General features: G+C 70.8%; 102 protein-coding genes (2 of these 102 cut by a window edge). 29 read left to right on the top strand and 73 right to left on the bottom strand.

Features of this window, described 5'->3' with window-relative positions; translation table 11 throughout:
- Positions 1–1,921: the 5' portion of a UPF0182 family protein gene (locus tag AB0D18_RS17565; protein ID WP_362418916.1), read on the bottom strand. Its footprint begins 968 nt before the window's first position; the window shows 1,921 of its 2,889 coding nt (coding positions 1–1,921); the start codon lies at positions 1,919–1,921; the stop codon falls past the left edge of the window.
- A gap of 137 nt (positions 1,922–2,058) precedes the next feature.
- Between AB0D18_RS17565 and AB0D18_RS17570 the strand changes: the two genes are divergently transcribed.
- Positions 2,059–2,640: a PPA1309 family protein gene (locus AB0D18_RS17570; protein WP_362418532.1), complete on the top strand. Its 582-nt coding sequence runs from the start codon at positions 2,059–2,061 to the stop codon at positions 2,638–2,640.
- A gap of 25 nt (positions 2,641–2,665) precedes the next feature.
- Here AB0D18_RS17570 and AB0D18_RS17575 read toward each other — a convergent pair whose 3' ends face one another.
- The 4 genes from AB0D18_RS17575 to AB0D18_RS17590 form a co-directional block, all read right to left on the bottom strand.
- A complete protein-coding gene (locus AB0D18_RS17575) occupies positions 2,666–3,754 on the bottom strand; it encodes a PDZ domain-containing protein (protein WP_362418535.1) in 1,089 nt (362 codons plus the stop codon).
- A gap of 84 nt (positions 3,755–3,838) precedes the next feature.
- The gene (locus AB0D18_RS17580) at positions 3,839–4,009 is read right to left on the bottom strand and encodes a hypothetical protein (RefSeq protein ID WP_362418538.1); all 171 of its coding nucleotides are present in this window, start codon (positions 4,007–4,009) and stop codon (positions 3,839–3,841) included.
- A gap of 199 nt (positions 4,010–4,208) precedes the next feature.
- A complete protein-coding gene (locus AB0D18_RS17585) occupies positions 4,209–4,682 on the bottom strand; it encodes a molybdenum cofactor biosynthesis protein MoaE (RefSeq protein ID WP_362418541.1) in 474 nt (157 codons plus the stop codon).
- 186 nt (positions 4,683–4,868) lie between these two features.
- Positions 4,869–5,999, bottom strand: a complete 1,131-nt coding sequence (locus tag AB0D18_RS17590) for an SDR family oxidoreductase (RefSeq protein ID WP_362418544.1) — start codon at positions 5,997–5,999, stop codon at positions 4,869–4,871.
- Positions 6,000–6,191: 192 nt separating this feature from the next.
- Here AB0D18_RS17590 and AB0D18_RS17595 point away from each other — a divergent pair, with 192 nt between their 5' ends.
- Together AB0D18_RS17595 and AB0D18_RS17600 are read left to right on the top strand one after the other, a co-directional pair.
- Complete coding sequence (locus tag AB0D18_RS17595) at positions 6,192–7,634, top strand: zinc-dependent metalloprotease (RefSeq protein WP_362418547.1); 1,443 nt, start codon at positions 6,192–6,194, stop codon at positions 7,632–7,634.
- The gene (locus AB0D18_RS17600) at positions 7,631–8,152 is read left to right on the top strand and encodes an NUDIX hydrolase (protein WP_362418550.1); all 522 of its coding nucleotides are present in this window, start codon (positions 7,631–7,633) and stop codon (positions 8,150–8,152) included. Before AB0D18_RS17595 ends, AB0D18_RS17600 begins: the two co-directional genes overlap by 4 nt.
- Before the next feature lie 134 nt (positions 8,153–8,286).
- Here AB0D18_RS17600 and AB0D18_RS17605 read toward each other — a convergent pair whose 3' ends face one another.
- From AB0D18_RS17605 to AB0D18_RS17620, 4 genes are all read right to left on the bottom strand, one after another.
- Positions 8,287–9,042 (bottom strand): AIM24 family protein, encoded by a 756-nt coding sequence (locus tag AB0D18_RS17605; RefSeq protein WP_362418553.1) that lies wholly within the window; start codon positions 9,040–9,042, stop codon positions 8,287–8,289.
- 17 nt (positions 9,043–9,059) lie between these two features.
- On the bottom strand, positions 9,060–9,740 hold the full coding sequence (locus AB0D18_RS17610; protein WP_362418556.1) for an AIM24 family protein: 681 nt from the start codon (positions 9,738–9,740) through the stop codon (positions 9,060–9,062).
- A 13-nt stretch (positions 9,741–9,753) separates the two neighbouring features.
- On the bottom strand, positions 9,754–11,460 hold the full coding sequence (locus AB0D18_RS17615; protein ID WP_362418559.1) for a TerD family protein: 1,707 nt from the start codon (positions 11,458–11,460) through the stop codon (positions 9,754–9,756).
- 144 nt (positions 11,461–11,604) lie between these two features.
- On the bottom strand, positions 11,605–12,147 hold the full coding sequence (locus tag AB0D18_RS17620; protein WP_362418562.1) for a SprT-like domain-containing protein: 543 nt from the start codon (positions 12,145–12,147) through the stop codon (positions 11,605–11,607).
- Positions 12,148–12,343: 196 nt separating this feature from the next.
- On the opposite strand from AB0D18_RS17620, the gene AB0D18_RS17625 reads away from it, so the two are divergent.
- The gene (locus AB0D18_RS17625; protein WP_362418565.1) at positions 12,344–13,486 is read left to right on the top strand and encodes a ThiF family adenylyltransferase; all 1,143 of its coding nucleotides are present in this window, start codon (positions 12,344–12,346) and stop codon (positions 13,484–13,486) included.
- A gap of 78 nt (positions 13,487–13,564) precedes the next feature.
- Complete coding sequence (locus tag AB0D18_RS17630; RefSeq protein WP_362418568.1) at positions 13,565–14,944, top strand: AarF/ABC1/UbiB kinase family protein; 1,380 nt, start codon at positions 13,565–13,567, stop codon at positions 14,942–14,944.
- 72 nt (positions 14,945–15,016) lie between these two features.
- Here the strand turns inward: AB0D18_RS17630 and AB0D18_RS17635 are convergent, their stop codons facing one another.
- From AB0D18_RS17635 to AB0D18_RS17655, 5 genes are all read right to left on the bottom strand, one after another.
- Positions 15,017–15,229, bottom strand: a complete 213-nt coding sequence (locus tag AB0D18_RS17635) for a hypothetical protein (protein ID WP_362418943.1) — start codon at positions 15,227–15,229, stop codon at positions 15,017–15,019.
- Between the two features lie 154 nt (positions 15,230–15,383).
- Positions 15,384–15,713 carry a hypothetical protein gene (locus AB0D18_RS17640; protein ID WP_362418571.1) on the bottom strand — a complete coding sequence of 110 codons (330 nt, stop codon included), beginning with the start codon at positions 15,711–15,713 and terminating at the stop codon, positions 15,384–15,386.
- Complete coding sequence (locus tag AB0D18_RS17645) at positions 15,710–16,078, bottom strand: WhiB family transcriptional regulator (RefSeq protein ID WP_362418574.1); 369 nt, start codon at positions 16,076–16,078, stop codon at positions 15,710–15,712. Before AB0D18_RS17645 ends, AB0D18_RS17640 begins: the two co-directional genes overlap by 4 nt.
- Before the next feature lie 173 nt (positions 16,079–16,251).
- Positions 16,252–16,569 carry a hypothetical protein gene (locus AB0D18_RS17650; protein WP_362418918.1) on the bottom strand — a complete coding sequence of 106 codons (318 nt, stop codon included), beginning with the start codon at positions 16,567–16,569 and terminating at the stop codon, positions 16,252–16,254.
- 197 nt (positions 16,570–16,766) lie between these two features.
- Positions 16,767–18,950: an ATP-dependent DNA helicase UvrD2 gene (locus AB0D18_RS17655; protein WP_362418577.1), complete on the bottom strand. Its 2,184-nt coding sequence runs from the start codon at positions 18,948–18,950 to the stop codon at positions 16,767–16,769.
- 163 nt (positions 18,951–19,113) lie between these two features.
- Between AB0D18_RS17655 and AB0D18_RS17660 the strand changes: the two genes are divergently transcribed.
- The gene (locus AB0D18_RS17660; RefSeq protein WP_362418580.1) at positions 19,114–19,371 is read left to right on the top strand and encodes a glutaredoxin domain-containing protein; all 258 of its coding nucleotides are present in this window, start codon (positions 19,114–19,116) and stop codon (positions 19,369–19,371) included.
- A gap of 105 nt (positions 19,372–19,476) precedes the next feature.
- Here AB0D18_RS17660 and nudC read toward each other — a convergent pair whose 3' ends face one another.
- The 5 genes from nudC to AB0D18_RS17685 all read right to left on the bottom strand — a co-directional run bounded on the left by nudC (position 19,477) and on the right by AB0D18_RS17685 (position 29,948).
- On the bottom strand, positions 19,477–20,526 hold the full coding sequence (gene nudC, locus AB0D18_RS17665; protein ID WP_362418583.1) for an NAD(+) diphosphatase: 1,050 nt from the start codon (positions 20,524–20,526) through the stop codon (positions 19,477–19,479).
- 106 nt (positions 20,527–20,632) lie between these two features.
- Positions 20,633–22,030 (bottom strand): dipeptidase, encoded by a 1,398-nt coding sequence (locus AB0D18_RS17670; protein ID WP_362418586.1) that lies wholly within the window; start codon positions 22,028–22,030, stop codon positions 20,633–20,635.
- A gap of 10 nt (positions 22,031–22,040) precedes the next feature.
- Positions 22,041–25,607, bottom strand: coding sequence for a UvrD-helicase domain-containing protein (locus tag AB0D18_RS17675; RefSeq protein WP_362418589.1), 3,567 nt, complete (start codon positions 25,605–25,607; stop codon positions 22,041–22,043).
- A 63-nt stretch (positions 25,608–25,670) separates the two neighbouring features.
- Positions 25,671–29,081, bottom strand: coding sequence for an ATP-dependent DNA helicase (locus tag AB0D18_RS17680; protein WP_362418920.1), 3,411 nt, complete (start codon positions 29,079–29,081; stop codon positions 25,671–25,673).
- Between the two features lie 489 nt (positions 29,082–29,570).
- Positions 29,571–29,948 carry an MGMT family protein gene (locus AB0D18_RS17685; protein ID WP_362418592.1) on the bottom strand — a complete coding sequence of 126 codons (378 nt, stop codon included), beginning with the start codon at positions 29,946–29,948 and terminating at the stop codon, positions 29,571–29,573.
- 167 nt (positions 29,949–30,115) lie between these two features.
- On the opposite strand from AB0D18_RS17685, the gene AB0D18_RS17690 reads away from it, so the two are divergent.
- From AB0D18_RS17690 to AB0D18_RS17700, 3 genes are all read left to right on the top strand, one after another.
- Positions 30,116–32,974, top strand: coding sequence for a lysylphosphatidylglycerol synthase transmembrane domain-containing protein (locus tag AB0D18_RS17690; protein WP_362418595.1), 2,859 nt, complete (start codon positions 30,116–30,118; stop codon positions 32,972–32,974).
- 80 nt (positions 32,975–33,054) lie between these two features.
- The gene (locus AB0D18_RS17695; RefSeq protein ID WP_362418598.1) at positions 33,055–34,623 is read left to right on the top strand and encodes an alpha/beta hydrolase; all 1,569 of its coding nucleotides are present in this window, start codon (positions 33,055–33,057) and stop codon (positions 34,621–34,623) included.
- Positions 34,624–34,787: 164 nt separating this feature from the next.
- Positions 34,788–36,398 carry an alpha/beta hydrolase gene (locus tag AB0D18_RS17700; protein WP_362418601.1) on the top strand — a complete coding sequence of 537 codons (1,611 nt, stop codon included), beginning with the start codon at positions 34,788–34,790 and terminating at the stop codon, positions 36,396–36,398.
- Positions 36,399–36,501: 103 nt separating this feature from the next.
- Here AB0D18_RS17700 and moeZ read toward each other — a convergent pair whose 3' ends face one another.
- From moeZ to AB0D18_RS17760, 12 genes are all read right to left on the bottom strand, one after another.
- Entirely contained in the window at positions 36,502–37,680 is a 1,179-nt protein-coding gene (gene moeZ / locus AB0D18_RS17705) for an adenylyltransferase/sulfurtransferase MoeZ (protein WP_362418604.1), read from the bottom strand.
- A gap of 64 nt (positions 37,681–37,744) precedes the next feature.
- Positions 37,745–38,617 carry a spherulation-specific family 4 protein gene (locus tag AB0D18_RS17710; RefSeq protein WP_362418607.1) on the bottom strand — a complete coding sequence of 291 codons (873 nt, stop codon included), beginning with the start codon at positions 38,615–38,617 and terminating at the stop codon, positions 37,745–37,747.
- Positions 38,605–39,609, bottom strand: a complete 1,005-nt coding sequence (locus AB0D18_RS17715) for an NAD-dependent epimerase/dehydratase family protein (RefSeq protein ID WP_362418610.1) — start codon at positions 39,607–39,609, stop codon at positions 38,605–38,607. Before AB0D18_RS17715 ends, AB0D18_RS17710 begins: the two co-directional genes overlap by 13 nt.
- A 224-nt stretch (positions 39,610–39,833) precedes the next feature.
- Positions 39,834–41,051 carry a hypothetical protein gene (locus AB0D18_RS17720; RefSeq protein ID WP_362418613.1) on the bottom strand — a complete coding sequence of 406 codons (1,218 nt, stop codon included), beginning with the start codon at positions 41,049–41,051 and terminating at the stop codon, positions 39,834–39,836.
- On the bottom strand, positions 41,048–43,144 hold the full coding sequence (locus tag AB0D18_RS17725; RefSeq protein ID WP_362418616.1) for a DUF3492 domain-containing protein: 2,097 nt from the start codon (positions 43,142–43,144) through the stop codon (positions 41,048–41,050). Before AB0D18_RS17725 ends, AB0D18_RS17720 begins: the two co-directional genes overlap by 4 nt.
- Before the next feature lie 191 nt (positions 43,145–43,335).
- Positions 43,336–44,982: an ABC transporter ATP-binding protein gene (locus AB0D18_RS17730; protein WP_362418619.1), complete on the bottom strand. Its 1,647-nt coding sequence runs from the start codon at positions 44,980–44,982 to the stop codon at positions 43,336–43,338.
- Entirely contained in the window at positions 44,979–45,968 is a 990-nt protein-coding gene (locus AB0D18_RS17735) for an ABC transporter permease (protein WP_362418622.1), read from the bottom strand. Before AB0D18_RS17735 ends, AB0D18_RS17730 begins: the two co-directional genes overlap by 4 nt.
- Positions 45,965–46,996: an ABC transporter permease gene (locus tag AB0D18_RS17740; RefSeq protein ID WP_362418625.1), complete on the bottom strand. Its 1,032-nt coding sequence runs from the start codon at positions 46,994–46,996 to the stop codon at positions 45,965–45,967. The genes AB0D18_RS17735 and AB0D18_RS17740 overlap by 4 nt, the downstream gene beginning before the upstream one ends.
- 2 nt (positions 46,997–46,998) lie before the next feature.
- Positions 46,999–48,729: an ABC transporter substrate-binding protein gene (locus AB0D18_RS17745; RefSeq protein ID WP_362418628.1), complete on the bottom strand. Its 1,731-nt coding sequence runs from the start codon at positions 48,727–48,729 to the stop codon at positions 46,999–47,001.
- A gap of 176 nt (positions 48,730–48,905) precedes the next feature.
- Entirely contained in the window at positions 48,906–49,004 is a 99-nt protein-coding gene (locus tag AB0D18_RS17750) for an Ms4533A family Cys-rich leader peptide (protein WP_323188142.1), read from the bottom strand.
- 99 nt (positions 49,005–49,103) lie between these two features.
- On the bottom strand, positions 49,104–50,561 hold the full coding sequence (locus tag AB0D18_RS17755) for a DUF3152 domain-containing protein (protein WP_362418631.1): 1,458 nt from the start codon (positions 50,559–50,561) through the stop codon (positions 49,104–49,106).
- An 8-nt stretch (positions 50,562–50,569) separates the two neighbouring features.
- Positions 50,570–51,556, bottom strand: coding sequence for an alpha/beta hydrolase (locus tag AB0D18_RS17760; RefSeq protein ID WP_362418634.1), 987 nt, complete (start codon positions 51,554–51,556; stop codon positions 50,570–50,572).
- A 143-nt stretch (positions 51,557–51,699) separates the two neighbouring features.
- On the opposite strand from AB0D18_RS17760, the gene AB0D18_RS17765 reads away from it, so the two are divergent.
- From AB0D18_RS17765 to AB0D18_RS17780, 4 genes are all read left to right on the top strand, one after another.
- Entirely contained in the window at positions 51,700–51,930 is a 231-nt protein-coding gene (locus AB0D18_RS17765; RefSeq protein ID WP_362418637.1) for a hypothetical protein, read from the top strand.
- Between the two features lie 242 nt (positions 51,931–52,172).
- Positions 52,173–52,811 (top strand): TetR/AcrR family transcriptional regulator, encoded by a 639-nt coding sequence (locus tag AB0D18_RS17770; RefSeq protein ID WP_362418640.1) that lies wholly within the window; start codon positions 52,173–52,175, stop codon positions 52,809–52,811.
- Between the two features lie 182 nt (positions 52,812–52,993).
- Positions 52,994–53,221 carry a DUF3107 domain-containing protein gene (locus AB0D18_RS17775; RefSeq protein ID WP_362418643.1) on the top strand — a complete coding sequence of 76 codons (228 nt, stop codon included), beginning with the start codon at positions 52,994–52,996 and terminating at the stop codon, positions 53,219–53,221.
- 218 nt (positions 53,222–53,439) lie between these two features.
- A complete protein-coding gene (locus AB0D18_RS17780) occupies positions 53,440–53,709 on the top strand; it encodes a hypothetical protein (RefSeq protein ID WP_362418646.1) in 270 nt (89 codons plus the stop codon).
- 31 nt (positions 53,710–53,740) lie between these two features.
- On the opposite strand, the gene AB0D18_RS17785 is transcribed toward AB0D18_RS17780, so the two are convergent.
- Entirely contained in the window at positions 53,741–54,478 is a 738-nt protein-coding gene (locus AB0D18_RS17785) for a ferritin-like fold-containing protein (RefSeq protein WP_362418649.1), read from the bottom strand.
- A gap of 370 nt (positions 54,479–54,848) precedes the next feature.
- Between AB0D18_RS17785 and AB0D18_RS17790 the strand changes: the two genes are divergently transcribed.
- On the top strand, positions 54,849–57,026 hold the full coding sequence (locus AB0D18_RS17790; protein WP_362418652.1) for a DEAD/DEAH box helicase: 2,178 nt from the start codon (positions 54,849–54,851) through the stop codon (positions 57,024–57,026).
- Positions 57,027–57,373: 347 nt separating this feature from the next.
- A complete protein-coding gene (locus AB0D18_RS17795) occupies positions 57,374–58,249 on the top strand; it encodes an alpha/beta hydrolase (protein ID WP_362418654.1) in 876 nt (291 codons plus the stop codon).
- A 9-nt stretch (positions 58,250–58,258) separates the two neighbouring features.
- On the opposite strand, the gene AB0D18_RS17800 is transcribed toward AB0D18_RS17795, so the two are convergent.
- Positions 58,259–59,176, bottom strand: coding sequence for an NYN domain-containing protein (locus AB0D18_RS17800; protein ID WP_362418657.1), 918 nt, complete (start codon positions 59,174–59,176; stop codon positions 58,259–58,261).
- A gap of 213 nt (positions 59,177–59,389) precedes the next feature.
- Here AB0D18_RS17800 and AB0D18_RS17805 point away from each other — a divergent pair, with 213 nt between their 5' ends.
- Positions 59,390–59,542, top strand: a complete 153-nt coding sequence (locus AB0D18_RS17805) for a hypothetical protein (RefSeq protein ID WP_362418660.1) — start codon at positions 59,390–59,392, stop codon at positions 59,540–59,542.
- 128 nt (positions 59,543–59,670) lie between these two features.
- Here the strand turns inward: AB0D18_RS17805 and AB0D18_RS17810 are convergent, their stop codons facing one another.
- From AB0D18_RS17810 to AB0D18_RS17820, 3 genes are all read right to left on the bottom strand, one after another.
- Complete coding sequence (locus tag AB0D18_RS17810; protein ID WP_362418663.1) at positions 59,671–60,276, bottom strand: MarC family protein; 606 nt, start codon at positions 60,274–60,276, stop codon at positions 59,671–59,673.
- 146 nt (positions 60,277–60,422) lie between these two features.
- Positions 60,423–61,289, bottom strand: coding sequence for a PHP domain-containing protein (locus AB0D18_RS17815; RefSeq protein ID WP_362418666.1), 867 nt, complete (start codon positions 61,287–61,289; stop codon positions 60,423–60,425).
- Positions 61,290–61,462: 173 nt separating this feature from the next.
- Positions 61,463–62,101, bottom strand: coding sequence for a DUF6758 family protein (locus tag AB0D18_RS17820; RefSeq protein WP_362418669.1), 639 nt, complete (start codon positions 62,099–62,101; stop codon positions 61,463–61,465).
- Positions 62,102–62,291: 190 nt separating this feature from the next.
- Between AB0D18_RS17820 and AB0D18_RS17825 the strand changes: the two genes are divergently transcribed.
- Positions 62,292–63,584: an MFS transporter gene (locus tag AB0D18_RS17825; protein WP_362418672.1), complete on the top strand. Its 1,293-nt coding sequence runs from the start codon at positions 62,292–62,294 to the stop codon at positions 63,582–63,584.
- 103 nt (positions 63,585–63,687) lie between these two features.
- On the opposite strand, the gene AB0D18_RS17830 is transcribed toward AB0D18_RS17825, so the two are convergent.
- The gene (locus tag AB0D18_RS17830; RefSeq protein WP_362418675.1) at positions 63,688–64,272 is read right to left on the bottom strand and encodes a suppressor of fused domain protein; all 585 of its coding nucleotides are present in this window, start codon (positions 64,270–64,272) and stop codon (positions 63,688–63,690) included.
- A gap of 507 nt (positions 64,273–64,779) precedes the next feature.
- Here AB0D18_RS17830 and AB0D18_RS17835 point away from each other — a divergent pair.
- Both AB0D18_RS17835 and AB0D18_RS17840 read left to right on the top strand, forming a co-directional pair.
- Positions 64,780–65,895, top strand: coding sequence for a magnesium and cobalt transport protein CorA (locus AB0D18_RS17835; protein ID WP_362418678.1), 1,116 nt, complete (start codon positions 64,780–64,782; stop codon positions 65,893–65,895).
- A gap of 20 nt (positions 65,896–65,915) precedes the next feature.
- Complete coding sequence (locus AB0D18_RS17840) at positions 65,916–66,440, top strand: hypothetical protein (protein ID WP_362418681.1); 525 nt, start codon at positions 65,916–65,918, stop codon at positions 66,438–66,440.
- On the opposite strand, the gene AB0D18_RS17845 is transcribed toward AB0D18_RS17840, so the two are convergent.
- On the bottom strand, positions 66,437–67,204 hold the full coding sequence (locus AB0D18_RS17845; RefSeq protein WP_362418684.1) for a hypothetical protein: 768 nt from the start codon (positions 67,202–67,204) through the stop codon (positions 66,437–66,439). The genes AB0D18_RS17840 and AB0D18_RS17845 overlap by 4 nt on opposite strands.
- Before the next feature lie 208 nt (positions 67,205–67,412).
- Here AB0D18_RS17845 and AB0D18_RS17850 point away from each other — a divergent pair, with 208 nt between their 5' ends.
- From AB0D18_RS17850 to AB0D18_RS17860, 3 genes are read left to right on the top strand one after another with little or no spacing between them, the layout of a single operon-like run.
- Positions 67,413–68,684: a CBS domain-containing protein gene (locus AB0D18_RS17850; protein ID WP_362418687.1), complete on the top strand. Its 1,272-nt coding sequence runs from the start codon at positions 67,413–67,415 to the stop codon at positions 68,682–68,684.
- A complete protein-coding gene (locus tag AB0D18_RS17855; protein ID WP_362418690.1) occupies positions 68,674–69,261 on the top strand; it encodes a DUF1003 domain-containing protein in 588 nt (195 codons plus the stop codon). Before AB0D18_RS17850 ends, AB0D18_RS17855 begins: the two co-directional genes overlap by 11 nt.
- A 44-nt stretch (positions 69,262–69,305) precedes the next feature.
- Positions 69,306–70,439 carry an Mrp/NBP35 family ATP-binding protein gene (locus AB0D18_RS17860; protein WP_362418693.1) on the top strand — a complete coding sequence of 378 codons (1,134 nt, stop codon included), beginning with the start codon at positions 69,306–69,308 and terminating at the stop codon, positions 70,437–70,439.
- A gap of 95 nt (positions 70,440–70,534) precedes the next feature.
- On the opposite strand, the gene AB0D18_RS17865 is transcribed toward AB0D18_RS17860, so the two are convergent.
- The 5 genes from AB0D18_RS17865 to sigE form a co-directional block, all read right to left on the bottom strand.
- Entirely contained in the window at positions 70,535–71,215 is a 681-nt protein-coding gene (locus AB0D18_RS17865; RefSeq protein ID WP_362418696.1) for a hypothetical protein, read from the bottom strand.
- Positions 71,216–71,553: 338 nt separating this feature from the next.
- Positions 71,554–72,045, bottom strand: a complete 492-nt coding sequence (locus AB0D18_RS17870) for a sec-independent translocase (protein ID WP_362418699.1) — start codon at positions 72,043–72,045, stop codon at positions 71,554–71,556.
- Between the two features lie 151 nt (positions 72,046–72,196).
- A complete protein-coding gene (locus AB0D18_RS17875) occupies positions 72,197–74,029 on the bottom strand; it encodes a trypsin-like peptidase domain-containing protein (RefSeq protein ID WP_362418702.1) in 1,833 nt (610 codons plus the stop codon).
- Between the two features lie 159 nt (positions 74,030–74,188).
- Positions 74,189–75,250 (bottom strand): zf-HC2 domain-containing protein, encoded by a 1,062-nt coding sequence (locus tag AB0D18_RS17880; RefSeq protein WP_362418704.1) that lies wholly within the window; start codon positions 75,248–75,250, stop codon positions 74,189–74,191.
- Complete coding sequence (gene sigE / locus AB0D18_RS17885) at positions 75,247–76,029, bottom strand: RNA polymerase sigma factor SigE (RefSeq protein ID WP_362418707.1); 783 nt, start codon at positions 76,027–76,029, stop codon at positions 75,247–75,249. The genes AB0D18_RS17880 and sigE overlap by 4 nt, the downstream gene beginning before the upstream one ends.
- Positions 76,030–76,181: 152 nt before the next feature.
- On the opposite strand from sigE, the gene AB0D18_RS17890 reads away from it, so the two are divergent.
- On the top strand, positions 76,182–76,847 hold the full coding sequence (locus AB0D18_RS17890) for an O-methyltransferase (protein WP_362418710.1): 666 nt from the start codon (positions 76,182–76,184) through the stop codon (positions 76,845–76,847).
- Positions 76,848–77,023: 176 nt separating this feature from the next.
- Here the strand turns inward: AB0D18_RS17890 and AB0D18_RS17895 are convergent, their stop codons facing one another.
- A complete protein-coding gene (locus AB0D18_RS17895) occupies positions 77,024–77,191 on the bottom strand; it encodes a DUF3117 domain-containing protein (protein ID WP_003966491.1) in 168 nt (55 codons plus the stop codon).
- Positions 77,192–77,492: 301 nt separating this feature from the next.
- Between AB0D18_RS17895 and AB0D18_RS17900 the strand changes: the two genes are divergently transcribed.
- Positions 77,493–78,293 (top strand): enoyl-CoA hydratase-related protein, encoded by an 801-nt coding sequence (locus tag AB0D18_RS17900; RefSeq protein ID WP_362418713.1) that lies wholly within the window; start codon positions 77,493–77,495, stop codon positions 78,291–78,293.
- Between the two features lie 61 nt (positions 78,294–78,354).
- Here AB0D18_RS17900 and AB0D18_RS17905 read toward each other — a convergent pair whose 3' ends face one another.
- Positions 78,355–78,948: a DNA-3-methyladenine glycosylase I gene (locus tag AB0D18_RS17905; RefSeq protein WP_362418716.1), complete on the bottom strand. Its 594-nt coding sequence runs from the start codon at positions 78,946–78,948 to the stop codon at positions 78,355–78,357.
- A complete protein-coding gene (locus AB0D18_RS17910; protein WP_362418719.1) occupies positions 78,945–79,403 on the bottom strand; it encodes a DivIVA domain-containing protein in 459 nt (152 codons plus the stop codon). Before AB0D18_RS17910 ends, AB0D18_RS17905 begins: the two co-directional genes overlap by 4 nt.
- Before the next feature lie 194 nt (positions 79,404–79,597).
- On the opposite strand from AB0D18_RS17910, the gene folP reads away from it, so the two are divergent.
- Complete coding sequence (gene folP / locus AB0D18_RS17915) at positions 79,598–80,458, top strand: dihydropteroate synthase (protein ID WP_362418923.1); 861 nt, start codon at positions 79,598–79,600, stop codon at positions 80,456–80,458.
- 100 nt (positions 80,459–80,558) lie between these two features.
- Here folP and AB0D18_RS17920 read toward each other — a convergent pair whose 3' ends face one another.
- The gene (locus tag AB0D18_RS17920; RefSeq protein ID WP_362418722.1) at positions 80,559–81,308 is read right to left on the bottom strand and encodes a TIGR00730 family Rossman fold protein; all 750 of its coding nucleotides are present in this window, start codon (positions 81,306–81,308) and stop codon (positions 80,559–80,561) included.
- A 69-nt stretch (positions 81,309–81,377) separates the two neighbouring features.
- Positions 81,378–82,457, bottom strand: coding sequence for a succinyl-diaminopimelate desuccinylase (gene dapE / locus AB0D18_RS17925; protein WP_362418725.1), 1,080 nt, complete (start codon positions 82,455–82,457; stop codon positions 81,378–81,380).
- Between the two features lie 497 nt (positions 82,458–82,954).
- Here dapE and AB0D18_RS17930 point away from each other — a divergent pair, with 497 nt between their 5' ends.
- A complete protein-coding gene (locus tag AB0D18_RS17930) occupies positions 82,955–83,881 on the top strand; it encodes a heavy metal transporter (protein WP_362418926.1) in 927 nt (308 codons plus the stop codon).
- Positions 83,882–84,298: 417 nt separating this feature from the next.
- The gene (locus AB0D18_RS17935; protein ID WP_362418727.1) at positions 84,299–84,757 is read left to right on the top strand and encodes an ATP-binding protein; all 459 of its coding nucleotides are present in this window, start codon (positions 84,299–84,301) and stop codon (positions 84,755–84,757) included.
- 79 nt (positions 84,758–84,836) lie between these two features.
- Here AB0D18_RS17935 and dapC read toward each other — a convergent pair whose 3' ends face one another.
- Both dapC and fdxA read right to left on the bottom strand, forming a co-directional pair.
- Entirely contained in the window at positions 84,837–85,931 is a 1,095-nt protein-coding gene (gene dapC / locus AB0D18_RS17940) for a succinyldiaminopimelate transaminase (protein WP_362418730.1), read from the bottom strand.
- Between the two features lie 95 nt (positions 85,932–86,026).
- On the bottom strand, positions 86,027–86,347 hold the full coding sequence (gene fdxA / locus AB0D18_RS17945) for a ferredoxin (RefSeq protein WP_030573070.1): 321 nt from the start codon (positions 86,345–86,347) through the stop codon (positions 86,027–86,029).
- A gap of 143 nt (positions 86,348–86,490) precedes the next feature.
- On the opposite strand from fdxA, the gene AB0D18_RS17950 reads away from it, so the two are divergent.
- Complete coding sequence (locus AB0D18_RS17950; RefSeq protein WP_362418733.1) at positions 86,491–87,513, top strand: GNAT family N-acetyltransferase; 1,023 nt, start codon at positions 86,491–86,493, stop codon at positions 87,511–87,513.
- Positions 87,514–87,593: 80 nt separating this feature from the next.
- Positions 87,594–88,451 (top strand): transglutaminase-like domain-containing protein, encoded by an 858-nt coding sequence (locus AB0D18_RS17955; RefSeq protein ID WP_362418735.1) that lies wholly within the window; start codon positions 87,594–87,596, stop codon positions 88,449–88,451.
- A gap of 18 nt (positions 88,452–88,469) precedes the next feature.
- Here the strand turns inward: AB0D18_RS17955 and AB0D18_RS17960 are convergent, their stop codons facing one another.
- The 23 genes from AB0D18_RS17960 to AB0D18_RS18070 form a co-directional block, all read right to left on the bottom strand.
- Entirely contained in the window at positions 88,470–88,925 is a 456-nt protein-coding gene (locus AB0D18_RS17960) for a carboxymuconolactone decarboxylase family protein (protein ID WP_362418738.1), read from the bottom strand.
- A gap of 157 nt (positions 88,926–89,082) precedes the next feature.
- Positions 89,083–89,703: a response regulator transcription factor gene (locus AB0D18_RS17965; protein WP_362418741.1), complete on the bottom strand. Its 621-nt coding sequence runs from the start codon at positions 89,701–89,703 to the stop codon at positions 89,083–89,085.
- Entirely contained in the window at positions 89,700–90,926 is a 1,227-nt protein-coding gene (locus tag AB0D18_RS17970; RefSeq protein WP_362418744.1) for a sensor histidine kinase, read from the bottom strand. The genes AB0D18_RS17965 and AB0D18_RS17970 overlap by 4 nt, the downstream gene beginning before the upstream one ends.
- Complete coding sequence (locus AB0D18_RS17975) at positions 90,923–91,660, bottom strand: ABC transporter permease (RefSeq protein ID WP_362418747.1); 738 nt, start codon at positions 91,658–91,660, stop codon at positions 90,923–90,925. The genes AB0D18_RS17970 and AB0D18_RS17975 overlap by 4 nt, the downstream gene beginning before the upstream one ends.
- The gene (locus tag AB0D18_RS17980; protein ID WP_362418750.1) at positions 91,657–92,616 is read right to left on the bottom strand and encodes an ABC transporter ATP-binding protein; all 960 of its coding nucleotides are present in this window, start codon (positions 92,614–92,616) and stop codon (positions 91,657–91,659) included. The genes AB0D18_RS17975 and AB0D18_RS17980 overlap by 4 nt, the downstream gene beginning before the upstream one ends.
- Positions 92,617–92,805: 189 nt before the next feature.
- A complete protein-coding gene (locus tag AB0D18_RS17985) occupies positions 92,806–95,115 on the bottom strand; it encodes a peptidoglycan binding domain-containing protein (protein WP_362418753.1) in 2,310 nt (769 codons plus the stop codon).
- Between the two features lie 153 nt (positions 95,116–95,268).
- Complete coding sequence (locus tag AB0D18_RS17990; protein ID WP_362418756.1) at positions 95,269–95,766, bottom strand: DUF6113 family protein; 498 nt, start codon at positions 95,764–95,766, stop codon at positions 95,269–95,271.
- Complete coding sequence (gene mshB / locus AB0D18_RS17995) at positions 95,763–96,659, bottom strand: N-acetyl-1-D-myo-inositol-2-amino-2-deoxy-alpha-D-glucopyranoside deacetylase (RefSeq protein WP_362418759.1); 897 nt, start codon at positions 96,657–96,659, stop codon at positions 95,763–95,765. The genes AB0D18_RS17990 and mshB overlap by 4 nt, the downstream gene beginning before the upstream one ends.
- A 29-nt stretch (positions 96,660–96,688) precedes the next feature.
- Positions 96,689–96,883 carry a DUF2304 family protein gene (locus AB0D18_RS18000; protein ID WP_362418762.1) on the bottom strand — a complete coding sequence of 65 codons (195 nt, stop codon included), beginning with the start codon at positions 96,881–96,883 and terminating at the stop codon, positions 96,689–96,691.
- Between the two features lie 339 nt (positions 96,884–97,222).
- Complete coding sequence (locus tag AB0D18_RS18005; protein ID WP_362418765.1) at positions 97,223–98,296, bottom strand: hypothetical protein; 1,074 nt, start codon at positions 98,294–98,296, stop codon at positions 97,223–97,225.
- 213 nt (positions 98,297–98,509) lie between these two features.
- A complete protein-coding gene (locus AB0D18_RS18010; RefSeq protein WP_362418768.1) occupies positions 98,510–99,619 on the bottom strand; it encodes a dipeptide ABC transporter ATP-binding protein in 1,110 nt (369 codons plus the stop codon).
- Entirely contained in the window at positions 99,612–100,586 is a 975-nt protein-coding gene (locus AB0D18_RS18015; RefSeq protein ID WP_362418771.1) for an ABC transporter ATP-binding protein, read from the bottom strand. Before AB0D18_RS18015 ends, AB0D18_RS18010 begins: the two co-directional genes overlap by 8 nt.
- A 14-nt stretch (positions 100,587–100,600) precedes the next feature.
- Positions 100,601–101,515: an ABC transporter permease gene (locus AB0D18_RS18020; RefSeq protein WP_362418929.1), complete on the bottom strand. Its 915-nt coding sequence runs from the start codon at positions 101,513–101,515 to the stop codon at positions 100,601–100,603.
- Positions 101,516–101,615: 100 nt separating this feature from the next.
- On the bottom strand, positions 101,616–102,539 hold the full coding sequence (locus AB0D18_RS18025) for an ABC transporter permease (RefSeq protein ID WP_362418774.1): 924 nt from the start codon (positions 102,537–102,539) through the stop codon (positions 101,616–101,618).
- A 49-nt stretch (positions 102,540–102,588) separates the two neighbouring features.
- On the bottom strand, positions 102,589–104,211 hold the full coding sequence (locus tag AB0D18_RS18030) for an ABC transporter substrate-binding protein (protein WP_362418777.1): 1,623 nt from the start codon (positions 104,209–104,211) through the stop codon (positions 102,589–102,591).
- A gap of 100 nt (positions 104,212–104,311) precedes the next feature.
- Complete coding sequence (locus tag AB0D18_RS18035; RefSeq protein WP_362418780.1) at positions 104,312–104,878, bottom strand: GNAT family N-acetyltransferase; 567 nt, start codon at positions 104,876–104,878, stop codon at positions 104,312–104,314.
- Between the two features lie 129 nt (positions 104,879–105,007).
- A complete protein-coding gene (locus AB0D18_RS18040) occupies positions 105,008–106,153 on the bottom strand; it encodes a dipeptide ABC transporter ATP-binding protein (protein ID WP_362418783.1) in 1,146 nt (381 codons plus the stop codon).
- Positions 106,146–107,195, bottom strand: coding sequence for an ABC transporter ATP-binding protein (locus tag AB0D18_RS18045; RefSeq protein ID WP_362418931.1), 1,050 nt, complete (start codon positions 107,193–107,195; stop codon positions 106,146–106,148). Before AB0D18_RS18045 ends, AB0D18_RS18040 begins: the two co-directional genes overlap by 8 nt.
- Positions 107,196–107,215: 20 nt before the next feature.
- The gene (locus AB0D18_RS18050; RefSeq protein WP_362418786.1) at positions 107,216–108,178 is read right to left on the bottom strand and encodes an ABC transporter permease; all 963 of its coding nucleotides are present in this window, start codon (positions 108,176–108,178) and stop codon (positions 107,216–107,218) included.
- On the bottom strand, positions 108,171–109,100 hold the full coding sequence (locus tag AB0D18_RS18055; protein ID WP_362418789.1) for an ABC transporter permease: 930 nt from the start codon (positions 109,098–109,100) through the stop codon (positions 108,171–108,173). The genes AB0D18_RS18050 and AB0D18_RS18055 overlap by 8 nt, the downstream gene beginning before the upstream one ends.
- 81 nt (positions 109,101–109,181) lie before the next feature.
- The gene (locus AB0D18_RS18060; protein ID WP_362418792.1) at positions 109,182–110,813 is read right to left on the bottom strand and encodes an ABC transporter substrate-binding protein; all 1,632 of its coding nucleotides are present in this window, start codon (positions 110,811–110,813) and stop codon (positions 109,182–109,184) included.
- 521 nt (positions 110,814–111,334) lie between these two features.
- Positions 111,335–113,206: a translational GTPase TypA gene (gene typA / locus AB0D18_RS18065; protein ID WP_362418795.1), complete on the bottom strand. Its 1,872-nt coding sequence runs from the start codon at positions 113,204–113,206 to the stop codon at positions 111,335–111,337.
- Positions 113,207–113,496: 290 nt separating this feature from the next.
- Positions 113,497–113,730, bottom strand: the 3' end of a protein-coding gene (locus tag AB0D18_RS18070; protein WP_362418802.1) for an ABC transporter family substrate-binding protein. 2,124 nt of this gene lie beyond the right edge of the window; only the last 234 of its 2,358 coding nucleotides appear in the window; its start codon lies beyond the right edge, outside the window; its stop codon occupies positions 113,497–113,499.

Genomic DNA, 113,730 nt, shown 5'->3' on the forward strand with positions numbered 1-113,730 from the left:
CGGTGGCCTTCACCGAGTTGCGGATGTAGTTGACCTGGTTCTGCTGGGCGACCACGGCGCGCTGGTTGGTGGTCAGCGAGTCCGTCGTGGTGTCCCCGAGCGTCGTGCGCGACGCGTACGGGTAGCCGTTGGTCGTCGTGTACGCGTCGACGATCCACTGGATCTTGCCCTTGACGATCGCCGGGTAGGCGTCGCCGTCGATGGTCAGCCACGGGGCGACCGCCTCGACGCGCTGCTTGGGCGTGCGGTTGTAGAGAATCCGCGAACCCTCGCCGATGGCACCGGAGTAGAGGATCTGCGGCTCGCTCATCGTGACGGCGTAGGCCGCACGGTTGAGCGGGTTGGAGAGGTTGACGCCACTGTCACCCTTGTAGCTGGTGTTCTTGGTGTCCTCGCCGTTCTTCTCGTAGTCGAGCTCCTGCTGCGGGCCGCCGACGATCGAGTACTGCTCGGTCTTCTCGCCGTAGTAGATCCGCTGCTCGTACTTGCCGCCGTCGGTGAGGGCGCCCCTGGCGGGGAGACCGGACTCGGTGAAGTCCGGGCCGCCCTCGTTGTCCGCGTTGACGGACGTGCCCTTGGCAGCGACCACGCCGTATCCGTGGGTGTAGGTGAAGTGGTCGTTGATCCAGTTGCGCTTGGGGATGCCCTTGAGGTCCAGCTCGCGCAGGCCGATGACGGTGTCCTGGCCGTTGTACCGGTCCACGTCGAGGGTCTGCGGGAACTGGTAGTACTTCCGCTCCTGCTGGAGCTGGCGGAAGGTGGGCGAGACGACGTTCGGGTCGAGGAGGCGGTAACTGGCCGCCGTGTCGGCGTCCTTGCGCAGTTGCGCGTTGTTGCCGCCGTCGTTCGTGCCCTTGTAGTCGGTGACCTTGGCGCCGTCGATGTCGTAGGCCTGCCGGGTCGCATCGATGTTCTTCTCGATGTACGGGGCTTCCTTGGCCTGCTCGTTCGGCTGGACCTGGAACTTCTGCACGATCGCCGGGTAGAGCCCGCCGATCAGGATCGCCGAGAGCACCATCAGGCCGAAGCCGATCACCGGCAGCTGCCAGGTACGGCGCCACAGCGTCGCGAAGAACAGCACGGCGCAGATGACGGCGATGCAGAACAGGATCGTCTTCGCCGGGAGGTAGGCGTTGGCGTCGACGTAGCGCAGGCCCGTCCAGTTGCCGGTGGCCTTGAAGTCACTGGACTTCACGGCCAGGCCGTACCGGTCGAGCCAGTACGCGACGGCCTTCAGCGCGACGAAGATGCCCAGCAGCACCGAGAGGTGGCCCGTGGCCGCGGCGGTCGCGCGCGCACCGGGGCTGGTCAGGCGCAGCCCGCCGTACAGGTAGTGCACCAGGGCCGCGGCGACCAGCGAGATCACCGCGGCGGCGAACCCGAAGCCGAGCAGGAAGCGGTACCACGGCAGGTCGAACGCGTAGAACGACACGTCAAGACCGAACTGCGGGTCCTTCTGCCCGAACGGCACCCCGTTGAGGGCCAGCAGCCAGGTGCGCCACTGGCCGGACGCGGAGGCACCGGCGATCAGCCCGACGAGGGCGGTGATCGCGACGAGCACCCACTTCTTGTACGGAGCGAGACCCATCCGGTAGCGGTCGAGGCTCTGCTGCTCCATCGACATCGCGCTGAGCGGCGGCCGCAGCCGGTGCGCCAGCCAGATGTTCACGCCGACGGCCGCTGCCATGAGCAGACCGAAGACGGCGAAGAGCCCGATCTTGGTCCACAGAGTGGTGGTGAAGACGGACGAATACTTGACCGATCGGTACCAGAGCCAGTCCGTCCAGAACCCGGCGAACATGACGAATGCCATGGCCAGAACGGCCAGTACACCCAGTGTCATGAGCAGGGTCCGGGCGCGCCGGGAGGGCCGGCCCACTCTGATCCGTGGCCCGGTCGGGCCTCCGCCGCGGTCCGGCATCTGGAAAGCCAACGTGCGCACCTCGAAGTTCGCTGTGTTGTTTGCGGGGCACCGCGTCCGCGGAGCCGTACCTATGCAACTTACTGAAGCTTTACTCAGTTCCCGCTTTGGGGGCCGAAGGAGGCAGGATATTCACCATGTCCAACTCCTCCCCCTCAGACCACACCCCTCCGACGCCCGCCCCGGGCACGCCGATGGCCGCGAGCCCGCTCACCCGGGCCGTCCTGGAGATCGACGAGTACATGTCCGGCATCGGCTGGGACAAGCCCGCCCGGCTGTTCGCGCTGGTCGACACCGCGAAGCTGCGCAAGCAGGAGCCGGGGCTCGCCTCGCAGCTCGGGATCGACGCGGCGCAGGCTGCCGGGTTCACGCCGATCGAGCAGGAGGAGATTCCGCGCGGCAAGGCGCTGGACGAGTTCCTCGGCACGATCGCCTGGCCCGCCTCGGTGACGGGCTGCGCCCTCACGGTGGAGCGCCTGATGCTGCCGCCGTCCGCCGAGGCGTCCGTACCGGAAGGCCTCAAGGGGGCCCAGCTGACCAAGTGGGTCGCCGGGCACCCGGACCGGCAGGAGGTACGGATGACGGTGGCGGTGCTGCGCGCGGGGGCCCGCGAATCGGCGATCCGGCTGCGCGAGAAGGACTCGCCGAACGAGGTGCTGACGGGGCCCGACCTGGTGCCGGGACTGGCCGAGGCGCTGGCGGCGACGTTCGAGGCGTAACGCCTCTATGAGGTGGCGGTGACGGTCAGCCTGTCGTGCACTTCGGCAGGCCGGCCGCGTCTCCCTTGCGGATGCCGTCCATCGCCTTGATCGCGTCGTCGATGGTGTCGACCTTGACGAGGGTGAGCCCGTCAGGGACGTCGGCGGCGGCCGTCGCGCAGTTGTCCTTGGGCGTCAGGAAGTACTCGGCCCCCGCCTTGCGCGCGCCGACCGTTTTCATCTGGATGCCACCGATCGGGCCGACCTTGCCCTTCTCGTCGATGGTGCCCGTACCGGCGACGAATTTCCCGCCCGTCATGTCGCCCGCGGTCAGCTTGTCGACGATGCCCAGGGAGAACATCAGGCCCGCGCTGGGGCCGCCCACGTCGGCCAGCTTGATGTCGATGGTGAACGGGAAGGTGTGGTCGGTCCCGGCCTGGATGCCGACGATCGGCCGCCCGTTGTCCCCGGCCTGCTTCGTGGTGACGACGATCTTCTCGGTGCTGGTGGGCTCCTTGTGCGCCTTCTCCGCGGCCTCGGCGTCCTTGGCCGGTACGACGGTGAAGACGACCGGGTCGCCGGGCTTCCGCCGGGTCACGAGCTTGGAGACGTCCCCCGGCTCCCCGACCTTCTTGCCGTCCACCTCGCGGATGACGTCCCCCGCGTGCAGCTTCCCCTCGGCGGGGGTGTCCTTGACGACGCTCGCGACCACCACGCGCGTGGCGACGGGGATCTTCAGCGCCTTGAGTGCGGCGACCTTCGCGCTCTCCTGGGACTGGCTGAACTCCTCGGCGTTCTCCTGGGTCGACTGCTCCTCGGTCTTGCCGTCCGGGTAGAGCGTGTTGTGCGGCACCACGATGCTGTCGTGCGCCAGCCAGCCGTAGACCGCCTCGACCAGGTTCATCGAGTAGTCGGCGCCGGTGACCCGGACCGTCGTCATGTTGAGGTGACCGGTCGTCGGGTACGTCTTGCGGCCGGAGATCTGGAGAACCGGCTCGCCGCCGGCCTGCCCGAGGGTGTTCACCGTCGGTCCCGGGGACATTGCCGAGTACGGCACTTTGAAGAGGACGCCCACGCAGAGGAGCGCGATCAGGACGAGGGTGGAGGCGAGCATCGTCGCAGTGCGGCGTGGCATGGAACGACAGTACGGGAAGGCTTTGCGGGTGCACCGCTGGGGCCGGTCCGTACGGGGCGCGGGGGCTTCAGCGCCGTGCGCGCGTCAGACGGCGTCGGAACCGGAATGCGACTTCTGCATGGCTTCGCGGAACTTCTCGTAACCCGCGAGTTCGGCGACATCGCCGGTAGTGCGATTACGGGCGGCCCAACTTCCCCATATCGCAGCCCCGACAGCTGCGAAAAGCGGAATCAGCAACCAGGCAAGTGCAGCCATTCCGACCTCCCGACCCAATGAGCGACCGCTGAACAATCCGAGCGATCGCAGCCAGCCGATCAGCAGATTAACCATCCGCTGCTTCAACGCTCGGGCCAGGGGTCGGGTTACGCAAATCGGGGCGGTTGACAGCAGAGGCGTTTAACCGGGTTTAGCCACCTAAAAGCCCCCTTGCTTCCAGCAGGATCCCCACCGCCCTTCAGCAGGCCCCGACCCATTCTTCAGTCCCGTCCGAGAATTTCTGCTGCTTCCAGATCGGGACCTCGTGCTTGAGGTCGTCAATCAGCATGCGACAGGCGTCGAAGGCCTCCGCGCGGTGCGGGCAGGAGACGGCCACCACGACCGCCAGGTCGCCCACCGCGAGGTCGCCCACCCGGTGGACGGCCGCGAGTGCCCGCACGGGGTGGTGGGCGACGACCTTCTCGGCGACGCGGCGCATCTCCGCCTCGGCCGTGGGGTGGCAGGAGTAGCCCAGGGCGTCGACGTCGGCGCCCCCGTCGTGGTTGCGGACGGTGCCGACGAACAGGGCCGTTCCGCCCGCCGCGTCCTCGCCGACGACCCGGAAGACCTCGTCGAGGGAGAGCGGGGTGTCGCGGATCGCGAGCAGCCGGATCGGGTCCTGGGCCGCCTGTTCGCCCGGATGGGTGTTCGGGGTGCTGGGTGTGCCTGCCATGGGACCCATCGTGCCGTACGGCACCGACAACGGGGAACTGCGCGTTCGACCGGCACGCGCGCGTGCCGTATGGAGCCTCCTACAGGCGTACCGGCCGATGCTGCCGTACGGGCTTGCCGTGCGTCCTGCCGTACAGGCTGCCGTGCGCCCTGCCGTACGGGCTGTCGTGCGTGCTGTCGTGCGGGCTCAGATGCGCCGGCGTGCCTTGCGGGCGCGGCGCACCAGGGCGGCCGTGCCGAGCAGCGCGACCGTCGCCCCCGCGGCGCCCGCCGCCGTCGCATCTTTGCGGCCGAGGCGGCGGCCCGCGAGGGTGTGCCGTCCCGCGACCTCCTCAAGGAGCTGGGCGAGGACCTCCTCGTTGGTCCACCGCGGCCGCCAGCCCGCGTCGTGCAGCCGCGAGACGCTGACCACCCAGGGGTGCATCGTGTACGCGAGATCGCCCGCCGGGGACGGGGTGAGGCCGATGCGGTGCAGCCGGGCGGCGGCGCCCAGGGCGATCGCGGAGGGCAGTTCCATCCGGCGGATACCGCTGAGCTCCTCGACCTCCTCCTGCTCAAGCCAGCCGTCGCAGCCGACCGCGAGCTCGCCCTCGACCTTCTCCAGGGCTGCGTACTCCAGTGCGCTGACCAGGTCCTCCACGTGGCAGAACTGCCAGGTGGGGCGGGATCCGGCGGCCACGAGCAGGCGGGGCGACTCGAAGTAGCGGGTCAGTGCCGTGTCCGTACCGCCGACCAGGACGGCCGGGCGTACGACGGTGACGTTGAGGCCCGGGTGGGCGCGGGGGGCGCGGCGGCCGAGCCGCTCGACCTCCAGGAGGTCGCCGACGCCGGTGGCCTCGGCGGTGGCGCGCAGCTCGGCGTCCTCGGAGAGCGGGATGTCGTTGTCCGGCAGGGCGCCGTAGACCATGGCGGAGGTGCACAGGACGACCCGGTGCACCCCGGCGGCAGCGGCGGCGGTGAGCACCGTCTGCGTACCGCGCACGTTGTACGCCGTACGGGCCGCGGGGTCCGTCTCCAGGTCGAGGTCGAGCGCGAGGTGCACGACGACGTCGGCGCCGCGCAGTTTCTCGGCGATGGCGGGGTCGCGGACGTCGAGGACGTGCCACTGCGCCTCAGCGACGTCGCCGCGCCGCTCGTCGATCGCAACGACCTGCTTGATCTCCTCCGACTCCGCCAGTCTGCGAGTCAGCAGGGCTCCGACACCGGACGCGGCACCGGTGACCGCGACCACGGGGCCCCGCGCTGCGGGGGTTGAGCGGTTTCGCGCTGCGCGAACCTTGGAATCTGTTGCGCGAACCTGCGGATCTGGGGAACTCACCGGGCGTCTCCAGCGGTTGTCTTCAGTACGTACGCGAGTTGGCGCGTACGGACCAGGTGGCGTCCATCCTGCCGCAGGCCCCGAGTCCGCGGAGCACCGAGACCGGAATCAAGTTCCGGTGTCTACGCTGGGTGGTGATGTCGGGCAGCCGCCGTCGGCACGAGCCGGCGGCCCTACGAGCCGAGGAAACCCGTGAGTGACACCCCATTCGGATTCGGCCTTCCGCCGGAGGAGCCGGAGGACGGCGACGGCAAGAAGAAGGACCCTGCCGGTGGTGGGCAGGGTTCCGGCGGTGACGCGTCGAACCCCTTCGCGGGGTTCGGCGCCATGCCGGGCATGGGCGGGGCCGGGGGTGACAACCCCTTCGCCGCGATGTTCGGCTCCATGAACCCGAACGACCTGGGTGCCGCCTTCCAGCAGCTCGGCCAGATGCTGAGCTATGAGGGCGGTCCCGTGAACTGGGACATGGCCAAGGACATCGCCCGCCAGACCGTCGCGCAGGGCACATCCGACGGCACCAAGGACTCCAGCGTGAGCCCGGGAGAGCGCTCCGCCGTCGAGGAGGCCGTGCGCCTCGCCGACCACTGGCTGGACGGCGTGACCTCGCTGCCCTCCGGTGCGACGACCTCGGTGGCGTGGAGCCGCGCGGAGTGGGTCGAGGCGACCCTGCCCGCGTGGAAGCAGCTGGTGGACCCGGTCGCGGAGCGGGTCGGCGCGGCCATGGGCGACGTACTGCCCGAGGAGATGCAGGCCATGGCGGGCCCGCTGATCGGCATGATGCGGTCCATGGGCGGCGCCATGTTCGGCCAGCAGATCGGTCAGGCCGTCGGCGTGCTGGCGGGCGAGGTGGTCGGTTCGACCGACATCGGCCTGCCGCTGGGCCCGGTCGGCAAGGCGGCGCTGTTGCCGGTGAACATCGAGGCCTTCGGCAAGGACCTGGGCGTCGACGCGAACGAGGTACGGCTGTACCTGGCGCTGCGCGAGGCCGCCCACCAGCGGCTCTTCGCGCACGTGCCGTGGCTGCGCTCGCACCTGTTCGGCGCGGTCGAGGGCTATGCCCGCGGGATCACCGTGGACACCTCGAAGCTGGAGGAAGCGGTCGGCGGGCTCGACCCGTCCAACCCCGAGCAGCTTCAGGAGGCGCTCCAGCAGGGCATGTTCCAGCCCGAGGAGACTCCGGCACAGAAGGCCGCCCTGGCCCGCCTGGAGACGGCGCTCGCGCTCGTCGAGGGGTGGGTGGACGCGGTCGTGCACGAGGCCGCGAAGCCTCGTCTGACGTCCGCCGACGCCCTGCGCGAGACGCTGCGCAGGCGGCGTGCCTCGGGCGGTCCTGCGGAGCAGACGTTCGCGACGCTGGTGGGCATGCAGCTGCGTCCGCGCCGGCTGCGGGACGCCGCCCGGCTGTGGGCCTCGCTCACGGACGCGCGGGGCCACGAGGGCCGCGACGGGCTGTGGGAGCACCCGGACATGCTGCCGACGGCGGACGACCTGGACGACCCGGACGGGTTCGTGCACCGCGAGCAGATGGACTTCTCCGAGCTGGACAAGATGCTCGGCGAGGCGGCGGGAAAGCCGAACCTGAAGAAGGACGACGACGGCAAGGGTGACGACAAGGGCGACGAGGGCGCCAAGTGACCCTGCACGACGACGCGGTCCTCGTACTCAAGGGTTACGAGGACCAGGCCGACCTGCGGCAGCAGTACCTGGACCACCTCGCGGCGCACCCGGACGGGATGTGGAAGGCCTGTACGGCCGGACACCTCACAGCCAGTGCGCTGGTGATGGACCCGGAGCGCGGCCGGGTGCTGCTGACGCTGCACAAGAAGCTGAAGATGTGGCTCCAGATGGGCGGCCACTGCGAGCCGGGCGACGAGACGCTGGCGGACGCCGCGCTGCGGGAGGCGACCGAGGAGTCCGGCATCGCCGGTCTGACGCTGCTTCCGGTCGGCCCGGTCCGGCTGGACCGGCACCCGATTCCGGCCCCTTGCCACTGGCACCTGGACGTGCAGTACGCAGCGCTCGCCCCGGCCGGCGCGGTCGAGGCGATCAGCGACGAGTCCGACGACCTGCGCTGGTTCGACTACGCGGAGGTCACGGACGTGGCCGACGAGTCGGTCGTACGCCTGCTGGACCGGGTACGCGCGGCGCTGTGACGAGGGGGCGGCCTCCTTGGAGGCCGCCCCCTACCAGGGGCGCGGGGCTGTGTCTGTCTGCGGCTCCGCCGCGTGGGCACGACCAGGCACAGCACAACCGCAGGAAGCCAACGCCCCCTACCCCCGCCGCACGCTCAGTTCCACGCGTTGCCCTGGTTCTGCCCATGCGCCCCCTGCTGCCCCACCCCGTACTGGGCCGCCATACCCTGGCCGATCACCGCGTTCTGCGGCGGCATGACCTCGCTGGGCTGGACCAGGACGATGCCCTGGCCGAGGAAGCTGAGCTCCCAGCCCTCCCCTGTGTTGCCGCGCCTGCGCCGTACTCCCGAGGAGTGCGTCTGCGCCTGCATCTGCACCCGCAGCGACGCCGACCAGGCGACCACCGCGTCCGCGTCGGCGCTGATGTAGCGGTCGGGCGTGACCTGCATCATCAGCGGCTGCCCCGAGGTCATCAGGGCGACCTTGCCGCGGCCGGAGATGTTCATCTGGTACTTGCCGGAGCCGGAGATTCCGTACTGGCTGTCCACGGCGACGACCTCGGTGTGCAGCGCCGAGTCCAGTGCCAGGACGTAGCTGCTGTCGACGGTGAGGCCGTCCTGGTCGACGTCCACGACATGGACGTACTGGGCGAGGTTGGCGAGGAAGACGGTGCCCTGCCCGGAGCAGCGCATCAGGTCCAGGCCCTCGCCGGTGTTGGCGCGGGCTCGCTGTTGCTGCTGCGAGACGTACTCGCCGTCGAACTCCATCAGCCCCTGGTAGGCGACCATGCTGCCCTTGCGGGCCAGGACGTCGTCGTGGCCGGTCAGGGCGACTCGCAGGAGCTGCGGGTTCTGCGTGGTGTAGCGCTCGGCGGACTGCTGTTCCGTATAGCCGAAAAGCGGGCTCTGCATGATGTTCCGTATCCCCCTCAGTTCCTGATCCGCAGCCGGTCCGAGCTGTCCTCGCTGGGCTGTACGACGACGACGCCCTGGCCCGAGAAGGCCATTTGGTACGCCTCGCCGCTGCCCCGTCCGATCAGCGAGGACGCCTTGAAGCTGCGCTTTCCCTTCACCTTGAGGTTCGGGGACCACGCGACCAGGGCGTCCGGGTCGACGTACGTCTCGTCGTCGCCGCGTCCGCAGTCCACGACGATCGGGGTGCCTCTTGAGGTGAGGGCGACCCAGCCGGTGCCGGAGACCTTCACGTTCCACAGGCCCTGGCCGGCGAACTTGGCGAGGCCCTTGACGCGCTCGACGCCCCACTGGAGGGACGCGTCGAAGGCGAGCAGGTTGGTGCCGTTGACCGAGAGGGCGTCGTTGGTGAGGTTGATCACGACGACGTCCGCGCCGTAGTCGGCGAGGTAGAGCAGGCCGTCACCGGCGCACTTCATGAGCGGGGCGCCCTCGCCGGTGATCCACTGCGAGGCGATCTGGCGTACGGCAGGCGGGTTGGGCTCGTACTGGACGAAGCCTTCGTAGGCGACCATCGAGCCTGTACGCGCGTACAGGTCCTGGCCGGTGACCATGGCGATCTTGACCATGGACCGGCCGTGGTTCTCCATGCGGGCTGCGACGGGTGTCGGGGCGAAGCCCGCGAGTTGCTGGTTCATTCTTCGGGCTCCCTCAGACCTCGTACGGCTGGACGACGATGAAGTTCCCGGGGGCTCCCCGGAACTGGAGGTTCACTGTCTCTCCGCTGTGGCCGGGAAACGCCTGGCGGCGCAGCCTGACCTGACTGGAGAGGATCACCTGGGACGCCGCGGACCACGCGACGATGGCGTTGCTGTCCGCGAACGTGGTGGGCGTGACAGGCAGGACGACCGGGATGCCCTGGGTCTTCACCACGACGGTGCCGGTGCCGTGGAACATCATCGTGAAGAGCGCGCCGCCGGGGATGCCGTGGCCCTCGATGCGGCGGACCTCGTGCTGGAGGGTCTCGTCGAACGCGAGGACGTTCTCGGCGGAGACACAGATGCCGTCGCCCTGGAGCTCGATGGGGTGCAGGTGGGAGGCGTTCTCCGCGAAGAAGACCTGGCCCTGCCCGGTGCAGCGCATCAGCTGCATCTCCTGGCCGGTGGCGTTGCCGATGACGCGACCCTTGAAACCGGCGCCCTTGTAGCTGAAGTCGACCTTGCCCTGATACATCACCATGCTGCCCTGGCGGGCGAGCACGGGTGTGCCGTTGTTGCCGAGGTCGACCCGCATCAGCTGCTCGTTCTGCGGGGTCCAGCGCTGGCCGGTGGGCGTCTCGCGGTACTTCTGGAGGGCGGACTGGAGGCCGGGGGCGGTCTGCGGTACGCCCTGGGGGGCGCCTTGCGGAATCCCTTGCGGCGGCATGCCCTGCTGGCCGTACGGCTGGTGCTGCTGCTGTCCGTACTGCTGCGGCGGGGGCTGCTGGCCCGGCTGTTGTCCCGGCTGAGGCTGTCCCGGCTGAAGTTGTCCCGGCTGTTGTCCGTACGGGCCCGGGGCGGCCGGTGCTGCCGGCGGGTAGCCGTACTGGCCGCCCTGGCTCTGGCCCTGTCCCGGAACCTGCCCGTACTGCTGGGGCGGTTGGGGCGCTTGCGGTGCGTGCGGCGGCTGTCCGTACGGCTGTTGTGTGTGCAGCGGTGCGGCGATCGTCTGCGCGGCGTGCACCGGCGGGGCGGCGGGCGCGGGCGCCGGGGGCGGGGTGGCGCCCTGCGGCGGGGCGCCGAAGGACGGAGCGATCTGCTGCGGTACGGGCTGGGCGGGGCCGGCCTGGGCCGGCGGGGCGAACCCGGGGGCGCCGCCCTGCTGCGGTGCCGGGGCTGCGGGCTGCTCCTCCTCGGCGACCTCGCCGCCGAAGTTCTTCAGCAGCGCCTCCAGGCCGCCGTCGAAGCCCTGCCCGACGGCGGCGAAACGCCACACGTCCTTGAGGTAGAAGTCCCCGAGCATCACGGCGCGCTCGGTGGTGAACTCCGCTCCGGTGAAGGCGTACCGGACGACCTCTTCGCCTCCGGCGACCACCCTGATGTACCCGGGAGAGACCTGCGACATCTGCCCCGCACCGTCGAGCGTCGCGGTGAACGACAGCTTGTGGATGTGGGACGGGATGCGGTCCAGGGTGACGCGGAACGACTCTGTGTCACCGGCCTGCGCGCCCAGGAGCTGGATCGACTCCTCGGGCGATTTGGGCTGGTTGAAGAAGATGAAATAACGGTCGTCGGTCAGCTGCTCGTTGGCGTCGAGGCCGAAGCAGCTGATGTCGAAGGTCAGCCCGGGAGCACCGATCTGTACGCCTACGTACAGATCGGTCCCTGCTGTGAGGTCGCTGATCTTGGCCTTGTGGCCGCGCTGGAAGTCCCTGGCCATACGTACCGACCGTCCCCCGTTCCGAATTTGGATACGTCGCGTCCGAGGCTAACGGCAAACACTGACAGCGCGACAAGCCGGTACACAGTCGGTACAGACCGCCGCGGAAAGCCGTCGCCGCTCCGGGACGCGAGCGTCGGAACGCTACTCGCCGCGCGCCTTGGGGAGGTGCGGCAGGCGGTCGGCCGCGACCACCCCTTCGAGGTAGCCGCGGGCCCGCTCGGTGCGCGGGTACGCCTCCAGGAGCTGCCAGAAGGGGGCGCCGTGGCCGGGTACGAGCAGGTGGGCCAGCTCGTGGAGGAGCACGTAGTCGATGACGTACTCGGGCATCCCCTGCAGCCGGTGGGAGAGGCGGATGCTGCCCTCGGCGGGGGTGCAGGAGCCCCAGCGGGTGTTCTGATTGGTCACCCAGCGCACCGACGCGGGCTTCGCGCGTCCCCCGAAGTACTGGACGGAGAGCCGGCCGGCCCGCTCGGACAGGTCGTCGTCACCGAGGGTGCGTTTGTTCTCCTGTGCCGCGAGCTTGTCGAGCATCACACCCACCCAGCGCTGCTCCTCCGCCTCCGACATCCGGGCGGGGATGAGCACGATGGTGCGGCCACCCTCGCGGTAGGCGGAGACGGTACGGCTGCGCCGGGCGCTTCTGCGGACCTCGACGGCGAAGCGGGGGGACGGGTCGACTGACACGCCCCGACGTTACCCGCTGTGCGCGACGGAAGTCGTCCCTGTGGAGCGTTACGGCCGGAACACACGGGCGGGAGCCTCCGGTACGACTAACACCCGTACCTGTGGACAACTTTCGGCACCGATCCGGGCCGGCCTGCATTCTGAGATCGGCGCACAGAGCGACGAAGCGACCGCACTACGGAACGGGGGACGGGACATGCATCCGAGGGTGAAGCCCGCGCTGCGGCGGGCCTGGCGGGACCGGCAGAGCGTGCAATTCGGGGTGACGTCCGCGCACGCGGTGCTGGTGGGGCCGGTGGACACGGCGACCGGCAGCATGATCGAGCTGCTGGACGGGACGCGCGGCATGCCGCTGCTGCGGACCGAGGGCCGGGCGTTGGGGCTGCCGGACGGGCAGGTGGACACCCTGGTCGCCCGGCTGACGGCGGCGGGGCTGATCGACGACGTGACGGCGGGCGGGCCGGATGCGGACGCCCTGCGCGAGCGGGCCGGGGAGCTCGACCGGCTGCGGCCGGATCTGGCCTCGCTGACGGTGGTGCACCCGGAGCCAGGGGGCGGGGCGCGGCAGTTGGCGGCGCGGCGGGCGGCGCGGGTCCAGGTGCGCGGGGCGGGGCGGGTCGGCGCGACCGTCGCCTCGTTGCTCTCGGCTTCCGGCGTGGGCCGGGTGGACGTGTTGGACGGCGGCTGTGTGGAGCCGTGGGACGTGGCACCGGGCGGGGTGCCGGCCGAGTCCGTCGGTACGCGGCGAGACTCTGCGGCACGGCAGGCGGTACGCAGGGCGGCACCCGGCCGGCCGCTGCGGGAGGGGTCGAGGGCGGCGGAGTCCGCCGGTGAACCGGGGCTGTCGCTGGTGGTGGTGACTCCCCGGGACGGGCTGGACGCATACGCACCCGATCCGGCGTCCGCCGGGACCTGGGTCAGGTCCGGGATCCCCCACCTCTACGCGGGGGTGGTGGAGGCCACGGGGGTGGTGGGGCCGTTGGTACTGCCGGGCGGGAGCGCATGCGCCGGATGCATGGAGCGGGCACGGGCGGAGCTCGACCCCGGGTGGCCGAGGATGCTGGCGCAGTGGCGGTCCGGGCGCCGGGCGGGCGTTCCGGCCTGCGACATCGCTCTGGCCACCGCGGTGGCCGCTCTGGCCACCGCCCATGCGCTGTCCTTCCTGGACGGGGAGCTGCCGTCGACCACGGGTGCGCGATGGGAGGCCGCGCTGCCGCTCCTGGACTGGCGGTCGCAGCCGGTCGCCGCGCACCGCGAATGCGGCTGCGGTGCAGGTGGGGGGAGGGAAGGGGACACCGCTTCCAGGGACTTGAAGGCGCAGGACACAATGGCCGGGTAGGCGCCGTCGGAGGAGCACTGAGCAAAGCACTGTCGTCAGGGTTCGCGCGGCGCGGCTGTCTGGGATTTGGAGGGGCGCATGTCTGATCTTCCCCGGAAGGCGGTAACCCGTACCGCCAAGCTGGCCGCGTTGCCACTGGGCTTCGCCGGCCGGACCGCATGGGGCCTCGGCAAACGGATCGGCGGCAAGTCCGCGGAGATCGTCGGCCGGGAACTGCAACAGCGCACGGCGGAACAGCTCTTCAAGGTGCTGGGCGAGCTGAAGGGCGGGGCGATGAAGTTCGGGCAGGCGCTGTCCGTCTTCGAGTCCGCGCTGCCGGAGGAGATCGCCGGGCCGTACCGGGCGGCGCTGACGAAACTCCAGGAGGCGGCTCCGCCGATGCCCACCCGCACCGTGCACGGGGTGCTGGTGGAGCGGCTGGGCGAGGACTGGCGGGAGTTGTTCCAGGAGTTCGAGGACAAACCGGCGGCCGCCGCGTCGATCGGGCAGGTGCACCGTGCGGTGTGGCACGACGGGCGCGAGGTGGCCGTCAAGGTGCAGTACCCGGGGGCCGGCGAGGCACTGCTCTCGGACCTGAATCAACTGGGCCGGTTCGCGAAGCTGTTGGGGCCGCTGATACCGGGCATGGACATCAAGCCGCTGATCGCGGAGCTCCGCGACCGGGTGTCGGAGGAGCTGGACTACGAGCTGGAGGCGCGGGCCCAGCGGGAGCACGCGGCGGAGTTCGCGGACGATCCCGATGTGGTGGTCCCGGACGTGGTGCACCAGTGCGACCAAGTGCTGGTGACCGAGTGGATGGGCGGGACGCCTCTCTCCGAGGTGATAGCGGACGGGACGCAGGAACAGCGGGACCGGGCGGGGCAGTTGCTGGCCAGGTTCCTGTTCTCGGGCCCGGCCCGCACCGGGCTGCTGCACGCGGACCCGCACCCGGGCAACTTCCGGCTGCTGCCCCCGGATCCGGACGGGGCGCCGGGCGGCCCCCGGCGGCTCGGCGTGCTGGACTTCGGGACCGTGGACCGGCTGCCGGGCGGGCTGCCGGACACGATCGGCGAGGCGCTGCGGACGACGCTGGAGGGCGACGCCGACGCGGTGTACGGCATGTTGTGCCGCGAGGGGTTCGTCAAGGACGCCATCGAGCTGGACCCGGGGGCGGTGCTGGACTATCTGGTGCCGATCATCGAGCCGGCCTCGGCCGAGGAATTCACGTTCACCCGGAGCTGGCTGCGGCAGCAGGCGGGACGGATCGCCGATGTCCGCTCCCCCGCACACCAGTTGGGCAAGCAGCTCAATCTGCCGCCCTCCTATCTGCTGATCCACCGGGTCACGCTGAGCACCATCGGGGTGCTCTGTCAGCTGGGGGCGACGGTGCGGCTGCGCGAGGAGCTGGAGGAGTGGCTGCCGGGGTTCCGGGACACGTCCGGAGAGGAAGAGGAGCAGGCCGAGGCCAGGGCGGAGTAGCCGGGGCTGCAGCCGGGGCCGGGGCGGCGGCCGGAGCAGTAACCGGAGTCGGGGCTGCGGCCGGAGCTGGGGTCACCACCAGGAGGAGTCGAGGCGGCCTTCGATCGCTCTGAGGTTGGCTCGGGCACAGTCGACGCAGAAGTAGCGGCGGCTGCCGTTCTCGACGGAGCAGGTCCAGGTCGGCGGAGCGCCGCCCTGGGCGGGCGTGCCGCACTGTGCGCACACGACGGTCTCTTCGCCGTTCCCGGGGGCCGGTTGCGCGGGGCTGGAGTTCTGCGGGTCCACCTCGCGACGATAACCCCACTGGTGGGCGGAGGAACCCCAACGCACCGTGAACGCCCCGTGGGGCCGGCCCTGACGGACCGGCCCCACGGGGTTCTGTGCGTACTGCCACTGCCCTTGCGGGCACCTGCTCGTACTGCTTGCCTGCGGCGGTCTGCTAGTGCATGACCGCCATGGCCAGCGCGCGGCGGGCGCGGAGCGACACGCGCTCCGCGCGGCGCTGCATGCGCCGAGCGGCGACCAGGCGCACGGCCTGGCGTTCCGCGTCGGCTTCCCGCCGACGCTCTTGCATATGGGCACGAGCCATGGCTTCTGGGATGAGTTGCATCTCGCGGGTCCTGTTCTGACGCGAGGCGTGCGCGCCGATGGTGCTTGCGGTGGAGGTTGCGGAGCCGGACGGCTCGTACGCGGTGGGGGTCATCGGGTCCTGCTTCTGGGGATCGTGCGTGTGGGGGCGGTCAATGGGTCCTGTGCCGGTGATGTTCATGCTGCGACCGGGTTCTTGCGCGGACGGCCACGCGGACGCTTGCGGGCGACGACGACGCCCTGGACGAAGAGCTCGCCACCCCAGACGCCCCAGGGCTCGCGGCGCTCCTTGGCACCGGCGAGGCAGGCCTCGACCAGCGGGCAGGTGCGGCAGAGCGACTTGGCGTACTCGACATCGGCCGGGGACTCGGCGAAGAAGACCTCCGGGTCGTACGAACGGCAGGGGACGGGTACGCCGAGGTTCTCGATGGCGTCGTCGAGCGCGGTGAGCGCAGTGAGGGGAGTCAAGGTGGGGTCCTCCGTGAGACCGGGCGGCGGGATCGGGTGGGAAGTCGGTACGGACGGGGCGTGCGTGTCGAGTTGCACGGTGGTGGGTTCCTCGTCTGTTCGTTCCGGCCTGTTGGCCGAGTGGTGGTTGGTACCGGGTGTTGCTTGGTCCCGAGGCCCCTTCGTCCTGTCGTTCCGTTTCGGGAAAAACAGAAGGGCCGCGGATCCCTGGTGGGGTTCCGCGGCCCTGAAGGTGCCGGTCTGATCGTCGATCAGACTGGATCACTCCAGGGTTCGAGCCCACGGAAGGCCCACATCAGGTGGTGCTGCTGTGCTGTCTGCGTCTTCGATCCGGCACCGGTCGCTGCAAACGCGTAGGCCTTGGCCTGTGCCTTTGCTACTGCTGCTTCCGGTGCCTTGGTCGGTCGCTCATTGCTCTCCCGGACGGGGAGGCTCGCCAGGGCAGCCGGGCTGACGGCAGAGATGCCGGACAGACCGGTGCCGCGCAGCGAAGCGGTGGCGCCGAGCGAGACGACAGCAGAGAGCGAAGAGCCGAGGGTGCAGGTGGAGACGACAGAGCGATCGGTCATTTTGTTGAAGTTAATGAAGCTGGTCACTGGAATCGCCTCCTCTCGGCGTCTAGATGGTCCCGGCCGAGGCCGAGACACGCGTATTCGGATAAGTACAGCACAAAAACAGGGCTTCAGAGAAGAGCCGCTGTTCCCGTGGTTAAGAACCTATGGGGCTCCCGGGGAGAAGCGCAAACTATTTTTTCGACGAGTTTTCCTCAGTCTTCGCCCGCCCCCTCGCCGAGCTCCTGACCTGCGCAGAGGGCCAGGACGTCGGTTCCGTAGAGCCGCAGCTTGCGGGCGCCGACGCCGGCGATCCTGGCCAGGTCGCCCTCGGCGTCGGGCCTGGCCTCGGCGATCGCCATGAGGGTCTTGTCGGTGAAGACGCAGTACCCGGGCTGTCCGAGCTTCCCCGCCTGAGTCTCGCGCCAGTCGTGCAGCCGCTCGTACAGCCCCTCGTCCATGTCGGAGGGGCAGTCCTCGCAGCGCATCAGCTTCATCGCCCCGCCGTCGATGAGCGTCTTCCCGCACACCCGGCAGCGGATCGGCCCCCGGAAGGTGCGCACGGTGGTTCCGGGCGCGGCCACGGACGAGGTGGAGCCACCGCCCGCAGCCGTCCGGGCCACCTGGCTCCCGGAGCCGGGGCGCAGGCCTTTCAGGAAGCGGCTGGCCGTACGCGAGGGGCGTCCACCGGGAGAACGGGCCAGCGCCCAGGACAGGCTGAGGTGGACGCGGGCCCGGGTGACGCCGACGTACAGCAGCCGGCGCTCCTCCTCCACCTGCTCGTCGGTCTTCGCGTAGGTGATCGGCATCATGCCCTCGGTGAGGCCGACCAGGAACACGGCGTCCCACTCCAGGCCCTTCGCGGCGTGCAGCGAGGCGAGGGTGACGCCCTGGACGGTGGGCGCGTGCTGGGCGGTGGCCCGCTCCTCCAGTTCCTTGACCAGGTCGGCGAGGGTGGCCTGCAAGGTGGCCTTGGCGAAGTCCTCGGCGAGCCGGGCCAGTGCGGCGAGGGACTCCCAGCGGTCGCGGACCGCGCCGGAGCCCGCCGGGGGGGTCGGTTTCCAGCCACTGCCGCTGAGGATGGCGCGGACCTGGGCGGGCAGGCCCTCGACGCCGTCGAGCAGGGAGTCGTTGCGGCCGAACCGGGCCGCGCTGCGCAGGGCGGCGATCGCCTCGCGCACCTCGGGCCGCTCGAAGAACCGCTCGGCCCCGCGCAGCTGGTAGGGCACTCCCGCGTCGGCGAGGGCCTGCTCGTACACCTCGGACTGGGCGTTGATGCGGTACAGCACAGCGATCTCGCCGGCCGGGACTCCCGCAGCGATCAGGTCGCGGACGCGGCGGGCGGTGCCCTCGGCCTCGGCCGGTTCGTCGCCGTACTCCCGGAAGACGGGGGCGGGGCCCGGGTCGCGCTGCGAGATCAGTTCCAGGCGGTGCTCGGCGGCGCGGCCGGTGGCCGGGGCGAGGACGCCGTTGGCGAGGTGCACGACCTGGGGGGTGGAGCGGTAGTCGCGGATCAGCTTGACGACGGTCGCATCGGGGTGGCGGGTGCGGAAGTTCAGCAGGTGGTCGGGGGTGGCACCGGTGAAGGAGTAGATCGTCTGGTTGGCGTCGCCGACCACGCAGAGGCTTTCGCGCTCGCCGACCCACAGGTCGAGCAGCCGCTGCTGGAGCGGGCTGACGTCCTGGTACTCGTCGACGACGAAGTGCTGGTACTGGCGGCGGAACTCGTCGGCGATGAGGTGCTGGTCCTGCAGGATGCCGACGGTGAGCAGCAGCACGTCCTCGAAGTCGATGACCGAGCGCTCGCGCTTGAGCTGCTCGTACGACGCGTAGATCTGGCTGATTTCCGACGGGGTGCGGGGGGCTTCGCGGTGCGCCTTGGCGATTTCGGCAGGGTAGTCGCCGGGGACGATCTGGGTGACCTTGGCCCATTCGATCTCGGCGGTCACGTCGCGCAGCTCGCCCCGGTCGAGGCGGATGCCGAGGTGCCCGGCCGCTTCCGAGACCAGCTGGACCTTGCGCTCGACGAGGCGGGGCAGGTCGCCGCCGACGGCCTTGGGCCAGAAGTAGCGGAGCTGGCGCAGGGCGGCGGCGTGGAAGGTGCGGACCTGGACGCCGCCCGCGCCGAGCTGGCGGAGCCTTCCTCGCATCTCGCCCGCGGCGCGGGTGGTGAAGGTCACGGCGAGCATGCTGTTGGGTTCGTAGGTGCCGAGGCGCACTCCGTACGCGATGCGGTGGGTGATCGCGCGGGTCTTTCCCGTACCGGCCCCGGCGAGGACGCACACGGGGCCGTGCAGGGCGGTCGCGACCTCGCGCTGCTCGGGGTCGAGCCCGTCGAGCACCGCGTCGGCCGTCTCCGGAACCTGCGGGAAAAGGGAGGAGTGCGTTGCTGCTGTCACCCTGCCATGCTGCCAGGTCGGCAGGGACGGGTGCGGCGGTTGTCCACAGGGGGTGGGTGGCGGTCGTACTAATGCGGGAATGGTGGGCGGGTCGCGTACGTTCGATTCACTGGGAGTACGGATCAGTACGGATTACCCAGCGACTCAGAGGAGCAAGAGGGACATGTCGGGCACCGTGACGATGTACAGCACCACGTGGTGCGGCTACTGCCGCCGGCTCAAGGGCCAGATGGACCGCGAAGGAATCGCGTACAACGAGGTCAACATCGAGCACGACGCCGACTCGGCCGCGTTCGTGGAGAAGGCGAACGGCGGCAACCAGACCGTCCCGACGCTGCTCGTGGTGTCCCCGGCGGGCACCGAGTCGGTCATGACGAACCCGTCGCTGGCGCAGGTCAAGCAGGCGCTGGCCGCCGCCTGACCGTTTGCGCGCGTACGAGTTTCGCGCGTCGAGTTTCGCGCGTACGAGAACCGCCGCCCGGCACTGCATGCCGGGCGGCGGTTCTCTGCGTACGTACAGGAAAAGTCAGGCCGCGCGGCCCGGCTTCGGCAGGGGTTCGCCGTACCAGAGCTCGATCAGGCGGGCCGCGATCGAGATGCCGTACGGCGGGAGCACCTCGCCGGACTCGAAGGCGGCCGCGAGGTCCGCGCGGGAGAACCAGCGGGCCTCCTCGATCTCCTCGCCGTCGACGTTGATCTCGGAGCTGGTGGCGCGGGCCATGAAGCCGAGCATCAGGCTGGACGGGAACGGCCACGGCTGGCTGGCGACGTACTCGACGTCACCGACCACCACACCCGCTTCCTCGAAGACCTCGCGGGCCACCGACGTCTCGATGGACTCGCCCGGCTCCACGAAGCCCGCGAGTGTCGAGAAGCGGCCCTCGGGCCAGTGCACCTGGCGGCCGAGCAGCGCCCGGTCCTGGTCGTCGGTGACCAGCATGATCACCGCGGGGTCGGTGCGCGGGTAGTGCTCGGCGCCGCAGGCCTGGCAGCGGCGGATATGTCCGGCGGCGGCGATCACGGTGCGCTCGCCGCAGCGGGAGCAGAAGCGGTGCAGGCGCTGCCAGTTCTCCAGGGCGACCGCGTGCACCATCAGACCCGCGTCCCGGGGGGAGAGCAGCAGGCCCGCCTCGCGCAGACCGGCCGCGCGCGCGGACTGGTCCATGCGGCCCGGGAGGGTGTCCTTCTGGAGGGCGAAGTAGCTGACGCCGTCGTCGTCGGTGCCCAGGAAGTAGCGGTGGGTCTCGGTGACGGGGGCCTCGAAGGCCGGGGTCATGACCAGCTCGGTGCGGCCGTCGGGGGTGTCGTCGACCAGCGCCTGGCCGCCGGAGACGACGAAGACGCGGGTCGAGGGGTGGCTCCAGGCGGCGGCCAGCCAGGCCTCGTCCATGCGGTGGTGCGCGGCGCGGTCGATGCCGCTGGGGGCGGAGAGCGCGAGGGGGCGGTCGGAGTCCCCGATGGTGGTGGGGCTGCCCGTGCCGGCGGTATCCGTCGTGCCGCTGGTGCTGGTGGTGCTGCTGGTGTTCGTGGCGCCGGTGGTGCTCATGGTGACGTCGTTGTCGGTGCTGGTGCTCACAGGTGCTTCCAACTCCCCCGGGTGGATCGGGATTCTGTTCTGCTCAGCGATCGTTCTGCTCTGCTCAGTCGTGGTGCCGCTCTGCTCAGCGGTGGTGCCGCTCTGCTCAGCGGTTGTCCTGCGCGGCGAGATCGCCCCACAGGTACGCGGTCGTCTCGACGCCCTTGAGCAGCAGGTCCAGCTCGACCTTCTCGTTGGGCGCGTGCCAGCCGTCGGACGGTACGGAGATGCCCAGGAAGAGGACGGGTGCGCCGAGGACGTCCTGGAGGTCGGCGGCCGGTCCCGATCCGCCCTCGCGCGTGAAGCGGACCGGCTGCTCGAAGGCGCGGCCCATGGCCCGTACGACGGACTTCAGGGCGGGGTGGTCGAGCGGGGTGAGGCAGGGGCGGGTGGCGGCGCCAAAGGTGATCTCGTACCGGATTCCGGCCGGGACACGGGTGGCGATCCAGTCCCGCACCGCCTGCTCGATCTTGTCCGGGTCCTGTCCTGCGACGAGGCGGAACGACAGCTTCAGCTCGGCGGACGCGGGGACGATGGTCTTGCCGCCGGGGCCCTGGTAGCCGCCGCCGATGCCGTTGACCTCGGCGGTCGGGCGGGCCCAGATGCGCTCCAGCGTGGAGTATCCGGCTTCGCCGTGGGTGGCGTACGACTTGGCGGTGCTCAGCCACTTCGACTCGTCGAAGGGGAGCTCGGCGAAGAGGGCGCGCTCCTGGTCGGTGAGGGGGACGATGCCGTCGTAGAAGCCGGGGACGGTGATGTGGCCGTCCTCGTCGTGCAGGGCGGCGACCACGCGGGCGGCGACGGTCGCCGGGTTGGGCACGGCGCCGCCGAACGAACCGGAGTGGATGTCCTGGTCAGGGCCGCGGAAGGTGATCTCGCAGTCCGCGACGCCGCGCATGCCGGTGCAGACGGTCGGGGTGTCCTCGGACCACATGCCGGTGTCGGAGACGATCACGGTGTCGGCGGCGAGGCGCTCACGGCGTGCCTCGATGAGCGCGCGGAAGTGCGGCGAGCCGGACTCCTCCTCGCCCTCGATCAGCAGCTTGAGGTTGACGGCGGGGGCGGTGCGGCCGGTGGCGGCGAGGTGTGCGCGCACGCCGAGCGTGTGGAAGAACACCTGCCCCTTGTCGTCGGCGGCGCCCCGTCCGTACATCCGGCCGTCGATCGTCGTCGGCTCGAAGGGCTCCGTGTGCCAGCCGTCCTCGCGGGCGGCGGGCTGCACGTCGTGGTGCCCGTAGACCACGACCGTGGGGGCGTTCGGGTCGCCGGAGGGCCATTCGGCGAAGACCGCCGGGGCGCCGTCCGTGGGCCAGATCTCGGCGACCGGGAAGCCGGTCTCCTTGAGCTTGGCGGCCAGCCATTCGGCACTGCGCCGTACGTCCTCGGCGTGCTCGGGCTGGGCCGAGACGGAGGGGATGCGCAGCCACTCGGCCAGGTCGGCGAGGAAGGCGTCGCGGTGCTCTTCGATGTACATACGGACGGCGCTGTCCGGGGTGTCGCTCATGACCTTGAGCCTAACTCTCCGGCGGAGGTGCGGCGTCCGGCGTCCAGGTCGTGGGCCCTGTGGCCGGAGGCTCGCCGGAGAGGATGCGTTCCAGCTCCGGGCGGCCCGGGAGGCGGGTCGGGCGGACGGCCTCGCCGTTTCGTACGTACAGGAATGTGGCCAGAACCTCATCGGGGCGCAGCCCGTGCAGCTCGGCCCAGGCCAGTCGGTAGATGGCGAGCTGGAGGGGGTCGGCGGCCCGGGTCCGGCTCGTCTTCCAGTCGACGATCTCGTACGCGCCGGTGGCCTCGTCGCGGTAGACGGCGTCGATACGACCGCGGATCACGCGGCCCGCAAGGGTGAGATGGAACGGGGTCTCGGTGCGGTACGGGGTGCGGCGGGCGTACGCGGTGCGCTCGAAGGCCTCTTTGAGGGCGGCCAGATCGCGCTCGTCGGCGATCTCCGCGTCGTCCTCGTCGCCGCCGGGCAGCTCTTCGGGGCCGAGCATCGGGAGGGGGAGCTCCTCGAAGCGGGACTCCACCCAGGCGTGGAACCGGGTGCCGCGCCGGGCGGCGGGCTGCGGCGGCCTGGGCATGGGGCGGGCCAGCTCCTGGGCGAAGCCGTCGGGGTCCGCGGCGAGGCGCATCAGCTGGGTGGCGGAGAGGGCGGGCGGGACGGGGACGTCGCGGGTGGTGGCCCGGGAGCGCCTCAGCTCTTCGGAGAGGGCGTCGAGATCACGGTCCCAGGAGTCGACGGCACGGGACTCTTCGGGCGTGAGGGGCGCCCTGGGCGCGGGGGCCGCGAGCTCCGGGGGCGGTGGGCCGGAAGGGTCCGGATGTTCGCGTGCGGGTACGGCTTCGTGGCCCGGGGCCGGGGCGGCGGGGGTGTCGTGCTGCGGTGCACCGGGGTCCGGGCGCCGGGTCGAGAGCGCGTCCCAGTCCGCGGCTTCCTCCGCGGCCGCCGCCTCGGCCTCCTCCGTGTCGTCGGGGGCGGCCCACTCCTCGGGGTCGTCGGGGGCGGCCCACTCCTCGGGATCGTCGGGGGCCTCGGCCGGGATCCAGCCGTCCCAGGCCGCCGGTTCCGGCGACGGCGGGGGCTGCGGGGTGTCCCGGAGGGCGGCCAGGTGGGCGCGGACCGTGCCGGCCGCGTGCCGGCGGCGGGTCAGGGCCTCGTCGTCGAGCGGAAGCGGCCAGGCGCGGTCGGTGGCCGGCTCCTGGAGGGCGGGATTCTCCTCGTCCTCCGCCGGACGGTCCGCCCACGCCTCGATCTCGCCGAAGCCCGCCGCGCAGTGCTCGTACAGCACGGTGAGGAAGTCGGAGGGGCCGCGCGGCTTCTTCTGGGAGGGGCCCCACCAGTGTCCCGAGCCGAGCAGCAGGCTGCGGGGGCGGGTGAACGTGACGTATCCGAGGCGGAGTTCCTCGGTGTGCTGGTGGTCCTTCATCCGGTCCTTGAAGAGCTTCATGCCCTTGGTGTCCCACTCCGCCACGTCGGGGAGGGTCTGCGCGTCGCCGCGCAGGGCGTGCGGGAGGACCTTGGCCTGGGAGGTCCAGGAGTCGCGGGTCTGCTCGCTGGGGAAGGTGCCCTTGACCAGGCCGGGAGCGGCGACCACGTCCCACTCCAGGCCCTTGGACTTGTGCGCGGTGAGGACCTTCACCGTGTTCTCCCCGCCGGGCAGTGCGTGGTCCATGCCCTTCTCGTACTGGGCGGCCGTGTGCAGGAAGCCGAGGAAGGCGAGCAGGGTCGCCTCGCCGTCCAGGGAGGCGAAACCGGCCGCGGTGTCGAGGAAGCTGTTGAGGGTTTCGCGGCGGCGGGCGGCCAGTGCCCGCGGGGAGGCGGAGAGTTCGACTTCGAGGCCGGTGGTGTGCAGGACGCGGTGCAGGACGTCCATGAGGGGGTCGGCGAGGGAGCGGCGCAGGTCGCGCAGTTCGAGGGCGAGGTGGGCGAACCGTACCCGGGCGTCCGCCGAGAACGGCAGCCCGTCGTCCGCTTCGCCCGCCGACTCCAGGAAGGTGTCGAGGGCGTCGGCGAGCGATATCACCTCGGACGGGTCGACCCCCTCGACGGCCTCCGCCAGCCTGCGGTCGGGGTCGTCGTCGGCGCCGCTCCCCCGGTGCACGAGCAGCCGTGCGCGACGGCCGAGCAGTGCCAGGTCGCGGGGGCCGATGCGCCAGCGGGGGCCGGTGAGCAGCCGTACGAGGGAGGCGTTGGCGCCCGGGTCCTGAAGGACTTCGCAGACCGCGACGAGGTCGGCGACCTCGGGCAGGTGCAGCAGCCCGGACAGGCCGACGACCTCGACGGGGATGCCGCGGGCGACCAGGGCCGCCTGGATCGCGGGGAAGTCGCCCGCCGTGCGGCACAGGACGGCGATGTCCTGGGGTTCCCTGCCCGTGCGCACGAGGTGGGCGAGGGAGTCGGCGATCCAGTCGATCTCCTCCTCGTGCGTACGGAGCAAGGCGCAGCGGACGGTGCCGTCGCGCTCCGCGCCGGGGGCGGGGCGCAGGGCCTCGACGCCGCGATGCATGGCGCGCAGGGGGGTGGCCAGGCCGTTGGCGAGGTCGAGCAGGCGGCCGCCGCTGCGGCGGTTCTCGCTGAGCGAGTAGCGGGCGGCGGGGCTGCCGTCCTCGTGCGCGAAGTGCTCGGGGAAGTCGTCGAGGTTGGCGACGGAGGCGCCGCGCCAGCCGTAGATCGACTGGCAGGGGTCGCCGACCGCGGTCACCGGATGCCCGGTGCCCCCACCGAACAGCCCCGAGAGCAGCAGCCGCTGGGCCACCGAGGTGTCCTGGTACTCGTCGAGCAGGACCACCCGGAACTCGCCGCGCAGCGCCGCGCTCACCTCGGGCAGGGCGGCGAGCCTGGCGGAGAGCGCGATCTGGTCGCCGAAGTCGAGGAGGTCGCGGCTGCTCTTCTGCTCCCGGTAACGGACGGTCAGTTCGAGGAGTTCCCGGCGGGCTTCGGCGGCCTCGGGGACCTTGCGCAGGTCGGCGTTGGAGAGCTTGATGCCTTCCAGGGTGCGCAGCAGCTCCGTGTCGTACGCCCGGAGGGTCTGCGGCGTGACGAGGTGCTCGGCGAGCTCCGCGTCCAGGGCGAGGACGTCGCTGACCAGGCTGGCGAAGGACCTGGTGAGGGCCGGATACGGGCCGGGGGCCTCGCGCAGGACTCGGGCGGCAAGCTGGAAGCGGGTGGCGTCGGCGAGGAGGCGGGCGGACGGTTCGAGGCCGATGCGCAGGCCGTGGTCGGTGAGGAGCTGCCCGGCGAAGGCGTGGTAGGTGGAGATGCGGGGCTCGCCGGGGGGATTGTCGGGGTCGATGGCGTCCGGGTCGGTGATCCCGGCGCCGATCAGGGCCTTGCGGACGCGCTCGGCGAGCTCGCCGGCCGCCTTGTTGGTGAAGGTGAGGCCGAGGACCTGCTCGGGGGCGACCTGGCCGGTCCCCACCAGCCAGACCACGCGGGCGGCCATCACCGTTGTCTTGCCCGACCCGGCCCCGGCCACGATGACCTGCGGGGCGGTGGGTGCCGTGATGCACGCCAGCTGCTCCGGGGTGAACGGGATGCCGAGGAGCTGCTTGAGCTGCTCGGGGTCGGTGATTGTGGTGGTCACCTCGAAAAGGCTATCCGGGACCACTGACAATCCCGGCCACAACGGTCTGACCTGGGACGACGATCATTCCACCACGTGCTTCCCCTCCGGCTGGGCGCTGCACGAGGCCCGGAACGCGCAGTGCGTGCACTGCTGGCCGGTGCTCGGTGCGAACCTCTCGTCGAGGACCCGGCCGGCTGCCGTGGCCAGCAGGTCGCCGACCCACTCCCCCGCGAGGGGCTGCTGCACCTGGATCTTCGGGACGTCCTCGCCGCCGTCCTTCTTGGCCGCGCCCTGCCGCAGCTGGACGAGTTCGGCGCCGCCGGGCTCGGGGCGCCGGCCGTCGAAGACCTCGTCGACGGCTCCCTCGCGGACGGCCAGCTGATAGACCGCGAGCTGCGGGTGGTGGGCGACCTCGTCGCGGGTCGGGGCGGCCTTGCCGGTCTTGAAGTCCACGACGTACGCCCGGCCCTGTGCGTCCGTCTCGACGCGGTCCATGGAGCCGCGGATGCGCACCTCGTACTCGCCGCCCGCCTCCAGCGTCACGTCGAAGCCGTGCTCGGTGGCGACGGCGGTGCGCCCGCCGCGGTCCATGACGTGCCATGCGAGGAAGCGTTCCAGCGCCACGCGCGCGTGCTCCTTCTCCTGCCGGGACTTCCAGGGCGCGTCGAAGGCGAGCGCGTCCCACACCGAGTCGAGCCGCTCCATGAGGACGCCGAGGTCGGCGGGCGTACGGCCGGACGCGACCTCGTCGGCGAGCACGTGGACGACGTTCCCGAAGCCCTGGGCCGCGGTGGCGGGGGCGTCGGCCTTGACCTCGCGGCCCAGGAACCACTGCAGGGAGCAGGTGTTGGCGAGCTGGTCGAGGGCGCTGCCGGACAGGGCAACGGGCTGGTCCCGGTCGCGCAGCGGCACCGCACTGTGCGTCGGTTCGTACAGGCCCCACCAGCGGTCCGGGTGGGCGGCGGGCACCATCGGCCGGCCGTCCTCGTCGCTGAGCGCGGCCAGCCGGGCGAGCCTGCGGGCGGCGGCGTCGCGCAGTGCGTCGGAGGCGTCCGGGTCGACGGTGGTGGCGCGCAGTTCGGCGACGAGCGCGGAGACGGCGAGGGGGCGGCGGGGGCGCCCCGTGACGTCGCGGGGCTCGACGCCGAGCTCGGTGAGGAAGCGGGAGGGCTGGTCGCCGTCGTCGGCGGGGGCCTTCACCGCGGTGACGACGAGACGTTCACGCGCGCGCGTGGCGGCGACGTAGAAGAGGCGGCGTTCCTCGGCGAGGAGGGCGCCGGGGGTGAGGGGTTCGGCGAGGCCGTCGTGGCCGATCCGGTCGGCCTCCAGGAGGGAGCCTCGGCGGCGCAGGTCGGGCCACAGCCCTTCCTGCACCCCGGTCACGACGACCAGCCGCCACTCCAGGCCCTTGGAGCGGTGTGCGGTCATCAGCCGTACCGCTTCGGTCCGTACGGTGCGCCTGCTGAGGGTGTCGGCGGCGATGTCCTGGGCGTCCAGCTCCTCCAGGAAGTTGAGGGCGCCGCGCCCGCCGGAACGCTCCTCGGCACGGGCCGCCGTGTCGAACAGGGCACATATGGCGTCCAGGTCGCGGTCCGCGTTGCGCCCGGCGGGGCCGCCGCGCAAGGCGGCCTGCTCCAGGCGGCGCGTCCAGGTGGTGCTGCCCGCCCACAGTTCCCACAGGGCCCCCTCGGCGGTGCCGCCGCCTTCGAGGAGTTCGCGGGCCGTGCGCAGCAGGGCGCCGAGGCGTTGCGCCCCGCGCGCGTACGCAGGGTCGTGCGCGGCGAGCCGCTCGGGCTCGGCGAGGGCGCGTGCGAGGAGAACGTCGGAGGGCGGCGGCACCTTGTTGCCCGCGGCGCGTTCCTCGTCGCGCAGGGCACGGCCGAGGCGGCGCAGGTCGGCGGCGTCCATGCCGCCGAGGGGGGAGGCGAGGAGTTCGACGGCCGTCTCGATGCCGAGCCAGGCGGGCACGTGGACGGAGGCGGCGGCACCTCCCTCGGGCAAGCCGCCGTCCTCCGGCCAGCCGTTGCCGTCGCTGTCACCGTCGCCGTCGCTGTCACCGTCGCCGTCCGGCGCGGCCTCAAGAGGTGCGTGCTCGACAGGGTGCGCGCTGTCGACGGTGCCCGCCGTGAACGGTGTTCTCGGCGCGTGCTCCAGCGCCGCCTGCGCCACCGCCCGGAGCGCCGTCAGCAAAGGGGTGACCGCGGGCTCGTGCCGCAGCGGAAGGTCGTCGCCGTCGATCTCCAGGGGCACCCCGGCCGAGGTCAGCGCGCGCCGTACCGAGGGGATCGTCCGGCCGCCCGCACGGACGAGGACGGCCATCTCACTCCACGGCACGCCCTCCTCAAGATGTGCGCGGCGCAGGATGTCCGCGACGTTGTCCAGTTCGGTGCCCGCCGTCGGATACGTGAAGACCTCGACCCTGCCGCCGTCACGGACCGGGGCGAGGTCCCGGTGGGCCTGCACGGCGGCGGCCGGCAGCCGGCCCAGCGGCATCCGCCGGGTGAGCAACCGGGTCGCGGCGAGCAGTCCTGCGCCGGAGCGGCGCGAGGTGGTGAGGACCTCGACGCGGGCCGGGCTGCCGTCCGTGGTGCGGAAGGTCTGGGGGAAGTCGAGGATGCCGCCGACGTCGGCGCCCCGGAAGGCGTAGATCGACTGGTCGGGGTCGCCGAACGCCACCAGGGTGCGCCCCTGCCCGGCCAGCGCGTGCAGCAGCCGCACCTGGGCGGGGTCGGTGTCCTGGTACTCGTCGACGAACACCGCGTCATAGGCGGACGCGAGCCGTCCGGTCGCCGACTCGCGCTCGGCGAGCAGCACCGCGCGGTGCACCAGTTCCGCGTAGTCAAGGACGCCCTGCATGTCGAGGACGTCGAGGTACTCGGCGAGGAAGGTCGCCGCCGCCTGCCAGTCGGGGCGGCCTGTGCGGTGCGCGAAGTCACGCAGGGCGTCGGGGCCGAGCCCCAGTTCGCGGCTGCGGGCCAGCACCGCGCGGACCTCGTCGGCGAAGCCGCGGGTGGTGAGGCAGGCGCGCAGTTCGTCGGGCCAGCTGACGTGGGCCAGACCGGCCTTCTCCAGGTCGATCTCGCCGGCGAGCAGTTCCCGTACGGCCACGTCCTGCTCCGGGCCCGACAGCAGTCGCAGCGGCTCGCTGAACAGGTCGCTGTCCTGGTGGGCGCGGACCAGGGCGTAGCAGAACGAGTGGAAGGTGGTGGCCTGCGGGGCCTGCCTGGCGCCGAGGCGGAGCGCCATGCGGTCGCGCAGTTCGACGGCCGCCTTGCGGCTGAACGTCAGGACGAGGATCCGCTCGGGCCGGGTTCCCGCGGCCACTCTGGAGGCGACCGCCTCGACGAGGGTCGTCGTCTTTCCGGTGCCGGGTCCTGCCAGGACGAGCAGGGGTCCCTTCCCGTGGTCAACCACCGCGCGCTGCTCTGCGTCCAGCAAGGGAGGGTCCACCCGGCCCGGCGCTGTGCGAACCAGCCGGTAGGTGCCCGGGATCCGCTGCCGTGTCTGCCGATGGGGCCGGTACGACTGCGTCCGGTGTGTCCGGGAGGTCCCTGTGGATCCCGAGGGGTCCGAGGAAATGGAGGTGCTCACGTGGATCGCCGGTCCTGGTGGGTGGTGTGCTGGTCTGCCGTGCGGCCGCGGGGAACGACTGTGCCGGGCGGGGAACGACTGCGCTGAGGAAATGACTGTGCTGAGGGGACGACTGTGCTGTTCGGAGCCGCGCCGTACGGAGCCGCGCCGTGCCCGGCCGTGCCGTACGGAACCGTTGTGCCGTGCGCGACGGACGTAGTGCGTGCTCCCGACGCTACGCCAGGGAGCACACGGGACGCAGCGGCTCCGCCTCCCCCGCGCCGTCCCCGGCGCCCTCCGGCCCCTCCTGCCTCTCGTACTCCGTACGGTCCCAGGACAGCCCCGCGGCGCGCGCGATGGCGGAAGCTGGGCTGTGTGAGCCGTACGATCCGCCGCGCCCCGGCAGGAGCCTCAGGAGCCGCCCCCGTGGCCGTTCCCTGGTCCCTCGCCGCCGTCCCACCGGGCCCGCCTCATGTCGAGGCGCGGCAGGTGGTCCTCCGTGGTGCGCGGGGCCGTGCGCAGCGGGGTGCCCTCCGCGTGGTACTGCTCCAGCGCCCGCAGCTCGTTGCCGGGCAGGAGGTGGCCGTCCGCACGCACGACACGCCACCAGGGCACCGCGCCCCCGTACAGCGCCATCACCCGGCCGACCTGCCGAGGACCTCCCTCGGTCAGCCACTCCGCCACGTCCCCGTACGTCATCACCCGGCCCGGCGGGATCTGCTCCGCGACCGCCAGGACCCGTTCCGCGTACTCCGGGAGCTCGTCACTCACGGCAGGATCGTCGCTCATCCGGCCCATCCTGCCTCATGGCACCGACAGTGCGGCGAGGCGTTCACGCGCGCACGCGCGGCCGGGCGCGACGGCGTGTGCAGCACCCTGGCGCCCCACCGCACCATCCGGTCATGCCACCATCATCCGGATGGTGACAGGTGAGCCGAGACCAAGAAGAGACGACGATGAAGGAGCAGGACGTGCAGCCTCTACCGGCGGCAGGCGCTCCTGACGCCGTCCCACGCCCGGACGCGGGCACCGGGGAAGCCCCTGACGCGGCTGCCCCCGATGCCGACGTCCTTGGTACGGACAACCGTGACACCAGCGCTCCGGACGCCCGTCACACCAGCGCTCCCGACGCCCGTGACACCCACGCTCCGGACGCCCGTGACACCAGCACTCCGGAACCGTCCACCCCAGCCGCAAACGGTGCCTCCGACCTGGCGGGCGAGGGGCACGTGGAGCGCGTCTCCGGCGACGAGCCGCTGCTCGCCGCCCGGGTGCACCGTCCTGCCGACCTCGTACGGCTGCTGTCGGGTCTGCTCGGCATCATCTGTGTGATCGCCCTGGCGGCATTCGCGCACGGCACGGCGTCCGGTCTTGAGAAGGACATCCTGGAGGGCACCAAGGAGACCCCGGTCGTCTTCGTGCGGCTGGCGGGCCTGATCTCCAGCATCGCCGTACTGATCCTTCCCGTCGGCTTCGCCATTGAGCGACTGGTCAAACGCGACGGGCTGCGGATCGCCGACGGTGTGCTGGCTGCCGTCCTCGCGCACGGCGTCGCCCTCGCCACCGACCTGTGGGTCTCCGGCCCCGCCCCGAAGGCCATCCGGGAGGCGCTGACACAGGTCGCCAGCGACGGCAGCGGCCTCACCGACCCTGTGCACGGCTACCTCGCTCCCGTGATCGCGTACATGACGGCGGTCGGGATGGCGCGCAGGCCGCGCTGGCGGGTGGCGCTGTGGGCGGTGCTGCTGCTCAACGCGTTCGCGGTGCTGGTGGGCGGTCAGACGACGCCCCTGTCGATCGTCGTCACCGTGCTGATCGGCTGGACCGTGGCGTACGCCACCCTCTATGCGGTGGGCTCGCCCAATGTGCGCCCGACCGGGCAGACGCTGCTCGCGGGGCTGCGGCACGTGGGCTTCCGACCGGTGACGGCGATGCGCGCCGAAGAGCCCGTCGACGTGACCGACCAGAGCGACCGGGGGCGGCGCTACATCGTCACCCTGGAGGACGGCCCGCCCCTCGACATCACCGTCGTCGACCGCGAGCAGCAGGCGCACGGCTTCTTCTACCGGGTGTGGCGCCGCGTCACCCTGCGCGGCATCACCCAGCGCCGTTCGATCCAGTCGCTGCGGCAGGCTCTTGAGCAGGAGGCGCTCCTCGCGTACGCCGCCATCGCGGCCGGCGCGAACGCCCCGAAGCTGATCGCGACCTCCGAGCTCGGCCCGGACGCCGTGATGCTCGTGTACGAGCACACGGGCGGCCGGACGCTGGACTCGCTGCCCGACGAGGAGATCACCGACGACCTGCTGCGGGGCGCCTGGCGCCAGGTGAAGGCGCTCCAGTCGCGCCGTATCGCACACCGCAGGCTGGCCGGTGACGCGATTCTGGTGGATCGTTCCGGCACGGTGATCCTGACCGACCTGCGGGGCGGTGAGATCGCCGCGGGCGACGTGGTGCTGCGGATGGACGTGGCGCAGCTGCTGACCACCCTGGGGCTGCGTGCGGGCGCCGAGCGGGCCGTCGCCGCCGCCCTGGACGTGCTGGGCCCGGACACGGTCGCCGACAGCCTGCCGCTGCTGCAGCCGATCGCGCTGAGCCGCACCACGCGCGCGACGCTGCGCCGGCTGGGCCGCGAGCGGTCGCAGCGGCAGCGCGACGCCGTCCTCGCGGCGTCGCAGGCCTCCAAGGAGGCGCGGATCCGCGAGAAGGGCGGGGAGGCCGCCACCCCCGACGGGCGCAAGGCCGTGCGCGCGGAGAAGAAGGCCGAGAAGGAGGCCATCGACGAGGCCGTGGAGGGCGCCAGGGAGGAGGACCTGCTGTCGCAGATCCGCCACCAGGTGCTGCTGATCCGCCCGCAGGCACCGGTCGAACCGGTCCGTCTGGAGCGCATCAAGCCGCGCACGCTGATCAGTCTGCTGGCGGGCGCCTTCGCCGCGTACATCCTGATCTCGACCCTCCTGAAGAACCCGATCACCGACGCGTTCGCCACGATGAAGTGGGGCTGGGTCGCGCTGGCGCTGCTGTTCTCCGCGCTCAGCTATGTGGCGGCGGCGATGAGCCTGCTGGGGTTCGTCCCCGAGAAGGTGTCGTTCCGGCAGACCGTCAAGGCGCAGGTGGCCGGATCGTTCGTGAAGCTGGTGGCGCCGGCCGCGATCGGCGGTGTGGCGCTCAACACCCGCTTCCTGCAGCGGTCGGGCGTACGTCCCGGGCTCGCCGTCGCGAGCGTGGGCGCGTCCCAGCTGTTCGGCCTGGGCAGCCACATCGGGCTCCTGATGATCTTCGGTTATGTGACCGGAACCGAGCAGACCTCCTGGGAGAACCCGTCCCGGACGGTGATCGCGGGCCTGCTGACGGCGGCGGTGCTGGCGATGATCGTGACGGCGGTTCCGTTCCTGCGGAAGTTCGTGGTCACGCGCGTGCGTTCGCTGTTCGCCGGTGTCGTCCCGCGCATGCTCGACGTGTTGCAACGGCCGAAGAAGCTGGCCACCGGTATCGGCGGCATGGTGCTGCTGACGATGACGTTCGTCATGTGTCTGGACGCGTCGGTCCGCGCCTTCGGGCAGAGCGACGGCGACCACCTCAGCTACGCCGCTGTCGCGGTGGTGTTCCTGACGGCCAACGCGGTGGGTTCGGCGGTGCCGACGCCCGGTGGCGTCGGTGCGGTCGAGGCCTCGCTGTTCGGCGCGCTGACGCTCTCCGGGCTGCCGGCGTCCGTGGCGACCCCGGCAGTGCTGCTGTACCGGCTGCTGACGTTCTGGCTGCCGGTGCTGCCGGGCTGGCTGTTCTTCAACTCGCTGACGCGCAAGGGTGCCCTGTAGCCGCCTCAAAGAGGCGGCCGGGGCACCCGCTTGGACCCCGGCGCGCGCGGTCCGGACCGCTCCGGCGCACGATGGTGGGCATGCCTACCCCTTCCGCGCTGCGCGCTCCCGCCCTGGCCGCCTCCGTCGTCGTACTGCTGTCCCTCGCCGGATGTACCGACGGCGGTACCAGCAAGGAAGAGGGCGAGGGCGGCAAGAAGCAGGACCTCGCCGCCCAGGAGCTGAAGTGGGAGGAGTGCCCCGCCCCCACCCCCGCGCAGGGCGAGGGCACGAAGCCGTCGCCGCTGCCGGGCGGCGCCGAGTGGAAGTGCGCCACGATGCAGGTGCCGCGCGACTACGCGAAGCCGGACGGCGACCGCATCGAACTGGCCCTGATCCGGGCCGAGGCCGCCGACAAGGAGAAGCGCATCGGCTCGCTGATCTTCAACTTCGGCGGTCCCGGCGGCTCCGGGGTGACCACCCTGCCCAGCGCGGGCAAGGACTACGCCAAGCTCCGCTCCCGGTACGACCTGGTCAGCTTCGACCCGCGCGGGGTGGGCCGCAGCGCCCCCGTGAAGTGCCAGGACGACCAGGCGCTCGACGCGTACTACGCCGAGGACGCCACTCCCGACGACGCCGCCGAGGAGAAGGCCTACGCCGACGGCGTCAAGGCGTACGCCGCCGCCTGCGAGAAGAACTCGGGCGCCGAGCTGCCGTACGTCGGCACCACCAACGCGGCCAAGGACCTCGACCTGATGCGCCAGGTCCTCGGCGACGACAAGCTGTACTACTTCGGCATCTCGTACGGCACCGAACTCGGCGGCGTCTACGCCCACCTCTTCCCGGGGAAGGTCGGCCGGGCCGTCTTCGACGCGGTCGTGGACCCCACCCAGAAGACCGAGCAGAGTTCGCTGGGCCAGGCCAAGGGCTTCCAGCTCGCACTGAACAACTTCGCCAAGGACTGTGTGTCCCGGGGCGACGCCTGCAAGCTGTCGGGCAGCACCCCCAAGGAGATCGAGGACGGCATCGTCGCGCTCCTGAAACGCCTCGACAAGAAGCCCGTCCCGGGCGCGGACGGGCGGCAGCTGACACAGAGCCAGGCCACCAACGGCATCGTCCAGACGCTGTACTCGAAGGACTTCTGGCCCTACCTGGAGCAGGGTCTCGACGAGGCGGACGGCGGCAACGGCTCGCTGCTCCTCGTCCTCGCCGACTCCATGAACGGCCGCAACCAGGACGGCACCTACAGCAACATCGGGGCCGCCAACGCCGCCATCAACTGCGTGGACTCCAAGGAGCGTTACGACCAGGCGTACGCCAAGTCGAAGGTCCCGGAGTTCCGCGAGGCGTCCCCCGTCTTCGGCGACTTCCTCGCCTGGGGCCTGTCCGGCTGCTCCTCGTGGCCGGTGCCCGGCCAGTGGGAGACCCCGGACGTGAGCGCCCCCGGCGCGGCCCCGATCGTGGTCATCGGCAACACCGGCGACCCGGCGACTCCTTACGAGGGCGCCCGGAAGATGGCCGAGAAGCTGGGCAAGGGCGTCGGCGTCGAGCTGACGTACAAGGGCGAGGGTCACGGTGCGTACAACGGCGGAAGTGCGTGCGTGAAGACGAACGTGGACAACTACCTGCTGGACGGCAAGGTTCCGGCCGCCGGGACGGTCTGCGAGTAGGGCCTTTCCCTTGGCCCGGCCCACGGCCCGCCCCCTGGCCCCGTTGGCCCGCCCCCTGACGCTGCACGGATTTTCCGTCACTGTCAGTGGTCGCCCCTAGAGTATGGGTACTTGCTTTCGAACTCGGAGCAGGTGTGTGGAACACGCACGACGGGGGGCCATCCATGAAACTGCGCAGCGCATGGCGCGGACGGGCAAGTGCCGTGGTGGCGACGGTGGTTCTGACCGCTGTCGCCGCCACCGGATGCAGTACGGACACGGGTACGGTCGCGGGGTCGCCGCGGCTGGGGAAGGGCGGCGGAGACGGGCCGTCCGCTTCCCCGCAGCCACCGGTCCCCGATCCGCAGTCGACCGTGCCCGCCGCGCTCACCGGGCAGAAGCTCGCGTGGAAGGACTGCGAGGCACCGCGGAAGGCACGTGGCAACGAGGCCCTGCCGCCGGGCGGCGAGTGGCAGTGTGCCACCGCCAAAGTCCCCCTCGACTACCGGGAACAGTCGGGCGAGACCCTCGGAATCGCCCTGATCCGAGCCCGTGCGGCGGGCGGCGGAGGCAAGCGGATCGGCTCGCTCCTGTTCAACTTCGGCGGGCCCGGCGGCTCCGGCGTGGCGACGCTGCCCGCCATGGGCGAGCTGTTCGACTCCCTGCGCGGGCGGTACGACCTGGTGGGCTTTGACCCGCGCGGGGTGGCGGAGAGCTCCGAGATCGTCTGCCGTGACGACCGGGCGACAAAGGCCTCGCTCGCCCTGGACTCCACACCGGACACCCCCGCCGAGGAGAAGGCCTACTTCGACGACGCGAAGGCGTTCGGCGCGGGCTGCGCCCAGCGCTCGGGCAAGCTACTCGCCCATGTCGGCACCACCGACGCCGCCCGCGACCTCGACGTCCTGCGGCAGGTCCTGGGCGACCGCAAGCTGCACTACATCGGCTTCTCGTACGGCACCGAACTGGGCGGTGTGTACGCCCACTTGTTCCCGAAGAACGTGGGGCGGCTGGTCCTGGACGCCGTCGTCGACCCCTCCGCAGGCCTCGTGGGGCACTCCCGCAACCAGGCCCTCGGATTCCAGCGGGCCTTCGACAACTACTCCCGCGGCACCGGTACGACGCCCGCGGCGGGCACCGCACGGGTGGTACGGCTGCTCGACCGGCTCGACCGGGAGCCGCTCCCGGCCGGCCCGGGGCGCAGGCTCACCCAGAGCCTGGCCCTCACCGGCATCATCGCCCCGCTCTACAGCCGGAACAGCTGGCCCGCCCTGACCCAGGCGCTGAGCGCCGCCGAGAACGGCGACGGGGCACCGCTGCTGCGCCTGGCCGACTCGTACAACGACCGTGACAGCCAGGGCCACTACAGCACCGCACACCAGTCGCAGCGCGCCATCTCCTGCGCCGACACCTCGGGCCGGGTGAGTGCCGCGCAGGTCCGGGCCACGCACCTGGCGGACTTCCGCAAGGTCTCCCCCGCGTTCGGCCCCTATCTGGCCTGGGACCTGGCGGGCTGGTGCGCGTCCTGGCCGGTGCCGGGGGCGCACGAGACGCCGGAGGTGTCAGCTCCCGGTGCGGCGCCGATCCTGGTGGTGGGCGGTACGGGCGATCCGGCGACACCGTTCGAGGGCTCACTGCGGATGGCGGAGGAGCTCGGCAAGGGCGTCGGTGTGCACCTCACGTACAAGGGCGAGGGCCACGGGGCGTACCCGAGCGGCAACGCCTGCGTCGTACGGGCCGTGGACACGTACCTCCTGGACGGGAAAATACCGGCGGCGAGTACCGTGTGCTCATAACGGGCACCGCACGCTCACGGGCACAACCGTGCTCACGGGCACAACCGAAGGGGCCGGGCAGCCTCACGGCTTCCCGGCCCCTCTGCCGAAAGACGAAACAGGTCTAGTAGACCGGCTTCTCCGGCTCGATCTGGTGGACCCAGCCGATCACGCCGCCGCCGACATGCACCGCGTCGGAGAAGCCCGCCGACTTGAGGACGGCGAGGACTTCCGCACTGCGGACACCCGTCTTGCAATGCAGGACGATCTTCTTGTCCTGCGGCAGGTTCTCCAGGGCGGTGCCCATCAGGAACTCGCCCTTGGGGATCAGCTTCGCGCCGGGGATCGAGACGATCTCGTACTCGTTCGGCTCTCGGACGTCGATGATCTCGATCTTCTCGTCGGCGTCGATCCACTCCTTGAGCTGCTTGGGAGTGATTGTGGAGCCGGCCGCCGCCTCCTGGGCCTCCTCGGACACGACGCCGCAGAATGCCTCGTAGTCGATGAGCTCGGTGACGGTCGGGTTCTCGCCGCAGACCGCGCAGTCGGGGTCCTTGCGGACCTTCACCTGGCGGTACTGCATCTCCAGGGCGTCGTAGATCATCAGGCGGCCGACCAGCGAGTCGCCCACGCCGGTCAGGACCTTGATGGCCTCGGTGACCTGAATGGAGCCGATGGACGCGCAGAGCACACCGAGGACGCCGCCCTCGGCGCAGCTGGGGACCATGCCGGGCGGCGGGGGCTCCGGGTAGAGGCAGCGGTAGCAGGGGCCGTGCTCGGACCAGAAGACCGAGGCCTGGCCGTCGAAGCGGTAGATCGAGCCCCATACGTACGGCTTGTTGAGCAGGACGCACGCGTCGTTGACGAGGTAGCGCGTCGCGAAGTTGTCCGTGCCGTCGACGATGAGGTCGTACTGGGAGAAGATCTCCATCACGTTCTCGGCTTCGAGCCGCTCTTCGTGCAGTACGACGTTCACGTACGGGTTGACACCGAGGACCGAGTCCTTCGCGGACTGGGCCTTCGAGCGGCCGATGTCGGCCTGGCTGTGAATGATCTGGCGCTGCAGATTCGATTCGTCGACCTCGTCGAATTCGACGATGCCGAGCGTGCCGACACCTGCGGCGGCGAGGTACATCAGAGCGGGCGACCCGAGGCCGCCGGCACCCACGGCAAGCACCTTGGCGTTCTTCAGGCGCTTCTGCCCGTCCATCCCGACGTCCGGGATGATCAGGTGGCGGGAGTACCGACGGACCTCGTCGACGGTGAGCTCAGCAGCTGGCTCAACCAGGGGTGGCAGCGACACGGGAACTCCGGTGGTCGGGTAAATCAATACGGTTGTTCTCCGCGTAACACTGCCACGCCCCCTCTCATTCCGAGACACTCGGTCCGATGCGCGAGACGATTTCGTCCCAGTACCCGGGCAGGGCCTCCCAGGGGCTGCTTGCCCGGTCGCCTGCCCTGTCCCGGTCCGTCCGGTCCGTGAACCAGATCGTCCCGGCGCCCTGCCAGCGTGCGATGCGCAGCGCCTCCTCAAGATGTGTGCGCGGCACCCCGTGCACCAGGTGGCAGAACCGGGACGCCGGGTAGGCGGCCGTCCACGGGGCTGCCTGCGACCAGCGGTAGTCCGTCCACGGCCCGGAGAAGGTCACCAACTGGTCGGCGGTCTCGGCGTATCCGGGGTACGGATGGGTGCCGTGCCCGAGGACCAGCCGGGCACCGCCTTCGGGGTCCCCACCGGCGGTGTCCGCCCCGATGTCCGCCCCTGTGGCAGCCCCGGTGTCCGCCCCGTCGAGCATCGACCGCAGGGTGCCGGTGAGCCGCCGGGTGGCGGGCAGTTCCTCCCGGTCGGCGGGGCAGCGGTCCAGATAGAAGCCGTCGACCCGGTACCAGTCCAGGAAGCTCTGCGCGTCGGACACCAGCTCGGCGAACGCCCTGGCCCCGTACGTCATGTCGAGGTGTCCGAGCACCCGGAGCCCCGCGTTGCGCAGCCGTCCCACGGCTTCGAGGCAGTGCGGGTCGGGGCGGGCGCCCGGCCCTTCGGCGACGTTGAGCACGGTCCAGTGCAACGGGGCTGTGTGTCCGGGGTGGTCGGGGCCTGCCGCGTACAGCCGGGAGAAGCGCAGGAGTTCGGCCCACTCGACGGGGGCGAGGAGCGGGTGCGCGTACCCCGGGACGCCGATCCCGAGCCGGTCCGCCCCTATGGCGGGGCGGAGCGTGCCGGAGGCGGTCAGATGCGGCACGCGGCCTCCATCCAGATGTCCGCGAGGGACTCCTCCAGGTTGATCCGGGGCCGCCAGCCGAGCCGGTCGCGGGCGGTGCGCACGTCGGCCTGCTGCCAGCTGCCACAGCCGTCCGGATAGGGGTAGGGGGCCGCCCCGAGATGCTCGACGAGCGATTCGGAACGGGGGGCGCCGATGGTCGGGACGCCGCCGTTGCGGACGGCTGCGCTGGCGGCCGCGGAGCTGGAGTAGCCGCTGGGGGCGTCCAGTTCGTGCAGGGCGCCGCCGTAGCCGGCGACCCGGGCGAGGACGGCGGCGGCGTCGCGCAGCCGCACGGCGCGCCCGGTGCCGATGTTGACGACGCCCTGGGCGGCGGACAGCGAGGCGGCGTGGACGGCGCGCGCCACGTCCCGTACGTCGACGAAGTCGCGCTGCACGCCGAGGCCGCTGAGCTTGAGTTCACCGTCGCCGGACTGCATGGCGCGGCGCATCGCCTCGGCGAGGCGGCCGAGCGGCGATCCGGCGGGCGTGCCGGGCCCGACCGGCGAGAACACCCGCAGCACGACGGCGTCCAGGCCTGAGCCGAGGACGAGCTCCGTGGCGGCCAGCTTGCTGACGCCGTACGGGCCGCCGGGGCGCGGCACCGCGTCCTCGGCGGTGGACGATCCCGGCTGCGAGGGCCCGTACTCGGCGGCACAGCCGAGCTGGACGAGGCGGGCGCCGCAGCCACTGCGGCGCAGGGCCTCGCAGACGGTGGCGACGGCGACGGTGTTGTGCCGGGTGAGGTCGCGGGCGCCGCCCCGGGTGGCCCCGGCGCAGTTGACGACGACCCCGGGGTGGACGGCGTCCAGGAAGCGGGTCAGGGCTCCCGGGCTGCCGGTCGCGAGATCGAACCGTACGTCGGCGTCGTCGCCCCGCCCGAGGGCGGTGAGCTGGACGGCGGGGTCGGCGAGGAGGCGGTCCGCGACGAAGCGGCCGAGGTATCCGTTGGCGCCGAGCAGGAGAACCCTCATCGTGCGTCCCCTCGGTGCCGACGGGCGCGCACGGGCTGCACGGAGAGAAGGGGTGGGGGGTTCATGTGACGGTCTCCTTGGGGGTGTTGTACGGGCCCTGACGGTGTGACAGGGGTACTGCTGCGGCTGCCGCGACGTCGGCTTCGCGACTGCCAGGGGCGGTGGTCTTTCAGGGGTGGTGGTCTTTGTCAGGACGCATCACCGGCGCGGGTGCGCCGAGTGGGTCAGTCGCGCCGTCCCGCGTGCGCGGAGGCCCGCGACAGTGCGACTGCCGCGTGCGCGAGGAGGCCAAGGGCCGCGGCCCCGCAGGCGAGGGCGGGTACGACTCCGGCGCCCCACGCGCGGACGGCGGCCCTGACGGGCTCGGCCAGGGCTTCGCAGCCGGGCAGCCGCGCCGCCAACAGGCTGAGCAGGACGGTGGCTTCGGCGGCGCAGGCGGCGGTGAGCCCCGCTGCTCCAGCTTTGGGCAGACCGTGCACGGCGAGCAGTCTGGCCAGGAAGAGCAGCGCCCCGACCGCGAGCGCGGACACGGCGAACGTCCCGCCGAATCCGAGCCGGGCGGCCCCGTACAGCAGCATCGTCAGGGCGACGGCGTACAGCCCGAACACACCGAACAGCAACGGCCGTACGGCCGCCCCGAAGTCCTCCGTGCCACGGCTCACGCGCAGCCTGCGGTGCGCCTGTACGGTCAGCAGCCGCGCGCACCAGGCGGCGGGCGCAAGAGCCGCGGCGAGCCCGACGAGAGTGGCCGGGGACGGTGCCCACAGGGGCCCTTCGCCGAGCAGCCTCATCAGGACGCCGTCGCCGAGGGCCGCGTACAGCAGCAGCCAGCCGGTGCGCGTCCACGGGCCGTACCCGTCGGCGCGGAGAGGTCCGCGGCGCAGGCACAGTGCGACGGCGGCGACGGTGGCGAGCGCTCCGGCGGCGACGGCCGCGGCGCGGGCACCGCCCGTCATGCCGTCGGCGCCGAGCAGGGTGAGGGCGCACAGGGCGCCGGGCAGGAGCGCGTACGCCGCCCAGGCGGTCGGCAGCGAGGCGTCGTGCGCCCGGGGTTCCGGGGCGTGCGCCGGCGCGTCGTCCTCGTCGGCGCGCGGCACGCGCGCGTAGAGCTCCTCGGCGAGGGAGAAGACGTCACGGTGCCGGAAGCGGGCGGCGGTGCGGTCGGTGACACCGTGCGCTTCGAGTCCGGCGGCGATCTCCAGGGGGTCGACGGCCCGTTCGCACAGTTCGCGGTGGCGGTGCATGAGGGCCTTGACGGGGTCGGCCGGCCCGCGGCGGGCAGTGCCGGCACTCCGGCTGCCGCTGTACGACACGGGGGCCGAGGACGGCACCGACCGCACCGGGAGCACGGCCCGTACCGCGGCCGGGCCCGTCATTCCGGCCACGGCCGTGCCGTGGGCCGGAGTCTCCATGCCCGTCGGGTCTGCCGTCTGCGTGGTCATGGGCGTGCCTCCCGTAGGGCGTCGGTGTCGTCGGCGGGCGAGGGGTCGTAGGAGGTGACATGGGTGGGCGACGGGTCGTAGGAGGTGACGTGGGTGGGCATACGGGCCTCCAGGCCGGAGACCCGCCACTCCAGGCCGGTCATCCGCTCGCCCAGGTCGGTCACCTGGTCCGCGAGCAGGTGGTCGGGCTCGTACTCGACGAGGACGGCGACCGTGCCCTGCGACTCGGCGGGCCCGTAGTGCCTGGTACCAGGCCCAGGCCCAGGCCGGGGACCGGTGCCGGACCCGCTCCCGCCGTTCTCGTACGAGGCCCAACTCGGCACTCGCCCGACGGCGGCCGGAACAACCGGAAGGCCCGGAGCAACAGGAGCCGTCGAAACAGCACCAGCTGCTGGCACCACCACCTCAGCGGGAACCTCCACCTCAGCAGTCACTTCCGCCCCCGCTCCCCCACCGGTCCAGGCCCCCGGCACATACGCCTCCGCCGGGAATTCGAACGGCAGCGGGTCCGTGTCCAGCGCCTCCCGCCGCACCGGGCAGTGCGACACCATCTCCAGGTAAATGCCGCGAAATGCCGCGAGGTTCTGCTCGACGGTGAAGAGTTCGAGCGCCCGCGCACGCCCCGCAGCGCCCAGGCGCACCCTGCGCTCCGGATCACGCAGCAGGGCCAGGCAGGCGTCGGCGAGGGCACGCGGGTTGCGCGGCGGCACCACCAGGCCCGTGCCGCCGATGACTTCGACGACGGCGCCGACGTCCGTGGAGACCGTCGCCCGGCCGCAGAACATGGCCTCGACGAGGCTGAGCGGGAAGCCCTCGACCACGCTCGACAGCACCACCACCGAACCGGCCGCATAGGCGTCGGCCAGCTCCGGGGCCTCGGGGCCGCCGATCTCCTCAAAGAGGACGGGGCTCTCGCCCACCGCATAGGCGTCGGCGGCCTCGTCGGGGAAGAGCTGGGCGGCCAGCGCCCGGCAGTGCGCGAGGTAGGCGCGGGAGGACTCGTCCGTGACGGGGGCGCCGATGATCCTGAGCCGGGTGTCGGGTTCGGCCCTGCGCACCGCCGCGAAGGCGTGCAGCAGGCCGACGAGGTCCTTGGTGGGTTCGATCCGCCCCACCCACACCAGAGTGCCGTCCGAGCCCGCGACGCAGGAGCCCCTCTCGCCGGCCTCCCCGACCGCCGCGAACCGCTCCGACTCCATCCCGGGGTACACGGTGCGCTGCTTGGCCCGGTCGGCGCCGCAGCGCTCCTGCCAGCGCCGTGCGTGGGCGTTGCCGGGGGTGATCACGGCTGCCTGCTCGTACACCTCGGCGGCGAGGAGCCCGTGGAAGGCGGCGAGCAGCGTCCGTACGGATGCGCTCAACTCGGCTTCCTGGGCGGCCAGGTAGTGCGCCCGCAGCTGTACGCCGTACTCGGTGACCAGCAGCGGGACGCCGAAGAAGCGCTTGGCGAGGAGGCCCGGCAGTGCCGCCGCGCCGCCCGACGCCGCATGGCACAGGTCGACGGCGCCGAGGCCGCCCTCCCCCGCGTCGTACCAGTCGAGCGAGAGCGGGCGCAGGGCGCGCTCCAGGAGATCGGCGAAGACCAGGTAGTCGGACACCTTCGCGGTCTGCACGACGCGGGGTGCACCCGGCGCACGGCAGGCGCTCTCCAGCGCGCGCACGGCGCGTTCGGAGCGCAGGGCAGTGTGCAGTCCGCCCTTTTCGCGGGCGAGTTCGGCGAGTCCGTAGAGCCCGATGCAGAAACGCTCCGCCGCCGGCGGCGCACCGGCGGTCTCCCCCGCGCAGACCGCCGAGACCAGTTCGCCGAAGTGCGTGTCGAAGCGCCGCCGTTCGCGCCGGCCGTACGAGCGTCCGCCGAGCCGGCCGTGCGAGGTCCTGAAGTCCGTCTCCGAGGCCCACAGCGGGGCCGTCCTGACCCGGTGGACGTGCGGCGGCAGGGTGAGCCAGCCCTGCTCCTCCTGGTCCGCGCTGCGGCTCAGGGCGTAGATGTCGAACTCGTGCCGCGCGAGCCCGCGCACAAGCCGGTCGCACCAGAACCTGGTTTCACCGGTCGCATACGGGTAGCCACCCTCGGTAAGCAGTCCGATCCGCACGTGTACACCCCCGATCTCCCTTGTGGGCAGCCGCCGTTGGACCGGCGACTCGCAGCGGGACCGACCGTATGCGGACATGCCGGTGGTGCGACGGACGGTTGTCCATCGCACCACCGGAAGGGGTGAACAGTCGTAACTTTCACGCGCGGGTCGCGTTCAGTCGCGCTAGAGAGGTGTGCGCGCGCGTGGCGTCAGGCCACGACGAGCTCCTCGCGGGTCGTCCTGCGCGCGGCCGAGAGCACCGGATCGAGTGTCGGTACGGCCGCCAGGAGCTCCTTCGTGTACGCCTCGGTGGGCGCGCCGTAGACCTCGGCGACGGTCCCCTGCTCGACGATCCGGCCCTGGCGCATGACCGCGATCCGGTCGCTGACCTGCCGTACGACGGCGAGGTCGTGGGCGACGAAGACCAGCGCGAGTCCCAGCTCGCGCTGGAGCCGGCTGAGCAGTTCGATCACTTGGGCCTGGGTGGTGACGTCCAGTGCGGAGACGGGTTCGTCGCACACCACCAGCTTCGGTGAAGGGGCGAGGGCGCGGGCGATGCCGACGCGCTGGCGCTGGCCGCCGCTGAACTCGTGCGGGTAGCGGTCGTAGCGGTCCGGGTCGAGCCCGACGCGCTCCAGCAGCTCCTGCACGCGTGCCCGCAGCACCTTCTCGTCGCGTTCGCCCGCCGCGCGCAGGGGGTCGGCGATCGACTCCCCTATGCTGCGGCGCGGATTGAGGGACGCGACGGGGTCCTGGAAGACCATCTGCACGCCGTGCGCGTTCGGGCCGCCCGGTGTGCCGGACACCCGTCCCTGGCCGATCTCCCTACCCCCGTAACGGAGTCGGCCCGAGGTGGGCTCCAGCAGCCGCACGAGCATCCGCCCGAGCGTGGTCTTTCCGCTGCCGCTCTCGCCGACGATGCCCAGGGTCTCGCCCCGGTGCACGGTCAGCGACACGTCGTCGACGGCCGTCACGGCACGCTTCCCGCGCCCGAACTCCCGCCGCAGCGCGACGGCTTCGAGCGCCGGCTCACCCTCAAAGAGGACGTCGGGGCGGTTCAGCGGCCCGTCGAGGCGCGGCACGGCCTCCAGGAGGCTCCTGGTGTACGTCTGCCGGGGCGCGGCCAGCACGTCGGCCACGGGGCCGCGGTCCACCGCCCGCCCGTCGCGCATCACGAGGACGTCGTCGACGCTCTCCGCGGCCACTCCCACGTCGTGGGTGACCAGGAGCAGCCCCATGCCCTCCTCGCGCCGCAGCGCGTGCAGCAGGTCGAGGATCTGGGCCTGCACGGTGACGTCGAGGGCGGTGGTGGGCTCGTCGGCGATCAGCAGCTTCGGCTCGCAGGCGAGTGCCATGGCGATGAGGGCCCGCTGGCGCATGCCGCCGCTGAACTCGTGCGGGCGCGACCGGGACCTGCGTACGGCATCGGGAATGCCCACCCGGTCCAGCACCTGCACGGCACGGGCGCGTGCGTCCCGCCGGGACACCTTGCGATGCACGCGCAGGACTTCGGCGATCTGGTCGCCGACGGCGTAGTACGGGTCGAGGGAGGACAGCGGGTCCTGGAAGACCATGGCGGCCTTCGCGCCCCGCAGGGAGCGGAGTTCGGCCTCCGTGGCAGCGGCCACGTCCACTCCGGCGACCTTCACCGTGCCCTCGACCCGGGCGCCGGTCCCGCGATGCAGGCCCAGCAGGGCGGACGCGGTGGCGCTCTTCCCCGATCCCGACTCGCCGACCAGGGCGAGCGCACCGCCCTCGGGCAGCGCGAACGACAGGTCCCGTACGGCGGCGACCTCACCGCCCTCGCCCGGGAAGGTGACCGAGAGCCCTTCCACCTCCACCACAAAGCTGCTCATGTCAGCACCACCCGTCGGTCGGCCACCGCGTACAGCGCGTCCGCGACGGCATTGGCCAGCACTACGAAGAAGCCCGTCACCAGCACCATCCCGACGACCACCGGCAGATCGACGACCTTGACGGCCTCCACCAGCTCCCGTCCGAGTCCGGGCAGTCCGAACAGCGACTCGGTGAGCACCGCGCCGCCGAACATCGAACCGAAGTCGACCGCGCTGAGGGCGATCACGGGTGCGACGGCGCCCCGCAGGGCGTGCCGCCCCACGAGGGCGCGCTCGCTCACCCCGTACGCGCGAAACGTCCTGACGTGGTCGTCGGCCAGGGTCTCCAGCATGGAACTCCTGGTGAGCCGCGCGTACTTGGCGGACTCGATCAGCGCGAGGGAGAGCCACGGCAGCAGCAGGTTCCACGCCCACTGTTCCGGGTCCTCGCCGAAGGGCACGTATGTCGGGAAGGGCAGCCACTGGAGCGTCGAGCAGAACGCGATGACCAGCAGCAGTCCGATCACGAAGACCGGGGTGGCGGTCCCGGCGAGGGTGACCCAGGTCAGCACCCTTTCCGTGAGACGCCCGCGCCGCCATACGGACAGCACGCCGGTGCCGACGCCGAGCAGCAGCCACATCACCAGGGCGCCGATCACCAGGGATCCGGTGACAGGCAGCTTGGTGAGGATCAGCTGGGTGACCTGCTGGTCGCTCTGGTACGAGATTCCCAGGCACGGCGCGTCGCAGTGCAGCACTCCGGTGCCGGACGAGTAGTCGCGGCCCGCGAAGATGCCCTGCACGAAGTGCGCGTACTGCAGCCACAGCGGGTCTTCGAGCCGCAGCTGGTCACGCACCTGCGCCACTTGTACGGGCGAGCAGCGCGGCCCGCAGGCGATCTGCGCGACGTCGCCGGGAGCGACGTAGAAGACGAGGTACAGCAGGACGCTCAGCGCCGCCAGGACGAAGAGGGCCCCGCCGAGCCTGCGCAACAGGAAGCCGGTCACTGGGCCCCGCCCTTCTGACGACTCTCACGACGCGAGAGGAAGCGGCGGCCCGAGAGGAAGCGGCGCCGCGCCGTGCCCAGCCGCGACCGCGACCGCGGGTCCAGCGCCGTCCGTACGCCCTCCCCCAGCACTGTCATCGCCAGCACTGTGACGAACAGCAACAGCGCCGGTATCAACAGGTACGACGGCGCCGTCTGGTACCAGACGTCGGCGTCCGTGAGCATCTGTCCCCACGAAGGCGTCGGCGGCTTGATGCCGACCCCGAGGAAGGACAGCGCGGCCTCGGCCACGATGTTCTGCGGCAACAACAGGGCCGAGTAGGTGATGACGGGTGCGGCCAGCGCCGGGAGCAGCTCGCGCCGTGCGATCCGCCACTTGCCCCAGCCGCTGAGCCGGGCCGCCGAGACGTAGTCCAGCGACTTCAGCGTCAGGGTCTGCGCGCGCACGATCTTGGACGTGCCGGCCCAGCCGAGCAGGCCGACGACCAGCGCGATCAGCGCCGGGCGCGGGAACTCCGCCGGGACGATCGCGAGCAGCGCGAGGGCGATCACCATCAGCGGCATCGCCACGTTCACGTCGGTGAGGCGGCTGAGCACCTGGTCGACGGTGCGGCTGCCGAGCCCGGCCGCGAGGCCGATGACGACGCCGAGGAAGACCTGCAGGACGGTCGCGAAGAGGGCGACCCCGAGCGACACCCGCGCCCCGTACACGACCCGGGCGAACAGGTCGCGGCCGGTCTGCGGCTCGACACCGAGCCAGTGCTCGGCACTGATCCCGCCGAAGGGGCCGAGTGGCGCACCACCGGCGGCCGAGTCGACGAGCGCGGGATGGAAGGAGTTCGGGTCCTGCCCCTCCAGGGCGACGAGCAGCGGCGCGGCGAGCGCCACCAGCACCAGAAGTGCCACCACACCGGCCGCGACCATGGCAGCCCGCTGCGCGCGCAGCCGCCGCCAGAACTGGCGGGCCCCCGAGGCGGGGACGGCGACCTGCGCCGCCCCCACCTCTTGAGCCAGTAGAGCTTCACTCATCGCTACTTGACCGCAACCTGCGAGACGTCCAGCACACCGGTCCAGTCGCTGATCACGATGTTCTTGACGTCCTTGCCGAACAGCCGCTTGTAGACCGGGTGGAACAGCGGCACGGTCAGCGCCTGCTCGCCGATCTTCTTGTCGAGCGCGCCCCACCTCGCCGCGGCGGCGGACAGGTCGGTCAGCTTGTTGATCTCGTCGACCTCCTTGTTGACGGCCGGGTCGTCGAGCTGCGCGCTGTTGAAGTTGGAGCCGTCCTTGACGATCTGACGGCCGTCGAAGAGCGGGGCGAGGAACGGGCCGCCGGACGGCCAGTCGGCACCCCAGTGCCCGAGGAAGAGGCCGGGCTGCTTCTTCACGCTGTGCACGGTGTCGCTGTAGTCGTTCTCCTCAAGTCCCTTGAGCTCCAGGGCGATCCCGGCCTTCTTCAGCGCGTCCTGCAGCGCTGTGGCGATCTCCGGGCTGGTCTCGCGGTCCTTGGCGTTGGAGTGCGTCAGGGTGACGGTGAGGCCCTTGTCGTGCCCCGCCTCTTTGAGGAGCTCCTTCGCCTTGGCGGCGTTGCCGGTGTCGCCCGCCGGGAAGTGGTCGTACTTCACGTAGCCGAAGGACTTCTGCGGCGGCAGGTTCGTCGTCGCGGGCAGGGCGAGGGAGGACCCGCCGGCCGCGTTGATCACGGACGAGCGGTCGACGGCGTACGCGATCGCCTGGCGCACCTTCGGGTTGTCGAAGGGCTTCACCTTCGGGTTGAAGGCGAGGTAGTTGGTGTAGCCGAAGTGGCCGGTGCCGACGCGCGCGGCGAGGTTCTTGTCGCCGGCGACCTTGGCGAGCTCGGCGGGCCCGAGGTTGTTGTCGGTGGTCACGGCGGCGGAGTCGGTGCCCGCGCTCGCGGACAGCCGCTGGTTGATCACCGCCGGGTCGAGCCCGGAGCGGACCTCGATCCGGTCCGGGTACGCCTCGCGTTCCTGGTCCGTCTTCGCGTCCCAGTGCGGGTTGCGCTCCAGGAGCAGCTTCTCGCCGTCGTTCTCGTTCTTGACGACCTTGTACGGGCCCGAGGAGACGGGGTGTTCCTCGTACTTGGTCCCGTTGTCCTTGGTCTTCGGCACGGGCGTGGTCTGGGTCTGCGTCGCCAGGAAGGGGAATTCACCCTCCGGCTTGTTGAGGTGGAAGACGATCGTCCGCGCATCCGGGGTCTCGATCGAGTCGAGCCCCTTCTTCGCCTTGTACGGGCCTTCGTAGCCGGCGCCGCCTATCAGCCAGTCCCTCAGGTACGGGGCTCCGCCGGACAGTTCGGCGGCGAACGAACGCTCGATGCCGTACTTGATGTCGGCACTGGTGATCGGCGTGCCGTCCTCGTACTTCAGCCCCTCTTTGAGGGTGTACGTCCACACGGTGGCGTTCTTGCTGGGCCTGCCGAGGTCGGTCGCGAGGTCGGGGACGACCTTGGTGCCGTCGGCGCCGTTCTCCCGGTTGCGGGTGGTGAGCGTACGGAAGACCAGGGACGGAACGTTTCCGCCGCCCGAGGTGTAGAGCCGGGCCGGGTCGAAGTCGGTCTGCGGCTGCCGGTTGAGGATCTGGAGGGTGCCGCCCTTCTGCGGGGCGCCGGCCTTGCCGCCCGCGCCGCTCGCGGAGGCGGCGCCGTCGCCCTGCGGCCCGGCGCAGGCGGTGGCGGCGGTGGCGAGCGCGACAGCGGCGGCAACCACGGCCGCCCGGCGGGACGTGACGGATCTGCGCATGACGAAAGGACCTCTCGGGGGTTGGAAAGAAGGAGCACGCGCAGGCGCTCAGAACCCGGAAAGGATTCGCACGGAAAATGCCGCGCCTGCGGACGGAATGCAAAGGGGATGCATACGCCCGAGCGCGGCAATGTCAGGGAAGAAAAGCAAATTTCTGACGCGCACCTGGGCAGACGTCAGCTACAGAGAATGTCGGCGACGCAGTGCGCGGTCACACCGATGAGCGCGAGCTCAATGGCTGCGCGATCGGTGGCGGCTGCGTGACGGGGCGACATGCCGAGAAATATGAACGACCCCGCCCTTTATGTCAATCTCACTCTGAGACGGCGTCTCACATACCGGTCACACGCCGGACCCCTCCCCGGGCCCGCCCGTCAACTCCCGGGGTGCACCCAGGGGTTGGGCCTGCACTTCCGGTCGCCCGACTCCAGCGTCTTGGTCTGCTGCATCATCACGGGAGCGAGCGCCCCGTTCTTCACGCAGCCCTGATGGCCGTGCCCGAGCCGGTGTCCGACCTCGTGGTTGATCAGCATCTGCCGGTACGGAAGGAGCAGCTTCAGTCCGAAGGTCGGCGATCCGCCGGCCCACCGGTAAGCATTGATCATCACGCGCTCGGTGGCCGCGGAATCACAGGAGACATTCTTCGAGAGCGTTTCCAGCTCCGACTTCAGGCACCAGGTATTGGTGGTGACGGGAGTGGCGAGCGTCACGACGAAATCCGGATCCCCGGTGGATATTCGCTCGAACGTCATCTCACCGTTGCCCGCCCAGCTCCTTTTGTCGTTGAGGGTCTTCTGGATCGCCTCCGCGAAGAATTTCCCGTCGAGCCCGATGTTCTTCTCGACGTCCACCCGGTAGTGGTACTTCTTGCCCTTGCCCGGCGCCTTGTCCGTTCCCGGAACGGTGTCGAAGGTGTTCGGCCCGCTCTGGTCCGCGGCCATCGTCAGCTTCCGCGCCATGCGCTGTTCGTACGTCGGCGGGGCGGCGGGTGCCTGCTCCCCCTCGCTCCCCTGCGGCGCGACCCGGTCCTCGTCGCGCGAGGCGCCGTCGGCGAGCCTCCGGTCCCCCACGCTCGGGGCCGCCGAGTCCTTCGCCCCCGCACCGGAGTCGTGCCCGGCCACCACGACCGCGAGCACGGCGGTCACAGTGGCGGCGGAGACCCCGGTGACGGTACGGGCCCGGCGCCGCCTGGCGCGCCGGGCAGTGCCGTCGGAATCGACGTCGGCACCGTCGCTGTCGCCGTCGCCGTCCTTGTGGAGCGCTTCGGCCTCGTCCCAGTCGGTGACGGCCTCGTACGGATCACGCGCCTGCATGCGGGGCTGCGTCTGCGTACGGGGCTGCGGGCGCGCCCCCTCGAACGCTTCCACGAACTCCCGCCGGGGCCCCGGAATCCGCGGCGGCGCATGCGCGGCCGTGGCGCTCGGCGCCCCGACCCAGTCGCCGTACCGCCCACCACCCGTGTCGCCGACCGCACCGCGCCCACCGGGCACACCGAACGAACCGGTGTCGCCCCAGCCGCCGCCCGGCTCACGCTGCTCGGGATGCCCGCCGCGCACCGGCTGCGAAGGCACCGAAGGCGGCGCCGGCCGTGGCCCTCCCGCCAGGTGGTGCGGCTGGAACCGCGCCGCCGCCCCCATGTCGCCCTGGTGGCGCGGCAGCTCTCCCGTGTCGCCCCGCCTGCGGCGACCGCTCCCGGGCGCGACAGGCGCACCGGATGCGCTTGGGGCGCTGGACGTACCGGACGCACCTCTTGAGGTGTCGGTGCCCCTGCCTATGCCGGGGTTCTCGTCGGCACCCTTGGGTGCGGCACCTCGACGGCTGTGACGTCCCACGCGGCGGATCAGCTCCTAGTTTCTGTCTGTATGAGCCCCAGGAACGCCTCGGCGACCGCCTCGGGATACTCCATCATCGCCACATGCCCCGCATCCGGAAGGGCCAGGAGCCGGGAATCGCGGAATGCCGCCGTTGCCTTGCGCGCCATGCGGAAGGACACCAGCTGGTCCCGCCCGCCGTACACCAGCAGCGTCGGCGCGAGCACCCGCTCCGCCTGCCGCCACAGTCCGTGCTGGCCACCGAGGGTGTACGCGTCGACGATGCCCCGCGCGGACCGGGTCATCGCGTCCCAGAAGTACGGCAGCCGAAGCCGCCGCTCCATCTCGTCGACGGCCGCCTGGAACCCCTCGGGCGTGACCCGCCCCGGATCCCCGTAACAGAGCCCCGTCACCCCGCGCGTGCGCTGCTCCGCCGTCCAGTCCCTGCTGAGCTTCGCGAACAGCCCGGCGACACCCGGCACCGCGAGCAGCGCCGTCGGCACCGCCGTCTTCTGCACCCGGAGCTCCGGCAGCGCCGGCGACACCAGCGTCAGGCTCCGCACCAGGTCGGGGCGTACGGCCGCAACACGCGTAGACACGGCTCCGCCCAGTGAATTCCCGAGGAGGTGGACCGGCCCGCGCCGGTGCGCGTCGAGGTAGCGGATCACGGCACGCGCGTGCCCGGTGACCGAGTAGTTGCCGTCGTCCGGCGGCGGGGAGTCGCCGAAGCCCGGAAGGTCGAGGGCCTCGCTGTCGACGACGCCGTCCAGGAGCGGCATCAGTGCGGACCAGTTCTGCGAGGAACCGCCGAGTCCGTGCACGTACAGCGCGGGCGGCAGTCCGGTGCGCACCGGGGGCCTGGACCGTACGGTCAGCGTCAGCCCCGGCAGGGAGACGGATCTCAGCTCCTCCCCCTCTGCGACTCTGACCGCGCTGACCAGCGGCAACGGCGCGGCAACGGCACTGGACCCGGCACTGGATCCCGTGCTGGATTCCGGCAGATCGGTCGAAGACATGGCGCCAATGTTACGAGACGATCACGCGGGGGTTCATGTGTTCGCGGTCACAGACCGCATGGCGTGCGCCCCCTCGTGCTCCTACGCTCGAAGGAGGGCATGCACGCGCACCTGACGACGCTCACGCCGGAAAGGCGGTTCCCATGCCGACTGTTGACCCGAGCGACCCGGACACCTTCGAGGAGGACTCCGGGACGGACGAGGCCGAGGACCTCCCCGACGAGACCCCGGAGGCCGATGCGGCCGAACAGCACACGGACGTGCGGCAGGAGCGGGACGACCCGCTGACCACCGTCGATCCCGACTCCGCGAACGAGGCGGACTCCGTCGAGCAGTCCCGTGTGGTGACCCTGGACGAGGACGACTACCGCTGAGAAGGACGCCTCGCGCCCGCTCACCGGAGGGCCGGTCCCCGCTCACCGGACGGTCGGCCTCCGCGCTCCGGGCAACCTTCTGCCGCGCCGATCACTCTTCACTCGGTGTCCGCTCCGTGAAATTCTGCGTCCGCACCGCGCACAGCCGGGTTACTCAAAAGTACGATGGCCGCTGCGGCGCACATCACACGGAACAGCCGTGCGGTGAGAGGTCCGTGAACATGAAAGACATGGGAGGCGGCGTGACAGCCACCGAGCAGACAGAGGCGGCACGCCCGCGGGGCACCCGCCTGCCACGCCGAGCCCGACGCAACCAGCTTCTGGGCGCCGCCCAGGAGGTCTTCGTCGCACAGGGTTACCACGCGGCCGCGATGGACGACATCGCCGAGCGCGCCGGAGTCAGCAAGCCGGTGCTCTACCAGCACTTCCCCGGCAAGCTCGACCTCTATCTGGCGCTCCTGGACCAGCACTGCGAGTCGCTGCTCCAGGCGGTGCGCACTGCCCTGGCCTCGACCAGCGACAACAAGCTGCGCGTCGCCGCCACCATGGACGCCTACTTCGCGTACGTACAGGACGAGGGCGGCGCGTTCCGTCTCGTCTTCGAGTCCGACCTGACGAACGAGCCCGCCGTGCGCGAGCGCGTGGACCGGGTCTCGCTGCAGTGCGCGGAGGCGATCAGCGAGGTCATCGCCGAGGACACCGGCCTGTCCAAGGACGAGTCGATGCTGCTGGCCGTGGGCCTGGGCGGCGTCTCTCAGGTGGTGGCCCGCTACTGGCTCTCCAGCGGCAGCACCATCCCCAGGGACCAGGCGGTGCACCTCCTCACCTCGCTGGCCTGGCGCGGTATCGCCGGATTCCCGCTGCACGGCACCGACCAGTAGTTGAGCGACTGCTCAACGCCGTGGAGCGACTGCTCAAAGCGGTGTGGAGCGACTGCTCAAACACCTCGTGTTCGCTCCCGGCGTTCTCCGAGGGAGCCGATCACGTCCCCTCCGCGGGCTAATGTGGCTGAACGTACGGCGCGGGGCGACCGCGCCGACCAGATCGTCGGAGGGACATAGCCGTGGAGGTCAAGATCGGCGTGCAGCACGCACCCCGGGAGATCGTTCTGGAGAGCGGACAGTCCGCCGAGGAGGTCGAGCGCGCCGTGGCCGACGCGCTGGCCGGCAAGGCACAGCTGCTCAGCCTGAACGACGACAAGGGCCGCAAGGTCCTCGTACCGGCGGACCGGATCGCCTACGTGGAGATCGGCGAGCCGGCCCAGCGTCGGGTGGGCTTCGGCAACCTCTAGTACGCGACAGCGCAGTAGCCGAACGGCCCGGCGGGTTCTCCCGCCGGGCCGTTCCGCTGCGCGCCACCGGGCCGTTCGACTGCGCGCCACCGGCCGTTCGCCTGCACGCGCCGGAGCGTTCGTACGACTGAACGACCAGGGAGGGTTGCATTCCGCACACCCCGGGTAAGACGGGCTACGACCCATTTGCCCACGTTGCAGTGCAGGAGGGAACCACGTTGATCTGGGAAGCTCTCGGCTCCGTCATCCTTGGCCTCACCCTCGCCCAGGCGGCCGCGCACCGGCTGCCCGAGCGCCTGCCGGCCCGTCCGCACGTCCTGACCACGGGGCTCCTCGGCGCCCTGTTCGGGGCCGGTCTGGCCCATGCGGCCATTGGCCCCGGCCATCTGCTGCTGACACTGCTCGGTGCGGCCGGAGTGGGCGCCGTGTCGCTCTCGCTGCTCCTGCGCCCCACCGGCCGCATGCGCCGCAGGTCGGCCGCGGCGTAGCGCTGTCCGCTGCGCCGCGGCCGGTGCGGGATCAGGCCGCCAGTCCCAGCGCGGCCATCCGCTTGGTGTGCGCCTCGGTGATACGGGAGAACATCCGGCCGACCTCCGCGAGGTCGAAGCCGTCCGCCACGCCGCCCACCAGCATCGTCGAGAGCGAGTCGCGCTCCGCGACCACGCGCTGCGCCTGCGACAGCGCCTCGCCCATCAGCCGCCGCGCCCACAGCGCGAGCCGGCCGCCGAGGCGCGGGTCGGCCTCGATCGCGGCACGCACCTTCTCGACGGCGAAGTTTCCGTGCCCCGTGTCGTCGAGAACGGCGAGCACGAGGGAGCGGGTGTCGGTGTCCAGCCGGGCGGCGACCTCGCGGTAGAAGTCACTGGCGATCGAGTCGCCGACGTACGCCTTGACCAGGCCCTCCAGCCAGTCGGACGGGGCGGTCAGGCGGTGGAAGTCGTCGAGGGCCTTCGCGAAGGGCTCCATCGCGGCGGTCGGCTCGGCGTCGATCGCGGAGAGCCGGCCGCTCAGCCGCTCGAAGTGGTGGAACTCGGCGGAGGCCATCTTCGCCAGTGCCGCCTTGTCGCCCAGCGTCGGCGCCAGCTTGGCGTCCTCGGCGAGCCGCTCGAAGGCCGCCAGCTCGCCGTACGCGAGGGCGCCGAGGAGGTCCACGACGGCAGCGCGGTAGGTGGGCTCGACGGATGCGGTGTCCCAGTTCTGGGCAGCGATTCCGGTGGGTGCGTCGGGGGTATCGGGAGGGGTGTCAGATGTCTCCATAACGCGCACAATAGCCCGCCCGGGGGACCCTGTAAGGGCCTGGTCAGCGACCACCCTCCGGTCCGCCGCCACCATCGGCGGCTCCACCGCCGCCCCACCATTCCTACGAATTCACCCAACACACATGCGCGAATCCGGGGTACAGTGGTAATGCGCCTGCTGAGCTTTCCCCGCGTACGCACTTATGTTCGCGCGCTCTTCAAGCAGGCCATCCGAATGAGGATGCCCGGTCGGTGGCCCGATCGGCTCCGACCCGACAGCCCTCCGTGCGGACGGTGCACACGCACCACCGCAGACGAGGGAACCCTCAGCGGCACGAGCGCTAGAGCAATGGCAGTGGTCCCGCGCCACCCGGTCCTCCCAAGGCCGGATGAAAACCCAGGCACGGTACGACCCCCGTTGTTCGCCTTGTGTCGCGTCTCACAGAAGAGGCAGCACCCTGACTACGTTCCGAGACCTCGGCATTCTTTCCGAGACGGCCGAAGCCCTTGAGGCGGTCGGCATCACGTCCCCCTTCCCCATCCAGGAGATGACGCTCCCCGTCGCGCTTTCGGGCAGCGACGTCATCGGCCAGGCCAAGACCGGTACGGGCAAGACCCTCGGTTTCGGCCTTCCGCTCCTTGAGCGCGTCACCGTTCCCGCCGACGTCGAGGCAGGCCGGGCCAAGCCCGAGAAGCTGACCGACGCCCCGCAGGCCCTCGTCGTCGTGCCGACCCGCGAGCTGTGCCAGCAGGTCACCAACGACCTGCTGACCGCCGGCAAGGCGCGCAACGTCCGGGTACTCGCGATCTACGGCGGCCGTGCGTACGAGCCGCAGGTCGAGGCCCTCAAGAAGGGCGTCGACATCATCGTCGGCACCCCGGGCCGGCTGCTCGACCTGGCCGGGCAGAAGAAGCTCGACCTGTCCCACATCCGCGCGCTCGTCCTCGACGAGGCCGACGAGATGCTGGACCTGGGCTTCCTGCCCGACGTCGAGCGGATCATGAACATGCTGCCGCCCAAGCGGCAGACCATGCTCTTCTCCGCGACGATGCCCGGCGCCGTCATCGGCCTGGCCCGTCGCTACATGACGCAGCCGACGCACATCAGCGCCACGTCGCCCGACGACGAGGGCGCCACCGTCAAGAACATCACGCAGCACGTCTTCCGCGCGCACAACATGGACAAGCCGGAGCTGGTCTCCCGCATCCTCCAGGCCGACGGCCGCGGACTCGCGATGATCTTCTGCCGTACGAAGCGCACCGCCGCCGACATCGCCGAGCAGCTGGAGAAGCGCGGCTTCGCGTCCGGCGCCGTGCACGGCGACCTCGGCCAGGGCGCCCGCGAGCAGGCGCTGCGCGCCTTCCGCAACGGCAAGGTCGACGTCCTGGTCTGCACCGACGTCGCCGCCCGCGGCATCGACGTCGAAGGCGTCACGCACGTCATCAACTACCAGACCCCCGAGGACGAGAAGACCTACCTGCACCGGGTGGGCCGCACCGGCCGCGCGGGCAACAAGGGCATCGCCGTCACCCTCGTCGACTGGGACGACATCCCGCGCTGGAAGCTCATCAACAAGGCGCTGGACCTCCCCTTCGACGAGCCGGAGGAGACGTACTCCACGTCCCCCCACCTCTACGAGATCCTCTGCATCCCGGCCGGTACGAAGGGCATACTGCCCCGGGCCGACCGCACCCGCGCGGGTCTTCGCGCGGAAGAGGTCGAGGACCTGGGCGAGACGGGCGGCCGCGGCCGCAAGTCCGCGCCCGCGGCAGCTGCCGCCGTGGTGGAGGAGCGCCCGGAGCGTACGCGCACCCCGCGCCAGCGGCGCCGTACGCGCAACGGCTCGGACCTGGGTGACACCACGGTCGAGACCGTGACGCCGACCACCGAGGCACGTGTCGTCGAGGCACCTGTCGCGGAGGCTCCCGCCTCCGACGTTCCTTCCTCCGACGGTACGGAGCCGCGCACGCCGCGTCGCCGCCGCCGGACGCGGCCCACGGTGCAGTCCGCCGGCGCGACCGCGGTGGTCGAGGCACCCGAGGCACCTGTGACTGCTGTGGCGCCTGTGGCACCTGCCGCTGCAGAGGAGGCCCCGGCGGCCACCAAGCCGCGTACCCGCACCCGGGCGACGAAGGCTGCCGTGGTCACCGAGACCGCTGCGACCTCCGAGGTCACCGAGACTCCGGCGCCCGCCAAGAAGGCCACCCGGACCCGGACGCGGACCGCGGAGGCCACCGAGGCTTCCACTCCCGCGCGGGCGACCCGGGCCCGCGCCCCCCGCGCCAAGACGCCCTCCCCGGTCGTCGACGCGTCCGCCGAGGTCTTCGAGGCTCCGGTACGTCCGCGCCTGAAGCGTCCGGTACGGGCCAGGATCTCGGCCGAGCCCGAGGTCGACTTCCAGATGGCCCCGATGCCGGAGCCGGAGCCGTCGATGCAGCAGCGTCGCCGTCCTGCCGCGCGCACGTCGAAGCCGAAGATGGAGAAGGCGGCTCCGGCTGCCGAGTCCTCGGCAGCCGGCGAGGGATCGAAGCCGCGCCGGCGTCGCACGGTCCGCAAGCCGAGCTGATCCGCTGCACTGCTTGACCTTGACCCGATGGCCCCGCTTCCGAAGAGGAAGCGGGGCCATCGGCATGCGGGCGGCGGCTTGGGCGCGTGCGGTCGGGCAGGGGCGTGCTCCGCGTGGGGGCCGCCCCCTTGCCCACCCTTCCCCAAGCTCTCGGCTTCGCTCGAGCAGGGGAGACCCCACTGCCCCCGGGGGGCGGCCCCGCTACCCAAGGAGGCTAGGGGGATGAGGGGCAGTCTTTTAGGGGCGCGGGGAACTGCGCGACCAGCCACGACGCACCCGCACATAATCCCCACCGCCCCGCGCACCGCCCCGCGCAGCGGACCACCCCCCGCCGGTAGCCTCATCGCATGAGCAGGCCGTCGACCTTCACCCCGCCCCCCGGCGTCCGCGCCGTCCCCCTCCGTACCGACCGCGGCACCTTCGCCGCGCTCGAAGCGGAGCCCGCCGGGCCGCCCCGTGGCACCGCCCTCCTCCTGCCCGGATTCACCGGCAGCAAGGAGGACTTCATCGAGATGCTGGTGCCACTCGCCCGTGCCGGCTACCGCGCCGTCGCCGTGGACGGCCGCGGGCAGTACGAGTCCGAGGGGTCGACAGACAGTCAGCTCCCGTACGCACAGGCCGAGTTGGCGCGCGACGTCCTCGCGCAGGCCGCCGCTCTCGCCGCCACGCCCGTCCACCTCCTCGGCCACTCCCTCGGCGGCCAGATCTCCCGTGCGGCGGTCCTCCTCGACCCCGCCGCCTTCTGCTCGCTGACCCTCATGTCGTCGGGCCCCGCCGAAGTGGACCCCTCCCAGCAGGAGAAGATCGCTCTCCTGACGCAGGCCTTCGCCGTCATGCCGATGGGCGACGTCTGGGACGCGATGCAGGCCATGGAGACGCCCGTACCGGAGGAGACCGCCACCAAGGCGAGCGATGCGGAGCTGGAAGCGGCTCTGCGGCACCGCTGGCTGCTGCACAGCCCCGCGCAGCTCGCCGCGACCGGCCACCAGCTCACCACCGAGCCCGACCGCACTGCCGAACTGCGGGAAGCCGGGCTCCCCCTGCACGTCGTGTCGGGGACCGTCGACGACACCTGGCCCGTACCCCTCGTCGACGACATGGCGGCACGCCTCGGCGCCCACCGCACCGTGATCAAGGACGCGGGCCACTCCCCCAACACCGACCGCCCGGACGACACCGCCCAGGCACTGGTCGACTTCTGGGACCGGGTCCCCGGCGCCTAGGGCCTGTCCCTAGTACTGCGACTGAAGGTGCTGCCAGAAGCCGTCCCGCAGCGACCGCCGCAGGTCGGAGTGGCCGCGCAGCGACCGCTGGAGCATCCGCTCGGCCTCGACCAGCAGCTCCTGGTCGACCGGGCCCGGCAGGTAGGGCCGCCCCGGCAGGAGTTCGCCGAGCTCCTGCCGGCCCCGCTCGGACAGCCACTTCGCGGCGATCTGCGCTCCCAGGAAACGGACGTCCTCGCGCTTCGGCGTCGGGCCGTTCTCCTGTTCGTACGTGGTGACCGGGCGGCGCGTGACGTACGGCTTGCAGAAGTCGAGGTCGAAAGTGCGCTGGCTGTCGACCTCCCAGAGCAGCGGTTCGGCCTGGTTGCGGCCGTCGCCCGCCTCGATGCCCCACAGGTGGACGCGCGCCCCGTATCCCTGGGCCGCCTCGACCGCCGAGACCAGGTCCTCGTCGCCGCCGACGAGCGCCGCGTCGCTGATGGCACGGTGCCGGGCGAGTGACTCCAGGTCCGTACGGATCAGGGAGTCGACGCCCTTCTGCTGGTTGTTGGCGTTGAGGTTGCCGAGGCGGACCTTGACGTCCGGGAGTTCGGCGATGGACTGCTGCTCGGTGGTGTGGATGCGGCGCCTGGCACCGTCGTACCAGTACACCCGGAGCAGCCGGCTGTCCGCGAAGATGATCCGCGCCTTGTCGATGAACGCCTCGATCAGGCCCTCCGCGTCCAGGTCGAAGGAGCGCCGGTCCTCGGTACCGGTGACCAGCAGGCCCGCCGCCGCGTACACATAGCCCGCGTCCACGAAGATCGCGTGGGTGGAGGGGGTCTTGGCGACCTCCGCGAGCATGCGGGTGAGGAGCTCGTTGGTGCGGTCCAGGCGGGCGGAGAGCCTGGAGAGGTCAGGGGGGCCCGAAGGCTGTGCGTCGTCCATACGCTGCCCATTCTCCGGCGCACCACGGGCCCCGCACAAGCGGTGCTCCACCGATGGCTAGTTAGCCTCACGAAAATTTTCTTTAGTGTAGGGAATCTTTTCGCGATGAGGCTCGTTGTACCCCTATGGAACGCACGGGCCCACCGGCCCCACGTGCACCCCACACATTCACAGCAGTTCTCCAGCAGGAGGATCAGACGAAGGGAGAAGCGCATGCGCTTCGAAATCATGCGACTGGACGATGTTGACGGCAGCGCCGTGGACAGCACCGTCGTGGACGCCGCCTCCGTCAACCGGATCGTGCAGCAGGCCGCCTCCATCGGCCAGCGCATCTACATCCGCCCGGCCGACACCACGGCCTCGTAACACGTACGCAGTAGCAGGCACGACGTGACAGGCATGACGTAACACGTACGACGTATCGAGATGATTCGAGAAAGCGCCCCCGTGCAGTAGCTGCACGGGGGCGCTTTCCGTAGCCGGACGTACCCGGGTCAGCTGCCCTGGACGACCTGCGTGACGCCGTTGATGATCTGCTGCACCGCGAGCGCGGAGAGCATCATGCCCGCGAGGCGCGTCACCAGCACCACGCCGCCCTCCTTGATCACCCGGATGATCACCAGCGAGAAGCGCATCGCCAGCCACAGCACCAGGTGCATGGCGATGATCGCCGCCCAGACGGAGATCTGACCGGTGACGGTGTTCTGGTGCTGCACGGCCAGGATGACCGAGACGATCGCGCCGGGCCCGGCGAGCAGCGGCATGCCCAGCGGTACGAGGGCGATGTTGACGTCCTTGGTCTGGGTCGGCTCCTCGTTCTTGCCGGTGAGCAGGTCGAGCGCGATGAGCAGCAGGAGCAGCCCGCCCGCGATCATCAGCGCGGGGATGGAGATGTGCAGATAGTCGAGGATCTGCTGGCCGATGATGCCGAAGACAGTGATCACGCCGAAGGCGACGGCCACCGCCTGCCAGGCCATCCGGCGCTGCACCTTGGCGGGCCGGCCCGAGGTCAGACCGAGGAAGATCGGGGTGATCCCAGGGGGGTCCATAATCACGAAAAGCGTGAGAAAGAGGGATCCGAAGACGGCGAAGTCGAGCACAGTGAGGCCTTGCGGGAGAGAGCCGTGCCGACGGGCGCGCGGGGGCGCACGGGCACAGCTCGGTGCGGAACGTGAGGGATTTTGTGTGCGTACGGCACCGGAGAGCCCGGCACCGTCAGGCGCGCCAGTGAACCTTCGGACAGGTCCTACGCGCGCGGGCGTCCACCCGCACCGGGCACCGGGAAGGCGCCGGTCGCACGGCGGGTGATCTCGCCGTAGACGTCGGGGTGGGTGGTGTAGTCGCCGAGCCGGACGGTCTTGCGGCTGCCGTGGTAGTCGCTGGAGCCGGTGACGAGGAGGTCGTGCTCGGCGGCGAAGGCACGCAGCCGGGCACGGTCGTCCTCGTCGTGGTCCATGTGGTCGACCTCGATGCCGTCGAGACCGGCGGCCGCCAGCTCGGCTATCGAGCTCAGCGGCACGGTGTCGCCGCGCTTGGCGGCGCCGGGGTGCGCGAAGACGGTGACGCCGCCGGCCGCCTTGACCAGGCGGATCGCGGTGAAGGGGTCCAGCTCGTGCTTGTCGACGTACGCCCGGCCGTCGTTGGCCAGCCACTCGGAGGTGAAGGCGGCGGAGACGTCCTCGACGACGCCCAGTTCGACGAGGGCCTCGGCGATGTGCGGGCGGCCGATGGACGCGTCGCCCGCGATGGCGGCGACCCTGGCCCACTCGACCGGCACGCCGAGCTCCTGGAGCTTGACCACCATGCCCTGCGCGCGCGGCACCCGGTCGTCGCGAACGAGCTCGCGCTCGCGGGCGAACTCGCTCTCCTCGGGGTCGAAGAGGTACGCCAGCATGTGCATGCCCGTGCCGTCGAGACGGCAGGACAGCTCGGCGCCGGTGACGAGGGTCAGGCCTTCGGGGAGTGCGGCGACGGCTTCGGCGTGGCCGCGCACCGAGTCGTGGTCGGTGAGGGCGACGACGTCGAGTCCTGCGGCGCGGGCGTTGCGCACCAGCTCGGCGGGGGTGTCCGTGCCGTCGGATGCCGTGGAGTGGGTGTGCAGGTCGATGCGCACGACGCGTACTCCAGGGGCAGGACGGACAGAGGGGACGTTCAAGGGTAACTGGGATTCGAACATGCCCAGGTCGGGCATGTCCGCGGCAGGTCGGGCAGGTCCGCAGCAGGTCGGGCATGCCTGCAGCAGGTCGGGCGTGCCCGCGGCAGCAAGAGCGCCGTCGGCTCCCCGTCTCAGGCCAGAATGCGCGGCGACAGCGCCCCGCAGGGCAGCAGTTCCACTTCGGCACCGGCGTCCCGCAGGTCGGTCAGGACGAGTTCGTCGTACATCATCAGCCCGGACTGCTCGGGCCAGACGATCGCCCAGAGCCAGATCCCGCGCGCCTCTCCCGCGAAGACCGCGCGGTCCGTCGGCGTACCGGAGACGTGCCACATCGGGGTGGGGCGGCCGGCCGCGAGGACCTTGGTCTGCGGGGGCTTCTCCATGGCGATGTGCGCACCGGGGTCGGGGCCGTCGATGCCCGCGTACCGCGCACCGAGTCCGACCCCCAGCTCCTCGGCCACCAGCAGGAGTTCACCGAATCCGCCGAGCGGTCCCGGGCCCGAGCAGGCGACGGCGGTGGCGCGGCCGCCGGTGCGGTCGTCACCCGCGTACGCGATCCCGCTGAACAGCCAGCCGACCGGCAGCGGCCACGGCATCCAGACGGGGACGTGCGCGCGGTTCACCGCGACGGCGAGGGCTTCGGCACTGGGTGGCAGCACCGGCTGCAGCGGGTGCACCGACCCGTGTGCGGGGCAGTTCCAGGTGTCGGCGAACAGGCCGGGCGCCCTGACCCGGCCTCCGCACTTCGGGCAACTGGGTTCGCCCCTCATAGCGCCCAACAGTCCTCCCCGGTCGGCGCCGCGTCAAGGACGATCACCCGTCCGGCGCGCGCCGCTTTCCGACGCTCCTTGCACTCTCCCCAGCCTCCCACCGGCCAAAACTAGATGTAGCTTGCATTCATTAGAGACTCTAACTTATTGTTTGTATATCGCAACGATCTAGCGGAGAGCGAGAGAAGCCATGCAGCACAGTGCGGGCAGGGCAGCGGATCCCTTCAACGAGGGCGCGGACGAAGGCGAAGGCAAGGGCGAAGGCGAGGGCGAAGGCGCGATCAGCCTCCTGCGCCAGCCCAAGGCGGTCTGGGCGACGGCCGGGGCGTCCGTCGTCGCCTTCATGGGCATCGGGCTCGTCGACCCGATCCTGCCGTCCATAGCCAAGGGCCTGAGCGCCACCCCGAGCCAGGTCTCGCTCCTGTTCACCTCGTACTTCCTGATCACCGCCGTCGCGATGCTGGTCACCGGCTTCGTCTCCAGCCGCATCGGCGGCAAGAAGACGCTGCTGCTCGGGCTCGCGCTGGTCGTGGTCTTCGCCGCGCTGTCCGGCACGTCCGGATCGGTCGGCGAGCTGGTCGGCTTCCGGGCCGGCTGGGGGCTCGGCAACGCGCTGTTCGTCTCGACGGCGCTCGCCGTGATCGTCGGAGCTGCGGCCGGCGGCAGTGCCGCGGCGATCCTGCTGTACGAGTCGGCGCTCGGCCTCGGCATGGCGTGCGGCCCGCTGCTCGGCGCGGCACTCGGCAACGCGAGCTGGCGCTACCCGTTCTTCGGCACCGCGGCGCTGATGGCCATCGGCTTCCTCTGCATCACCACGTTCCTCAAGGAACAGCCAAGGCCCGCGCGGAAGACCTCGCTCCTCGCCCCGATCAAGGCACTCGGCCACGGCGGCCTCGCCTCCGTCGCCGCCTCGGCCTTCTTCTACAACTACGCGTTCTTCACGATCCTGGCCTTCACCCCGTTCGTACTGAACATGACGCCGTACAGGTCGGGCGCGGTCTTCTTCGCCTGGGGCCTGCTCCTCGCGGTCTTCTCGGTGCTGGTGGCTCCGCGGATGCAGCAGCGCTTCGGCTCGCTGAAGGTGCTCGGCGGCTCGCTGGTGCTGCTCGCCGCCGACCTGATCGTCCTGGGTTACGGCAACCACACCACCGCCGTCGTCGCCACGATCGTCTCCGGCGCCTTCATCGGCGTGAACAACACCGTCTACACGGAGCTGGCGCTCGGCGTCTCGGACGCTCCCCGGCCGGTGGCCAGCGCGGGCTACAACTTCGTCCGATGGTTCGCCGCGGCCGCCGCCCCCTTCCTCGCCCCGAAGATCGAGGAGTGGAGCAACATCCACATCCCGTTCGTGGTCGCGGCGGTCACGGCGGTGCTCGGCGCGGTGGTCGTACTGGTCCGCCGGGGCGCCCTCACCCACGAGGCCGAGGAACTCCGGCCGGTGCACGCAACGGAGGACGGCGTGACGGTCTTCGCCAACACCTGACCGCGGTACGCGCTCCCGGCACGCACTCCCCGTATGCGCCCCGCCCGGGGATCGAATTCCAGTCCGTTTCCCGGGCGGGTTGCCGCGGTTGTGGACGGGGAAATCAGTCCAGCGGTACGCCCGCGCGCAGCGGGTCGCGCAGGTCCGTCCCGTGCGAGAGCCAGCGCTCCTGGAGCTCCTGGGCGCCCTTCACCCGCTTCCACGCGGCCTCGTTCGCGGTCATCGGGAGCAGCGGCAGGAAGCGCACCGGGTCCATCGGGGCGTCCAGCTCCAGGTCCTCGACGAGCCCTCCTGCCTCCGCCACCAGTACGGAGCTGAAGGCCGCGCCCGGCCACAGCGGCTCGCCCACCTCCAGCGAGGCGCCCGGCGCCACGACCAGCCCCTCCACCTGCGGGGACGCCGCCAGCACCGCGAGCGGGCGGAGCACCTTGTCGGTGTCCGCGAGGCCGGCCCGTACGGAAAGGACCAGCTCGGCGCGCGGGCCCTGGACCGGGTCGGCGAGGGCCGCGGTGGGGTCGGTCATCGGGGCCGCGGACATGCCGAGGGTGGCGTAGCGGACGATGTCGCCGTCCAGGAACCGCAGGATTTCGATCCGGTCCGTACCGAGGAACGTGACGGCGGCGCGCGCGTCCGGTTCACCCAGAGTCGTCCGCAGTCGGGCTTCTACCAGCGCAAGTACATCTCCCATGGTCCGCGAGCATAGGCGGCGTATGGAACGGGCAAAGGCGCGCCTCGGCGGGGCTTGACACCGGGGCCGACTGGTAGCCTGGGCCGCTGGTCGGGGCGATCCGCGATAACGCTTCAGCGTTACTTTTCGAGCCCCGATGACACGTCGTCCCTCATGGGGGACCGGCCGGAGGAGGTGGGGCTGCGGTGGATCGAAGTCGACCCGGTAGTACCAACCGCTCTTCCGTACCACCTCTGCCCCACGCGGTCTGAGGCTTCGTACCCGGCCCTCCCAGCGCCGAAACACCTCGGCTCCCAGGGCATTTCGCACGATGGGCACGACGGAAGAGCACTTCACCCTTACCTGATTTGCCTGATCCGTGTCTGAGCGAACGCCGTCACCGCGTCCTCGCGGTGCCGCCCGCTTTGCCGACGTGCACGCCTGAGCCACCACGCCGTGGCGCCGCACGTCTCCATTCCGGGCAGTGCCACGCGCCCCGCCGACGGCTTCTCCGTGAAGGAGCCCGCCATGTCGATGATTCGTGACCTGCGCGCAGTCGTACGCCCGTCCCTGCGCGGCAAGAACAGCCCGACCGTCTACACCAACTACGACGCCACCCGCGACCACTCCGCCTCCAGCGCGGTCGTCGACTGCGCGGTCTACCGCGACGGCCGCCGTATGAAGGAGTGCGCCACCCCGCACGAGGCGATGGTCCGCGTACGGGAGTCCGGCGGCTTCGCGTGGATCGGCCTGCACGAGCCGACCGAGGCCGAATTCGCCGGTATCGCGGCCGAGTTCGGGCTGCACCCGCTCGCCGTCGAGGACGCGGTGCATGCCCATCAGCGGCCGAAGCTGGAGCGCTACGACGACACCCTCTTCACCGTCTTCAAGACGATCCACTACGTGGACCACGCCGAACTGACCTCGACCAGCGAGGTCGTGGAGACCGGCGAGGTCATGTGCTTCACCGGCCGGGACTTCGTGATCACTGTCCGGCACGGCGGCAAAGGGTCGCTGCGGACGCTGCGCCACCGGCTCCAGGACGACCCGGAGCTCCTCGCCAAGGGCCCGTCCGCCGTGCTGCACTCCATCGCCGACCATGTCGTCGACGGGTACATCGCGGTCGCGTCCGCCGTCCAGGACGACATCGACGAGGTGGAGATCGATGTGTTCTCGGCCCCCACGAAGGGCAGCCCGCGGGGTGTCGACGCGGGCCGGATCTACCAGCTCAAGCGCGAGGTGCTGGAGTTCAAGCGCGCGGTTGCCCCTCTCCTGCGGCCCATGCAGCAGCTCAGCGAGCGGCCGATGCGGCTGATCGACCCCGACATCCAGAAGTACTTCCGCGACGTCGCGGACCATCTGGCCCGCGTCCACGAGGAGGTCGTCGGCTTCGACGAGCTCCTCAACTCCATCCTCCAGGCGAACCTGGCGCAGGCGACGGTCGCGCAGAACGAGGACATGCGCAAGATCACGTCGTGGGCGGCGATCGTCGCCGTACCGACGATGATCTGCGGCGTCTACGGCATGAACTTCGACTACATGCCCGAGACGCACTGGAAGTACGGCTACGGGATCGTCCTCGGAGGCATCGCACTGGTCTGCCTGGCCATCCACCGGCTGCTCAAGCGGAACGGCTGGCTGTAGCACTCAGTAGGCTGGCCCCCATGTCGCAGACCCCGCTCCTCGACTCGCTCCTCGACCGGGCCCTCGTCGAGGAGGCCACCAAGAAGTCCGGCCTCATCTGGGTGCGGGGCACAGGACCCGCCCGCGCCCTCTGGCACGTCTGGCTCGACGGCGCCGTGCACCTCGTCGGCGACGGCCCGGGTGAACAGCCGTTCCCCGGTCTCGCCGACGGGTCCGCCGCGCAGGTCACCGTACGCAGCAAGGACAAGGGCGGCCTGCTCGTCGCCTGGACCGCCGCCGTACGGGAGCTGACCGCAGGGACCGAGGAGTGGGACGCCGCCGTCGCCGAGCTCAAGGGCAAGCGGCTGAACGCCCCCGACGCCGAGCAGATGACCGACCGGTGGGCCCGCGAGTGCCGGGTACTGCGGCTGACCCCGCAGGGCGGCATCGGCGCGCTCCCCGAGGACTCCCTCGCCGCGGCGCCGCTGCCGACGTGGGCGACCACCCGGCAGCCGGTCCCGGCCGCGCTCCCCAAGCTCCTCTTCCGCCGCAGGAAGAAGCGCTAGTCGCTCGTCCTCGGCAGCTTCCGGCCGTAGTCCACGGTCAGGTCCTTCGGCGGCGGGGTCAGGGGGAAGTCCTTGTCCCAGTCGGCCAGTTGGACCACGCCCGCGCCACCCGCACGGGCCAGTCGCAGCGGGTAGGGCTTCTTCTCCAGGGAGACGTCGAGGGCGCCGCCCTGCCCGTCCTCGCCGCCGACCACCTTGATGGTGCGCAGGCCGGCGATCTTCTCGCGGTCGCCCTTGCCGAGCGTGCCGTTGAGCCCGAGCAGACCGTCGAGGAGGACGTCCTTGTCAGTGAAGCCGCGGAACTGGTCGTACGCGGGGTCGCCCTTGGGCACCTTGACGTACTTGTCCTCCAGCTTGTCGGCGGCGTCCGCGTCCTGCTGCTCGAATCGGGCGCCCGGCTTGGTGGCGTCGTGCCGCCAGAAGTCCGCGCCCGCCTTCATGAAGAGCTCGTCCGCGATGCGCAGCAGCTCGAAGGTGGAGTCCTTGGTGGTGACGGAGCCCGCGCCGCCGTCCTTCTTGAGGCGCATGTTCAGCTTGTACGTGCCGCCCCGGCTGACGAAGGTGCCGGTGAGGCGTACCGCGGTGGCGGCCTTCGCGGTCGTGCGCGCCTTGCCCTCGATCTCGGCGGCGGACAGCTTTCCGACCCCGTTCGTCCCCTCGTCCGGGTCCTCGCCGCACCCCGTGAGACCGGCCGCGAGACCGGCGCACACCGCTCCGGCGAGTACGGCCCTGCGTGCTCGGGCGGCCCGGGGGAATGCGGTCACGGTCGGCACTGCCTCTCCTACGGGGGTCCGGGGTGTCCGGTCGGCAGAGGGCAGCGTACCCGGGTACCCGACGTGGGAAGACAGAGAGCCGTACGGACGGACCGGCGGAGCGTCGTTGATCTCCACGGGCTAGCCTGAAGCCGGTATCCGGCCTATTTACAGACAAGCTTTTCCCCCGGGTCAGCACCACGAGAAGGAGGCAGTCGGGATGGCAGCAGGGGCGCCCCGCGTCTTCGTCTCGCACCTGACGGGCGTGCCCGTCTTCGACCCGAACGGGGACCAGGTCGGGCGGGTCCGCGACCTCGTCGCCATGATGCGGGTCGGCGGCCGGCCCCCACGGCTGCTCGGCCTGGTCGTCGAGGTGGTCAGCCGGCGGCGGATCTTCCTGCCGATGACCCGGGTGACGGGCGTGGAGTCCGGCCAGGTCATCACCACCGGCGTCGTGAACATGCGCCGCTTCGAGCAGCGCCCCACCGAGCGCCTCGTGCTCGGCGAGCTGCTCGACCGGCGGGTGCGGCTGGTGGACGGCGACGAGGAGGTCACCGTCCTCGACGTGGCCATCGCGCAGCTCCCGGCCCGCCGCGACTGGGAGATCGACAAGGTCTTCGTACGGAAGGGGAAGGCCGGCGCGCTGCGCAGGAAGGGGGAGACCCTGACCGTCGAGTGGTCGGCCGTCACCGGGTTCTCGCTGGAGGAGCACGGGCAGGGCGCCGAGAACCTGATCGCCGCGTACGAGCGGCTGCGGCCCACCGACCTCGCCAACGCCCTGCACCACCTGACCCCCAAGCGCCGCGCCGAGGTGGCCACCGCTCTCGACGACGACCGCCTGGCGGACGTGCTCGAAGAGCTCCCCGAGGACGACTCGATCGAGATCCTCGGCAAGCTCAAGGAGGAGCGGGCCGCCGACGTCCTGGAGGCGATGGACCCGGACGACGCCGCCGACCTGCTGTCCGAGCTGCCGGAGGAGGACCAGGAGCGGCTGCTGATGCTGATGCGGCCCGACGACGCCGCGGACGTACGGCGGCTCCTGTCGTACGAGGAGCGGACGGCCGGCGGTCTGATGACGACCGAGCCGATCGTGCTGCGGCCGGACGCGACGGTCGCCGACGCGCTCGCCCGGGTGCGGCAGCAGGACCTCTCCCCCGCGCTGGCGGCGCAGGTGTACGTGTGCCGGCCGCCGGACGAGACGCCGACCGGCAAGTACCTGGGCACGGTGCACTTCCAGCGGCTGCTGCGGGAACCGCCGGGCACCCTGGTCAGTTCGGTCGTGGAGTCCGATCTGCCGCCGCTGTCGCCCGGCACCTCGCTGCCCGCCGTGACCAGCTATCTCGCCGCGTACAACATGGTCGCGGCGCCCGTGGTGGACGAGGGCGGGTCGCTGCTCGGTGCCGTGACCGTCGACGACGTACTGGACCACCTGCTGCCGGACGACTGGCGGGAGACCGAATTCAATCCGGGGGGTGTCGTCGGTGGCCACTGAGCGGGGTGGTGAGGGCAAGGAGCGCGCGCGGTCCGCGGGCGGCGCGAGCACGGTGACGCGCTCCTCACGCGTGCGTCTGGATCAGCCGAAGGCGCCCCGGGGGCGCCTGCTGCCCGAGTGGGATCCGGAGGCCTTCGGACGGTTTTCGGAGAAAATCGCCCGATTCCTGGGGACGGGGCGGTTCATCGTCTGGATGACCGCGGTGATCATCCTCTGGGTGCTGTGGAACATCTTCGCGCCCAAGTCGCTGCGCTTCGACGAATTCCCCTTCATCTTCCTGACCTTGGCGCTCTCGCTCCAGGCCTCGTACGCCGCCCCGCTGATCCTGCTCGCGCAGAACCGGCAGGACGACCGGGACCGGGTCACCCACGAGCAGGACCGCAAGCAGAACGAACGCTCCATCGCCGACACCGAATACCTCACACGAGAGATCGCGGCGCTGCGGATGGGCCTCGGCGAGGTCGCCACCCGCGACTGGATCCGCTCCGAACTCCAGGACCTGGTCAAGGAGTTGGAGGACCGGCGGGCCGTATTCCCGCCGGAGCCCTCGAACGGGAGTGACGAAGCCGACCGTTGACCGCCCTTCCCGGTCGCCCGCCGTGCCGCCGTAGTATCGGAAGTATGGCTACGGAAGACGCGGTGCGCGAAGCACTGGCGACGGTGAACGACCCCGAGATCCACCGACCGATCACAGAGCTCGGAATGGTCAAATCGGTTGAGATCGGGGCGGACGGCACAGTTGCCGTCGCGGTCTATCTGACCGTCTCCGGCTGCCCGATGCGGGAAACGATCACCAACAACGTGCGCGAGGCGGTCGAGCGCGTCGAGGGCGTCACCCACGTCACCGTCGAGCTCGACGTGATGAGCGACGAGCAGCGCAAGGAGCTCGCGGGCGCCCTGCGCGGCGGCACGGCCGAGCGCGAGGTCCCCTTCGCCCAGCCGGGCTCGCTGACCAGGGTGTACGCGGTGGCGTCCGGCAAGGGCGGCGTCGGCAAGTCCTCGGTGACGGTGAACCTGGCCGCGGCGATGGCGGCGGACGGCCTGAAGGTCGGCGTCGTCGACGCGGACATCTACGGCCACAGCGTGCCCCGCATGCTGGGCGTGGCGGGCAAGCCCACCCAGGTCGAGAACATGATCATGCCGCCGTCGGCGCACGGCGTGAAGGTCATCTCCATCGGCATGTTCACGCCGGGCAACGCCCCTGTCGTGTGGCGCGGCCCGATGCTGCACCGCGCGCTCCAGCAGTTCCTCGCGGACGTGTACTGGGGCGACCTGGACGTCCTCCTCCTGGACCTGCCGCCAGGCACGGGCGACATCGCGATCTCGGTCGCACAGCTGGTCCCGAACGCCGAGATCCTCGTCGTCACCACCCCGCAGCAGGCCGCCGCCGAGGTCGCCGAGCGGGCCGGCTCCATCGCCGTGCAGACGCACCAGAAGATCGTCGGCGTCGTCGAGAACATGTCGGGCATGCCGTGCCCGCACTGCGACGAGATCGTCGACGTCTTCGGTTCGGGCGGCGGCGAGCGCGTCGCCGAGGGACTCACCAAGACGACCGGCGCGACCGTGCCGGTCCTGGGCACCATCCCCATCGACGTACGGCTGCGGGAGGGCGGCGACGACGGGCGTCCCGTCGTGCTGACCGACCCCGAGTCCCCCGCCGGGTCCGCGCTGCGGGCGATCGCCGGGAAGCTGGGCGGCCGGGCGCGCGGGCTGTCCGGGATGTCGCTGGGAATCACGCCGCGCAACAAGTTCTGAGGTTCCGAGAGCGTATGAAGTAAGGGGCGGCCTCCCGGAGGCCGCCCCTTACTTCATGTCGACTTACTTCATGTCGACTTCAATGTCGCGCCTGCTTACGCGTCGTACGTGGTGACGTCCTTGACCACCGAGAAGCCCAGGCCGTACGCGCTCATGCCGCGCCCGTACGCCCCCAGGTGCACACCCGCCGTGGTGGATCCGGCGAGCACCCAGCCGTACTCGGACTCGCGGTAGTGGAACGGGGTCGGCACGCCGTCGACCGGCAGCGAGAGCGCCGACCAGTCGGGGCCGTCCAGGTCGTCGGCCAGCTCGAAGGACACCTCGGTCTGCTGGTCCAGCCAGTTGTCCCGCATCGAGTGGTCGAGCTGCGCGGGCCAGGTCTGCGACAGCAGCCCGGAACCGGCCAGCCAGGCGGCGGAGGACACCGAGGTGGCCTCCAGCGTGCCCGTGCCGTCGCCGCTGCGGCGCACCGGGGAGGCGGCGACGGTCACGACGACCGCGAAGCGCTCCTTGTCCGTGCCGTCGTCGCCCGCGCCGGCTCGTATCGTCGGCTCGTCGCCGTGGCCCATCGCACCGTGCTGCACGGTGCCGTCGGCGGCCGTGCCGACCTGCATCAGCCAGCGCGGCCCAGTGAAGGCCTCGTCCAGTCCGTACCAGGGGAACGGGGCGCGCAGATAGCCGTCGACCGTACGCCGGGCTGCCGGCACCCCTTCCGCGGTGGACCCACCGGGCGCACCGGAATTCCCTTGCGCCCCTACCCGACTCGTCGTCTCCATCTGCCCGGCCGCCTCCTCGATCGTCAGCGCCCGGCGCGGCCCGCCCCCCTCGGGCGTCCTGCAAGCCGGACAGATGGAGGATAGCCAACACCCGCCCGAGCAAGCCTCATGACGCCCCCGCAGCCCCCTTGGGCAGTGGGGCCGGTGGTCGTCGTGCGGGCGCGTCGTGGCTGGTCGCGCAGTTCCCCGCGCCCCTAAAAGCCTGGCCCCGCCCGTCCAAGCCCCCTTGGGCAGCGGGGCCCCCGGGGCTAGTGGGGCCGGTGGTCGTTGTGCGGGCGCGTCGTGGCTGGTCGCGCAGTTCCCCGCGCCCCTGAAAGCCTGGCCCCGCCCGCACACCCTCAGGTCGCGTCAGGATCAAACGCGGGCCGCTCCTCCTTACGGAGGTTCGCCGGCGCCGGCGCCGGCACAGACGCGTCGTCCTTGCTGAGATTCGCACGGGCCCCCGTGCCGGCCCCCGTGGACTCCGGAGCGTCCGAAGGCGTACGGGCCGCAGGCCGGGCCCGCCCGTTCACCACGTCCGTGACCTCGTTGAGCTCACTTCGCAGGTCGAAGCTCTCCCGGATCTCCTTGAGCCCGAGATCGTCCCCACCGTGTTCCGCCAACTGCTTGCGGACGAAGTTCTTCGGGTTGAGGTCCTCGAACTCGAAGTCCTTGAACTCCGGGCCCAGCTCGCTGCGGATGTCATTCTTCGCACTGTCCGAGAACTCACGGACCTTGCGGATGAAGCGCGTGGCGTCCTGGATCAGCTTCGGCAGTTTGTCCGGGCCGAAGACGAGCACCGCGAGGACCGCGAGCGTCAGCAGCTCAAGTCCGCCTATGTCAGTGAACACCTTGCAGCTCCTTGGATTCTCCGGGCTCGTTCCACGGTACCCGCCCCAGCTGTCCGGACGGTACCTTCAGGTGACAGCCATCTGCCGTCCGTGAGACGTCCCGCCGTCACCCGGGCGGGCCGACCCGTAACGCCGGGGTACGCCGGCCCGGTCAGGAGTCCCCGGCCGTACCGAGCTTGAGGGTCACCTTCTGCTCCTTGCCGGCGCGCCGCAGGGTCAGCTCCAGCAGCTCACCCGGACGGCGCGAGCGGATCTTGACGATCAGCTCCTCACCGCTGTGCACCCGCTCGCCGTTGATCCTGGTGATGACGTCGCCCGGCTTGATACCGGCCTTGGCGCCGGGGCCGCCGGGGGTGACCGCCGGGGTGCTGTCCGTGCCCTTGGCGCCGACCTGCGCGCCGTCGCCCGTGAACTTCATGTCGAGCGAGACGCCGATCACGGGGTGGGTGGCCTTCCCGGTGTTGATCAGCTCCTCCGCGACGCGCTTGGCCTGGTTGATGGGGATCGCGAAGCCGAGGCCGATGCTGCCGCCCTGGCCGCCGTCGAGCCCGGAGCCGCTGTCGGGGCCGCGGATGGCGCTGTTGATGCCGATGACGTGGGCCTGCTGGTCGACCAGGGGGCCGCCGGAGTTGCCCGGGTTGATCGGGGCGTCGGTCTGCAGCGCGTCCACGTAACTGATGTCGCTGCCGTCGCCCTTCTCGCCGCCCGCGGTGATGGGCCGCTGCTTGGCGCTGATGATGCCGGCCGTCACGGTGTTCTGGAGGTCGAAGGGGGCGCCGATCGCCACCACCGGGTCGCCGACCCGGACGTTGTCGGAGTTGCCGAGCGGCAGCGGCTTCATGCCGGAGACGCCGACGACCTTCACGACGGCGAGGTCGTACCCGCTGTCCTTGCCGACGAGCGTGGCCCTGGCCGTCTCGCCGCTGCTGAAGGTGAGGGAGATGGTGCCGGAGGTGCCTGCCGGTTCCACCACGTGGTTGTTGGTGAGGATGTGGCCCTTGTCGTCGAGGACGAACCCGGTGCCGGTGCCCTTGGCGCTTTTGCCGCTGACGTGGAAGGTGACGACGCTGGGCAGGGCGCTGGCGGCGATGCCCGCGACGGTGTCGGGGGCGCGGTCCCGGGGGGCCTTGTCGGCCTGCGGGAGCCGGACGGAGCCGCCGGTGATCCCGTTGTTCCGCTCGATGTACGCGCCGACGCCGCCGCCGACTCCCCCGGCCAGCAGTGCGATCACCAGCGCGCCGACGAACAGACCGCCGCGCCGCCGCTTCTTCTGCGGCGCCGCGTCCGGGTACACCAGCGGCTGCTGCGGGGCCGCGCTCCAGGGGTCGTACTGCAGCCACTGCGAGGGCGGGTACTGCTGCTGCCCCTGCGAAGGGTGGGGCTGCGGCGGCTGCCCCTGCGGAGCGTGCGGCAGGGGCTGTACCTGGGGCAGGGGCTGAAGGTGCGGCTGGGCCGGCAGCTGCGGCTGCTGCGGTGGGGCCGGTGGGGCCGGTGGCTGCGGTGCACCGAACTGCGGTGGTACGTGCGTGCCCTGGGCCGGAGTCGGCATCTGCACCGGCGGCGCGGGCGCCCACGGACCGGGCCCGCCGTAGGGCGGTGTGCCGTACGGGTCGGGGTCGTGCAGGGGCTGCGGACGCCCCTGGCCGGGTGCGTCGGCGGAAGGGCAGGGCACGTCGGTACGAGGACCACCCGTCCCGTCCTCGGTAGGAGAACCGCCCGTCCCGCCCGCCGGAACGGGCGGCCCGCTACGGGGGTCGGACGTCTCGGCGCCCCGAAGGGTCCCCGGCACCGCGTCGTGCGGCTCGGCCGCGGGGTCCGTCACACGCGCTGCGGCCGTACCTGTCTCTGTCTCTGTCTCGGTTTCTGCCACTGCCGGTGCGTCCGCAGGTTCGGCCGGGGCCGGGTCCGTTACGGCCCCCGGCCTCCCCGATGCAGGACGGCTCCACCACTTCGCCCGCGGTCCGGCGGGCTTGCCCTCGTCCATGCTCTCCCCGCAACTGCCCTGGCCCGTACCGAATCCGCACAGAAACCCGCACAGAGATCCGGAACGCGACCCGTTTCCGCGCCCACTGGCGGGCACCCCTTCCCTGGATTCAACCAGGTTTGCGAGTGCTCGCGCAGAGTACGGGACGCGGAGTACGGGTCAGCGGGCGCGGGAAACCGAGAGTTCGGACGCGGACGGTGCGGCCGGCCGGTCGGAGGCCGGTGGATTCGACGTGGGCGGTGCCGTCGGCACCGGGGCTATCAGCGGGGACGCGTCCGAACTGTCCAGCAGGGACGCCGGGAAGACCCGCGAGCTGTCCTGCCGCCCGTGCCCCGGGCCCGGGATCCGGCCCCAGCCCTGCCCCTGTCCGTACCCCTGCCCATGCCCATGCCCCTGCCCGTGCCTCTGTTCCTGCCCCCGTCTCTGGGCGAGTGCGAGTGCGAGTGGATACTCCGTCAGTCCCGTGCTGTACGGAACGGGCGGTGCGGAGGCCGTGCCCGCGCGGTCGGTGGCGGCGGAGAGCCTGGTCGTACCGCCGCTCGGAGCGGTCGTGCCCGTGCCGACGCTGCCGGCGCCGCCCTGCCGGCGGCTGCTGTCCGTACCGCCCGCCGGGGTCGCGGCCCTGGTCGGGACGAGCCCGCCCGCCCGCTCGCCCCTGGCCGTGGGGTTGTTCGTCGTCTCCGCCGGGAGGGCCCCGCCCAGGGCGATCGCGGCCAGTGAGACGGCGCTCGCCGCGGCGAAGGCGAACCTGCGCGGCCTGCGCGCACCCGTGCGCTCGGTCTCCGGCCGGCCGACCTCATGGATCCGGAAGCCCGGGTCACGGGAGGCGTCGGGAAGCACTCCCGGGTGGGCTCCGCCCGGCTCGTACCCGATCCGGCCGCCGAACCTCAGGTCGTCGCCGGCCCGGAAGGCCCCGAAGGAACCCTCCCCGAATCTTCTGCGGCCCGGTGGCTCGCCGTCACCCGGCCCGTCCCCGTCGGCACTGCCCCCGGGCAGGCCCTGGAGGCGTGCCAGGAACCCCTCGGAGGGGCCGGGGGGCGCGGAGTGCGCGAAGACGTCCTTGAGCCTGCGCTGGGCGTCGGCCTCGGCCTTGCACTTGGCGCAGGTAGCCAAATGGGCCAGGACGCGCTCGCGCGAGTCGTGGCCCAGTTCGCCGTCCACCAGGGCGGCGAGCCGGTCCCCGAGGTGCTGTTCCGCCGGGGTGGGTCGTGATCCGCTCACCCGAGTCCGCCCTCTCCGGCCGCTGTGGGAACGATCGGCACGCCCGCGCCCACCGAAGCCATCGCGCGCTGCTCGGCGCGGGCCTGGGGGGAACGGTGCTTCAGCGCCTTGCGCAGGTGCGAACGGCCGCGGTGGATGCGGCTGCGCACGGTCCCGAGCTTGACGCCGAGCGTGGCGGCGATCTCCTCGTACGAAAGGCCCTCGATGTCGCACAGCACGACGGCGGCACGGAACTCGGGCGCGAGGGTGTCCAGCGCCTGCTGGACGTCCGCGTCGAAGTGGGTGTCCTGGAACGCCTGCTGGGGCGACGGGTCGCGGCTGGGCAGCCGCTCGGCCGCGTCGTCGCCGAGCGAGTCGAAACGGATGCGCTGCTTGCGGCGCACCATGTCCAGGAAGAGGTTGGTCGTGATCCGGTGCAGCCAGCCCTCGAAGGTGCCGGGCGTGTACGTCGACAGCGAGCGGAAGACCCGGACGAAAACTTCCTGGGTCAGGTCCTCGGCGTCGTGCTGATTGCCCGTCAGGCGGTACGCCAGGCGGTAGACGCGGGTACTGTGCGTGCTGACGATCTCCTCCCAGGTGGGAGGCGTCCACGTGTCCTCCGCGTCCGAGAAGTCAGCGAAGGTCGCCGTGGTGGCGGAGGTGGAACGGTCAGCGGTGTCGGTCACGGATTTCGGCTCGCCCGCAGACCTGAGAAAGCGCCGGAGCACTCCTCCCCGATCACCGGCCGCAGCCGCACCTCCCCTGTCGGCTCTGGTGGTGTCCAGTGGAGCCCCTACCATAACCACCTCGCCCGTTAGCTCCGGATAAGAGTCTTTGCGTGAATTTTGGGCCCGTTGCCGGCCCCGGTCCCCGTGATCCATCGGTCCCCCCTGTCCCTTCACAACGACCGGTCCCATCTGCGAGTTCCCGACGTCAGCGGATACAGTCACCGTTGCGCCAACTACGGGGACAGGAGAGGGTCATTACCGCCAACCGGCAGACGAGCTGGGCGTTCGCCGACGCCTACGTCGCCGAGGACGACACTCTGCACTGGGCCCGTGACCGGGCCCGGGACGCGGGCGTGCCCTCGGTGTCCCCGGGCACCGGCGCCGCGCTGCGGCTGCTGGCCGGGGCGGCGGACGCCAAAGCCGTCGCCGAGATCGGTACGGGCACGGGCGTGTCCGGCATATACCTGCTGCACGGCATGCGGCCGGACGGCGTGCTGACCACCGTCGATCTGGAGCCCGAGCGGCAGACCTTCGCCCGTCAGGCGTTCCGCTCGGCGGGCTTCGCGGGGAACCGGGCCCGCTTCATTCCGGGCCGCGCCCTGGACGTACTCCCCCGCCTCGCGGACGGCGGCTACGACCTCGTCTTCTGCGACGGCGACCGGCTGGAGTCCCTGGACTACCTCGCTGAATCGTTGCGTCTGCTGCGACCGGGCGGCCTGGTCTGCTTCGAGGGAGTCTTCGCGGACGGCCGCACCGTCGACTCCGCCGCCCAGCCCGCCGAGGTGCTGCGCCTGCGCGAACTGCTGCGCACGGTACGGGAGTCGACGGAGCTGGTGTCCTCGCTGCTGCCGGTGGGCGACGGACTGCTGTGCGCGGTGCGAAAGGGCTGAGCGCCCGGCGGACGGAGTCGGCCCGTGCGGAGCCCCTCGTGACGCACCTCCCGTACGCACCTCCCGTACGCACTGCTCGTACGAAGCCGACCCGCGCGGAAAACGCCACTGCCCCGGTTCACGCTTGCGCGTGGCCGGGGCAGTGGAGAGTTAAGAGCGCTATCCGCCTTCAGGCGTTAGCCGACGACCTTCTTCAGGGCGTCGCCGAGTGCATCGGCCTCGTCCGGAGTCAGCTCGACGACAAGTCGACCGCCGCCTTCGAGCGGAACGCGCATGACGATGCCCCGCCCCTCCTTGGTCACCTCGAGCGGGCCGTCGCCCGTCCGCGGCTTCATGGCCGCCATGCTCGTTCCCCTTCCTGAAACCAGCTCACGCAGCCGACAACCCAGGTGTCACCGGCATCGAACACACTGCTTCCAGGCCATTATCCCGCATGGCAGGACCCAATGACCAACATCAGTTGGCATCGCTTGCGCAACGCGCAGCCCCAAAACCACTCAATTCGGCGATCCAGCTGCGATACTTCGCCGCTCTGCACCGCCTCCGGACGTCCTTTTGTTTGACGCAGGTCACATGCGCGGGGTCCCCGATCTCCGCCATGCTGGCCTGTGCATGCCCATTTTTCGCATCTGGAGGGGACCGACGATGTCCGACACCGTGCTCTACGAGGTGACCGACGCTCTCGCGACGATCACGATCAACCGTCCCGATGCCATGAACGCGATGAACACCGACGCCAAGGTCGCGCTGCGGGAAGCGGTGCAGGCAGCGGCGGCGGATTCGGGCGTACGGGCCGTACTGCTGACGGCGACGGGCCGGGCGTTCTGCGTCGGCCAGGACCTCAAGGAGCATGTCTCCTCGCTCACCGCGGACCGGGCCGCAGGCACCGGCAACACGATGAGCACCGTGCGGGAGCACTACAACCCGATCCTGCGGGCGCTGACCGAGATGCCGAAGCCGGTCGTCGCCGGGGTCAACGGGGTCGCCGCGGGGGCGGGCCTCGGTTTCGCGCTCGCCGCCGACTACCGGATCGTCGCGGACTCCGCCACCTTCACCACGTCCTTCGCCGGGGTCGCCCTCACCGCCGACTCGGGCGTGTCCTGGACGCTGCCGCGGCTGATCGGCCACGGCCGGGCCGCCGACCTGCTGCTCTTCCCCCGCTCGGTCTCCGCGCAGGAGGCCCTGGAACTGGGCATGGTCAACCGGGTCGTACCGCCCGCCGCGCTGGCCGCCGAGGCCACGGCCGTGGCGCGGGCACTCGCGGAGGGTCCGACGGTGGCGTACTCCGCGCTGAAGGCGTCCCTGGCGTACGGATCCGACCACAGCCTGGCCGAGACGCTGGAGAAGGAGGACCGACTGCAGACCCTGGCGGGCGCGTCGGAGGACCACGCGATCGCGGTGCAGGCGTTCATCGACAAGGCGAAGCCGAAGTACTTGGGCCGCTGAGCCAGTTCTCTCCCTGCGGCAGGGCCCGGATCTCTACCTGCGGCAGTTCCCGGATCCGCGGTTACGTGCGGCCGCCCCGGGCGACGCAGTCCACGAGGTGGTCGTCGACCAGTCCGCAGGCCTGCATCAGGGCGTACGCGGTGGTGGGGCCGATGAAGCGGATGCCGCGCTTCTTGAGGTCCTTGGCGAGGGCCGTCGACTCCGGGGTCACCGCGGGTACGTCCGCGAGCTTGCGGGGCGCCGGGCGGTCCGCGGGGTCCGGGGCGTACGACCAGACGAGACGGTCCAGTTCGCCCTCGTCCCACTGGCTGAGGACCCGTGCGTTGGCCAGGGTGGCCTCGATCTTGGCGCGGTTGCGGATGATGCCGGGGTCGGCGAGGAGGCGGGCCGCGTCGGCGTCGGTGAAGCCCGCGACCCGGTCGATCGCGAAGCCGGCGAAGGCGGTGCGGAAGCCCTCGCGGCGGCGCAGGATCGTCAGCCAGGACAGCCCCGACTGGAACGCCTCCAGGCACAGCCGCTCGTACAGCGCGTCGTCGCCGTGGACCGGACGGCCCCACTCCGTGTCGTGGTACGCGGTGTAGTCCTCGGTGGCGAGCCCCCAGGGGCAGCGGAGGGCCCCGTCGGGGCCGGGCGAGGAGCCGGTGGCGGCGGTCACGACTGCGGCTCCCCGGGGGCGGAGGGGCGGGTGCCGGCCTCGGGCGCCCGCTCGGCCGCCGGGGCGGGCGCGGGTGCGTCCTCCGGGGCGGGCGCGGGGTCCCCGGCCGGGGTGGGCCCGGCCGGCTTCATGAAGAGGTCCGGGCCGCCGACCGTCGTCGCCTGGGCGCCCGCGAGGGCCGCTTCCAGCTCGGCGATACGGGCGTCCCGCTCGGCCAGTTCGGCGCCGACGCGGCCCAGGACGTCGTCGACGTCCGCCATCCGGTACCCCCGGGGCGCCAGCGGCAGCCGCAGCGCCTCGATGTCCGCGCGGCCGATCGGACGGGTCAGCGGCAGCGGGTCCACCAGGTGGTCGGGCCCGGCCTCCGGAAGAGGACCCTCGTCACCGCCGCCGACGACTGCGAGCGTCACGGCCGCCACGACCACGACCATCGCCAAGAGCAAGAACCAGAACACCAGCGTCTCCCCGGGGCCTACGGAAACCTTCCGGCCCTGATCGTGCCATGCGGGTGTGACAGTCAACGACGTGGTCGACGATGGAGAGCGGATCAGCGAGCGGCGGGAGCCTGCTCGCTGTCGTCGACCACGGCGTAGGGTCGCAGACGGCCTGTCGAGGTCGTCGGGGGTCCGTGACGAGGAGGAATCTGCAGATGCTGCGGCTGGGACGGCGCGTTTTCGAGACGCACGAGCCGGTGATCATGGCGATCGTGAACCGCACCCCGGACTCCTTCTACGACCAGGGGGCGACCTTCCGCGACGAGCCCGCGCTGGCCCGCGTGGAGCAGGCGGTGTCGGAGGGTGCTGCCATCATCGACATCGGCGGGGTCAAGGCCGGCCCCGGCGAGGAGGTGACGGCCGAGGAGGAGGCACGGCGCACGGTCGGCTTCGTGGCCGAGGTGCGGCGCAGGCACCCGGACGTCGTCATCAGCGTGGACACCTGGCGGCACGAGGTCGGCGAAGCGGTCTGCGAGGTGGGCGCGGACCTGCTCAACGACGCGTGGGGCGGGGTCGATCCGTTGCTGGCGGAGGTCGCGGCGCGGTACGACGTGGGGCTGGTGTGTACGCACGCGGGGGGTGCGCAGCCGCGTACCCGGCCGCACCGGATCGAGTACGAGGACGTCATGGCGGACATCCTCGACGTCACGGTGGGACTGGCCGAGCGGGCCGTCGCGCTCGGGGTGCGGCGGGACGCGGTCATGATCGACCCGGGCCACGACTTCGGGAAGAACACGCGGCACAGTCTGGAGGCGACGCGGCGGCTCGGGGAGATGGCGGCGACGGGGTGGCCGGTCTTGGTCTCCTTGTCCAACAAGGACTTCGTCGGGGAGACGCTGGACCGGCCGGTCAAGGAACGGGTGATCGGGACGCTGGCGACGACGGCGGTTTCGGCGTGGCTGGGGGCGCAGGTGTACCGGGTGCATGAGGTGGCGGAGACGCGGCAGGTGCTGGACATGGTGGCGTCGATCGCGGGGCGGCGGGCGCCGGCGGTGGCGAGGCGGGGGCTGGCTTAGGGGGCGGGGCGGCGGCGAGGGCGGGCGGAGGGGGCGGCGTTCAGGGACGCGGGGAACTGCGCGACCAGCCACGACGCACCCACACGACGCCCCCCGGCTCCTACTTGCCCGTTTCCTTGGTTACCAGGGCCACCGCTTCCTCCACGTCGTCCGTGACGTGGAAGAGGAGGAGGTCCCGTTCCGAGGCCTTGCCCTGGGCGATGACCGTGTTGCGGAGCCAGTCCACCAGGCCGCCCCAGTACTCCGTACCGAAGAGGACGATCGGGAAGCGGGTCACTTTCTGGGTCTGGACCAGGGTCAGCGCCTCGAAGAGTTCGTCGAGGGTGCCGAAGCCGCCGGGGAGGACCACGAAGCCTTCCGCGTACTTCACGAACATCGTCTTGCGGACGAAGAAGTAGCGGAAGTTGACCCCGATGTCGACGTGCGGGTTGAGCCCCTGCTCGAAGGGCAGCTCGATGCCGAGGCCGACGGAGACGCCGTTGGCCTCCCGGGCACCCTTGTTCGCGGCCTCCATCGCGCCGGGGCCGCCGCCCGTGATCACCGCGAAGCCCGCCTCGACGAGCGCGCGTCCGATCCGTACGCCCGCGTCGTAGTCCGGCGAGCCGGCCGGTGTGCGCGCCGAGCCGAACACGCTGATCGCGCTGGGGAGTTCGGCCAGCGCGCCGAAGCCCTCCACGAACTCCGACTGGATGCGCATGACCCGCCACGGGTCGGTGTGCACCCACTCCGAGTCGCCCTCCGTGTCCAGCAGACGCTGGTCGGTGGTGCCGGGCTGGATCTGTTCCCGGCGGCGCAGGACCGGACCGAGCCGCTGCTCTTCGGGCGTCCGTCCCTCTTCAGGATGCGTCATGCCGTGCTCCCTTCGCTGCCGTACGTTGTCCGGTCAGAGTAGGTCCCATGAAGTGACGAACGGTGAAATTCAGGCTGTCAGCCAGGCACGGAGTCGTTCCTCCGTGTGGTGGATCTTGTCCACCTCGACGTGCTCGTCGCGCTTGTGGGCGAACAGCGGGTCGCCGGGGCCGTAGTTGACCGCCGGGACGCCGAGCGCGCTGAAGCGGGCGACGTCCGTCCAGCCGAACTTCGGCTTGGCGATGCCGCCGACGGCCGCCATGAAGGTGGCCGCGGCCGGGTGCGACAGACCCGGCATGGCCGCGCCGGAGTGGTCGTCGATGACGAACTCCGCGATGTCGCAGTCGGCGAATACCTCGCGGACGTGTGCGATCGCTTCGGCCTCCGAACGGTCGGGCGCGTAGCGGAAGTTGACCGTCACCTGGGCGGCGTCCGGGATGACGTTGTTGGCGACGCCGCCCTCGATGCGCACCGCGTTGAGCCCCTCGCGGAACTCCAGGCCGTCGATGACCGGACGACGGGGTTCGTACGCGGCGAGCGCGGCCAGGATCGGGGCCGTCTTGTGGATCGCGTTGGAGCCCATCCAGCTGCGCGCGGAGTGGGCGCGCTCGCCGGTCGTACGGAGGTGGACGCGCAGGGTGCCCTGGCAGCCGCCCTCGACCTCGGCGTACGTGCCTTCGAGGAGGACCGCGAAGTCGCCCTCCAGCCAGTCGGGGTGGGCCTCGGCGACGTGCCGGAGTCCGTTGAGGTGGGCGGCGACCTCCTCGTTGTCGTAGAAGACGAAGGTGAGGTCGCGGTTGGACTCGGTGACGGTGGCGGCGATGCGCAGCTGCACCGCGACGCCGGACTTCATGTCGGTGGTGCCGCAGCCCCACAGGACGCCGTTCTCGTCGAGGCGCGAGGGGACGTTGTCGGCGATCGGGACGGTGTCGATGTGCCCGGCGAGGATCACGCGCTCGGAGCGGCCCAGGTTCGTACGGGCGACGACGTTGTTGCCGTGGCGGTCGACGGTGAGGTGCGGGAGGGTCCGCAGCGCCTCCTCGATGGCGTCGGCAAGCGGCTTCTCGTTGCCACTCTCGGAACGGAAGTCGACGAGCCAGGCGGTGAGGGCTGCGGCATCGAGGCTGAGGTCGAGCGGTGCGTCGTTCATGCGTCCGACCCTAATGCGCCCAGGTGGGCAGGCCGGGCGGGGAGACCGGGGTGGGGAGGCCGGGTGGTGAGACCGGGGTGGGGAGGCCGGGTGGCGGACCGGGTGCGGAAACCGGACGGGAGACCAGGCAGGCGGATCCGGCAGGGAGACCGCCGGGGGGAGGCCGGCGGGGGAGACCGGGCGGGCGGACCGGGTACGGAGACCGGCAGGGAGACCAGGCAGGCGGATCCGGCAGGGAGGCCGGCGGGGGGAGACCGGGCGGGCGGACCGGGTGGAGAGACCGGGCAGGCGGACCGAGTACGGAGACCGGCAGGGCGGACCGGGTGCGGAGATCGGCAGGGAGACCAGGCAGGCGGATCCGGCAGGCGGGTCCGGCGGGAGGAGGCCGGCGGCGGGAGGCCGGGTGGGCGGGCTGGTGGGTGGGGCTCAAGTACCTTGGCCCTGTGTCCCAGCTCCCCCTTCTCTCCTCCCTCCACGGTCGTACCCTCCGCCTCGTCATCGGCGCCGTCGTACTGCTCGCGCTGGCCGGATATGTGGCGGTGCAGTACTTCGCCGGCGGCCAGGCCTCCACCCGTTGCACGGTGCGCGGCGGCGACGGTACGCAGGGGAGCGGCGCCAGATTCGAGCTGACCGCCGAGCAGGCCGTCAACGCCGCGACCATTTCCTCCGTCGGTACGTCGCGGGGCATGCCGGAGCGTGCGGTCACCATCGCCCTGGCGACCGCCCTCCAGGAGTCCGCGCTGCGCAACATCCGGCACGGCGACCGCGATTCGCTCGGTCTGTTCCAGCAGCGTCCTTCGCAGGGCTGGGGCACCGGTGAGCAGATCCTCGACCCCGCGTACTCGGCAGCCCGCTTCTACCAGCACCTCACCGAGGTCCCGGGCTATTCGCGGCTGCCGCTGACGGTGGCCGCGCAGCGGGTGCAGAAGAGCGGTTTCCCGCAGGCGTACGCGAAGCACGAGCCGGACGCGGCGCTGCTCGCGTCGGCGCTCACCGGCCGTACGCCCGCGTCTCTTTCGTGTGAGGCGCGCAGGGGCGGCGACGACGGCAAGCAGGGCGATCCGGCGAAGGTACGGGTGGGCCTGACCGGCGCCTTCGGTGCGGGCGTCCTCGCGCGGACCCGGGCGGCGGGTTCCCCCACGGGCGGCTCCAGCGATGCGCGGACCGTCGTGGTGCCCGTCCCGGGGGCGGGGAGGAGCGACCTCGGGGCCGGTGGCTTCGACACCTTCGCCGACCCCGCCCAGCAGCGGGGCTGGCAGCTGGCGCACTGGGCGATGGCGCACTCCGCCGAACTCCGCATCACCCGCATCACGTACGCGGGCCAGGAGTGGAACACCGGGCAGGCGGCGAAGGGCTGGCAACCCGCCCCTGCGAAGTCCGCCGCCGCGAGCGCCTCCGAGGTCCGGATCAGCACCGCTCCGTAGAGCCAATTCAAAGGGCGCGCACCGGACACTCATCGGGCTCCCACCGGACAACTGGCCGATAACGGGCGGATCACTCCCGGGTCAAGAGCAGATCACCGCTCGAAAACCGGTCGGTCACCCGTCCACCGGGTCCCCCGAAGGGGGATGTCCGGCCCCTTCGGGCGGTCGCGCGGCGACGACCGCTCCCACCTCGGCCGACACCGTTCAATTCCCTTGGGAATCAAGGGAAGCGAGGTATTCGACCGGCTTCCCGATGCTACTTGTTTGCCCGTTTTTATCCTCAAAGGATTATGCGTTGCATTGCGAACTCTTTACCTTGTCGCACCGCAACCTCCCCCGCCCTCCGAGCGGTTGTCATGGCGTCCGATCGCTGGACAGACAGCGTCTCAGCAACGTCTTCTTCCGCTAAGGAGCACCATGTCCCTCCCCCTGGCTCGTCGGATTGCCCGTGCCGCCCTGCTCGGCGCCGCAGGCGCGGTTTCCGTGGTCGGTGCGGCCGGTGCCGCCAGTGCGGCCGACCTTCCCGCGGCCCCGAACCTCGGTGGCCTGACCGCACTGGACGGCGCCGGTCTCGGTGAGACCGTCGACGGTGCGTCGCAGAAGGCTTCCAACACGGCGGGCGACACCGGCAGCACTGCCGTCAAGAAGGCCGTCCCGGCCGCCGGCAAGACCGTTGGCAAGGCCGGCAAGACCGCCACCCCCGCCGCCCAGAAGGCCGCCGGTGACGTCGCGGGCAGCGCCGGTGAGGTCCTCGGCGGCACCGCCAAGTCCGCCACCGAAGGTGGCCTGCCCACCAGCGGCCTGCCCACCGACAGCCTCCCGACCGGCGGTGGCCTGCCCGGCGCCGGCAGCCTCGGCGGTCTGCCGATCGGCTAGCCGACCCGCACCACGTATGCGCAGGGGCCCCGGGAGCATGTGCTCCCGGGGCCCCTGCGCATGCGTGCGGGCAAGTGGACTACAGCCGTGCGACCGCCGCCGCCACCCGCTCGTCGGTGGCCGTGAAGGCGACGCGGACGAACTGCTCGCCCGCCACCCCGTAGAAGTCGCCCGGCGCCACCAGGATGCCCAGCGACGCGAGGTGCGCGACCGTCTCCCAGCAGTTCTCGCCGCGGGTGACCCACAGGTAGAGGCTGGCCTCGCTGTGCTCGACGCGGAAGCCGTGCCCGACGAGGGCCTCTCGCAGGGCGGTGCGCCGCGCCGCGTACCTGGCGCGCTGCTCGGCCACGTGCGTGTCGTCGCCGAGGGCTGCGACGGTGGCGGCCTGGACCGGGGCGGCGGTCATCATGCCGCCGTGCTTGCGGATCTGGAGGAGGTCGCCCAGGACCGCCGCGTCACCGGCGGCGAAGGCCGCCCGGTAGCCCGCCAGGTTGGAGCGCTTGGAGAGGGAGTGGACGGCGATGATCCCGTCGTACGTACCGCCGCAGACGTCCTCGTGCAGTACGGAGACCGGCTCGGCCTCCCAGCCCAGCTCCAGGTAGCACTCGTCGGCGACGACCAGCACGCCGTGCTCGCGCGCCCACGCGACGATCCGGGTCAGCTCGTCCTTGCCGAGGACCTTGCCGGTCGGGTTCGAGGGCGAGTTGAGCCAGAGGAGCCTCAGGCGGGCGGGGTCCAGGTCGGTGGTCGGGTCGTCGTAGACGACGGCCTCCGCGCGGGCGAGGCGGGCGCCCACCTCGTACGTCGGGTAGGCGAGGCGCGGGTAGCCGACCTGGTCGCCGGGGCCGAGACCGAGCTGGGTCGGCAGCCAGGCCACCAGCTCCTTGGAGCCGACGACCGGCAGGACGTTGGTGTGCTGGACGTCGCGTGCGCCGAGCCGCCGCTGCACCCACTCCACGAGTGCGTCGCGCAGCGCGACCGTGCCCCACACCGTCGGATAGCCCGGCGAGTCCGCAGCCGCGACGAGGGCCTTCTGGATCAGCTCGGGGACCGGGTCGACGGGGGTGCCGACGGAGAGGTCCACGATGCCGCCGGGGTGGGCGGCCGCCGTCTTCTTGTACGGCTCCAGCTTGTCCCAGGGGAAGGTGGGGAGGCGATCGGTGACAGTGCTCACGAGGCTCTTCGCTCTCTCGTAGGAAAACGCCTCGGTCCCGTACGGCAACGAAAGCCGTACGGGACCGGGGCGATGCTTTTCGGCGTACCGCCTGCTTACTGGTTCTGCGGCGGCAGCGCTGCGATGAAGGCGTGGTCGCGCTCGATCAGACCGAGCTTGGAGGCACCACCGGGCGAGCCGAGCTCGTCGAAGAACTCGACGTTCGCCTTGTAGTAGTCCTTCCACTCCTCCGGGGTGTCGTCCTCGTAGAAGATCGCCTCGACCGGGCAGACCGGCTCACAGGCACCACAGTCGACGCATTCGTCCGGGTGGATGTACAAGGACCGGGAGCCCTCGTAGATGCAGTCGACCGGGCACTCCTCGATGCACGCCTTGTCCTTGACGTCGACACAAGGCTGCGCGATGACGTAGGTCACGCTGTCGTTCCTCCTCGATAGGGCGCGGCGGGCCGAGCTCTCCGGCTCCGTCCACGGGCGCGCGGGAGCGCGGCGTCGTGCGATGCCCGCACCTAGTATCTCCGTTCCCGGGCACGATCCGAACAGGAGGGGTGGAGAGACCTGTGGAATTCACCACCGGCGGACAACTTGAGGTGCGGCTGACACCGGAGGACGTGGGCAAACGGGTATCAGTCCGGCGTCTGACCGGGGACAGTGCACCGGGTGCGCGTTTCGCCGATGTGGTCGGTGTGCTCACATCGTGGGACGGCGGTGTGCTGTCGATCACACGAAGGAGTGGCGAGACGGTACGGGTCGCCGCGTCGTCGCTGGTCGCGGCGAAGGTGGTGCCGGCGGCGCCCGCCAGGCGGCGCGGTCCCGCGGCGAACTTCCCCGAGCTGGCGAAGGTGATGGCGCGGGCCTGGGAACCGGTGGAGAGCGAGCCGCTCGGCGAGTGGACGCTGCGGGCGGCAGACGGGTTCACGCGACGGGCCAACTCTGTTCTGCCGCTGGGGAGTCCCGGACTGCCGCTGGACGAGGCACTGTCGTACGTACGGAAGTGGTACGCGGACCGGGGTCTGCCGCCGTACGTCCAGGTGTCGACCGGCGCCGAGGGCACCCAGGAGGTGCTCGGCGCCGAACTCGCCTGTCGCGGCTGGGAGTTGGAGGTGTCCGCCGAGGTACGGATCGGGGCGCTGGCCCCGGTCGGCGACCTGGACGCGGGCGGGGCGGGCGGCGCGGACGTACGGCTCGCGCGGTCGGCGGACACGGCGTGGATGTCGCGGTACCAGCGCTTCGAGGCGCCCGGGGCGCATGTGGTGAAGGTGCTGGAGAGCGGGCCCTCGGTGTGGTTCGCGACGGTGCCGGGCGAGGACGGCGGGAAGCCGGCCGCGATCGGGCGGTGCGTGGTGGACGGGCGGTGGGCCGGTTTCGCGGCGGTCGAGGTGGATCCGGCGCACCGGCGGCGCGGGCTGGCGACGGCCGTGATGGCCGCACTGGCACGCAGGGCGCTCGACGAGGGCGCGTCGGCGGCGTGGCTCCAGGTGGAGGCCGACAACGAGGGGGCCCGTGGGCTCTACGACGGGATGGGTTTCACGACCCACCACAGCTATCACCACTACCGGTCCGCGCGGACACAATCCGCCTAGGACCTGTCCGGCGGATCAGGCCGCATGGACGCATCCGCACAGACGCGTCCGCCCAGACACAGAGCGGGTACGAAGCTGATATGAGCGAATCCTCCATGGGTCCCGAACTCCCCGACTGGCGGCAGCAGTTCGCCGAGGAGGCGCGGGCCGAGCAGCCCGACCTGGCGATGTTGTGCCTGCTGATCGGGGCGGTGGCCGACCCCGGTCTCGGGCAGGCCGGTCTCGACGAGGCCCAGATCGAACTCGACCGACTGGCCGGGCTGTTGCCGTTCCGGCCCGTCGGCCCCCGGTCGTGGGCGCTTGCACTGTCCGAACTCCTGGGCGGGCACTGCGGGTTCGAGGGTGCGCCGGGCGACTACCAGCGGCTGGAGTCCTCGTTGCTGCCGGAGGTGCTGCTCCGCCGGCGGGGGCTGCCGATCCTGCTGTCGGTGGTGTGGCTGGAGGTCGCGCGGCGGGCCGGAGCGCCGGTGTACGGGGTGGCGCTGCCGGGGCACTTCGTCGTGGGGTTCGGGCGGCCGGGCGGGGGCCCAGAGGAGCAGGTGCTGGCCGATCCGTTCGACGGGGGGCGGCTGCTGACCGGGGCGGACGCGGAGGTGCTGGTGGCCGGGGCCACCGGGGAGCCGCTCGATCCGGCGATGCTGCGTGCTGCGGATCCGCTCGACATCGTGCTGCGGATCCTCAACAACATCCGGGCGTGGGCGGCGGCGCGCCCCGAGCGCAGCGACGTACAGCTGTGGGCGGTGGAACTGTCGCTCCTGCTGCCCGTCCATCCGGCCAGGCTTCGTTACGAGCGCGCCCAACTGCTCGTACAGCGGGGGGACTTCGCGGGTGGCGCGGCGGAGATGGAGGGGTACGCGGACGTGGTGGAGACGGTCGAGCCCGCGACCGCGGAGACGATCAGAGGGCGGGCCAGGGCTGCACGGGCCCGCCTCAACTGATCCCCCGGGACTGACTGGTTACCACTTCGCCCCGGCGATCTGGCGGGTGGTGGCGTTGATGCGGTTGAAGAAGTTCGTCAGGCCGATCCACAGGGTGAGCCCGGCGAGCTGCTTCTCGTCGTAGTGCTTGGCGGCCTCGTTCCAGACGTCGTCCGGCACCGGGTCGCTGCGGTCGGCGAGGCGGGTGGCGCACTCGGCGAGGGCGAGGGCGGCGCGCTCGGCGTCGGTGAAGTACGGGGCCTCGCGCCAGACGGCGACGGAGTCGAGGCGCTCGTCGCTCTCACCGGCCTTGCGGGCGTTGGCCGTGCCCATGACGACGCAGACGCTGCAGCCGTTGATCTGGCTGACGCGCAGGTGCACGAGCTCCAGCGTCGGCTCGGGCACGTTGCCCTTCTTCGCCACCTCGGCGAGACCCAGGATGGCGGGCAGGGCGCCGGGGATGAGGGTGGCGGGGTTGGCGATACGGGCTTCCATGGCGGGCTCCTTCAGCGGTGGAGCGCTGCGTTGCGCTCACATCCCTATGACGGAGCGCGTCTCTGGGATGTGACAGGAACCGGGAACTGATGCGAAAAAACTTCTGCGGCCTCGGAAGAGGCCCCCGCGGAGACAGGCCCGCCCGGAAGAGGCCCTCTCAGAGCCAGCCCTTTTCGCGGGCCACGCGGACCGCCTCGGCGCGGTTGCGGGTGGCCAGCTTCTGGATGGCCATGGAGAGGTAGTTGCGGACGGTGCCCTGGGAGAGCTGGAGGGAGGCGGCGATCTCGGCGTTGGTCGAGCCGTCGGCGGCCACCCGCAGGACGTCGCGCTCGCGGTCGGTGAGCGGGTTGGCGCCCCCGGCGAGGGCGGCCGCCGCGAGGGTGGGGTCGATGACGCGCTCGCCCGCGAGGACCTTGCGGACCGCTGCGGCGAGCTGGGCGGCCGGGGCGTCCTTCACCAGGAACGCGTCGGCGCCCGCCTCCATGGCCGTACGGAGGTAGCCGGGGCGGCCGAAGGTGGTGAGGACCACGATCTTCAGCTCCGGGAACTCGGCGCTGAGCCGGGCGGCCGCTTCGATGCCGGTCAGGCCGGGCATCTCGATGTCCAGGAGGGCCACGTCGACGGGTGTCGCACGGGCCGCGGCCAGCACCTCGTCGCCGCGTGCGACCTGGGCGACCACCTCGAAGTCGGGTTCCAGGCCGAGCAGCGCGGCCAGTGCTTCGCGGACCATCGACTGGTCCTCGGCGAGCAGGAGCCTGATGGTGTGGGGGCTGGTCATGCTGCGGATCCTAGGCGCGCCTTGGCCGTGAGGGTAAAACCGGGGGACCCGGTGGGCCTGGTGGAACCGGTGGACCTGGTGAGGCCCGGGGAGCCGGTGGTGGTGTGCACGGTGCCACCGACGGCGGCGAGGCGTTCCTTCATGCCGTTCAGGCCGTTGCCCGCACCGCGTCCGGCCGGTGCTCCCCCGCCGTCGTCCTCGACGGTGAGCTCCAGGTACGGGCCGTCCAGGGTCTGGATCTCGCGCAGCCGCACCGCGCACCGCCGCGCGCCACTGTGCCGTACGACATTGGTGACGGCCTCGCGCAGCGCCCAGGCCAGCGCCTCCTCCTGCTCCGGCGGTACGCAGGTGAGGCCGTCCGGCGGCCCGGCGGGGACCTCGGCCGTGATGCCCGCGGCAGTCAGCGCGGTGCGGGCGCCCGCGAGTTCGCCCGCGAGGGTGGCCCGGCGGTAGCCGGTGACGGCTTCCCGTACGTCGACCAGGGCCTGCCTGCTCACCTTCTCGATGTCGGCGACCTGCTGGGCGGCCTGCTCGGGGTGGCCGGGCAGCATTCGGCCCGCGAGTTCGCTCTTGAGGGTGATCAGGGAGAGCGAGTGGCCGAGCAGGTCGTGCAGGTCGCGGGCGAGGCGCAGCCGTTCCTCGTTGGCGGCGAGCTGGGCGACGGTGGCACGGGCCTGTCTCAACTCGACGGTGGTGCGCACCAGTTGACGTACGCCGGTCATGGCGAAACCGCCGAGAAGGGCCGGGATGAGCACCCCGCCCACCAGCTGGCCGAGCCCTTCGCAGCCGTGGCCGAGGCCGACCAGCAGCAGCGTCGCGGCCACCCCCGGGATTGCCCAGCGCGACATCCGCATCGGCAGGCACGCGCCTGCCGCCACGGAGACGTACACGAAGAGCGTCAGCCAGGCAGGGCCCAGGGTCGGCGAGAGGACGAGGGCGAGGGCGAACAGGACGCCCAGGGAGGCCCAGACGGTGTGGCGGGCCAGCGCTTTGGAGGTGTGCCGGAACACCAGGGCGAAGTAGACGCCGACGAAGGCGGTCAGCCCCAGCCAGCCGAGTACGACGGCCGGGGTCGCGTGCGCGTCGCCGAGGAGGTCGCCCACCGGGGCGCCCATGAAGGCCAGCCAGATGCCGATCCACAGCAGCTTGCCCACGACCAGGCGGCGGTTGTCGACCGGCCGCCCGATCGGGGCGAAGGTTTCCCCCGCCGTCTCCTCTTTCATGCCTTCAGTGTGTCCTTCCGGTAGAGCCAGGCCGCGCCGCCGGCGAAGAGGAGGAAGTATCCGGCGAGGATGGCGACGTCCTTCGCGTGCGGGGCGCCGCCCAGCTCGATGGCCTGGCCGAGGGCGGCGTACGCGTGTGTGGGCAGCCATTCGGCGATGTTCTGCAGCCACTGGGGGTAGAGGGTCGCGGGCATCCACAGGCCACCCAGGATGGACAGGCCGAAGTAGATGATCATCGTAACGGGGCGTACGGCATCACCGCTGGCGAGGTAGCCCAGGGCGACTCCCAGCGCGGCGAAGACGACGCTGCCCGCCCAGATGACGGCGGTGAGCGCGATCCACTGCCAGGCGTCGAGGCGTACGTCCTTGGCGGCCGCCGCGACGACGAAGACGATCACGATGGCGGGCAGCGTGACCACTGCCGAGCCCGCGATCTTCGCGAGGACGTAGCCGCGGCCCGGCAGGCTGGTCAGGCGCAGCTGGCGGACCCAGCCCTTCTCGCGCTCCTTGGCGATGCGCTCGCTGTTGCCCATCAGGACCGAGGTCAGGGCACCGAAGGAGGCCATGGCGACCATGACGAACAGGGGCATGGTCAGGCCGGTGCCCGGCACCTTCTCGCTGCCGGAGGCGCCCGAGATCATCAGGAAGAGGGCGCAGGGGTAGACGATGGAGAAGAACATGAACTTCTTGTTCCGCAGGGTGCGGCGGATTTCGAGCGCGATGAGGGTGTTCATGCGGATGCCTCCTCCTTGTTGCTGCTGTTGCCTTCGGCTTCGGTGCTGTCTTCGGCTGCGGTGCTGTCTTCGGCTGCGGTGATCGCCACGAAGGCCTGTTCCAGGCCGAGGCCCGCGACTTCGAGGTTGCGGGGGTAGACGCCGAGTCCGTACAGCGCGTGGACGGTGGCGTCGGCGTCGTGCGACTGCATGCGGACGGTGCGGCCCGAGACCTCGACGGCGGAGAGGAACGGCAGTGCGCCCAGGGCACGTTCGTCGACCGGGCCCTCCAGGTCGAAGGCGATGCGGCGGGCACCGGCCTTCGCCTTGATCTCGGCCGCGGTGCCGTCGGCGAGCAGCCTGCCCTTGTGCAGGACCAGCACCCGGTCGGCGACGGCGTCGGCCTCCTCCAGGTAGTGCGTGGCGAACAGGACGGTACGGCCCTGGTCGGCCTGCTGGCGCATGGTCGCCCAGAAGGCCTGCCGGGAGGTGACGTCCATGCCGGTGGTGGGCTCGTCGAGGACGATCAGGTCGGCCGCGCCTGCGGTCGCGAGGGCGAAGCGGACGCGCTGCTCCTGGCCGCCGGAGAGCTTGTTGACCATGCGGTCGGCGATCTGGGCGACACCGGCCCGGTCCAGTACGTCCTGCACGGGGTACGGCTTGGGATGCAGGTCGCAGGCGAGCTTGACGATCTCGCGGACCCTGACGTCCTCCATCAGGCCGCCGCTCTGCAGCATCGCGCCGACGCGGCCGTCGGCGATGGCCTGCCTCGGCGTCGTACCGAACAGGTGCACCGTGCCGGAGTCGGCGGGGCGCAGGCCGAGGAGGAGGTCGAGGGTGGTGGATTTGCCGGCGCCGTTGGGGCCGAGGAGGGCGACGGTTTCGCCGGGGTGGAGGTCGAGGGAGAGGTTCGACACGGCCCGGACGCGGCCGTACGCCTTGTTCACTCCGCTGAAGTGGACGGCTGTAGTGGTCATGCCTCAAGGGTGTCGATCCGCGGTCGCGCGCGGCAGAGACGACCGTCCGCTCTTGTGCATGACAGATGTCATGGGCCGGGACGTGACAGAGCCCCCCGCCCCGGCGAACGTCACGGAGCCCCCGTCCCGGTGGGGCATGACAGAGCCCCCGTCCCGGTGGGGGCGGGGGCTCCGGCCACGGCCTGTCCGCTACGAGGCCTTCAGCGGGATCGTCTGGGTACGGTCGGCCGCGGTCTTGCCGAGCAGTGCCTTGCTCATCGCGTCGCGGACGTCCGTCATGGCGACCGGGCGCTTCGTGCCGTCCGCGCTGGTGATCATCACCTGGTCGAACGCCCCGTCGCAGAGCTTCTCCATGGCCGCCAGGTCGTAGACCGGCACCAGCTTTCCGCCCTGCGGCTTCATCGAGAGGATCTTCGGCAGCGACTTCGCGGGCCCGAACCGGATCGACTTGCCGCCCGCCAGGATCTTGACCTGGTCGGACATGGCGGGCTCGGCGAACTCCTTCATCGCGCGGTCGAGTTCGGCCTGGATGATCGTCGGCTGCTTGGCGACGACGGGCAGTTCGACCGGAACCGGCTTTCCGCTCTGGACCTGCTCGCGGTAGGCGTCCCGCACCTTCTTCATCGAGGCCTGCACGTCAAGTGCCTTGCCCGGCTTGCCCGGCACGGCGACGGGCTTGCCCGTGGAGAAGTCGACGGACGCGTCGGACGCCGTGCCCGAGGTGCCCGCAAGCGAGGTCAGAGCGACGGTCAGCTTCTCCTCGTCGACGGGGATCACCGGCTCGGCGATGCGCTCGCCGCCGAACAGCGAGCCGACCACCGACACCGGGTTGTAGTCGCTGCCGGACGCGCCGCGCACCGTCTCCTGGCTGTCCAGGGTCAGGCCCGCGTTGCCGGGCGCCAGCTCCGTCTTCTTGCCGTCGACGGTCAGCTGGAGCGGCAGCGCGCCCCGCTTGCCGAGGACCGAGTCGAGCTTGACGACCGCCTCGTCCTTGGTGCTGCCGCCGATGTCGACGCCGAGGACCGTGGTCCCCTTCGGTACGTCGGAGTGGTTGAGCAGCAGCCCTGCGCCGTAGACGCCACCCGCGACCACGACCAGGCCCGCGACCAGCAGGACCAGCTTGGAGCGGCCCTTCTTCGCGGGCGCGGCGGGCTTGGGTGCGGGCGGCGGGGCGGGCTCGTCGTGTACGGGCGCGGCCTTGCCGAAGTCCGCGGCGCCCGGCGGGTCGGGCAGCCGGGGCGTGAGGTTCGGCCCGCTCGGGAACTGGCTGCGCGGCCCGTCCGGCTGGACCACCGGAACACCGCTGGTCAGGGTGTCGCCCGAGACGTACCCGGGCGGCGTCATCGGACCGGGGCCCGGCGCACCGGCACCCGGCACCGCTTCCCATCCGCGGCCCGGCTCCGATCCCGGTCCAGGGCCCCTTCCCGGCTGGTCGTCGCGCGGGTCGGTCTGCGGGGTGAGGACGGCGGTGTCGTCGGTCATGCCGCCGGCGCCGTTCATGCCGGTGAGCGGCTTCGAACCGTACGGAGAGGGGGACGAGGGCCCGGAAGGGGCCGCGCCCGCAGCGGGCTTCGCCGCCGGCCACGGGCTCGAAGCGGAACCAGCACCGGACCCAGTACCGGAACCGGCACCCGCGCCGGAACCAGAGCCGGAACCGGGACCCGCACCGGGAATCTGGTGCCGGCCCGTGGTTTCCGGCCCGACGCCGCTCGCGATCGCACTGAGACCGCTGACCGGCCCGGACGTCGGCCCGGACGGGCCGGCGGGACCGCCGGAACCGGCAGGACCGCCCGCACCGCCGGAGTTGGCCCGTGATCCCCCGTCGGCGCCCGCCCCGTCCGTGAAGTACGGCAGTCCGTCACGCTGTCCGCCGCCCTGGGCGGGGGACGCCGCGGCCGGCGAAGGCGGCGGCGTGACAGGGGCCTTGCGCGGTGCGAACCAGTCGCTCGTCGGCTTGTCGTCACCGGAAGCGGAAGGAGCTGCGGCACCGGAACCGGAACCGTCCGTCCCGTCGGCGCCCTTGTCCCGTACCGTCGCCCCCTGCACACGTGTCGGCAGCGGGGGCTGCCCGGACGCGGTGGGCGCCCCGGCGGCCTGAGCGGTGGCGCCGGACGCGCCCGATGCGGCGGACGGCGCGGCCGACAGCGGCTCCGAGGGCGGCCACACGGTCTCGCCGGTGGTCTCGCTGCTGCGGCGGCCGTCGGCCGACGGACCGTCACCCTCGGCGTCGTTCATGGGCTTGCGCATGACGACGGGCGGGATGGGACGCGATCCGGGGATGTTGATCCGGATACGGGTCGTCAGGGTCGTCTCGGTCCTGGGCTCGTCCGCCTCCGGAGCCTCGACGGGCTCGTCGTACGCGGCTGCGTCGACGCCGTCCTGGCCGTCCGGGTGGAGCGAGGGATACGGGCTGGATCCGTACGGCGGCGTGCCGGAGGGGTAGGCGGCTGATCCGCGCCCCTGCGCGCCGGAGGACGAACTGTCAGTTTCACGACTCAAGGCAGGTTCTCCCGGTTGGCTCCACCGCCCGTTCTCTTGACCATGTGCTGCTGCGGGCGGCTCGGCGGCGCGCACCACCATACTGTCCGCCGCAGGCACACGCCCCGCAGCCGTGGGAAGGGCACTCTCCGAATCCCGGCAGGAAGTGGTACGTCACTTCCCAAGTCGGGCGGCGGAAGAGCCCGGTTGCGGCAATTGCGGCATGGTGGCGCAGATCACAGCCAGCGCGATGCCGCCCAGCAGGAAGACGCTGGCGCCCGTACCGCCACCGAGAAGACTGTCCCCCTCCGTGCGACCCACGGCGCCGAGGAGCACGGCGACGGTCCAGCCGATGCCGGGGGCGAGGGCGCCGCTCCGGGTGCCCAGTGCGTACGTACCGCCGTAGAAGAGTCCGCCGGCGGCGAGCAGCGAGAGCAGCAGGCCGAGGGGGAGGAGTACGCCGGAGACGAGGGCGCCTGCGAGGCCGGTGGCGGCGCCGACAAGGAAGAGGAGGGCGTAGAGGGGAGCCCGCGCCCAATTGCGCCCCGCGACCCGCACGGTCGCATCCGTCGCCCCTGCTCCTGCGCCTGCGCCTGCGCCTGCCCCTGCGCCTGCCCCGGCCCCCGTCTTCGCCTTCGGCTGTGTCGTGGCCTTGGCCCTCGGGGCGGTCATGCGCCCACCCCGGCGAAGAGGTCGGTCTCGGCCTCGTCCGTGTGGTCGTCCTCGTCACCGCGCGGCGGGAGCACCCGCTCGTAGTACTCGGTGGTGAAGACCGGCTGGGCGAGCTCGTTGGAGAGCAGGAACCACGGTTCGTGGACGGTGATCTGGGTGGCGTGCGCGCGCATCGCGGCCGCCTTCGCGGCGCCGTACGCGGAGCCGTCGATCTCGGTGGTGATGTGCTCGTCGCCCACCACACCGGGGACGTCGTCGACCGGTGCGATGCCGGGGAAGCCGGGGTCCTCCGCACGGAGGCGGGCGAAGGCGGCCTCCGCGACGGGGCGCGGCACGCGGTTCCAGTACACCTTCTCGACGGCGTACGGAACGCCGAAATCCGGCCGGTAGGTGGGCTCCGCCGCAAGCTCGGCGGCGCGCATGGCGACGCGGTGCGCCTGGATGTGGTCGGGGTGCCCGTAACCGCCGTCCGGGTCGTACGTGACCAGCACCTGAGGGCGCACCTCACGGATCACCGCGACGAGGTACGAGGCCGCGGCGTCGGCCTCCGCGTGCCAGAAGGCGTTCTCGCGGTGGTTCTGCGGGGCGCCCATCATTCCGGAGTCACGGAAGCGGCCGGCCCCGCCGAGGAAGCGGTGGTCGGCGACCCCGAGCTCCTTCATGGCGGCGGCCAGCTCGCCTGCCCGGTAAGGACCGAGCGTGTCGTCGCGGTCGGCGGCGAGGTGGGCGAGGGAGGGCGGAATGATCTCGCCCTCCTCGCCCTGGGTGCAGGTCACCAGGGTGACCTGGGCACCCTCGGCCGCATACCTGGCCATGGTGGCGCCGTTGTTGATCGACTCATCGTCGGGGTGTGCGTGCACCAGGAGCAGGCGACGGGTGGGGAGCTCGGTCATGAGGACAGCCTACGAGGCTCCGGCGCTGCTCAGAAGTGGAAGCCTCCCAGCACCCCGGCCACGTTCGTGGTGACGTCCTTGATCGTGGGCGCGATGGACGAGCTGGCCAGATAGAACCCCAGCAGCATGCAGACCACCGCGTGTCCGGCCTTCAGTCCGGCTTTCCGGACCAGCAGGAAGACGACGATCGCCAGCAGCACCACCGCCGAAATCGAGAGTGCCACGGCGGTTCACCTCCACTTGAGTACGGTCGGGACGACGGGACGGGAACGGGCAGCACAACAGGTGCCAGCAGGTCTATACCCACCTAGCGCTACGGATCATAACTATCCGCATCTACGCATTGATCGGTGCACGGCAGCACGAGGGGCGCACGGGGGGCGGGCAGTTGGGGAGCGTGGCTGGAAATCGCCGGTGAGGGGAGGGGAGTTGGGGGGCGGCCCCGCTGCCCAAGAGGGCTCGCGGGCGAGGGGCAGGCAGTTAGGGGCGCGGGGCTGTGTTGATATGCGGCTCCGCCGCGTGGGCGCGATCAGCCACGACGGACCCGCACGATGCCCACCGCCCTACCAGCCCGGCGGCCGCGCCGAAGGCGGCGGCGGGCTGACGCCGGAGCCGGGCCCTGGACCGGGCCCATGACCGGGCCCGGAGCCGGGCCCAGGACCGGGCCCAGACACACCCCCGTACCCGTCGTAGACATTCGCTGCGAGCCGCCGCCCACCCCCCACCCCCACTCCCCCACGCCCCAGCACAAGCACCAGCACCACCCCCGCCACCAGGGAGAACACCCACCAGGCCACCATGAGTTGCTCGACCAGGTCGAGAGCGCCGAGTCCCGCGAACAGGTTCGCGCGGACCGCCACCGACACCCCCGCCGCCCCGCTCACCCCGACCAGCGCCGCGCCCACCAGCCCCAGTGGCCGGGAGTGCACCGCGCCCGCGAGCGCCCCGCACGCGCCGGTGAGCGTGACGGCCACGACGACCAAGGAGGCCCAGCCCGCCGGCATGCCCAGGAGCTGCAGCGCCGCGCCCCCGCCCGTGAAGCGGTCCGCGTACAGCGACAGCGGTCCTGGGTTCTGGAGGTACCAGTGGACCTCCCAGGCCGCCGCGCCCGCCCCGGCCGCCCCCAGGAGCAGGAACGCGGTGATGCCCGCGCCCCGGCCCGGCCTCGTCGGCGCGGTGCCACGGCCGTACGAACGCAGCGGCCTGCGCCCCGCCACGACCACGATCAGCAGCGCCGCCGCCAGTCCGAGCGCCACGAAGGTGCTGAGCATGGCCCGCATCCTGAGCCCGTTCGGATACACCTCCGCGAATCCGTCGGCCCACAGTGCGGGGGCGCGTACGGCGAGGGTGACGAGGCCGGTCACGGCGAGGGAGGAGGCAGCGACGGGCGAGCGGAACGCGCCGATCGCCACGACGACGTACACACACAGCAGTACCAAGTCGTAGAGCGTGGTCGCCGTGAGGAAGCGGTCGGGGCCGCTGCCCGCCCATGCCCACCACAGCCTGGCCGGATCGTCGACGAGGCGCAGATCGCGGTTGATCCAGAGCGCGGTCAGGACGGCGAGCAGCAGGCACACCCCGCTGCCCGTGAACCGTGCGCCGCGTACGAGTGACTGAGGCTCCCCCGTCGGTCCCATGGGTGAATGGTCCCCCGTGGTACGGGAGTTGAACAAGAGGCAGGCGTTCGCTTTCGTAACGCACTTGAGCAAACAGCACCTGTGCAAACGGCGACCGGCCGGGGCGACATGGCGCACCCCGGCCGGTCCACGGCACCCGCACGGCCGTACGTTCCTCAGCCTGACGGCTGTGCGTATCGCGGGCGTTGCCCGCGTGTTAACAGGCCCCGCACCTCAGCGCGGCACCACCACCCGCTCCTCCGCGAAGTGGCACGCCGAGTCGTGGACCGCCGGGCTGTCCGCGTCCCGGAAGACCGCCGGTACCGCCAGCAGGGGGACCTCCTGTGCGCACCGCTCCTGCGCCTTCCAGCAGCGGGTGCGGAAGCGGCAGCCCGACGGCGGGTTGGCGGGCGAGGGCACGTCGCCGCTGAGGATGATGCGCTCGCGATGGTCGCGGGCGGTCGGGTCGGGGACGGGGACGGCGGAGAGCAGCGCCTGGGTGTAGGGGTGGGTGGGGTGCTCGTAGATCTCGGCGTCGCTGCCGATCTCGACGATCCGTCCCAGGTACATGACGCCGACGCGGTCGGAGATGTGCCGGACGATCGAGAGGTCGTGCGCGATGAAGAGGTAGGAGAGGTTGAACTCCTGCTGGAGCCGGTCCAGCAGGTTGATGACCTGGGCCTGGACGGACACGTCGAGGGCCGAGACCGGTTCGTCGGCGACGATGATCTCGGGGTTGAGGGCGAGGCCGCGGGCGATGCCGATGCGCTGGCGCTGGCCGCCGGAGAACTGGTGCGGGTAGCGGTTGATGTACTCGGGGTTGAGGCCGACGACGTCCAGGAGGTCCTGGACCTTGCGCCGCCGGTTGCCCTTGGGAGCCACCTCGGGGTGGATCTCGTACGGTTCGCCGATGATGTCGCCGACCGTCATCCGGGGGTTCAGGGAGGTGTACGGGTCCTGGAAGACCATCTGGATGTTCCGGCGGACGGCCTTGAGGGCCTTGCCTGACAGCTTGGTGATGTCCTCGCCCTTGTAGCGGATGGCCCCGGACGTGGGCTGTTCCAGCTGGACGAGCAGCTTGGCGACGGTCGACTTGCCGCAGCCGGACTCGCCGACGATGCCGAGGGTCTCGCCCGCGCCGAGGTCGAAGGAGACGCCGTCGACGGCCTTGACCGCGCCGACCACCTTCTTGCGGACGATGCCCTGGGTGAGCGGGTAGTGCTTGACCAGGCCGCGTACTTCCAGGATGGGTTCGGACCCGTCGACGGGCGGGTCGACGTGCCCGTCCGCGGGCCGGTCGGCGGGTGCGTCGGCCCCGGTACCGAACGTCACGAGCTCAGCCATCGAGCGTCTCCTTCCAGAAGTAGCAGGCGCTCTGGCGGCCCTCGGCCACGTCGAACAGCGGCGGTACGTCGGTCCGGCAGATGTCCTGGGCCATCGGGCAGCGCGGGTTGAAGGCGCAGCCCGGCGGGATGTGCAGCAGGTTGGGCGGCAGGCCCTTGATCGCGTACAGCTCCTGGCCCTTCTGGTCCAGGCGCGGGATCGATTCGAGGAGGCCCTTGGTGTACGGGTGGGCGGGGTTCTTGTAGATCTCGTGGACGGGGGCGTTCTCGACGATCCGGCCCGCGTACATGACGGCGATCTTGTCGGCGACGTCCGCGACCACGCCGAGGTCGTGGGTGATCAGGATGAGCCCCATGTTCAGCTCGCGCTGCAACTCCGCGAGCAGGTCCATGACCTGGGCCTGTACGGTCACGTCGAGCGCGGTCGTCGGCTCGTCGGCGATGATCAGTTTCGGTTCCAGGGCGAGCGCCATCGCGATCATGATGCGCTGGCGCATGCCGCCGGAGAACTGGTGCGGGTACTGCCCCACCCGTTCCTTGGCGGCCGGGATGCGTACCCGGTCCATCAGCTCGACGGCCTTCGCCCGGGACTGCTTCTTCGACATTCCCCGGTGCACGACGAACATCTCGCCGAGCTGGTCGCCGACGGAGAGCACCGGGTTCAGGGACGACAGCGCGTCCTGGAAGATCATGGCCATTCCGGCGCCGCGGATCTTGCGCCGCTGCTCCTCCTTGTACTTCAGGATGTCCTGGCCCTCGAAGAGGATCTCGCCCTGGGGGATGCGCCCCGGCGGCATGTCGAGGATGCCCATGACGGCCTGTGCGGTCACCGACTTGCCGGAGCCCGACTCGCCGAGCACGGCGAGGGTCTCGCCCTCGTCGACGCTGTAGTTGACCCCGTTGACGGCCTTGACCACACCGTCGCGGGTCTTGAACTCCACGTGCAGGTCTCGTACTTCGAGCAGCATGTCAGCAGCACCCTCTATCGCAGCTTGGGGTCGAGGGCGTCGCGCACCGCGTCGCCGAGCATGATGAACGCGAGGACCGTGATCGCGAGCGCTCCGGCCGGCCAGAGCAGCATGTGGGGCGCGTTGCGGACGTACGCCGAAGCGGACGAGATGTCGATGCCCCACGAGACGGTCGGCGCCTTCAGGCCGACGCCCAGGTAGGAGAGCGTCGCTTCGAGGGCGATGTACGTGCCCAGTGCGATGGTCGCGACGACGATGACCGGCGCGATCGCGTTCGGGGCGATGTGCCGCAGCAGCATCCGGGAGTTGCCCGCGCCCAGGGCCCGTGCGGCCTGTACGTAGTCGTTCTGCTTGGCGGTGATGACCGAGCCGCGGGCGATCCGGGCGAGCTGCGGCCAGCCGAGCAGCACGATGAAGGTGATCACCGGCCAGACGGTGGTGCCGGGGACGACGGACAGGAAGACCAGGCCGCCGAGGACGACGGGGATCGCGAAGAAGACGTCCGTGATGCGGGAGAGCACCGAGTCGAACCAGCCGCCGAAGAAGCCCGCGAGCCCGCCGAGGACGCTGCCGAGCAGGGCGACGCCGATGGTGGCGCAGACGCCGACGGTGACCGAGGCCCTGGCCCCGTACACCGTACGGGTGTAGACGTCGCAGCCCTGGCCGTTGAAGCCGAAGGGGTGGCCCGGCTGGGAGCTCTGCTGGGCCTTGCCGAGGTCGCAGGCGAGGGGGTCGCCGGAGGCGATGACCGAGGGCCACAGCGAGATGAACACCAGGAACGCGATGATCAGGGCGGAGACGAGGAAGACCGGGTTGCGGCGCAGGTCGTGCCAGGCGTCGGACCACAGGCTGCGTGCCTTGTCGCCGCCGCCCTGCCCGGAGCTCGGGGGCTTCTCCAGGCTGGCGCCCTCGGCGACCGCGAGGTCCATCGCACCGCCTGAGCCGCCGAGTGAGGAGATCGCGCCCTCGTCGTTCGGGTTCGGCCACTGCGGGCCCCGCGGGTCCTGCGGGTTCTGGGGGTTCTTGGGCTCAGGCATACCGGATCCTCGGGTCGAGAACGGCGTACAAGAGGTCGACGATCAGGTTCGCCACCAGGAAGACCAGCACCAGGACGGTCACGAAGCCGACGACGGTCTGCGAGCTCTGCCGGACGATGCCCTGGTAGAGCTGGTAGCCGACGCCGTGGATGTTGAAGATGCGCTCGGTGACGATCGCGCCGCCCATCAGGGCACCGATGTCGGTGCCGACGAAGGTGACCACCGGGATCAGGGAGTTGCGCAGCAGGTGCCGGCTGATGATCCGGCGGCGCGGCAGGCCCTTGGCGACGGCGGTACGGACATAGTCGGCGCGGGCGTTCTCGGCGACCGAGGTACGGGTGAGGCGGGTGACGTACGCGAGGGAGACCGAGGCCAGCACGAGGCCGGGGATGAGGAGTTCGTCGATCGTGGCGGCCGGGGAGACGGCCGGTTTGATCAGGCCCCACTTCACGCCGAGCAGCAGCTGGAGCAGCAGTCCCGTGACGAAGGTGGGGATGGAGATGACGACGAGGGTCAGGATCAGCACCCCGGTGTCGATCGGGCGGCCCCGGCGGAGCCCGGTGAGTACGCCGAGGCTGATGCCGATGACGATCTCGAAGACGATCGCCACCACGGTGAGGCGGGCGGTGACCGGGAAGGCGGTCCCCATCAGCTCGGTGACCTTCTGGCCGTTGAAGGCCTTGCCGAAGTCACCGGTGAACAGGTTCCCCATGTAGGTCAGGTATTGCTGCCAGACCGGCTTGTCGAGGCCGAAGTCGGCCTTGAGCTGTGCGGCGGTCGCCGGATCGCACTTGCGGTCGCCGCACAGCCCCGCGACGGGGTCGCCCATCACGTTGACCATCAGGAAGATCAGCAGCGTGGCACCGAAGAAGACCGGGATCATCTGGAGCAGACGCCGGATCACATAACGTCCCATGAAGGGCTCCCGTGGTCGTCGTGACGGATCAACTGGGCTGCTGGGGCAGTCAGCTGACCTTCAGCTCGTTGTAGACCGGGATGCTGAACGGGTTCAGCGCGACGCCCGAGGTGCGCTCGGAGTACGCGGCGGAGCCGTTCTGGTACCAGAGCGGGATGGCGGCCATCTGGTCGGCGACGACCTTCTCGGCCTCCTGGAACTTGGTGATGGCCTTCTTGGTGTCGGTCTCCGCGTTGGCCTCCTTGAGGAGGCGGTCGAAGTCCTTGTCGGACCACTTGCCGTCGTTGGAGGAGGCGCCCGTCGCGTACAGCGGCTCCAGGAAGTTCTGGATCAGCGGGTAGTCCATCTGCCAGCCGGCCCGGAAGGGGCCGGTGAGCTTCTGGGTGCTGGCCTGGGCGCGGAAGTCGGCGAAGGTGCCGATCGGGTTGCCGACGCACGCCTTGTTGTTGCCCAGCGCGTTGTTGATGCTGTTGCAGACGGCGTCCACCCACTCCTTGTGGGAGCCGGTGTCCGCGTTGTACGAGATGGACATCTGGCCGCCCGGGATGCCGCCGCCCTCGGCGACGAGCTTCTTGGCCTCGGCCGCGTTGTACTCGCAGGAGGCGCCGCACAGCCCGGCCTTGTAGCCGCCGGCCGCGCCGAGCACCGGGGAGGTCCAGTCGGTGGCGGGGGTGCGGGTCTTCTGGAAGATCGTGTCGGTGATCTGGGCCCGGTTGATGGCCATCGACAGGCCCTTGCGGAGCTTCTCGGAGCCCGGCTTGTTCCACTTCGCGTCGTAGAACGGGAAGGAGAGCGTCTGGATGATGCCGGCCGGGGTGTTGAGGTAGCGGCCGCCGAGGTCGTTCTTGACGTTCTTGAGCTGGGCGGCGGGCACGTCGTCGAGCAGGTCGAGGTTGCCGGCCGTCAGGTCGGTGTAGGCGGTGCCGTAGTCGCTGTAGACCTTGAGGTCCACGCCCTCGTTCTTCGCCTTGTCGGTGCCCGGGTAGTCGGCCCACTTGCGCAGGCTCATCACCGAGCCCTTGTCGTAACTCTTGACGGTGTACGGGCCGTTGCCGACCGGCGTCTTGAGGAAGCTGTCGTGGTCGTCGAAGAAGACCTTGGGCAGCGGGGCGAACGCGGCGTAGCCGAGCGTCTCGGGCCAGGTGGAGAACTTCTGGGTGAGCTTGACCGTGAAGGTGTTCTCGCCTGTGACCTTGAGTCCCGACAGGGTCTCGGCGGTGGCCGCGCCCTTCTCGGGGTGGACCTTGTCGTACCCCTCGATGTAGCCGAAGAAGGGGGCGTTCTTCTGCTTGTTCTTGAGGTGCGCGGCGTAGTTCCAGGCGTCCACGAAGGACTTGGCGGTCACTTTCTCGCCATTGCTGAACTTCCAGCCGTTCTTGACCGTGACGGTGAAGTTCTGCGAGTCGGTGGTCTCGAACTTCTCGGCGAGCATGTCCTCGGCCGCGCCGGTCTTCGGGTTGTACCGCTTGAGGCCCCGGAAGAGCATCTCCAGAACCTTGCCGCCCTGCACCTCGTTGGTGTTGGCGGGCTCCAGGGGGTTCTGCGGGTCACCCCACGACGCGCTGACCACGCCCGCCTCGCCGCCGCCGCTTCCTCCGCCGCCGCAGGCGGTCGCCGCGAGGGCGACCGCTGCCGCGCATGCGGCCCACTTGGCGTGCCTGGCTCCGCGCATGGAGTTCCTCCTAGAGTCCCAATGACGACTTAGGGACTCATATCACCCCATTTGGTGCGCTGACGCATCTTCATGGCGGCCATCTGCACACCCCGCCCGGTCAGCCGATCGACGGCACGGAGTCGGTCGCGAGGCGGGCGTGGACATGCATGTCGACGTACACCCCCGGTGCGGGCGCGGGCAGGCCGCCCCGGGCCACGCCCTCCGCCATGTACCCGGTGCGCAGCGCCACCCGGCAGGACTGCTCGTTGCCCACGGCGTGGCCCAGCTCGATCCGGTGCAGAGCGACCTCCGCGAAGCTCCAGCGGGTGCACAGCTCCACGGCCCGGGTGACCACGCCCCTCCCCCGCGCCCCGGGCATCAGCCAGTACCCGATGCCGGCGCAGCCGCGCACCGGCTCGATCTGGTGCAGGCCGACGGAGCCGAGCACCTCGCCCGTCGCCGCGTCCGTGATGCAGTACTGGGCGAGGTCGCCGCGCGCCCAGCCCTCGGCCCGGGAGCGGATCTGCCGCAACGCCCCGGCCTCGTCCAGCGGCCCGTCCGTCATGCCGTCCCAGCGGCGGTACTCGGGGTCGTTCATCCCCTCCCGCAACGCCGCCGTGTCCGTCTCCCGCCACTCCCGCAGCCGCAGGCCGAATCCGGTCAGCTCGGTAAAGGTCAGGGTCATGAGCGTTGCTCCTTCTCGTACGTACGGGAAAACCTGCCGCCGGCCGCCCGGAAACGACGCCGCCCCCGCCCCGAGCGGACTCGGGGCGGGGGCGGCGGTGAAAAGGGCGGAGCGTACGGGTGCGGAGGGTCAGGCCGCGCCCACCACGTCCTTCTCCTCGGCGAAGTGGCACGCCGATTCGTGGGCCGCCGGAGTGTCCTGACCCGTGAACCGGGTCGGGATCGCCAGCAGCGGCTCCTCCTTGGCGCACTTGTCCTCTGCCTTCCAGCAGCGGGTGCGGAAGCGGCAGCCCGACGGCGGGTTGGCCGGCGAGGGCACGTCGCCGCTGAGGATGATCCGCTCGCGGTGCTCACGGGCGGACGGGTCCGGCACCGGAACGGCCGACAGCAGCGCCTGGGTGTAGGGGTGCGTCGGGTGCTCGTAGATCGCCGCGTCGCTGCCGATCTCGGCCATCTTGCCCAGGTACATCACGCCGACCCGGTCGGAGATGTGCCGGACGATGGACAGGTCGTGCGCGATGAAGAGGTAGGAGAGGTTGAACTCGTCCTGGAGCTTCTCCATCAGGTTGATGACCTGCGCCTGGACGGAGACGTCCAGGGCCGAGACGGGCTCGTCGCAGATGATGATCTCCGGGTTGAGCGCGAGGCCGCGGGCGATGCCGATGCGCTGGCGCTGACCGCCGGAGAACTGGTGCGGGTAGCGGTTGATGTACTCCGGGTTCAGACCGACGACGTCCAGAAGGTCCTGGACCTTGCGCCGCCGGTCGCCCTTCGGGGCCACCTCGGGGTGGATCTCGAAGGGCTCCCCGATGATGTCGCCGACCGTCATGCGCGGGTTCAGCGAGGTGTACGGGTCCTGGAACACCATCTGGATGTTCCGGCGGACGGCCTTGAGGGCCTTGCCGGTCAGCTTGGTGATGTCCTGGCCCTTGTAGAAGACCTCGCCCGCGGTCGCCGTCTCCAGCGTCATCAGGAGCCTGGCGACCGTGGACTTGCCACAGCCGGACTCGCCGACGATGCCCAGGGTCTCGCCCTGGTACAGGTCGAAGGAGATGCCGTCGACGGCCTTGACCGCGCCGACCTGCTTCTTGATCAGGACGCCCTGGGTGAGCGGGAAGTGCTTCACCAGGTTGCGGACCTGGAGGATCGGCTCGCCGCGCTCGACGGGCTTCTCCAGGGCTGCGACGGCCTGCGTCTCGGACGCCACGTCGACGACCTCGACCTCGGAGACGTTCGGGGTGGCGTCCACCGGCTCGTTCTTGGTGGGCTCAGCCATGGATCGTCTCCTTCCAGAAGTGGCACGCGCTGCCGCGACCGGTCAGGTCGCCGCCGTCCCGCTCGGTCACCTGGACCAGCGGCGGCACGTCCGTGCGGCAGATGTCCTGCGCCTTGGGGCAGCGCGGGTTGAACGCGCAACCGCTCGGGATCTTCAGCAGGTTGGGCGGCAGGCCCTTGATCGCGTACAGCTCCTGGCCCTTCTGGTCCAGGCGCGGAATCGATTCGAGGAGACCCTTGGTGTACGGGTGCGCCGGGCGCTTGTAGATCTCGTGGACCGGAGCGGTCTCGACGATCCGGCCCGCGTACATCACCGCGATCTTGTCCGCGACGTCGGCGACGACGCCGAGGTCGTGGGTGATCAGGATCAGACCCATGTTGTACTCGCGCTGCAACTCCGCGAGCAGGTCCATGACCTGGGCCTGAACGGTCACGTCGAGGGCCGTGGTCGGCTCGTCCGCGATGATCAGGTCCGGCTCCAGGGCGAGCGCCATCGCGATCATGATGCGCTGGCGCATACCGCCGGAGAACTGGTGCGGGTAGTCGTTGACCCGCTCCCTGGCCGCCGGGATCTTGACCTTGTCCATCAGCTCGATGGCCTTGGCCTTGGCGTCCTTGCGGCTGAGGCCCTCGTGCACCCGGTACATCTCGCCGAGCTGGTAGCCCACCGAGAGAACGGGGTTGAGGGAGGACAGCGCGTCCTGGAAGATCATCGCGATCTTTCGGCCGCGGATCTTCCGGCGCTCCTCGTTGGACATCTTGAGCATGTCCTGGCCGCGGAAGAGGATCTCGCCCTGCGGGATCTTGCCGGGCGGCATGTCGAGGATGCCCATGATCGCCTGGGCGGTCACCGACTTGCCGGAGCCCGACTCGCCGAGCACGGCGAGGGTCTCGCCGGCCTCGACCGAGTAGTTGACACCGTTGACGGCCTTGGCCACGCCCTCGCGGGTGTGGAACTCGACGTGCAGGTCGCGCACATCGAGCAGGGGGCCGTTGTTCTCGCCGTCGGAGGAGAGGACGGGCACGTTCGCTGGTTTGTCCATGATGGTCACGTACGCCTCCCTCAGCGCAGCTTCGGGTCGAGGGCTTCGCGCACGGCGTCACCCATCATGATGAACGCCAGGACGGTCAGGCTGAGCAGACCGGCCGGGAAGATCAGGGTGTGCGGGTTGTTGCGGATGTCCTGTGTGGCGTCGGCGATGTCGCCGCCCCACGAGATGGAGTCACCGCCCAGGCCCAGGCCCAGGAACGACAGCGTCGACTCGGCGACGATGTACGTGCCGAGGGCGATGGTCGCGACGACGATCACCGGCGCGATCGCGTTCGGCAGGATGTGCCGGACCAGGATCCGCTTGGTGTCCGCGCCGAGTGCCTTGGCCGCCACCACGTAGTCCGCGTGCTTGGTCGTGATGACCGCACCGCGCATCACGCGGGCGATCTGCGTCCAGCCGAGGAAGGCCAGGGCGCCCGTGACGACCAAGACCGTGCGGTCGGTGAAGGCGTTCAGGACGACCATCGCGCCGAGCAGGAACGGGATGCCGAAGAAGACGTCGGTGAGACGCGAGATCAGGCTGTCCCAGAAGCCGCCGAAGTAGCCGGCCAGCATGCCGAACAGGCCGCCGAAGACGGTGACCAGGATCGTGACGCCGAGGCCGACCATGATGGAGTTCCGGGCGCCGTAGAGCGTACGGGAGTAGATGCTGCGTCCCGTGCGGTCGTAGCCGAACCAGTCCTCCTGGAAGAAGTGCCCGAGTTCGGGCTTGCCCAGGAAGTGGTTGGCCTGGTCGCCGATGGAGGGGCTGGCGCTGGTGAACAGGCCGGGGAAGGCCGCCACCACGAGCATCAGCAGGATCAGTGCCGACGAGATCACGAACAGCGGGTTGCGCCGCAGGTCGCGCCAGGCGTCGGCGCCGAGACTGCGCGCCTTCTCCGCAGCGGGTCCGGCGTCCGTGGTGATCGGCTCGCCCGCGACCACGTGGGCGGCGGCATCCTTGGCGTCGGTCCCAGTCTTTGTGAGGTCAGGCATAACGGATCCTCGGGTCCAGGACCGCGTAAAGCAGGTCGACGAGCAGGCTGGCGAGGAGGTACACGAGCACCAGGACGGTGACGACACCGACGATGATCGTGCCCTCACGGCGGGCGATCGCCTGGAAGAGGAGGTTGCCGATGCCCGTGACGTTGAAGATGCCCTCGGTGATGACCGCGCCGCCCATCAGGCTGCCGATGTCCGTGCCCAGGTAAGTGACCACGGGAATCAGCGAGTTGCGCAGCAGGTGCCGGGTGACGATGCGCTGCCGGGGCAGGCCCTTGGCGACGGCGGTACGTATGTAGTCCGCCGACTTGTTCTCGGCGATCGAGGTACGCGTGAGCCGTGCCACGTACGCCAGGCCGACCAGGCCCAGTACGAGTGCCGGAACCATGAGCTGGCTGAAGCTCTCGGAGTCCTGCACGGTCGGGGTGATCCAGCCCAGCTCGTTGCCGAAGTACAGCTGGAAGCCGAGACCCACGACGAAGATCGGAACGGAGATCACCAGCAGCGTGAACAGCGTCACGCCGGTGTCGATGACCTTCCCGCGGCGGATGCCCGCAAGCACGCCGAGGGTGATGCCGACGACAAGCTCGAAGCCCCACGCCATGGAGGCGAGACGGATCGAGACCGGGAAGGCCTGTGCGATGTCGTCGAGCACGGGCCTGCCACCCGCGATGGTCCTACCGAAGTCTCCCTTGAACAGCCCGCCCATGTAGTGCAGGTACTGCTGCCACAGCGGGAGGTCCAGACCTCGGTCGTGCCGGATCTGCGCGACCTGCGCCGGGTCCGGCGGCTTGTCCCCCCACAGCGCCGCAACCGGGTCGCCGGGGAGCACATTGACCATGAGGAAAATAAGCAGGGTTGTCCCGATGAAAACCGGGATCATCTGGAGCAGTCGCCTAGCGACGTAGCGCCCCATTGGTGCCTCCGTCCATTGCGGAGCCGCCCGAAGCGACGCCCGGGATCGCCGGGCGTCGCTTCGGGAACGGATCTCCGGCGACTACTTCTTGAAGACCTCGACCTCAGAGAGGATCGGGTCGCCCGCCTGGTCGAACTCAACGCTCTTCACGTTGTTCGAGTGGGCGGAGTTGATCTGGTTGTAGAAGAGCGGGATGCCCGGCATCGTGTTGACCAGCTGCTTCTCAGCCTCCTGGTACAGCTTCGCCGACTCGTCGATCGTCTTGGCCTGGTCGGCCTTCTTGGAGAGCTCGTCGAACTTCTTGTCCGAGAAGCCGCCCTTGTTGCCGTCGACGCCCGTGCCGTACAGGTCGGCCAGGAAGTTGCCGTTGAACGGGTAGTCCAGGGTCCAGCCGGAGCGGTAGAAGGACTTGACCTTCTTCTTGTCCCGGATCTCGGTGTCGGCCTGGAAGTCCGTCACCGGGTCGCCCGTGCACTTCACACCGGTGTTCTTGGTGATGTCGTTGCAGACGGCCGTGACCCAGCCCTTGTGCGGCTGGTCGGCGTTGTACTGGATGGTCATCGCCTTACCGGGGACACCACCACCGGCCTCGATGAGCTTCTTGGCCTTCTCCGGGTTGAACGTGCAGACCTCGCCGCAGGCGTTCTCCTGGTAGCCCTTGACGCCCGGGGCGACCCAGCCGGTGGCCGGCTTGCGGTTGCCGTAGAACGTGGTCTTGGCGATCGTGGCGCGGTCAATGGCCATCGACAGGCCCTGCAGGACCCGGACGTCGATGTTCTTCCACTGGTCCGTGTAGAACGCCGGGTTCATCGTGTTGATCGCCGAGAACTCGGACGTGATCGCACGCTTGCCGAAGTCCTGCTTGTAGTTGGCGAGTTCGCTGTCCGGAGCCAGCGGCATCGTGTCCACGTTGTCCGAGCGCAGGTCGTTGTAGGCCGCGGTCGGCGTCGTGTACGCCTTGAAGTCGACGCCACCGTTCTTCGGCTTCTTGGCGCCCTTGTAGTCGGCCCAGGCGGCAACCTTGATCGACTTCTTGCGCTGCCAGGACGTGAACTTGTAGGGACCGTTGCCGACCGGCTTCTCGCCGTACGTCTTCGGGTCCTTCAGCGCTGCGGCGGGCAGCGGGTAGAACGGCGAGTACACCAGCTTGTAGGCGTAGTACGGGATGCCGTTGGTCAGCGTGATGGTGAAGGTGTTCTCGTCGACGACCTTCAGGCCGGACATCGTCGTGCCGGTGCCCTTGCCCTTCGCCGGGTGCACGGCCTCGTAGCCGACGATGTCGCGGTACCAGGCGCTGTTCTGCTGGCCGTTGGCCGGGTTGGCGGCCCAGTTCCAGGCGTCGACGTACGACTTGGCCGTGACGGCGTCGCCGTTGTGGAACTTCCAGCCGGCCTTCAGCTTGACCGTCCACACCTTGTTGTTCGCGTCAGGCGTGACCGACTCGGCGTTCTCGTTCACGATGTTGCCGGCCTTGTCATAGCTGACCAGACCCGTGAAGAGGGAGTTGATGACGACGCTGCCGTACGCCTCCATGGTGTTGGCCGGCTGCAGAGGGTTCTGCGGCTCACCATTGGCGTAGCTGACGATCCCCTTGGGGTCGACTGTCTTGTTGGCGTTGTCGCTGCCACTGTCCTTGCCGCCACCACAAGCTGTCGCTGCGAGCGCGACCACACCTGCCATGGCGACCCACTTGGCGCTCTTGGCACCACGCATGGGTTTCCTCCTCATGAGTCCACTTGTTAACTGCAAGAGAGGGCACAGGTGCACTCGCCGACACCCCTGACGGCGAGAAGATTCTGGTGCCCCAGTGTGCTCGTGAGTCGGCGCTCCCCACAGCGCGTGACCCATTGACCCGAGCTCAATGGAGCCAACTATTAAGTACGCCCGGACCGTAAACCACACTTAAAGGGTCTCGTTTTGACAACATCACTTACCCCTCAGTGCCCGAAATCCGGACAAACCGATCACAGACAGACACACCCGAAACGGACTGTTAACGCAACTTCCGGAGAACCTAGATCGATATCCGGACACTCACCCCAAGAAATTGACTTGACCGGTCAGTATGAAAACGTCAATTGGATCTTGGCCGGAGTTTGTATCCGAACATGCCGATGGCCCGGCACCCCGCATGATCACGAGAAACCGGGCCACCAGGAGGCCCCGCCAGGGGCGCGGGGAACTGCGCGACCGGCCCCCACCGGCCGACGCAGATCCCAACTACCAACTAATACCTAGCGCTTCGCACGCGAGGCGGAGCGTCCCCGCTCCTTCGCGTCCAGGACGACCTTACGGATACGCACCGTCTCCGGGGTCACCTCGATGCACTCGTCCTCGCGGCAGAACTCCAGCGACTGCTCCAGCGACAGCTTGCGCGCCGGAACCACGTTCTCCGTGGTGTCCGCGGAAGCCGCACGCATGTTGGTGAGCTTCTTCTCCTTGGTGATGTTCACGTCCATGTCGTCGGCGCGCGAGTTCTCACCGATGATCATGCCCTCGTACACCTCGGTGCCGGCCTCGGTGAAGATGACACCGCGCTCCTGGAGGTTGACCATCGCGAACGGCGTGACCGTGCCCGAACGGTCCGCGACCAGCGAACCGTTGTGACGGGTGCGCAGGTCGCCGAACCACGGCTCGTGACCCTCGAAGATCGAGTGCGCGATGCCGGTGCCGCGGGTCTGCGTCAGGAACTCCGTACGGAAGCCGATGAGGCCACGAGAAGGAACGATCCACTCCATGCGGACCCAGCCCGAACCGTGGTTCGTCATGGTCTCCATGCGGCCCTTGCGGGTCGCCATGAGCTGCGTGATGGCGCCCAGGTGCTCCTCGGGGGAGTCGACCGTCATGCGCTCGATCGGCTCGTACTTCTTGCCGTCGATCTGCTTGGTGACGACCTCGGGCTTGCCGACGGTCAGCTCGAAGCCCTCGCGGCGCATCTGCTCGACCAGGATGGCCAGCGCCAGCTCACCGCGGCCCTGCACCTCCCAGGCGTCGGGGCGCTCGGTGTCCAGGACGCGCAGCGAGACGTTACCGACCAGCTCGCGGTCGAGGCGGTCCTTGATCTGGCGCGCGGTGACCTTGTGGCCCTTGCCGCCCTTGCCGACCAGCGGCGAGGTGTTGGCACCGATGGTCATCGAGATCGCGGGCTCGTCGACCGTGATCAGCGGCAGCGCGATCGGGTTCTCGGGGTCGGCCAGGGTCTCGCCGATCATGATGTCCGGGATACCGGCGATGGCGCAGATGTCGCCGGGGCCGGCCTTCTCGGCGGGCAGACGGGTGAGGGCCTCGGTCATCATCAGCTCGGTGATGCGGACGTTGGACATCGTGCCGTCACGCTTGATCCACGCGACGGTCTGGCCCTTGCGCAGCTCGCCCTGCTCGACACGGCAGAGCGCGATACGGCCGAGGAAGTTGTCGGCGTCGAGGTTGGTGACGTGCGCCTGAAGGGGGGCGGCCTCGTCGTACTCGGGTGCCGGGACGTGCTGGAGGATCGTGGAGAAGAACGGCTCCAGGCTGTCGCTGTCCGGCGGGACGGTGCCGTCCTCCGGCTTGGTCAGCGAGGCGACGCCGTCACGCGCACAGGCGTAGACGATCGGGAACTCGATCTGGTCCTCGTCCGCGTCCAGGTCCAGGAACAGGTCGTACGTCTCGTCGACGACCTCGGCGATCCGGGAGTCGGGACGGTCGGTCTTGTTGATGCAGAGGATGACCGGCATCTTCGCCGAGAGCGCCTTGCGGAGCACGAAGCGGGTCTGCGGCAGCGGGCCCTCGGACGCGTCGACCAGCAGGACGACGGCGTCGACCATCGACAGGCCGCGCTCGACCTCACCACCGAAGTCGGCGTGGCCGGGGGTGTCGATGATGTTGATGGTGATGACGTCGCCGCCATCCTTCGGGTGGTACTTCACCGCGGTGTTCTTGGCCAGGATCGTGATGCCCTTCTCACGCTCCAGGTCGTTGCTGTCCATCATGCGGTCGTCGAGCGACTCAGCGGCGTGCGCGGCGAAGGCGCCCGCCTGCTTGAGCATGGCGTCGACCAGGGTGGTCTTGCCGTGGTCGACGTGGGCGACGATGGCAACGTTACGGATGTCGTGGCGCGTGGGCATAGGTGGCTTAACGCTTCTCTCGATCGGGGGATGCGGCGTCTCGTTCCTCGTACGCCCACCGGGCGGACGCGCCACGGCTTACCCCATGGTACGGGGCAGACGACTGGCGGGCTTCCCGGGCCGATCGGGAGGGGGTGCTTCAGGGGTGGGGGGATACCGCGCTCTGGGTCAAGGAGTCCCGCACGACCTTGCCCGCCGGAGGCCCGGCGGGCAAGGAAATTGAGCCTAAACTGAGCTGATTCTCAGATCCCGAGATGGGTGCTGACCTGCGGCGGAGCCCTTATTTCCGATTACTTGCGGGCATCCTTGGCCGAATCGGGCTTCTTGAATCCGATGTCCTGGTAGCGGGGTGCGGAGAAACCGAAGGCACCCGCGTTGGCCAGCTGCGGCTTCACCGCGACCAGCTCCGGACGCTGGTAGAGCGGGATGGATCCGGCGGCCGCCCAGATCCGTGCGTCGGCCTGCCGCACCAGGTCACGGGCGGTTTCGTCGTCGAGTTCGGCGGCGGCCCGCTCGAAGAGCTG

This window comes from Streptomyces sp. NPDC048442 (assembly GCF_040651475.1).
GTDB lineage: Bacteria > Actinomycetota > Actinomycetes > Streptomycetales > Streptomycetaceae > Streptomyces.

Bases quoted from the DNA above. Each gene is read 5' to 3' on its own strand.
- AB0D18_RS17660 (WP_362418580.1), top strand. From the start codon at position 19,114: ATGTCGGGCACCGTGACGATGTACAGCACCACGTGGTGCGGCTACTGC.
- AB0D18_RS17875 (WP_362418702.1), bottom strand. From the start codon at position 74,029: ATGGACGAGGGCAAGCCCGCCGGACCGCGGGCGAAGTGGTGGAGCCGT.
- AB0D18_RS17690 (WP_362418595.1), top strand. From the start codon at position 30,116: ATGAAGGAGCAGGACGTGCAGCCTCTACCGGCGGCAGGCGCTCCTGAC.
- AB0D18_RS17750 (WP_323188142.1), bottom strand. From the start codon at position 49,004: ATGTCGCCCCGTCACGCAGCCGCCACCGATCGCGCAGCCATTGAGCTC.
- AB0D18_RS17830 (WP_362418675.1), bottom strand. From the start codon at position 64,272: ATGGGAGATGTACTTGCGCTGGTAGAAGCCCGACTGCGGACGACTCTG.
- AB0D18_RS17825 (WP_362418672.1), top strand. From the start codon at position 62,292: ATGCAGCACAGTGCGGGCAGGGCAGCGGATCCCTTCAACGAGGGCGCG.
- AB0D18_RS18025 (WP_362418774.1), bottom strand. From the start codon at position 102,539: ATGGGACGTTATGTGATCCGGCGTCTGCTCCAGATGATCCCGGTCTTC.
- AB0D18_RS17610 (WP_362418556.1), bottom strand. From the start codon at position 9,740: ATGAACCAGCAACTCGCGGGCTTCGCCCCGACACCCGTCGCAGCCCGC.
- AB0D18_RS17970 (WP_362418744.1), bottom strand. From the start codon at position 90,926: ATGAAAGAGGAGACGGCGGGGGAAACCTTCGCCCCGATCGGGCGGCCG.
- AB0D18_RS18040 (WP_362418783.1), bottom strand. From the start codon at position 106,153: ATGGCTGAGCCCACCAAGAACGAGCCGGTGGACGCCACCCCGAACGTC.
- AB0D18_RS17860 (WP_362418693.1), top strand. From the start codon at position 69,306: ATGGCTACGGAAGACGCGGTGCGCGAAGCACTGGCGACGGTGAACGAC.
- AB0D18_RS17730 (WP_362418619.1), bottom strand. From the start codon at position 44,982: ATGAGCAGCTTTGTGGTGGAGGTGGAAGGGCTCTCGGTCACCTTCCCG.
- AB0D18_RS17720 (WP_362418613.1), bottom strand. From the start codon at position 41,051: ATGACCACGCAGACGGCAGACCCGACGGGCATGGAGACTCCGGCCCAC.
- AB0D18_RS18020 (WP_362418929.1), bottom strand. From the start codon at position 101,515: ATGGACCTCGCGGTCGCCGAGGGCGCCAGCCTGGAGAAGCCCCCGAGC.
- AB0D18_RS18015 (WP_362418771.1), bottom strand. From the start codon at position 100,586: ATGCTGCTCGAAGTACGAGACCTGCACGTGGAGTTCAAGACCCGCGAC.
- AB0D18_RS17820 (WP_362418669.1), bottom strand. From the start codon at position 62,101: ATGAGGGGCGAACCCAGTTGCCCGAAGTGCGGAGGCCGGGTCAGGGCG.
- AB0D18_RS17670 (WP_362418586.1), bottom strand. From the start codon at position 22,030: ATGAGCGACACCCCGGACAGCGCCGTCCGTATGTACATCGAAGAGCAC.
- AB0D18_RS17585 (WP_362418541.1), bottom strand. From the start codon at position 4,682: ATGGCAGGCACACCCAGCACCCCGAACACCCATCCGGGCGAACAGGCG.
- AB0D18_RS17615 (WP_362418559.1), bottom strand. From the start codon at position 11,460: ATGGCCAGGGACTTCCAGCGCGGCCACAAGGCCAAGATCAGCGACCTC.
- AB0D18_RS17745 (WP_362418628.1), bottom strand. From the start codon at position 48,729: ATGCGCAGATCCGTCACGTCCCGCCGGGCGGCCGTGGTTGCCGCCGCT.
- AB0D18_RS17975 (WP_362418747.1), bottom strand. From the start codon at position 91,660: ATGAACACCCTCATCGCGCTCGAAATCCGCCGCACCCTGCGGAACAAG.
- AB0D18_RS17920 (WP_362418722.1), bottom strand. From the start codon at position 81,308: ATGACGCATCCTGAAGAGGGACGGACGCCCGAAGAGCAGCGGCTCGGT.
- AB0D18_RS17630 (WP_362418568.1), top strand. From the start codon at position 13,565: ATGTCTGATCTTCCCCGGAAGGCGGTAACCCGTACCGCCAAGCTGGCC.
- typA (WP_362418795.1), bottom strand. From the start codon at position 113,206: ATGCCCACGCGCCACGACATCCGTAACGTTGCCATCGTCGCCCACGTC.
- AB0D18_RS17990 (WP_362418756.1), bottom strand. From the start codon at position 95,766: ATGACCGCCCCGAGGGCCAAGGCCACGACACAGCCGAAGGCGAAGACG.
- AB0D18_RS18010 (WP_362418768.1), bottom strand. From the start codon at position 99,619: ATGGCTGAGCTCGTGACGTTCGGTACCGGGGCCGACGCACCCGCCGAC.
- AB0D18_RS18055 (WP_362418789.1), bottom strand. From the start codon at position 109,100: ATGGGGCGCTACGTCGCTAGGCGACTGCTCCAGATGATCCCGGTTTTC.
- AB0D18_RS18045 (WP_362418931.1), bottom strand. From the start codon at position 107,195: ATGGACAAACCAGCGAACGTGCCCGTCCTCTCCTCCGACGGCGAGAAC.
- AB0D18_RS17700 (WP_362418601.1), top strand. From the start codon at position 34,788: ATGAAACTGCGCAGCGCATGGCGCGGACGGGCAAGTGCCGTGGTGGCG.
- AB0D18_RS17685 (WP_362418592.1), bottom strand. From the start codon at position 29,948: ATGAGCGACGATCCTGCCGTGAGTGACGAGCTCCCGGAGTACGCGGAA.
- AB0D18_RS17865 (WP_362418696.1), bottom strand. From the start codon at position 71,215: ATGGAGACGACGAGTCGGGTAGGGGCGCAAGGGAATTCCGGTGCGCCC.
- dapE (WP_362418725.1), bottom strand. From the start codon at position 82,457: ATGAACGACGCACCGCTCGACCTCAGCCTCGATGCCGCAGCCCTCACC.
- sigE (WP_362418707.1), bottom strand. From the start codon at position 76,029: ATGGTAGGGGCTCCACTGGACACCACCAGAGCCGACAGGGGAGGTGCG.
- AB0D18_RS17965 (WP_362418741.1), bottom strand. From the start codon at position 89,703: ATGACCAGCCCCCACACCATCAGGCTCCTGCTCGCCGAGGACCAGTCG.
- AB0D18_RS18060 (WP_362418792.1), bottom strand. From the start codon at position 110,813: ATGCGTGGTGCCAAGAGCGCCAAGTGGGTCGCCATGGCAGGTGTGGTC.
- AB0D18_RS18050 (WP_362418786.1), bottom strand. From the start codon at position 108,178: ATGCCTGACCTCACAAAGACTGGGACCGACGCCAAGGATGCCGCCGCC.
- AB0D18_RS17795 (WP_362418654.1), top strand. From the start codon at position 57,374: ATGAGCAGGCCGTCGACCTTCACCCCGCCCCCCGGCGTCCGCGCCGTC.
- AB0D18_RS17955 (WP_362418735.1), top strand. From the start codon at position 87,594: ATGAGCGAATCCTCCATGGGTCCCGAACTCCCCGACTGGCGGCAGCAG.
- folP (WP_362418923.1), top strand. From the start codon at position 79,598: ATGCTGCGGCTGGGACGGCGCGTTTTCGAGACGCACGAGCCGGTGATC.
- AB0D18_RS17900 (WP_362418713.1), top strand. From the start codon at position 77,493: ATGTCCGACACCGTGCTCTACGAGGTGACCGACGCTCTCGCGACGATC.
- AB0D18_RS18035 (WP_362418780.1), bottom strand. From the start codon at position 104,878: ATGACCCTGACCTTTACCGAGCTGACCGGATTCGGCCTGCGGCTGCGG.
- AB0D18_RS17960 (WP_362418738.1), bottom strand. From the start codon at position 88,925: ATGGAAGCCCGTATCGCCAACCCCGCCACCCTCATCCCCGGCGCCCTG.
- AB0D18_RS17640 (WP_362418571.1), bottom strand. From the start codon at position 15,713: ATGAACATCACCGGCACAGGACCCATTGACCGCCCCCACACGCACGAT.
- AB0D18_RS17765 (WP_362418637.1), top strand. From the start codon at position 51,700: ATGCCGACTGTTGACCCGAGCGACCCGGACACCTTCGAGGAGGACTCC.
- AB0D18_RS17650 (WP_362418918.1), bottom strand. From the start codon at position 16,569: ATGACCGATCGCTCTGTCGTCTCCACCTGCACCCTCGGCTCTTCGCTC.
- AB0D18_RS17580 (WP_362418538.1), bottom strand. From the start codon at position 4,009: ATGGCTGCACTTGCCTGGTTGCTGATTCCGCTTTTCGCAGCTGTCGGG.
- AB0D18_RS17760 (WP_362418634.1), bottom strand. From the start codon at position 51,556: ATGTCTTCGACCGATCTGCCGGAATCCAGCACGGGATCCAGTGCCGGG.
- AB0D18_RS17835 (WP_362418678.1), top strand. From the start codon at position 64,780: ATGTCGATGATTCGTGACCTGCGCGCAGTCGTACGCCCGTCCCTGCGC.
- AB0D18_RS17605 (WP_362418553.1), bottom strand. From the start codon at position 9,042: ATGCAGAGCCCGCTTTTCGGCTATACGGAACAGCAGTCCGCCGAGCGC.
- AB0D18_RS17805 (WP_362418660.1), top strand. From the start codon at position 59,390: ATGCGCTTCGAAATCATGCGACTGGACGATGTTGACGGCAGCGCCGTG.
- AB0D18_RS17575 (WP_362418535.1), bottom strand. From the start codon at position 3,754: ATGCCACGCCGCACTGCGACGATGCTCGCCTCCACCCTCGTCCTGATC.
- AB0D18_RS17715 (WP_362418610.1), bottom strand. From the start codon at position 39,609: ATGAGGGTTCTCCTGCTCGGCGCCAACGGATACCTCGGCCGCTTCGTC.
- AB0D18_RS17800 (WP_362418657.1), bottom strand. From the start codon at position 59,176: ATGGACGACGCACAGCCTTCGGGCCCCCCTGACCTCTCCAGGCTCTCC.
- AB0D18_RS17625 (WP_362418565.1), top strand. From the start codon at position 12,344: ATGCATCCGAGGGTGAAGCCCGCGCTGCGGCGGGCCTGGCGGGACCGG.
- AB0D18_RS18005 (WP_362418765.1), bottom strand. From the start codon at position 98,296: ATGGGACCGACGGGGGAGCCTCAGTCACTCGTACGCGGCGCACGGTTC.
- AB0D18_RS17840 (WP_362418681.1), top strand. From the start codon at position 65,916: ATGTCGCAGACCCCGCTCCTCGACTCGCTCCTCGACCGGGCCCTCGTC.
- AB0D18_RS18030 (WP_362418777.1), bottom strand. From the start codon at position 104,211: ATGCGCGGAGCCAGGCACGCCAAGTGGGCCGCATGCGCGGCAGCGGTC.
- AB0D18_RS17935 (WP_362418727.1), top strand. From the start codon at position 84,299: ATGTCCCTCCCCCTGGCTCGTCGGATTGCCCGTGCCGCCCTGCTCGGC.
- mshB (WP_362418759.1), bottom strand. From the start codon at position 96,659: ATGACCGAGCTCCCCACCCGTCGCCTGCTCCTGGTGCACGCACACCCC.
- AB0D18_RS17980 (WP_362418750.1), bottom strand. From the start codon at position 92,616: ATGACCACTACAGCCGTCCACTTCAGCGGAGTGAACAAGGCGTACGGC.
- AB0D18_RS17895 (WP_003966491.1), bottom strand. From the start codon at position 77,191: ATGGCGGCCATGAAGCCGCGGACGGGCGACGGCCCGCTCGAGGTGACC.
- AB0D18_RS17850 (WP_362418687.1), top strand. From the start codon at position 67,413: ATGGCAGCAGGGGCGCCCCGCGTCTTCGTCTCGCACCTGACGGGCGTG.
- AB0D18_RS17695 (WP_362418598.1), top strand. From the start codon at position 33,055: ATGCCTACCCCTTCCGCGCTGCGCGCTCCCGCCCTGGCCGCCTCCGTC.
- AB0D18_RS17740 (WP_362418625.1), bottom strand. From the start codon at position 46,996: ATGAGTGAAGCTCTACTGGCTCAAGAGGTGGGGGCGGCGCAGGTCGCC.
- AB0D18_RS17785 (WP_362418649.1), bottom strand. From the start codon at position 54,478: ATGGAGACATCTGACACCCCTCCCGATACCCCCGACGCACCCACCGGA.
- AB0D18_RS17790 (WP_362418652.1), top strand. From the start codon at position 54,849: ATGAAAACCCAGGCACGGTACGACCCCCGTTGTTCGCCTTGTGTCGCG.
- AB0D18_RS17570 (WP_362418532.1), top strand. From the start codon at position 2,059: ATGTCCAACTCCTCCCCCTCAGACCACACCCCTCCGACGCCCGCCCCG.